The following is a 113,265-nucleotide window of genomic DNA, read 5'->3' as shown; positions in this document are numbered from 1 at the left end:
TGACGGAGCTGGAGAACGCCTCCGGGGCCCGCGCCGCCTGGCTCGTCCGCTTCGGCGAGGCCCTGCTGCCCACGTCGTCCACCGTGCTGCAGTCCGGCGACCACCTCGTCGTCGCCGCCACCGACGAGCTCACCGACCGGGTGCACCAGACGGTGGAGCACGGTCATGTGGGAGGGCACCGCTGATGCGCGTCGCCATCGTCGGCGCCGGCGCCGTCGGCCGGTCCATCGCCGGGGAGCTGCTCGGCAACGGCCACAGCGTCATGCTGATCGAGAAGAACGGCTCCCGGGTGAAGCCACGGGCCGTTCCCGGCGCCGAGTGGGTGCAGGCCGACGCGTGCGAGGTGTCCTCCCTGGAGGAGGCCCAGCTCGCCACCTGCGACGTGGTGATCGCCGCGACCGGTGACGACAAGGCCAACCTGGTCGTCTCGCTGCTGGCGAAGACCGAGTTCGCGGTCAACCGCGTGGTCGCCCGGGTCAAGGACCCGCGCAACGAGTGGCTCTACACCGAGGCGTGGGGTGTCGACGTCGCGGTCTCCACGCCCCGGGTGCTCGCCGCCCTCGTCGAGGAGGCGGTGACCGTCGGCGACGTCGTGCGGCTGATGAGCTTCCGGAAGGGCGCGGCCAACCTCGTGGAGATCACCCTCGCCGAGGACACCCCGTGGGTGGGCCGACCGGTGAGCGAGGTCCCGCTGCCGCGCGAGACGGTGCTGACCACGATCCTGCGCGGCGACCGGGTCATCACCCCCGACGCCGACGAGCCGCTCGAGGCCGGCGACGAGCTCCTGTTCGTCACCCACGGGGACATCGAGGAGCAGCTGCAGAAGACGATGGGCGGCGGCGGCGCCTGAGGCCCCGTTCAGCGGCTCGCCCCGAGCGCGCGAGGGGTGAGGAGAACGGGGTCCTTCTTCAGGCGGCCGGGCGCTCCTGGCCGTCGGACGGCGCGTCGGTGTCCGAGCGGTGCCGGTGCAGCCGGGAGACCACCCACAGGGTCACCACCAGCTCGACGGCGGTGAGCGGGAGGCCCAGCAGCAGCGACGAGGTGCCCAGCCACTCGACCTCGTTGCGCCAGTACAGGAATCCCTGGACCGCCGCGCGGAGCAGGAACACCCCGCCCCACAGCACGGTGAGCCAGCCGTAGGCGCGCAGCATCCGGGGGTCGTCGCGCCAGTGCCGTTCGGGCTCGGCGTCCGGCTCGCGTCTGGTCGCCGCGGCGGTGGCCTCACCGACGGCCTGCAGCGGCCGCTCCCGGCGCAGTCCGCCGCGCAGCGAGGGCAGCCGGTGCGAGGCCATCGCGCCCAGGTGGCTGGGGGCCAGGAACTCGGCGACGACCCCGACCAGCGGACGGCGGACCAGCAGCGAGCCGAGCAGGACGACGCCGATGCCGGCGTTGCGCAGGATGCCCAGGGCGAAGAAGTCGCGGGCCTGGCCGGAGTACGCGGCGATGGCCACCGCGATGCCGACGGCGAACAGGCCGCTGACGGCCTGCTGCACGGTCTCCCGGCGGAGCAGGCGCAGCAGGAACACCAGGACGGCGGCGCCGGCCGCCGCCCAGATGCCCACCGTCAGACCGCCGACGGAGTTGGCGACGATGAACGCCACCGTGGGCAGCGACGCGTCGACCATGCCCCGCCAGCCACCGAGCTGCTCGAGCACCAGGTGCCGGTCGAAGGTGGGGCTGGTCGCCCCGTCCCGGCCCTCCCCCGCGGGCGCCTCCGTCACGCGCAGGTCACCCGGCGCCCAGCTCGTACCAGGGGTTGTAGATGACCCGCTGCCCGTCGAAGGCGGCAAAGCGACCGCGGGCGGTCAGCCGGCGCCCCGGCTCGATGCCGGGGATGCGCCGGCGGCCCAGCCAGACGAGGGTCACCGACCCGGAGCCGTCGAACAGCTCGGCCTCCAGGGTCGGGACGGTCTCCCGCGGTGTGTAGACGACGGACTTCAGCCGGCCGGTCACGGTGACCACCTGCCCCTTGCGGCAGCTGCTCACCGGGGCACACCCGGAGGAGGCGACGTCGGACTGGAGCTCCTGGGCGTCGACCGTCTGGTCGTCCGCGGTGAGCTTCTGCAACGCCCGGGACAACCAGCCGCGGGTGGCTGGTTGAGCGGCTGCGGGCCTGGTCTCCGTCACGGCTCCAGCGTAGTGCGGCCCGCGGGCACTGTCCGACGGCCGGCCAGCCAATCGAGCACGTGCCGCCAGGCCGCACCGGCCGGGTCGATGACGGCCATGTGGTCACCGGGGACGACGACGACCGCGACGTCGTCCCCGGCCGCCCGGGCCGCGGCCGCGTAGCGCTCGCTCTGCTCCGGCGGCACGGTCGTGTCGGCGGCCCCGTGCACGCACAGCACCGCGGCGCCGGAGGGCAGCAGCCGCACCGGGTCGGCCGCGGCGTACCGGCCGGGCACGTCCGCCGGCCCGCCACCGAGGAAGGCCACCGTGGCGCCGCTGCCCAGGTCGGCGTCCACCGCGGCGGCGAGGTCCAGCACGCCGGCCTGCAGGACCGCGGCGCCCACCGGCACCCGCGGCCCGGCACCGGGGGCGCCGTCCGGCAGCCGGCCCCGGCCGGCGGCCCAGGCGGCGAGGTGCCCACCGGCCGAGTGGCCGACGACGGTGACGTCGGTGAGGTCCAGCCGCTCCGCGCCCGGCAGGTCCGGCAGCGCGTCGAGGGCTGCGGCCACGTCCTGCAGCGTCGCCGGCCAGCCGCCGTCGCCCCCGACCCGCCGGTACTCGACGGCCACGGCGGCCCAGCCGCGGTCGGCCAGGTCCGCGGCCAGCGGGCGGGCCAGCTCGATGCCGTACCGGGCCCGCCAGAAGCCGCCGTGCACGACCCCGACCACCGGCACCGGCTCCTCCCCCGCCGGGAGGGTGAGCTCGAGGAACTGGTCGCGGTGCGGTCCGTACGAGCGGGTGACCGGGGCGGCGACGGCGGTCACCCGGCGCTGCCGGGACCGGCCGGACCGGCCGGACCGCCGGGAGGCCGGGACCCGGCCGCCTGCCGGCGCGCCAGCTGCTCGGCCGCCTGCGGCGGCAGGGTCAGCGGCAGCGGGTCGCGCACCGGCATGGGCGCGCTCCCCCGGACGACGACGACCGCCCGGAAGGCCTCCTCGAGCAGGCTGGCGTCCCCCGCCGCGGTGGCCGCGGGGCCGCTGATCATGCCGCGCAGGAACCACCGCGGGCCGTCGACACCGAGGAAACGGGCCGGCCGGCGCACCGGCTTGGCCGCGGGCTGGCCCGGCTGCGGGGGCTGCTGCACGAGGACGGTGCCGGCGAGCTCGGTGCCGAACGGCCCCTCGACCTCGGTGAGCGAGGCCCCCTGGCCGCTGGCGCTCTTCGCCAGCTCGACGCGGATGTCGTCCCAGAGCCCGCCGGCCCGCGGCGCGGCGAACACCGACAGCTGGAGCAGCGACTCCCCCGCGCGCAGCGTGGCACCGATCACCTGCTGCTGCTGGTTGACGTCGACCCGCAGCTCCGTGCCCTTCAGCGCCGGCACGCGCAGTGCGCCCAGGTCGACGCGGGGCAGGCCGTCCGCGGGTGCGTCGGCCTGGTCCCACGGCCCGTCGGTGGCCAGCTCCTCACGCTCACGCTGCTGCGGCTCCGGGGGCACCCCGCGTTCCCGCAGGCTGCGGTCGATCCGGTTGCGCCGGTGTCCGAACGGCATGTCAGGCGCGTCCTTCCAGGGTCGAGGTGGGAGGGGCGGCGAGTGCGTCCGCGCCCCCGGTGGAACCGTGCCCGCCGCTGCCACGCTCGCTGGCGGGCAGCTCGGCCACGGGCAGGAAGCGGGCCCGGACCACCGGCTGCACGACGAGCTGGGCCACCCGGTCACCGCGCTGCAGCTGGATCGTGCGCGTGGGGTCCAGGTTGACCAGGTTGACCTTGATCTCCCCCCGGTACCCCGCGTCGATGGTCCCCGGGGCGTTGACCAGGCTGAGCCCCAGCCGGTGGGCGAGCCCCGAGCGGGGGTGGACGAACCCGGCGTGGCCCTCGGGGATGGCGACGGCGACCCCCGTACCGACGAGCGCCCGCTGGTGCGGCGCGAGCTCGACGTCCTCAGCCAGGCACAGGTCCGCGCCGGCGTCACCGGGCAGCGCGTAGGCCGGGGGGACCGCGCCGGGCACGGTCAGCAGCACGGGCACGTCGACGGAGCCGCCGGCCGGGGCGGCTCCGGCTCCGGAGGTCCCGACGGAGGAGGTGCGGGCGAGTGGTTCGGGCACGGCGGCGAGGCTAGCCGCGCCGCCCGCCGCGCGTGCGGAGCGCCGCCCCGGTCACGGCCGGCCGGGCGCCCGCGGGGTGCGGAGGTCGGCCAGCACCCGCTGCGCCAGGTCGGCGGTGCCCTTGCGGTTGGCCCGCGCGGCGAGGGTCGCGCCGACGAGCAGGGGTCCCATCCCGCCCCTGCCGCGCCGCAGCCGGCGGGCCACCTGACGCTGGAGGGCCGCGGCTCCAGCGGCGCCCAGCGCGGAGATCACGCCGGTGGAGCGCCGGGAGCCGACGGCGGACTGCGTGGTCCAGCTGTTCAGATAGGCCAGCGCGCGCCGGCGGGCGTCGCCGGGCGCCGGGCGGCCGTGGAGCTCGTGCAGCTCGCCGATGAGGACGATCTCCACGGCGGCGACCAGCAGGGTCTGCGCCCCGAGCTCCACCGGTACGGCGAGCAGGGTCGGCGGGGCCATCCACTGGGCGGCGGCCAGCCCGCCGGTGGCGGCCCCGATCCCCCCGGTGAGCCGGGCCGCGCGGGCCACGAGGGCGTCGGCGATCTCCTCGTCCGACGCCCCGGGGTAGGCCCGGCGCAGCCGCTCACGGTCCCGGATGGGCAACCGGGGCGCGGCGGCGTCGAGCAGGTCGGTCAGCAGCGAGCCGGAGGCGGCATCCCGCGGGGGTCGGGCTGCGCCGCTGCCGCGGCGGCTGCTGCGCGCGGCACCCCCGAGGGCGGCGACCACGTCCGCCAGCACCCCGGCCGCGTTCCGGTCCGACGTCCGCACGCCGGCTCGGGAGCGGCCGGTCCCGGGCGCACCCTCCCGGCCGAGCAGTCCGGCGACCGCGTCGGCCAGGGCACGTCCGGCGTCGGCCAGGCTCGGGGAACCCCCGAGGACCTCTCCCTCGACCGGCTCGCCGGTCCGCCCCTCCGCCGGCCCGACAGGGCGCGGCGGCGGGACGTCCCGGGGTGGGACGGAGGAACGCGGCTGCTCGCTCACCGGCGGATCAGGCCGCGCAGTCCCGGCAGAACAGCTGGTCGCCCTTCGTGGCGGCGAGCCGGCTGCGGTGCTGCACCAGGAAGCAGCGCGAACAGGTGAACTCGTCCTCCTGCTTGGGCAGCACGCGGACGGTCAGCTCCTCGTTGGACAGGTCCGCACCGGGGAGCTCGAGGTTCTCGTTGAAGTCGGTCTCGTCGACGTCGACCGAGGACGACTGCGCCTCGGCCCGCCGCGCCTTGAGCTCCTCGAGGGAGTCCTCGCCGAGCTCGTCGACCTCGTTGCGTCGCGGGGCGTCGTAGTCGGTGGCCATGGGGTGCCCCTTCTCTTCTCTCGTCGCGGGCTCGCTGCCCGCTCCTCTGCCGTCGGCGCCGCAGCGCTCCGGGCTGGTCGTGCCGGCCGTGGCAACGGCCGGGAGTCGGTCCTGTGGCGCCCTCACTGCTGAGGCCGCCCGTGGTCCCGGACCGCCGCCTCGGCGACCCGGGACTGCACTCCGGCGAGCCCCCCAACGCGGTCCGGCCCCCGTTTGTGCCCGCCGCGCGCGGACCGACACATCCGGAGCACCGCGGCGTCTCGGGGAACCGGCGAGCACGGGAGCGCCAGAGGCTACCCTGCGCCGGTGACGACCACCGTGGGTGCCGATCCGGCCGTCGTCGGGCCGTATCTGGCCGAGGCGCTCGGGGGCCAGAAGTGGCGTTCGGTCCGGGTCGAGCTGATCACCGCGGGCATGTCGAACCTCACCTACGTGGTCACCCCGGAGGGCGGCTCGGACGCCGACGCGGTGATCCTGCGCCGCCCGCCGACGGGCGCGGTGCTGGCCACGGCGCACGACATGGTGCGCGAGCACCGGGTGATCTCCGCGCTGGCCGGGACGCCGGTCCCGGTACCCCGCACGCTGCACCTGGCCACCGACGCCGCCGTGCTCGGCGCCCCGTTCTACGTGATGGAGCGGGTCGTCGGGGTGCACGTCGTCCAGGAGCTGCCGCCCGGCTTCGCCGAGCAGCCGGCGGAACGCCGCGCGCTGGCGAGCGGGCTGATGGACGTGCTGGCCGACCTGCACTCGGTCGACGCGGCCGCGGTCGGGCTGGCCGACTTCGGCCGGCCGGAGGGGTTCCTGCAGCGACAGGTACGCCGCTGGACGACCCAGTGGGACGCCACCCGGGACACCGACCGCCCCGCCATGGACGCCCTCGCCGCCCGGCTGGCCGCGACGGTGCCCGCCACGCAGCGGTCGGGCATCACGCACGGCGACTTCCGGCTGGACAACTGCCTGCTGGACCCGGACACCCCCGGTGCGGTCCGGGCGGTCCTGGACTGGGAGATGTCGACGCTGGGCGACCCGCTCACCGACCTCGGCATGCTCTTCGTCTACTGGCCGCAGGCAGGCGAGGACCGCGGCGTCGCGATCTCCCCGGTGACCACGCTGCCCGGCTTCCCCACCCGGCTGGAGCTGGCCGAGCGGTACGCGGCACGCACCGGCGCCGACCTCACCGACCTGCGCTGGTACGTCGGCTTCGCCTACTTCAAGTTCGCCGCGATCGTCGCGGGGATCGTCGCCCGCTCGGCCGCCGGCGCGATGGCCGGCAAGGACACGACCGGCTACGCCGACAAGATCGACCCGTGCGTGGAGCTGGGACGCGCCGCGCTGGAGGACGGTGCGCTCTAGCGGGTCCACCCGCCACTAGGGTCTCGCCCGTGAGTCAGCTCGTCGCCGTGGACACGCCGTGACCGAGACGGTCGGACGGCGCCCGGCGGGGCCTCGCAGCCGCCGGCCGCTGCCCGCGTTGATCTTCCTCACGGTGCTGGCGCTGGCCGCCCTCGGCGTGTGGTGGAACGTGCTGCGCGCGGACGCCGCCCACGACCGTGAGCAGGCCGCGGCGTGCAGTTCCGCGGAGGCGGCACCGCCGTCCCTCGACCCGACCACGGTGACCCTGCGGGTGTTCAACGCCACCGACCGGGGCGGGCTGGCCGGCACGGTCGCCGCCGAGCTGCAGGCCCGGGGTTTCGTCGTCGCCGAGATCGCCAACGACTCCGCCGACGTCGAGGTCACCGGCGTCGGCGAGCTACGCTTCGGCCCGGTGGGCGCCGAGGCCGCCGACTTCGTCGGGGTCTTCCTGCCCGGTGCCACTGAGCGGCCCGACACCCGCGCCGACGACCGGGTCGACCTGGTCATCGGACCGGACTTCCAGGCGCTGGCGACCCCCGACCAGGTGTCCGCCGCGCTGGCCCCAGCCGCCAGCGCCGAAGCGGCCTGCTGAGCTGAGTGTCCGGCCGGCCTCCCGGCTCCCACTCCGCGGCCTGAGCCGCTGCGCGGCGTCAGCGCTGGGCGTGCAGCCGCTCCACCAGGGCGACGAACTCCGCCGCCACCCCGGGCGCGACCGCGACGGCCATCGGCTCCGCGAAGGGCCGCCCGTCCGTGCCGGTGACGACCAGCCCGGCCTCCGCCGCGATCAGCGCGCCGGCGGCGTGATCCCAGGGCTTGAGGTCCAACTCGTAGTAGGCGTCCACCCGACCGGCCGCGGCAGCGCAGAGGTCCAGGGAGGCGGTGCCGATCCGCCGGATGTCCCGGACCCGGGGCAGCAGCTCGGCGACGACGGCGCCCTGCGCCCGACGCTGCTCGGCCCGATAGCCGAACCCGGTGGCAACCAGCGTCTCGTCGAGCCGGGTCGCGGCACTGCCGTGCAGTCGCTGCGCCGCGGCGCCGGGCGCGGTCAGCCACGCGCCCTGGCCCCGGACGGCGCTGAACAGCTCGCCTGTGGGGACGTTGAGCACCACCCCGACCTGCGTGGCCCCCTCGACCTCCGCGGCGATCGACACGGCGTAGGCCGGGACGCCGTAGAGGAAGTTCACCGTGCCGTCGATCGGGTCGACCACCCAGCGGACCCCGCTGCTGCCCTCGCGCGACGCACCCTCCTCGCCCAGCACCCCGTCGTCCGGGCGGGCCTCGGTCAGCCGCCGGACGATCAGCTCCTCGCTGGCCCGGTCCACCGCGGTCACCACGTCCACCGAGCTCGACTTGGTGTCGACCTGCTCGGCGGCGGTGCTCCGCCCGGCTCCCACCAGCTCCGCGGCGTCCTCGGCAGTGGCCCGGGCCAGCTCGAGCAGCTCGGTGCGGAGGTCGGGTGCGGCGGTGCCGGTGGTGGTCACATCGGGCGATCCTGCCGGACGGGCCCCGCACTCCGGTGTCCGGCCACTAGGCTGCGCGCGTGCAGGGCTTCGGAGTGGACATCGGTGGCAGCGGCATCAAGGGCTGCGTGGTCGACCTGGACAAGGGCGAGCTGGTCGGGGAGCGGGTACGGGTCCCCACCCCGCAACCCGCCGCGCCCGAGCCGATCTACGGCGTGGTCGCCGAGATCGTGGGGCGGTTCGGCTGGGAGGGTCGCATCGGCGTCACCTACCCCGGCGTCATGAAGCACGGCGTGGCGTTCACCGCCGCGAACATGGACAAGAGCTGGATCGGCACCGACTTCGCCAGCGGGCTCGCCGCGGTCATCCCCGGCACCGTCCAGACGCTCAACGACGCCGACGCCGCGGGCATCGCCGAGATGGCCTACGGCGCCGGCCGGGACGAGCGCGGCCTGGTGCTCATGCTCACCTTCGGCACCGGGATCGGCAGCGCCCTGTTCATCGACGGGCGGCTGGTGCCCAACACCGAGTTCGGCCACATCGAGGTCGACGGCGCGGACGGCGAGAAGGCCGCCTCCGCCGCGGCCCGCGACCGGGAGGGCCTCAGCTACCCGCAGTGGGCCAAGCGGGTCGACCGGTACCTCGACGTCCTCGAGAAGAGCGTGTGGCCCGACCTGATCATCGTCGGCGGCGGTGTGAGCAAGAAGGCGGACAAGTGGGTCCCGCTGCTGAGCACCCGGACCCGCGTGGTCCCGGCCCAGCTGCAGAACGACGCCGGGATCGTCGGTGCGGCCCTGGCCGCCGAGGAGCGCATCGGTCAGTGACCGGAGGCTCCCCCCTAGTGGGGAGTGTGCAGCCCACCGGGCCGCTCGCGGCCCGAACCGGTGGACCCGCGCCAGGGCGTCGTTACAATGGAAGAGCCCGTTCGCACGTCTCCCCCAGCCAACAGGTCATCCCCCGCCATCCGTCCGCCGAAACCACGCCCTTGTGGTTCGCCTCGTCGGGCCCAGCGAAGGCCTGGACCGCAGGGGACGGCGGGGGGCCGCTGCCCGCGGGCCACACGGCCCCCGAGGAACGCACCGCAGTACGGGAAGGAACTTGAGTGCCCGCCGCCAAGAAGGCCCCGGTGAAGTCCACGCCGGCGAAGCAGGCCGCGACGCACAAGCCGACGATCGCCCCCTCCCCGGGCAGCGGTGAGGGTGCCGTGCTGACCGCGGTGGCCACGGAGGACTCGGCCGTCGCCGTCGTCGACGCCGGCTCCGAGGGCCTGAAGCTCGACGAGACCGTCGTCGCCGGCAAGGACGGCGTCGCGGAGAACGAGGTCGACGAGAAGGACGCCGAGGGCGGCGACTTCGAGTGGGACGACGAGGAGGAGTCCGAGGCGCTGCGGCAGGCCCGCAAGGACGCCGAGCTCACCGCCTCCGCCGACTCGGTCCGCGCCTACCTCAAGCAGATCGGCAAGGTCGCGCTGCTCACCGCCGAGGAGGAGGTCGACCTCGCCAAGCGGATCGAGGCCGGCCTCTACGGCGCCGAGCGACTGCGCCAGGTCGAGGACGAGGGCCAGAAGATCTCGCCGCAGATGCGCCGCGACCTCAACTGGATCGTCCGCGACGGCGAGCGCGCCAAGAACCACCTGCTGGAGGCCAACCTCCGCCTGGTCGTCTCCCTCGCCAAGCGGTACACCGGCCGCGGCATGGCCTTCCTGGACCTGATCCAGGAGGGCAACCTCGGGCTGATCCGCGCGGTCGAGAAGTTCGACTACACCAAGGGCTACAAGTTCTCCACGTACGCCACCTGGTGGATCCGGCAGGCCATCACCCGCGCCATGGCCGACCAGGCACGCACCATCCGCATCCCGGTGCACATGGTCGAGGTCATCAACAAGCTCGGCCGGATCCAGCGCGAGCTGCTCCAGGACCTGGGCCGCGAGCCCACCCCGGAGGAGCTGGCCAAGGAGATGGACATCACCCCGGACAAGGTGCTGGAGATCCAGCAGTACGCCCGGGAGCCGATCAGCCTCGACCAGACCATCGGCGACGAGGGCGACAGCCAGCTCGGTGACTTCATCGAGGACTCCGAGGCGGTCGTCGCCGTCGACGCGGTCAGCTTCACCCTCATGCAGGACCAGCTGACCAGCGTGCTGCAGACGCTGTCCGAGCGGGAGGCCGGCGTCGTCCGGCTGCGCTTCGGGCTCACCGACGGCCAGCCGCGCACGCTGGACGAGATCGGCCAGGTCTACGGGGTCACCCGCGAGCGGATCCGGCAGATCGAGTCCAAGACCATGTCGAAGCTGCGCCACCCGAGCCGCTCGCAGGTACTGCGCGACTACCTGGACTAGCAGAAGGACCTCCTGCAGGGGGCCGGACGATCGAACGCCCCCCGACCCACGGGTCGGGGGGCGTTCGCACGACGGGGTCCTTCCTCAGAACTGCGCCAGCAGGACCTCGTCGCACGCGATCGGCTGACCGTTGTCGTAGCCGACCAGGAAGGCGGCGACCCGCTGGTCCGGTGTCCCGTGGTGGCTGGGGTCGTCGTAGGCGTAGTCGCCGACCCGGGCCGCCGCCCAGACCGCCTCGTCGGGGTCACCCTCCTCGAGCTGACCGGCGTCCAGCTTGGCCCGCAGGTACACCCCGGACCAGCAGTCGGCGTGCAACTCCGTGTTGATCAGCGGGTAGGGGTCGTCCGCGCTGTAGGCGGGGTCGCCGTACAGCCCGAGCTCGACCTGCAGGTTGTGCGCGTACTCGTGCCCCAGCACGTACAGCACCCCGGTGTCGCCGGCGGGCCCGGCCGCGAACTGGCCCGGGTAGACCTCGAACGTGCCGTCCCAGATCCGCGCCGCGAGGCTCTGGGACACGAACACCGTGTCGTCGAGCGGGCAGTAGAAGGCGGAGTCGTCCGTGGTCGGGACGCCGCACCCGGACTCCACCGACTCCCCCTCGGCCGGGAAGGAGTAGTACGCGAACGGCGTCAGCCCGGGCACCGAGGACCAGTACCCGCCGATGTCGAGCATCCAGGTCTCCAGGAACTCGTACATGTTCTCCGGGGAGGAACCCGCGATGGCCCGCATGGCCGCGGACGCCGTCGGCTGCTCCGCGGGCGCGGCCTGCGCGGGCAGCGTGCCCAGACCGAAGAACGACACGACTGTCGCAGCGATGACCGCGGCGAGTCTCCGGACACGCATGCTGGACCTCCGGGTGGGTGGAACGGGGCACGGGAAGTGGTCGAGCAACGCGACGGCCGTGCCCGTCGCCACCGCCGCCCGGTCCGGAGGCCGGGGCGCAGCGGTCAGGTTGACGCATGACGCCCCGCGCACGACACGGCCTGTGCGGTTCCGGATCGGGACGACCTCGCGCGCCGTCGCGCAGCCGCACGCCCGGGACACGGTCCGTCACCGCTCCCGACCCGTCCCCGGCCGCTCCGCTCGATCCCGCCTTCGGGTGACCGATCGGTGTACGACGGCGAGCGCCGGGTAGACGGCGTAGCGTGGGGGACGTCAGAACAGCAGCGGACCCACAGTCGGCCTCCCGGCCGACGACCCCGAACACCAGCACGAGCAAGTCCCGAGCCACGTGACGTCCCCTGCTGACCGTTCCACCGGTACCTCGATGATCACGACCGCGTCTCGATCGGCGCGTCCGTGCACAACGAGGTCGGAACGGGAACACGAGGGGCCATCCTGGCGCTGTGCAGGAGGCCGATCCGCAGTCGCGGGTCCGTGCGGTAGAGAGCGAGTGATGAGCCAGATGACCCAGACGCTGACGACGACCCCGCCCACCGATGACCTCGTCGTTCCCTTCCACTGCGACCGGTGTGGAGCGCTTGCGAAGGTGCGTGTGATGCTGGCCAGTGGCAGTGACCTCGTGTTCTGCGGGCACCACGCCCGGGCGTACGAGAACAAGCTCCGTGACATCGCCGTCGACATCATCGAGACAGACGGCGAGGCGCGCCTCAGCAACTGAGGGAGGCAACTATCGTCGCGCCGCGATGAAGCCCTCACTCGACGAAGCCGCCGGCCCTCCGTTCCCGCACCGCGGGCCCGGGGAGTCGGCGGCTTCGTCGTCCTCGGGACCGGACGCCGGCCCCCACCCACCCAGAGAGCGACCGATGGCGCCCGACGACCCCCGCGACGACACCGTCCGCCTGAACCTGGACGGCACCGTGGGCAGCTCCCGCCCGGCACCGCCGCCCGGCGTCGCCGTCCCGCCGGCCGCTCCCCCGGCCGCCACTCCCCCGGCCGCCACTCCGCCGGCCGGACCGGTCGCCGATGCGCCGTCCGCGCCCGCCACCCCGGCAGCGGAGTCCGCGGCGCCCCGCGACACCGCGGGCGGCACCGCCGAGCCGGGAACCGAGCGCGCGGCGGACGACACCGTGGTCGTGCCCCCGGTCCCCTCCGGGAAGACCTCCCGCGCCGCGGACGACACCGTGGTGGTCCCGCCGGTCCCGCCCGCCACGACCCCGGAGGCCCCGGTCACCGGAGCGCCCGCCGCAGGCAGCTCCGCCGACGGCCCGGAGACCCCCGCCGGTCCGCCGCCCACCGAGGAGTCCGGGCGCCCCTGGTGGCGCCGTCCGGCGGTCCTCGCCCCCGCCGCCGCCGTCCTCGTGCTGGGCACCGCCTACGCGGTCGACCTGCTGACGGCCGGCGACGACCTGCCGCGGGGCACGGTGGTCGCCGGTGTGGAGGTGGGCGGCCTGTCCCCCGCCGCCGCGTCCGAACGGCTGACCAGCGACCTGGCGCCCCGCATCGCCGCCGACCACACCCTCGTGGCCGACGACGTCGACGCCGTCCTGCACCCCCCGGCGGCCGGCATCACGCTCGACGTCCCCGCCACCGTCGACGCCGCCGCCGACCAGCCACTGAACCCCTGGACCCGATTGGTGTCCCTGGTCGGCGACCACTCGGTCGACCCGGTGCTCACCAGCGACGAGACCGCGCTGAACGCCCAGGTCGAGCAGCTCGCGGCGCAGGTCGACCGGATTCCGACCGACGCGACCGTGGCCATCGAGGGCATCGAGGCCTCGGTGGTGACGCCGGTCGACGGGCGCACCGTCGACCAGCGGGCAGCCGCCGAGGCCATCACGAACGCGCTGGTCGCCGGCGGGGACCCGGACACGCCGATCGAGATCCCGGTCGACGTCACACCGGCCGTGGTGCCGGCCGAGGTGGCCGAGCGGGTGCTGGACGAGACGGTCACCCCGGCGCTGTCCGCACCGGTGACCGTGGTCGGCGCCCAGGGTGCCGAGTCGGTCGAGGTGCCGGTCGCCGCGATCGCCGCCTCGCTGACCTTCACCCCGCAGGACGACGGCACCCTGGCCGTCGCGGTCGACCCGGCCGCCCTGCAGACCGCGATGGGCGACGGCTTCGCCGCGTTCGGGACGGCCGCCCAGGACGCCCGCTTCGAGATCAGCGGAGGCGGCGTCACCGTCGTCCCCTCCGTCGACGGCCAGGGCGTCAACCCGGCCGAGCTCGCCACCCAGATGCTGGCGGTGCTCGACGATCCGGCGCCCCGCGAGGTGACCGCGACCCTCGGCCCGGTACCGGCGGAGTTCACCACCGAGCAGGCGCAGGCCCTGGGCATCACGGAGGAGGTCAGCTCCTTCACGACCAACTTCACCAGCAGCGCCAGCGGCACGAACATCCGCGTGGTCGCCGCCGAGGTCGACGGCGCGCTGGTGCTGCCCGGTGAGACCTTCAGCCTGAACACCCACACCGGCCCGCGCGGCACCGCCCAGGGGTACGTGCCGGCCGCGGTGATCAGCGGCGGCGAGCTGTCCAAGGCGGTGGGCGGGGGCATCAGCCAGTTCGCCACGACGATGTTCAACGCGGTGTTCTTCGCCGGCCTCGAGGACGTCTTCCACAAGCCGCACAGCTTCTACATCAGCCGGTACCCGGCCGGGCGTGAGGCGACGGTGTACGAGGGCGCCATCGACCTGCAGTGGCGGAACGACGGCGACACCGGCATCTACGTGCAGACCGAGTGGGTGCCCGGCTCGATCACGGTCACCCTCTGGGGCACGAAGCGCTACGACATCGAGTCGGTCAGCTCCGAGCGCCGCAACCTTCGGCAGCCGGCCGTCCAGGAGAAGGTGGACGACGGGGACTGCACCCCGCAGTCGGGCTCGACCGGCTTCGACATCACCGTCACCCGGGTCTTCAACGACCTGGGCACCGGCGCCGAGCTGCGGCGGGAGAACTTCGTGACGCACTACGCCGCCGAGGCGATCATCCGCTGCGTGGCGCCGGCTCCCCCGGCGCCCCCGGCGCCCGACCCGGCGGCGCCGCCGGCGGTCCCGTCGCCTCCGGGCTGAGCCGGCTGTCCGCCTCCCCCGGACGGGTGGGCACGGGTCGTCGGCTGACCGGCCGGGTGGGCGCCGTGCACACTTGGGCCGTGAACACCGCGTTCCCGTCCTCGTCCTCGGCTCCGGCCGGGGACCTGCGGGACCCGGTCGACCTCCCGGCCGCCCCCGAGGAGGAGGCGCCGGCTCCCCCGTCGGAGCCGGCCGGACGGCCACCGCGGGTGCGCCGTCTCCGGCGCCTGCCCGGCCCGGTGCGGGTGCCGTTCCAGGTCCTCGGTCACAGCCTGGCCAAGGCGTGGCAGGACCGGATCCTGGGGCTCTCGGCGGAGGCCGCGTTCTGGCAGGTGCTCTCCGTACCGCCGCTGCTGATCGGTCTGCTCGGGTCGCTGGGCTACCTCGGCGACTGGATCGGTGCGGACACCGTCGCCCAGGTCGAGGACCAGCTGGTCCGGGCCTCGTCGCAGGCGCTGACCCCCGACGTCGTCGACACGCTGGTGCAGCCGACGCTGGAGGACATCCTCGGCTCGGGCCGGCTCGACGTCGTCAGCGTCGGCTTCCTGCTCTCGCTGTGGGCCGGCTCCTCGGCGACCGCGACCTTCTCCAACACCGTCGTCATCGCCTACGGCCAGCGCGACGTCCGCGGCCCGATCGCCATGCGCCTGATGGCGCTGTGGCTGTTCGTGGTGGGCCTGGTGGTCGCCGTCCTCACCCTGCCGCTGCTCGTGCTGGGCCGGGGGGTGCTGGTCGGGTTCCTCCCCGACCACTGGCGCGGCACCGCGACGCTGCTGATCAACGCCGTCTACTGGCCGCTGGTGCTCGTCGGCCTGGTCCTGGTGCTGACGACCTTCTACCACGTGATCCTGCCGCGCCGGGTGCCCTGGCACCGGCACCTGCCGGGGGCGGTGCTGGCCGTCGGCTTCTTCGTGATCGCCGCCCGGGTGCTGCGCGGCTACGTCGCGGACATCCTCACCACGGCGCTGCCCTACGGGGCGCTGGCCGCACCGATCGCGGCGTTGCTGTTCTGCTTCCTGCTGGGCATGTCGATCCTGCTCGGCGCCGAGCTCAACGCGACGATCGAGGCCCGCTGGCCGGCGCCCCGCCGCCGGCACGACAGGCGCCGGCAGCAGCGCCGGGCCGCGAAGCTCGAGATGGAGGCCCGCAAGCTCGGGCTCCGCTGAGGAGCGAGCGCCCGGCCGGGCGGTGGTCACCCGTCGGGCGACCACCGCCCCGCTCACTCCCTGCGGAGCTGCTCGTAGACCTCCTTGCAGGCCGGGCACACCGGGCTGCCGGGCTTCGGGCTCTTGGTCACCGGGAAGACCTCGCCGCACAGCGCCTCGACCATGGTCCCCATGACCGCGCTCTCGGCGATCTTGTTCTTCCGGACGTAGTGGAAGACCTCGTTGGCGTTGCCGGTGTCGGCGTCCCGGACGTCCGGGCGCTCGAGGATGTCGCTGCTGCTCACGCGCTGCCTCCTGGGTCGGGTGGGGACCGGTGATCCGGTCCGCTCGGAGCCGGCCACCATGATGACAGGGCGCACGGCGCGCCCCGACCGTCCTCACATGTCGATGACGCGCCCGCCACCGGGCCGGCTCTCCAGGATGCGGTCGGGAGCTGGGGGCTGGTACCGGTTCACGTCGAGCTTCTTCTTCGGCGGCCCGTCGTTGGCCTGGACCACCGCGACCCACGGCAGCACGGTCCCCAGGACCGCGAAGGTGATCATCAGCCAGACCGAGTACTGATAGCTCACCGCGGCAGCGATCACGCTGAGCCCGCGGATCCCCATCGTGATCAGGTACCGCCGGACGCGGGCGTCGTGCTGCTCGGTGCGGCTGGGCTCGGCGTCGGTGATGAGGACGGGCGCGCTGCGGGGATGCCGGCTGGCGGACTGGCTGGAGGCCACGGGTGTCCTTCCCTGGACCGGCCGGGGATGGCGGCGGTGGTCGGTCGGGCTCGGCCCCGGAGCCCCGGCTCCGCTGCCCATCGTGCCACTCGGTGGTGCACGACGCAGGTGTCCGCGGCCGCCCTCCGTCGGGCTCCGGGACAGCTGCTCAGGAGCCGGTGCGGGCGCCCTTGGCCTCCTTCGCGGCCTGCTTCACCGACTGCTTGAAGCTGCGCACCTCCACCAGCGACTCCGGGCCGGTGATGTCGGCGACCGAGCGGCGGGAGCCCTCCTCGCCGTACTCGCCCGCCGCCTCCCGCCAGCCGGGCGGCGTGATCCCGACCTGCTTCCCCAGCAGGGCCAGGAAGATCTTCGCCTTCTGCGCGCCGAAGCCGGGCAGCTCGCCGAGCCGGCGCAGCAGGGTGCGCCCGTCCGGGACGTCGGTCCACAGGGCCTCGGCCCGGCCGTCGTACCGCTCGACGAGGAGCCGGGCGAGCTCCTGCGTGCGGGTGGCCATCGAGCCGGGGTACCGGTGCAGCGCCGGGGGGCCCTGGAAGTGCCGCAGCAGCACCTCCGGATCGCACCCGGCGAGCTCTCCGGCCGACAGCGTGTCGACGCCCATCCGTTGGGCCAGCAGCCGGGGTGCGCCGAAGGCGCGCTCCATCGGGAACTGCTGGTCCAGCAGCATGCCGATCAGCAGGGCGAGCGGGTCGCGGGACAGCAGCTCGTCGGCGTCGGCGTCCTGGGCTATGCGCAGAGTCGGCACCCGAGCGATCCTGCCGCATCGACGCCCGACGTGAGCTTGCAGGTGAGCGCTCTCCGATGAACGCGGTTCCCCCGGGCTCGACACGTCGATCGCCCGACCGCCGAGCGTCTGCCAGGTCGGACACCGCGTCGGTCGAGCTGTGGTCGCGCGTCGGTGCTGGCGGGTGCAGCCGTCGGTGAGGCGGGCTTCTGGCGGTGACCCGCGGGGAGCGGCAGCATGCGGGTATGACCAGCGTGTCGCGCACCCGTTCCGCCGTGGCGCTCGCGATGTCGTTGGCGGCGGTGTCCGCTGCGGCCGGTATCGGTGGCGTCGGCACAGCGGCTGGTGTGCGAACGTGGTACCCGTCGCTCGACCGCCCGTCCTGGCGCCCGCCGGACGAGGCGTTCGGTCCGGTGTGGACGGTCCTGTACGCGGCGAACGCCGTCTCGGCCTGGCTCGTGTGGCGCGCGAACCCCCAGGAGTCGCGCCCCGCGCTCACCCTGTACGGCGCGCAGCTCGCACTCAACGCGGCATGGCCGCTGCTGTTCTTCGGCCTCAAGCGTCCAGGGCTCGCGCTCGTCGAGATCGCGCTGCTCTGGGTGGCGATCGTGGCGACGGTGGCGGCGTTCGCGCGCCGACACCGGGTGGCAGCATTCCTGCTGGTCCCCTACCTGGCGTGGGTGACGTTCGCGATGGCGCTCAACTGGGAGCTGTGGCGGCGGAACTCCTGACCCGCTGCTTGCTCGTAGACGCCGGCTCGCTCACCCGTCGGCGAGGCTCCAGCTGCTCCGTCGACCCACGGTGCAGGCATGGAGCCCCGTACCGCCCGACGCTGATGAACCCCCGCGCTCTCCTACAGGAGGCGGGGGCCCATGACGTGCTGCGCCGCCGGCCCGTCGTCGGGCGACGAGCCGGCGGCGAGCACGGTCAGGCTTCGGCGTCGAGCGCGGCGGCGACCCGGCGGTGCGCCTCCCAGATCTCCTCCGGCAGGCCCGCGAAGGCCGACAGGTGCTCCTCGCGGTGGGCCATCTCCTGCCGCCAGCGCGCGGTGTCGATGGTGAGCAGCCGGTCGAGGTCGCCGGGCCGCAGGTCCATGCCGCGCAGGTCCAGCTCGTCCTCGGTGGGCACGATGCCGACCGGCGTCCGGCGTCCGGTCACCTCGCCGTCCTTGAGCCCGACCAGCCAGAGCAGGGCCCGCAGGTTGTCGCGGTACCCGGGCCACAGGAAGTGGCCGTCGCCCGGGTCCCGCTGGAACCAGTTGACGTGGGCGAAGATCGGCCGCTCGGTCGCCGCGCCGATGACCTTCAGCCAGTGGGCGGCGTAGGCCCCCTCCGGATAGGACATGAACGGCCGCATCGACATCGGGTCGTAGCGCAGCACGCCCTCGGTGCCCTCGGCGGCGAAGGTGGCCTCCGCGCCGAGGGTCAGGCCGTCGTAGACGCCCTCGGCGAGGTCGGTGATGGCACGGACGAGCGGTTCCCGGTCACGGGTGCGGCCGCCGAAGATGATCGCGTCGACCGGCACGCCGCGGGGCGTCTCGAAGTCCGACGCGATGTTGGGGATCCGGGCGAGCGTGGTGGTGAACCGGCTGTTCGGGTGCGCCCAGGGGGCGTTCCGCTCGGCGTCCGGCCGCTCCGCGATCAGCTGGCCCTTCCAGTCCCGCCAGCCCGTGACGTCGGCCGGCGGCTCCGGGGTCTTGCCCTCCCACCAGACCTCGGCGGTGTCGGAGTTGTAGGCGACGTTGGTGAAGATCGCGCCGGTGCCCTCGGCGATGGCCGCCACGGCGGTCGGGTTGGTCTGCTCGTTGGTGTCCTTGGCGACGCCGAAGACGCCGAACTCCGGGTTGATGGCGTAGACCCGGCCGTCCTCCGGGTCGACCCGCAGCCAGGCGATGTCGTCACCGTAGAAGTCCACGCGGTAGCGGTCGCCGAGGACATCGGGGGCCAGCGTCATCGCGAGGTTGGTCTTGCCCGACGCGCTCGGCATGCCACCGCAGACGTGGTACGTGAGGCCGGTCTGCTTGTCGGTGATCCCGAGCAGCAGGAACTGCTCTGCCAGGAACTCCCCGGAGGCCCAGCCGTCGTAGGCGGCCTGGCGCAGGCCGTGGGCGATCTTGCCCAGCAGCGCGTTGCCGCCGTAGGAGGAGCCGTAGTGCAGGATCGTCCGCTCGTCGGCGACGGTGACGAAGTGACGCTGGTCGTCCGGCGTCCCCTGGCCGAGGTTCTCCAGGTCACCGGTGACGTGGACGGCACGGACGAAGCTGTTCTGGTCGGCCAGCTCGTTGACGTACTTCACGGCGACGCGGGCCATGCGGATCATGTGCAGCACGACCGTCCGCGCGTCGGTGACCTCGACGCCGGCCGCGTAGGCCTCGAGCGGCGAGCCGGGCGGCGCCATCAGGTACGGGACGACGTACATGGTCTTGCCCGCCGAGGCGCCGCGCATGCGCTCCTCGAGCAGGGCCTTCATCTCCGCCGCGGGACGCCAGTTGTTGTAGACGCCGGCGTCGGCGGGGTCGTTGGTGGCGACGATGGTCCGCTCCTCGGACCGGGCGGTGTCCTTGACGTAGCTGCGCGAGTAGTACCGCCCCTCGCCCGCGGGGAAGAGCTCACCGGCCTCCACCGCCTCGCGGAGGAGTCGCGCGTCGTCCTCGGCGTTGATCACCTCGATCCGCTCGGCACCGGTCAGCTCGGCCCAGTGCCGGACGTAGTCCCGGACATGACCGTTCCTCAAGCCCGCTTCGTCGAGCGCGGAATCAACGTCGATCACAGCTCACCCTTTCGTTCGGCACGGTCGGAGCCAGTTCGGCGGTCGGCGGGACCACGATGAACACGTGGCCGGAACTCTTCCACCTGAAGGGCACGGGCTCGCTCCCGGCTCCGCACCCTCCCGTCCTCGCCGTAGCGCGGACGAGCTGCGGCCGTCCGGGCCGCGTCCTCACGCGGCGATGAGTTCTCCGGTGCCCGGCGGTCCAACGGTCGTCGACCATGGAGGAGGAGCCACGTGGACCAGCTGCTGAGAGTCCAGAACTTCACCGTCTCCAGTGACGGGTTCGGTGCCGGTGAGGGCCAGAGCCTGGAGAGACCCTTCGGCCACGCCGATCCCGGGGCCATGTTGGCCTGGGCCGGCGCCACCGCGAGCTGGCCGAGGCGGACCGACCCCGGAGGGAGCCGCGGTCTCGACGACTACTTCACCCGCGACTACGCGCGCAACATCGGCGCCGAGATCATGGGCCGCAACAAGTTCGGTCCCCAGCGCGGTCCCTGGCCGGACCACGAGTGGCAGGGCTGGTGGGGTGCCGAGCCGCCGTTCCACACCCCGGTGTTCGTCCTGACCCACCATCCTCGTCCGTCGTTCACGCTCTCCGACACCACGTTCCACTTCGTCGAGGGCGATCCGGCCACGGTCCTCGAACAGGCGCGGGAGGCGGCCCAGGGCAAGGACGTCCGGCTCGGTGGCGGGCCCACCGTCATCCGGCAGTTCCTCGACGCCGACCAGGTGGACACCCTGCACGTGGCGGTCGCACCGGTGGAGCTCGGATCCGGCGTACGGCTCTGGACGTCACCCGATGAGCTGCTCGACCGCTTCCACCTCGACGTGGTGCCCAGCCCGAGCGGCGTGACGCACCACCTGTTCTGGCGCAGGTGACCCGCCGTCCCCGCCTGCGGAGACCTATCCGCCCCCGGCGGCGGCTCCGATGAGGTCGACGAGGTCCTGGCGGGTGGGGCCCGGACTGCGCGGAGGGCGCCAACCGGACTCGTAGACGGCGCGGGCGAGGGGCTCGACCGGATCCAGGCAGGAGGGCAGGTCGACCATGCCCAGGTAGCCGGTGCTCGCCTCGGCGATCCGGGGGTCCACCTGGGCCGCGGACAGGATCAGGTCCGAGGGCAGCCGCCGGGTGAGGTCGACGTCACCGCCCTGCCAGCGGCGGACCTGGTCACCGTCGATCCGGATGTGGTCGCACACCCACGGCAGCATGGTGTCCTCGCACCAGGCGTCGAACGGCTCCCCCACCATCGCCGGATCGGCCTCGGCGTCCAGGAGAGCCAGCAGCCGTTGCACCTGGAGGAACGCCATGGCCAGGCCACGACCGAACGTCGGGGTCGTGGTCGCCACCGCGTCACCGACGCTCACCAGTCCGGGCAGCCCCGACCCGCCGCCGATCCCCCGCTGCCCTCGGTAGACGTTGTAGAGCGCGCCACCGGGGAGCACCTGGGTCACCGGTCGGGCGCGCCCCGGGTCGGTCCACTCGGCCAGTCCAGGGATGGCCGCGCACGCAGCGTCGAACGCGGCCGCGGATCGGAGTCCCTTCAGTGCCGCATCCGCCGTCGGCCGGACCAGGACTACCGAGAAGTGGCCTCGCTCGTGCAGGAAGACGACGGCCTGGTACCCGTCGAGGTCGGCCTGCCAGGCCAGTGGGTTGGACATCGGTCCGGGTCCGGCGCCGTCCCGCAGGCGGTACTGCCGGTCGACGTAGGCCATCCCGCAGGCACCGCCCGCGCTCGCCGGGGCACGCACCTCGTCGGCCGCCCGTCCCGACCGGCCGGAGGCGTCGACCACGAGGTCGGCCTCGAGGCTGTGGCCGTCGACGACGATGCCGCGGACGCGGCCGCCCGAGGCCACCACGCCGTCCACGTGTCCCTGCCGGATCGACAGGTCCGCCACGCCGTCGGCCGTCGTCCGCAGCGCGCGTTCAAAGGTGTCCCGCCGCGACCGGTGGCCCCCGTGCACCGGCCCGACACCGGGGACGTCGAAGGTGATCGGTTCGGCACCGAGCGCCATCCACGCCGCGAACGCCGCCGGCCACTCCTCCTGCAGCACCTGCCCGACCTGCGGCCGGAAACCGTGCGCGTGGTGGAACTGCATCACCCCGCGGCGCGCCCACACGCCCTGCCGTGGCGGCCCGGCGTCGCGCTCCACCGCGACGACCTGGTGGCCGCGGCCCGCCAGGGCGCTCCCGACCAGCAGACCGGCCGGGCCGGCTCCCACGACGGCGACGCGCATGACCTCCCCCTCCCACACCCGGGAACGGCTCCGCCGACCGGCCCGCGGACGCCCCGGAGCCCGGGGCGGATCCCAGCGCGTCGGCCGCCGCGGGCGCCCCGCCGGCAACGCGCAGGGATCGTCCCACCTCTCGGGCGCAGGACCGCCTGGCCGCGGCGTCGGCCTCGTCCTCCGGACCACGGCACGAGCCGTCGGGACCCGGCGGCGTCCTGGTCAGCGATGAGATCGTCCTCGAGTTCGGGGTCTCCGCGGTCACGGACGCCTGACCACCGGCGACGCGTCCGCTCCACCGCCTGAGCTGCCCCACTGCCGGACGGAGAGGAAGGTGGACGTCATGACCAGGAACGGACCGGAGATCGTGGACAACCCCGAGGCCGGCCGCTTCGAGGTGCTGGTGGACGGCGAGGTCGCGGGGTTCGCCGAGTACCGGTGGACCAACGCGGCGACGGCGTTCACCCACACCGTCATCGACCCCGCCTTCGAGGGCCGCGGACTCGGCTCGGCGCTGGCCCGCGGCGCGCTGGACGCCACCCGCCAGGCGGGGTCCCCGGTGCTGCCCTTCTGCCCGTTCATCCGCGGCTACATCCAGCGCCACCCGGACTACCTGGACCTCGTGCCGGACGACCGCCGGGCCGAGTTCGAGTTGACGCCCAGCTCCGACCAACCCGACCGTTCCTGAGAGGACGGCCCCGAGATGACCACCACCGTGCCGACCCCACGTCGCCGGTCTGGACGTCGGCCCCTACGCCGGGGTGCTCGGCGGGCTGCACCACATGGTCATCAGCGTGCAGCCGGAACGCATCGCCGACCCGCTCGGCGAGGTGTACGGCTCCCACGTCGTCCGAGAGGTGCTCGCTGGTGACCAGTGCACTCGACCCCCAGGAGTTCCCATGAGCCTGTCACCGGAGTACGACCGGCTGTTCATCGACAAGCAGAGCCCCGACGTCTACCAGTCGATGTCCGCGGTCGCCGGGGCGGTGACCGCCACGGCGGAGGCCGCCGGCCTGGACCGGCTGCTCGTCGAGCTGGTCAACATCCGGGTCTCCCAGCTCAACGGCTGCGGCTTCTGCCTCGACCTGCACGTGCGCCGCGCCGTGAAGAACGGGGAGACACCGCAGCGCCTCGCCGTCCTGCCCGCGTGGCGGGACGTCGACCTGTTCTCAGCGACCGAGCAGGCCGCCCTGGCCCTCGCCGAGACCCTCACCACGTTGCCCGACCACCACGCGAGGGAACGTGAGCGCGTCCGCGCCCGGAAGGCGCTGACCGCCGACCAGTTCTCCGCGGTCAGCTGGCTCGCCATCACGATGAACGCCTTCAACCGCATCTCGATCATCAGCGGGCACCCGGTCCGCCCGAGGCCGGCCTGAGCGGAGCCCAGGATGCGGGTCAGACCGCGGGACGCGGCAGCACGGTCAGGACCCGGACGACGTGGTCGCGGAACTCCTCCATGTAGTCCTTGAGGACCGAGGCCGTCGCGTCGTCCAGCACTTCACCGTCGTCGCGGAAGACCTCCGGGGAGTACCGGATGTAGGCCTCGGGCGAGGTCAGCTGCCGGGCGTTGCAGAAGCTGAGCACCCCGCGGAGGCTCTGCTGAGCCAGGGCGGTGCCGATCGCGCCGATGGACGCTCCGATCACGCCGGCCGGGATGTGGTGGAAGGAGTTCTGCCCCCACGGGCGCGAGGCCCAGTCGATGGCGTTCTTCAGGCCGCCGGGGATGGAGCGGTTGTACTCCGGCGTCACGAACAACACGGCGTCGGACCGGGCGATCGCCTCCTTGAGCGCCGTGGCCTCGGGCGGGAAGTCGGCGTCGTAGTCCTGGCTGTACAGCGGCAGATCGCGGATCGGGATCTCGGTGAACCGCAGGTCCGGTGGAGCGAGGCGGATCAACGCGCGGGACAGGATCCGGTTGATCGACGTGGAGGACAGGCTCCCCACGAAGTACCCCACGTCGTAGCGCCTCGTCGGCTCGCCCATGTCGTTCCTCCGTCGGCGTCGGTCGTGCGGCGGAGTGCGGTCCGCGCTCCGCCGGTCTCGGGCGGGGCGAACGTAGCTGCCGGAGCGGCGGTCAGTGCAACCTGACCGACCGCACCCCGGGGGTGGCGATGACGGAGGACCAACCGGCTGACTACGCGGTGGGAGAGCGCACGCGTCCGGCGCTCGCCGTCCTCGCGCACAGTGGACGCTGCTCATCGTCCTCGCCCTGGGACGCGGGCCGCTGAGGTCCACCCGGCTGCGTGCCCACGTCCCCGGGGTGACACACAGGTCCTCCGGGACTCCCTGCGGGACCTCGAGCGCGACGGCATCGTCGTCCGCCGTGGGCCGAGGAGAACGTGCCGGCCGTCATCGCGGCCCGCCGGCGCTCGACGGCGCCTGCCGCGGTGAGTCCGGTCCCGGGTCGCCCCGGTCGTGTTCGGCCGTGACTCCCCTGGAGGTCAGCCCACCGTGCGCCCGTGCCGGTCCCGCGCCTTGAGGCGGACCGTGGGCAGCGCGGGAGCGGGCAGCGGCTCCGCGCTGCAGCCGCCGACCTGGCCGAACCGCCGTCCGGCCATCCAGTCCTCCCGGGCCTGCTCGATGTCGTCGTGGGAGCGGCCGACGAAGTTCCACCACATCACCAGGTCCTCCTCGAACGGCTTCCCGCCGAGCAGCACCACCCGGGCCTCCCCCGGAGCCTCGACCGTCAGTTCCGACCGGCCCGGCGCCAGGTACAGCAGTGATCCCGGCGTCACCGTGTCGTCGCCGACGTCCACGGCCCCGGACATCGTCAGCACGCCGTGCTCGAAGGTCGGCTCGAGGGCCAGCCGGTGCGAGCCCCGCCCCGGGACCACCATCTCGACCGCGACCAGCGGCGTGTGCACACCGGCCGGCGACTCCGTGGCGCCGAACCGCCCGGCGAGGACGGTGAGGGTCGCGTCGCCGTTCCGCACGACCGGCAGTTCGGCGTGATGCTCGAAGCGGGGTTCGCCGTGCCGCTCCTCCTCCGGCAGCGCCACCCACAACTGCAGCCCGTGCATGCCCGCCGGGTGGTCCGGCGGGGACATCTCCGAGTGCGCGATGCCGTGTCCCGAGCTCATGAGGTTGAGCTGCCCCGGCCGGATCGGCTGGTCGCTGCCCAGGCTGTCGCGGTGCACGATCTCGCCGTCCACCAGCCAGGTCACGGTCTGCAGCCCGGTGTGCGGATGCGGCGGCACCTGCATGCCGGGGCGGCCGCTCACGTCCTCGGGGCCGAAGTGGTCCACGAAGCACCACGCCCCGACCATCCGGCGCTGCCGCTGCGGCAGCAGCCGGCGGACGGTGGTGTAGCGCCCCAGCGGCACGTCGTGGCCGGGGAGCAGCACGCTCTCCGGCTCGGGCGCCGTCGCGACCGTACCGCTGTACAGCCGGTCCTCCATCGACACCCCGCCTCTCGTCATCGGGCAGTGTGCCGCACGGGAGCCGGCGACGAGCCGTGGTCCGCCGTCGGTTCCCGGTCGCGGGCGGCGATGGTCATGCGCGGTCCCCGCTCGGTGCGGAGGCGGCCGACGGGAGCGGCGCCGGAGCGGTGGTCGGGTCGGCTCCGGGACGGTCGGGCAGCAGCACCAGCAGGAGCAGCCCGGACAAGGCGGAGAAGGTCACCGCGCCATAGGCGCCGAACACGGTGAACTGCTCGTCGACGGCGATCCCGCCCAGCGTGGTCGCGGTCCAGCCCGCGGCCCACAGGACGGGCATCGCAGCCGCCCAGGCCCACCGCAGGCGCGTGCCGGGAGGCAGCGCCAGCGCCTGTGCGGGCCCGAGCAGCAGGCCGGTGAGCGCCCCCATCAGCCCCAGCTCGCCCAGGGAGGTGCCGTAGCCGACGGTGCCGGCGCCGAGGAGGAGCCCCAGGCCCATGCCGGTGCCGGTGGCCGGCGCCCACCGGCGGATGTCGAGCCGCCCCAGGCCGGCCAGCGTCTGCCCGACGCCGACGACCAGGCCGGTGACCGTTCCGCCGAGCACCGCCGCGACGGGGTCGTCGACCCGGCCGGCGACCCCCGTGCCGGCCAGGCCGGCGATCGGGAAGGCCAGGAACCCGGCGGTCCAGACCAGCCATCGGCGGAGAGCCGAGGTGCGCGGCGCGGCACGGGAGGCCATGGCGGTCAGCTCCTGACGTCGGCCACGGCCGGCGGTCGAGGCGGGGGTACGGGCGTCGAGCCGCTCGACCGGTCCGCGTCGAGCGCGGCGCCGGCCGGCCGGCGCAGGACCATCCCGCCCAGCGCGGCGACCCACAGGCCCCACGCGACGCTGCCGATCAGGCCGCCCAGGTCCCAGACCGGGAAGCCCGGGACGGCGGTGGCCAGGATGTCGCCTTGATTGGTCAGGTAGAGCGCGCTGGCGACCAGTCCGGTGACGCCGACCCAGCGGGGCAGCGCCCGGGTCCGCAGGACGACCACGCTCAGCGCCACCGACCAGCCGATGGCCAGCAGCTGGCCCAGGTGCTCGCCGAGCAGCGCGCCGCCGAACTGGTGCTGCGCGGTCCACGCCGCGTCCACCGCGGCCCGGGTGGTGGCGTCGCCGGTGACGTAGGAGTCGGCCAGCGGCGGGACGACGAACACCCAGCGCAGGAACCCGATCAGCGCCAGGACCACCGACGTGGCCCCCGCGTAGGTGGCCACCCGCAGGACCGGGTCTCCGCGCAGCCCGAGGGCGGCGGGCAGCAGCAGGATCGGCACGACGAGGACGGCGTACGTCCAGGCGGTGGCGAACCACGTCCACACCAGGGTCGCGCCTCCGGCGACGACCGCCGGCAGCACCACGTCCGCCGGTTCGCGCAGCACGTCCGGCCAGTCGAAGGTCGAGGACAGCACCGTCGCCGCCACCGCGAAGGCGACTGCGCCGAACAGGAGCAGCGCCCCGGTGGTCCGGCGTGGGCCGGAGCCCATGGTCTCCGTCGTCATCGAACCCTCCTGGACGGTGTACAGAGTTTGTACGCCGTCCAAGGAGCGTTGTACCGTGCACGCCACGCGTCAAGGGGGGTGGGTGGCACCGATGTCGGCAGCTGCAGCACCACGCCGCCGCGGTCCGCGGCGCGCCCTGACCGACGGCGAGATCCTCGATGCCGCGCTGGACCTGCTCGACGGCGGCGGCCCCGACGCGGCGTCCGTGCGGGGCATCGCCGCACGGGTCGGCGTCGCCCCGAACGCCGTCTACACCTACTTCCCGGACAAGGCCGCCGTGATCAGGGCGCTCGTCGAGCGACTGATCGGCGAGGTCGACCACGACGTCTTCGCCGACCGCACGCGGCCGTGGCGGGAGCGCGTGGAGGCACTGGCCCTGGAACTGCGGGAGCGCCTCTCCGCGCACCCGGGCGCGGTCGCCCTGATGATCGGCGGCCCGATGGACGGCCCCAACGCCCGCGCCCTCAACGAACGGCTCCTGCACGTGCTGACCGACGCCGGCCTGGACGGCACCCAGGCCGCGCGGGCGGCCTACCTGCTGATCGTCTACGTCTTCGGCTCGATCGCGCTGGAGGTCGCCGACGGGCACCGGGCCGGCTCACTGCCCCCGGAGCCGGACCGGGTGGCGCGCCGGCAGGCCGCCTTCGCGGAGACCCCGGCCGACCGGTTCCCGCTCAGCGCCGCCGCCGCCACGACGATGGCCGGGTACGTCTCCACCGAGCAGTACCTCTGGGGCCTCGGTCGGGTGCTCGACGGCATCGCCGCGCACGGTGAGACCCGTCGCTCGACGTGATCGGTCAGGACGGCGTCGTCGGGCTGCCGTCTGCACGGCGATGGGGGAACGGGGTCGGTACGCCTTCCCCGCCGCCCCCGGCAGGAACCGCCGGCCGCCGCTCCTCTCCCACGGTGGGCTCGTCCTTGAGCCGGCCGCGGCGGTGGTCCCAGACGTCGCGGAGCACCACCTGGACCATGCTGGCGACGGGGATCGCCAGGAGCGCACCGAGCACGCCGAGGAGCTCGACCCCGAGCAGGATCGCGATGATGACGGTCAGCGGGTTCAGCTTGACGGTGCGGGCGAAGATCACCGGCTGCAGCAGGTGGTTCTCCACCTGCTGGTAGAGCACGAAGAACACCAGGACGACGATGCCCGCGGTCACGGAGTGCAGGAAGCCGGCGAGCACGGCCACGGCCCCGCCGAGCGTCGCGCCCACCAGGGGGACCAGGTCGGCGAGGCCGACGAAGAGTGCGATGAGGCCGGCGAAGGGGACGCCCAGGACCAGCAGCACGACGTAGGTCAGGACGCCGCAGATGAGGCTGATCAGCAGGTTCCCGGTGAGGTAGCCGGTCACCGACTTGGCGCAGTCGGCCCCGACCCGGCGGATCCGCTCCCCGGTGGCCGGGTCGAAGACGCTGATCGCGCCATCGACGACCTTCGGGCCCTCCAGCACCATCAGGTAGGCGAGCACGAAGACCGTGACCGCGCCGGCGATACCGGTGGCGACGCTGCGCAGCACGCCCGCGGCTGGCGCGGTGAGGCCGTTGACGAAGGTGTCGATCCGGTCCTGGTTGTCCTGGACCCACTGCAGTGCGTTGGTGCGTTCCAGCAGTCGTCCCACCGGCCCCTGTCCGGCGCGCGCCTCGGCGATCAGGTCGGGCAGCTGACCGGCGAACCTGGTCCCCTCCTGGACCAGGGGGAAGGCGAAGGCCGTGACCAACCCGCCGAGGCCGAGGAACACCACCAGGAAGACCAGGAACGTCGCCAGCGCGCGCCACCGGTCGCCGAGCATCCGCCGCTGCACCCAGGCAGCCAGCGGGTAGAGGGCGACGGCGAAGAAGACGGCGATCACCATCCAGGTCAGCACCCGTCGGGTCTCGATCATCAGATAGAGCGCGAGGGTCGCCGTCAGGACCAGGCCGATGGTGGCGAGGATGGTGCGTACCGGCACCGGCGGCCTGCTCCGACCCACGGGGAGGGACGTCACAGTGCCCAGGATGCCCGTCCCCCGAGGTCCCGACGCTGGTCCGCGTCAGGTCGTCTCGCGACCGGACACCCGCGAGCTCGACGATGCCCGCGGATCGCGGGCAGCAGGTGCAGCGCGGCCGACCCCGGCCAGCGCCCGCGTGTGCAGAGCGGCGGCTTCGGCGCGGCTGCGGACGCCGAGCTTGGCCAGCACGCTGCTGACGTGGTGAGCCGCGGTCTTCCGGCTGATGAACAGCCGGGCGGCGATCTCGGGGTTGGACAACCCGGTGGCGACCAGGTCGAGCACCTCCCGTTCGCGCGCAGTGAGGACGTCGACGGTGCGAGCCGCCGGCCGCGTGCGGGCGCCGAGGCTGCGCAGCAGCGCCGCCGCCGCGTCGGCCATCGACCGGGCACCCAGCCGGTCGAACACGGCCAGGGCGGCGCGCGCGTCCTCCACGGCCAGCGGGCCGACCGCCGGCGCCTCGACACGAGCCCGGGCCAGGAGGACACAGCCGGCCTCGAACGGCAGCTCCAGCTGCCGCAGCAGCCGCAGGGCGGCCGTGAAGCAGCCCACCGCCTGATCGCGAGCACCCCGGGCGGCGGCGACGTGCCCGGACGCGGTGTCCGCCCGGGCCGCGGCCAGCCCGCCCTGGTGCCGGGCCGCCAGCCGGGTCAGCCGCTCGAGTGCCGGGGCCGCCGCGTCCGGCCCGGCGACCGCGAGCTGCGCCTCGACCAGCCGGGCGAGCACGGCCGACTCCCCCGCTGCCGACGCGCCGGCGCCGAGGCAGGCCTGCAACCGGACGACGGCCGCCGCCGGCTCCGCGCGGGCGAGCAGCAGCTCGGCGTCGAGCAGCGCGTCGTCGCAGTCCCCGGCCAGGGCCGCGGCCTCCTCCAGCCGGCCCTGGCGAAGCCGCAGCCCGGCCAGCCGGGACAACACCAGGACCCGCGGCACCGGCCCCGCGCCCCCGGCCATCCGGAGCGCCGCGGCGAGCTCCTGCTCCGCGTCGGACCAGCGGCCCGTCGCGACGAGGAGACCGCCGTGGTGCGCCCGGCACGTGGCGTACAGGAAGGGGCAGCCGTACCGGGCGGAGAAGTCGTCGACCACCGCCAGCCACTCCGCCGCCCGGCGGACGTCCCCGGTCTCCTCGCAGGCCTCCAGCATCGTGCACGCCGCCCAGACCACCGTCTGGAGGCGGCGGCACTCCCCGCCCAGGGCGCCTGCCAGCGCCTGGTCGATGAGGCCGAGCCCCTCGGTCACCCGGCCGGCGTGCACCCAGCGGCCGCCGAGGTCCGACAGCGCGGACAGCTCCAGGTCGACGTCCCCGGTCCGCCGGCCCTGGTCGAGCGCCCGCCGGATCAGCGCGCAGGCCAGGTCGTCGTCGGCGGACAGGTAGGCCTCGATCAGCCCGAACCAGCCCTCGTGCTCCGGGGGCACGCCGTCGGTGAAGACGCTGCGCGCGCGGCCGAGCCAGCCGGACGCGGCCGCCCCGTTGCCGAACTGGACCAGGTGGCCCACGCAGGCCTCCATCGCCGCCGAGGCGGCACCGGACGGGTCCCCGGCGCGGCGGAACGCGACGTAGGCCCGCTCCCGGCACTCGACGGAGGCCCGCGGCTCGCCCAGCCACCACAGCGCCTCGGCCAGCCCGTCCCAGGCCTCGGGCGGGCCGGCCCTCGGGTCCCCGGCGGCGAGCAGGGACTCGAACGCGGCCCGGGCCTCCGCCCACCGCCCCGCCTCGAGCGCCGCCGTCCCGACGGCCACCTGCCCGCCCGGCACCGGGCCAGTATGGGCCGCCCGATGGGGCAGCTGACCCATGCGCGCCCCGGCAAGCGCGGCCACGCTCCGCGGCATGACCGGCACCGACACCTTCCAGCTCTCCCTCCAGACGGCGCGGACCTACGAGGCGGCGTTCGTCCCCTCCCTCTTCGCCGACCTCGCCCGGCAGCTCGTCGACCTGGCCGACGTGACCGCGGGCGACGACGTCCTCGACGTCGCCTGCGGCACCGGCATCGTCGCCCGCACGGCCGCCGAGCGGACCGGCCCGACCGGCCGCGTGGTCGGGCTCGACCTCAACGAGGCGATGCTCACCGTGGCCCGGGAGGTCCGGCCCGACCTGGAGTGGCGGCAGGGCGACGCCGCGGCCCTGCCCTTCCCGGACGGCTCCTTCGACGTCGCGCTCTGCCAGTCCGGGCTGATGTTCGTCCCGGACCCGGCGGCAGCGGTGGCCGAGCTGGCCCGCGTCGTCCGCCCCGACGGCCGGGTGGCCGTCCAGGTGTGGAGCTCACTGGACCGGCAGGTCGCCTTCCGGGCGCTCGCCGACGCCGTCGCCCGCCACGCCGGCCGGGACGCCGTCGACCTGATCAGCACCTACTTCCGGCTCGGCGACCAGGAGCGGCTCACCGGCCACGTCACGCGCGCGGGCCTGCGCGTCACCGGCGTCCGCACGCTGCCGGCCACCGTGCACGCCCCGTCGATCGACGACTACGTGACCACCGAGGTGGAGAGCACCCCGCTGAGGGACCGGATCAGCGACGACGTGTACCGGCGGATCCGGGAGGAGGCCCGGACCGGGCTGGCCCGGTGGACCGATGCGGGCGGCCGCCTCGCCCTGCCGCTGGAGGCCTACGTCGTCGCGGCCCGCCGCGGCTGACTCGGGCGCTCCGGCGCAACCGCCGGCGCGACCACCGGGCGCACCGGTCACGATGGCCGGATGCGTGCGGTGGTGACCCGGGTCAGCTCGGCGTCGGTGACGGTGGCGGGCGAGGTCGTCGGGGAGATCGGCGCGGGCCTGCTGGCGCTGGTCGGAGCCGGCCGGGACGACGACGTCGACCGGGCCCGGACGCTCGGCCGGAAGGTCCACGAGCTGCGCGTGTTCCCCACCGAGGACGGCGCCCGCTCCGTCGGGGACCTGGGCCTGCCGGTCCTGGTGGTGAGCCAGTTCACGCTCTACGGCGACACGCGCAAGGGCCGCCGTCCGTCGTGGGTGGACGCGGCCCCCGGTGAGGTGGCCGAGCCGCTGGTCGAGGAGGTCGTCGCCGAGCTCCGGCGCCGCGGCACCGAGGTGGCGACCGGCCGCTTCGGGGCCCCGATGCGGGTGGCGTCGGTCAACGAGGGCCCGATGACCTTGCTGCTGGAGGTCTGACCCGGGCAGCCGGGGGGTAAGAGGACGGTCACGGGGCGCACCTGGACGTCGGCTGTGAGTTGTGACGCCCTGGAACACCCGGCCGCCCCGGTCCGTTGCACACGACGTACCACACCGGACCTGACGGACGGAGAGGCCACCCCGGAGACGACGGGTGGACGCTCTGACCGACCACGCCGGGGTGCGTTGCGGGCCGACGACGGCCAGGACGCATCCGGACCCCGAAGCAAGGACGAAGACTCATCGTGACGCTGCTGCAGTCCTCCCCCAACGACACCCTCGGTGTGCGCGCGCCGCGTCGTGCCCCCGACACCAGCGGGCTGGTGTCAACGGACCTGGTGCGCGTGTACCTGAACACCATCGGCAAGACCGCGCTGCTGACCGCCGAGCAGGAGGTCGAGCTCGCCAAGCGGATCGAGGCCGGCCTGTACGCCGACCGCCTGCTGGTCGAGAAGAAGCTCACCCCGGCGCTGCAGCGCGACTACAAGATCCTGGCCGCGGACGGCAAGGCCGCCAAGGCCCACCTGCTGGAGGCCAACCTCCGGCTGGTCGTCTCGGTCGCCAAGCGGTACACCGGCCACGGCATGACGTTCCTGGACCTCATCCAGGAGGGCAACGTCGGCCTGATCCGCGCGGTGGAGAAGTTCGACTACACCAAGGGCTTCAAGTTCTCGACCTACGCGACGTGGTGGATCCGGCAGGCCATCACCCGGGCGATGGCCGACTCCGGCCGCACGATCCGGCTGCCCGTGCACCTCGCCGAGCAGGTCAACAAGGTGGTGCGCACCCGCCGCCGGATCCACCAGGAGCTGGAGCGGGAGCCCACCCCCGAGGAGCTGGGCCTCGAGCTCGACATGACCCCGGAGCGGATCACCGAGCTGCTGGAGTACTCCCGTGACCTGGTGAGCCTGGACCAGACCGTCGGCGCCGACGAGGAGTCGCGGCTGGGCGACTTCATCGAGGACGCCGACGCCGCGGTCGCCGAGGACGCCGTCGCCTTCCAGATGATGAAGGGCGACGTCCGCACCGTGCTCGCGACGCTCGAGGACCGTGAGCGCGACGTGGTCGTCATGCGCTTCGGCCTGGACGGCGAGCAGCCCCGCACGCTGGAGCAGATCGGCAAGCGGTTCGGTCTCTCCCGCGAGCGGGTGCGGCAGATCGAGCGGGAGACGATGGCCAAGCTGCGCGACCCGCAGCGGGCCGACGCCCTGCGCGACTACCTGGGCTGAGGAAGGACCGCCGCCTCCCACCCCTGGCATGCTCCTGGCGGGGACCGGGGAGGAGGCCTGGAGCCCGTCGCCCTCCGGGGTGGCGGGCTCTCGCCGTCCTCACTTCACGGGGCGGAACATCCGTCGCGGGCCGGCGTCGAAGCGGGCGGTCGGCGGCCCGACGCGGGTCCGTCCACCGGCGACCACCAGGGACCGGCCGCCGTGCCAGGCGTCGGCCGGCCCGACGATGACCGGGTCCAGGCTCAGGCCCAGGACCTCGGGCAGGTCGTCGGCCAGCCGCGCGACCCGCAGCAGCAGCTCCTCCAGCGCGGCGGCGTCGACCGGCGCGCTGCCCCGGTAGCCGTCCAGGAGCGGCCAGGCCCGGGGTTCGCGCACCAGCTCGTGCGCGTCCAGGTCGGTCAGCGGCAGGGTCCGGTAGGCCCGGTCCCCCAGCAGGTCGGTGGCGACGCCACCGACGCCGAAGCTGACCAGGGCACCGAAGGACGGGTCGTCGACGATCTGCACGACGGTGGCCACGCCGGGCGCGGCCTGCTCCTGCACGATCACCGGGTCGCCGGCGGGGATGGCGGCGTAGGCGGCGCGCACGTCGTCGGCGTCGGCGAGGTCGAAGCGCATCCCACCGAGGTCGCGGCGGTCCCGCAGCCACGGTGCGGTCGACTTCAGCACGACCGGGTAGCCGATCTGCTCGGCGGCGGCGACCGCCGCCTCGGCGTCCTGGACCCGGCGGGTGCCGAGCATCGGCACCCCGTACGCGCCGAGCAGCGCGATCGTCTCCTCGTCGCTCAGCTCGCGGCCCGCCGGGGACTCGGCCAGGGCGCGGGCGACGACGTCGCGGGCCGCGTCCTCGTCGACGCCGGTCAGCTCCGGGATGACACCGAGCGGGCGGCGGCGCCACCGGGCGTACTCGGTGATCCGGGCCAGGGCGATGACGGCGCGCTCCGGCGTGGAGAACGACGGCACCGAGCCCCGGGCCGGCATGCCCTGCTCGTCGTGCACCCGCAGCTCGTCCGGGATGCCGTCGGTGGACAGGAAGTTGGCCACGACCGGCTTCTCCGACCCGGCCGACACCTCCCGCAGCACCCGGCCGAAGAGCTCCTCGCCGCGCTGCAGCGGAGGCAGGAACACGGCCACCACGGCGTCGACCCCGTCGTCGTCCAGCGCGGCCTGCAGGGCGGCGCGGAAGTCCTCCGGGCCGGCCTGGACGCCGATGTCCACCGGGCGCTCGTGCGCCAGCTCCAACCCCTGCTCCAGGACCGCGTCGGCGACCAGGACGCCCATCGCGGTGGAGTTCCCGACGATCGCCACCCGGTTCCCGGCCGGCAGCGGCTGGTGGGCCAGCAGGGTGGCGACGTCGAACAGCTGGGCCAGCGTCTCGACCCGGATGACCCCGGCCGAGGCGAACAGCGCCGCCACCGACTGCTCGGGGACGCTGACGCTGGTGCCCGCCAGCCCGGCGGTCATGCCCACGTGCCGCCCGCTCTTGACCGCGACGACCGGCTTGGTGCGGCCGACGCTGCGGGCCAGCCGAGCGAACTTGCGCGGGTTGCCGAAGCTCTCCAGGTGCAGCAGCACGACCTCGGTCGCCGGGTCGGAGGCCCAGTACTGCAGCATGTCGTTGCCGCTGACGTCGGCGCGGTTGCCGGCCGACACGAACGTCGACAGCCCCATGCCCCGGCCGCGCGCCCGCTCCAGCAGGGCCACGCCGAGCGCCCCGGACTGGGCGAAGAAGCCGACCCGCCCGCGTCCGGGGATGTCGGGCGCCAGGCTGGCGTTGAGCCGGACCGCCGGGTCGGTGTTCACGATGCCCAGGCAGTTCGGCCCGACCACCCGCATGCCCGACGCCCGAGCCGAGGCGACCAGCGCCCGCTCGGCGGCACGCCCCTCCGGGCCGGTCTCGCCGAACCCGCCGGAGATCACCACCAGCCCCTTGACGTGCTTGCGGCGGCAGGCCTCGACCACCCCGGGGACCTCGTCGGCGGGCACGGCGAGCACCGCCAGGTCGACGTCGTCGGGGATCGCCTCGATGGAGGCGTGCGCCGGGATGCCACCGACGTGCCGGACCGCGGGGTTGACCGGGTAGATCGGCCCGTCGAAGCCGTAGGCCAGCAGGTGCCGGAGCACCGCCGACCCGATCTTGCCGGGGTCGTTGCTGGCGCCGACCACCGCCACCGAGCCGGGGGTGAGCAGCCGGCCGATCGAGCGGGACTCGCTGCGCTGCTCCCGTTCGTGGGCGACGGCCAGCGACGCCTCGGTGGGCGCGATCGGGAAGGTCAGGTGGACGACGCCGTCGGCGTAGGACCGCTTCGCCGAGTAACCGGCGTCCTGGAAGACCCGGACCATCTGCATGTTCTGGCTGAGCACCTCGGCGACGAACCGGGTGATGCCCCGCTCCTGCGCGGCGGCGGCCAGGTGCTCGAGCAGCACCGAGCCCAGGCCCCGGCGCTGGTGGGCGTCCTCGATGAGGAACGCCACCTCGGCGTCGTCGGTACCGGGGTAGCGGTCGTACCTGCCCACCCCGATCAGCTCGTCGCCGAGCAGCAGGACGAAGGCCACGCGGCTGTCGTGGTCGACGTGGGTGAACCGGTGGAGGTCCTTGTCCGACAGCCGCCGCATCGGCCCGAAGAAGCGGTAGTAGCGGGTCTGGTCGGAGCTGCGCTCCATCAGCCCGACGATGCCCTCGGCGTCGTCGGGGGTGATCGGCCGCAGGTGCACCGTCCCGCCGTCGGCGGCGACGACGTCGGCCTCCCAGTGCGGCGGCGGGTCCGGCACGGGCGGTTCGTCGCTGCGAGTCATGGTCTCCGTCGGCCGCCCAGCAGGGTCCTGCCGCGCGCCTCGAACGGCCTCGTCCGGAGGCTCGCCCGAGCTTGCGAGGGAAGCGGGGGACGTGGTCCTTCCCGGGGGGCTGGGTGGTCCTTGATCAGTCACGGGGGTCATCCGGGTCGAGGCCGAAGTAGGGGAAGCTCGCCGTCCGGGTCCGGAGGATGGCCCGGTCGACCCGGCTCTCGGTGAGCGGGTCCCAGCGGGAGAAGCCGGTGTAGCCGCCCTCGGTCATCGTGGCCGGCGGCTCGGTCCGCAGCCCACGGCGGAGGACGTCGTCCCGCCAGCTCTGCGGGATCTCGGTCTCCGGGGCCACGCCGTCCCCGCTGGCCTCGGCGATCAGGTGCGTCCAGGCCCGCGGCACGCAGCGGACCACGCCGTAGCCCCCGCCGCCGAGGGCGACCCACCGGCCGTCGCAGACCTCGTGGGCCAGCTCGTGCACCGCCCGGTAGGAGGCGCGCTGACCGTCGATCGTGAGCCCGAGGTCGGCCAGCGGGTCCTCGTGGTGGGCGTCGCAGCCGCACTGGGTGACCAGGATCTGCGGGGCGAAGGCGCGGACGACGCTCGGGACGACGGCGGTGAAGGCGCGCAGCCACCCGGAGTCGTCGGTGCCGTTGGGCAGCGCCAGGTTGACCGCGCTGCCCAGCGCCGTGTGCGGGTTCCCGGTCTCCTCGGGGAAGCCCGTGCCTGGGAACAGCGTGAGCGGCGTCTGGTGGACGCTCACCGTGAGCACCCGCGGGTCGTCGTAGAACGCCGCCTGGACACCGTCGCCGTGGTGCACGTCGAGGTCGACGTAGGCGATCCGCTCCCAGCCTTGGCGTAGCAGCCAGGCGATCGCCACCGCAGCGTCGTTGAACACGCAGAAGCCGGAGGCGGTGTCGCGCATGGCGTGGTGCAGGCCGCCGGCGATGTTCACCGCGTGCTGCGCCCGCCCGGAGGAGACCTGCTCGGCGGCGAGCACGCTGCCGCCGGTGATGAGCGCGGCCGCGTCGTACATCCCGGGGAAGACCGGGTTGTCCGGGGTGCCGAGCCCGTGGCCGACCCCGTACGGGTCCTCCGGCGCCCGGCGGACCGCGTCCAGGTAGGCCGGGTCGTGCACGAGGGTCAGCAGCTCGACGTCGGCGGGAGTCGGCTTCACCACCTCCAGCCGGGGCCGCCGGAGCACGCCGAGGGTGTCGGCCAGGCGGACGGTGAGGTCCAGCCTGACCGGGTGCATGGGGTGGTCCCCACCCATCGTGTAGCCCAGGAGCGCGTCGTCCCAGACCACGGCGACGGCGTCGCTCATGGGTCCTCCTCGCTGGAGCCCTGGAGGGCATCGTGCCGGGCACTCCGCCGCCGTGCTCGTCGGTGAGCGGGCCGGCTCCCCCGGCCGGGACGCTACCGGGGTTGCCCGGCACGTGCGCCCCCGGCGACCCCGCCGGTCGTCGTCCCCGTCCCAAGGGGCGCTGCTCGTAGAATCGGTCGGACCTGACGGAGGAGCAGACGTGAACGACCTCATCGACACCACGGAGATGTACCTCCGGACGATCTTCGAGCTGGAGGAGGAGGGCATCGTCCCCCTCCGGGCCCGGATCGCCGAGCGCCTGCACCAGAGCGGCCCCACGGTGAGCCAGACCGTCGCCCGGATGGAACGAGACGGCCTGCTGACCGTGCAGGGCGACCGGCACCTGCAGCTCTCGGAGGAGGGACGCCGCCTGGCCACCGCGGTGATGCGCAAGCACCGACTCGCGGAGTGCCTCCTCGTGGACGTGATCGGCCTGGAGTACGAGGAGGTGCACGAGGAGGCCTGCCGCTGGGAGCACGTGATGAGCGAGGCGGTGGAGCGCAAGCTGCTGACGCTGCTCGACCACCCGACGGTCTCCCCGTTCGGCAACCCGATCCCCGGGCTGGACGCGCTGGGCGGTGGCACCTCGGCGGTGCTCGACGCGCTGACCCTGCTCTCCGCGACCGCCACGCCCGAGGGCAAGCGGGTGGTGGTCAAGCGGATCAGCGAGCAGCTGCAGGAGGACGCCGCACTGCTGCGCTCACTCGCCGAGCACGGGGTGCGCCCGGGTTCGACCGTGACGGCGTCGGTGTCCAACGGCACCGTGTTCGTCGACGGCGTCGCGCTGCAGCCGGGCGTCGCGCAGTACGTCTTCGTCCGCTCGGTCGAGGAGGACCTCACTCCTGAGCAGGCAGCGGAGGCCACCCCCGCCGTCGTCTGACCCGGCACCCGGTCCCCTCGCGAGCCGCGCCCCCACCCGGGGGCGCGGCTAGCGTCGTCCCGGGCGGAAACTCCTTCGCCGTGCTCATGACCGCTCTCACTAGTCTCGGAGCTGCCCCTGCCCGGACACCCAGAGAGAAGACCCCGGTGACCGACTCCGCACCCTCCTCCGGCGAGCAGACCCCCGTCCCGCCGCCGCCCGGCCCGTTCCACCGGCTCGCCGACTTCGTCGCGCTGCCCCGGCTCGGCGGCCTGGCCCTGTCCCCGGACGGCACGAGGCTGATCACGTCGGTGGCCACCCTGGACCCCGAGGGCAAGAAGTGGCAGTCGGCCCTGTGGGAGGTCGACCCCGCCGGGCTGCGGCCGGCCCGGCGGCTCACCCGCGGGGCGTCCGGCGAGTCGGCGCCGGTGTTCACCCCCGGCGGCGACGTGCTGTTCACCTCCGCGCGCCCCGACCCCGCGGCCAGCAAGGACGGCGACGAGCCCAAGCCCGCCCTGTGGTGCCTGCCCGCCGAGGGCGGTGAGGCCCGCATGGTCCTCCAGCGCGCCTCGGGGATCAGCGGGGTCGCGGTCGCGGCCGACAGCGGCGGCGTGGCCGTGGTCGCCTCCACCGTCCCCGGCGCCACTGACCCTGCCGCCGACGAGGAACGCCGCAAGGCCCGCAAGGACGCCGGGGTCAGCGCGATCCTCCACGAGAGCTACCCGGTGCGGTACTGGGACCACGACCTGGGCCCTGCCGTGCCGCACGTCCACTGGATCGGGGCGCTGCCGGACGAGACCGAGGCGGGCGCGAGTGCCGCGGCCCCGGAGTGGCGGGACCTCACCCCGGACGCCGGCCCTCCGCTCGGCGCCGGTGAGGACATCGCCCTCTCCCCCGACGGCCGGTTCCTCGCCCGCAGCGAGGACGTGCCCGACGGAACGGCCGGCCGCCGGTCCCGGCTCGTGCTGACCGAGGTCGCCACCGGCGGGACCCGGGTGCTGGTGGACGACCCCGAGGCGGACGTCTTCGCCGCCCGCTTCTCCCCCGACTCCACGCGGGTCGTCTGCGTCCGGGAGAGCAAGTCCACCTTCACGGCGCCGCCGGACTTCACGCTGCTGGTCGTCGACCTGGCGTCGTCGGCGTCCCGCGACCTCACCGCCGGCTTCGACCGCTGGCCCAGCGCGCCGCAGTTCTCCGCCGACGGCACCGCCGTGTACTTCCTCGCCGACGACGACGGCCGGCACGCCCTGTTCCGAGTGGCGCTCGACGGCGGCGCACCGGTCCGGCTCACCGCGGACGGCGCGTACAGCGACCTGCAGGTGGCTCGCGACGGCAGCGCCCTCTACGCGCTCCGGTCCGGCTACGACACCCCGCCGGTGCCCGTCCGGCTCGACCCGCGGGCGACCGGCCAGGACCCCGCCCCGCTGCCCAACCCGGGCACGATCAGCCAGCTGCCCGGGACGCTGCGCGAACTGCGGGCCACCGCGGCAGACGGCACCCGCATCCAGTCCTGGCTGGTCCTCCCGGAGGGCGCGAGCGCCGAGCAGCCGGCACCCCTCCTGCTGTGGATCCACGGCGGCCCGCTGACGAGCTGGAACTCCTGGTCGTGGCGGTGGACCCCCTGGGTGCTCGCCGCCCGCGGCTACGCGGTCCTGCTGCCCAACCCGGCGCTGTCCCAGGGGTTCGGGCAGGAGTTCGTCCAGCGGGGCTGGGGCGAGTGGGGCGGGGCGCCCTACACCGACCTGATGGCCGCGGTGGACGCCGCGGAGGCGCTGCCGGAGATCGACCAGACGCGGACCGCGGCAATGGGCGGCTCCTTCGGCGGCTACATGGCCAACTGGGTGGCCACCCAGACCGACCGGTTCCAGGCGATCGTCTCCCACGCCAGCCTCTGGCACCTGGACAGCTTCAGCGGGACCACCGACTCCGCGTACTACTGGGAGCGCGAGTTCGGTGACCCGCTGACCGAGCCGAAGCGCTACGAGCAGAACTCGCCGCACCGCTACGCCGACGCGATCCGGACGCCGGTGCTCGTCATCCACGGCGACAAGGACTACCGGGTCCCGATCGGTGAGGGCCTGCGGCTCTGGTACGACCTGCAGAAGCGCGGGGTCCCCTCGAAGTTCCTGTACTTCCCCGACGAGAACCACTGGGTGCTCACGCCGGGGAACGCGTCGGTCTGGTACGAGACGGTGGTCGCCTTCCTTGCCGAGCACGTCCTGGGGAAGGACTGGCAGCGGCCCGAGCTGGTCTGACCCGGCCCGGCATCCCGGGGGTCCCGCCTGCCCGGCGGGCGGGACCTCAGGACGCCGCATCGAACGGGTCCGTGGTCTCGGCGATGAGCCGCCGCAGCTCCGCCGGTGGCATGCAGTGGTCCAGCGCGGTGCGCAACAGCCCGGCGAAGGGGTACGCGGGGTCGCTGTCCAGGGCGCGCTCGAGCGCGACGTTGGCCATGGCGCCGTCGCCCCGCAGCCAGGCCGACACCGCGAGGAGCGTGGCGGGCGCGGCGTCCAGCGGGGGCGGCGCGCGCCGCGTGACCTCGGTCCACAGTCCCTCGGCCGCGGCGGCGCGGCGTCCCAGCGCGAGGGCGAGCGCGCGGTCCCGGACGCCGATGTCGCGCAGCGCCCAGGCGACCCGGGCCACCTCGTGGTCGGTGATCGCCCCGACCGACCCGGGGGCGGTCCGGAGCAGCGCCCGCCGGACCTCCGCCCAGGACTCCTCGGCGACGTCCTCCCGTCCCCGCTCGGCCGTGACCCGGGCGACGTCCAGGCCGACCTCGTCGCACGCCCGGGACGTCCCGGCGGCGGCCAGGAAGCCGACCGGTGCGATCCGCCGGGCCAGCTCCGCCCGGTCCTCCGCGAGCACCTGCCCGCTCACCGCCGAGGCGGCGGCGAGCGCGCTGGTGCCCCCGGGCAACGGCGTGCCGGCGTCCGGGGCGCAGCACGGCCGGGGGCAGTCGTAGGACCACCAGCGGCCCCGCCGGACCAGCAGCGTCTCCTGCACCGGCACGCTCCGGCCGGCGAACGCGAGCACCGCCTCGTGCACCAGGTCCCGGTGGGGCAGGGTCGGCCGGTGGTCCGCGCCGCCCGGCCACCGGTCGACGGCCAGGTCGTCGGGCGCCTCGGACACCACGGCGAGGACGACCGCGGCGGGACGGTCGGTCATCAGCGAGTGCACCAGGCCGCCGACCACGGCGGCCCGGTGCTCGGCCGGAGGCAGGTCGATGCGCGCCGTCAGGCCGAACCTGCGGGTCCGGCCGCCCCGCAGGCTCACCACCACCAGCGACTCGCGCGGCCGGAAGCCGATCAGGTGCGGCACGGCCGCGGCGACCTCCCCCGGCTCGGAGAGGTGGACGGTCAGCAGCGGGTCGGTGTCGGGCATGCCGGCACCCTGCTGCCGCCGCGGTCCGCCCGGCGCCGTTCAGCCGAGGTTGTGGACGGAGCCCGGTCCTGTGGACGGCGGCCGGCATCCGGTCACCGGGCCGGTGCAGCGTCGCGGCATGCGCACCGCGACGCCGCAACCCTGCTCAGTCCAGCGTGGCGGCCTGCTGCTCGAAGGCCTGCTGCAGCAACGCAGTGAAGGCCGCGGGGTCCGCACCGCCGGCCGCGTCGACCTGGGTGAGGCTGACCAGGCGGTCGCCATCCCGCACCATGCCGAGCAACATCGGCAGGGTGAACGGCTGCCCGTCGGGGCCGGTGATCGACAGGGTCATCGAGATGCCGGCCGACCCGTCCCCGAGCGCGGGCACGTCCAGGGCGGTGAACGTCATGTCGGCGGTGCCGATCTCCGGGGCGGTGATCGTGGCCTGAGGGCAGGTCTCCGCTGTCGAGCTCAGGTCGTCGACGCCCGCGCCGACGCCCTCGCCGGACGCCAGGACCTCGACCGTGGTGCTCGTACCGACGGTCGCCGTCTGCGCACCGAGGCCCGCGATGTCGTCGAGCCCGGGCTGGATCGACTTAACCCCGGGCGCGCAGGCCTCCGGGGTGATCGTGACGTCCTGCAGGCCGCCGAGCCGGCCCTGTTGCTGCCGGAGCTGGTCGGCGGTGACCGGGGCGACCTGGGCGCCGGGCCCGAAGGCCTCTGCGGGCAGCAGCCCGGCGGACAGGTCCCCGGCGCCGTCGAGTGCGCCGGTGCTCGAGCTGGCCGCGCTCGACGGACTGCTGGCCGAGCTGCTCGGCGAGGCCACACCCTCGACCTCCGCGCCGCAACCGGCCAGGGCCAGCGACCCCAGCAGGCCGGCGCCCACGAGCCCGCGCAGCCGGCGACGTCCGCCTCACATGATCATGATCATGATCCGGCCATAAGATCATCGGAACGGATCCGGCCACTCAAGCGACGGTCAGACCTCGTACTGGACCGCCGACCGGCTCGCCAGGTTCGGCTTGACGTGCTCGGCGATGACCTCGAGGTGCCGGGGGTGGGTGGCGTACCGGCGGAAGGCGTCGGCATCCGGGAACTCGGCCACCAGCGCGGCGTGCGCGTTGCCGTCCACCAGGCCCGCGTCGGGCCCGACGGCGAACGCGGTCATGCCGCCCACCTCCTCCGGCAGCTTCCGCAGGGCCGCGATGGCGGCCGCACGGGTGTCGGCGTCGGTGTCCGGGGACCAGGTGAAGAGCACGACGTGTCGCAGCATGCCCGCACCCTGCCAGGCGGCCGGTGGCGGACGCGACCCGAGGAGGCGGTGGACCGGGGACGAGCAGCCGTGCCACGGAGGCCGCACCCCGCCTCGTTAGAGTCCGGGCATGGGACGGTCGCTGCGGGTGGCACTGCTGTCCTACCGCAGCAAGCCGCACAGCGGCGGCCAGGGCGTCTACGTCCGCGCCCTCTCCCGCGAGCTGCGCGAACTCGGGCACCGCGTGGAGGTCCTGAGCGGCCAGCCCTACCCGGAGCTGGCCGCCGGCATCCCGCTGACCCGGGTGCCCAGCCTCGACCTCTACCGCGAGCCCGACCCGTTCCGGACGCCGCGGCCCGGCGAGTTCCGCGACCTCGTCGACCTGGCCGAGTGGGCGACGATGTGCACCGCCGGCTTCCCCGAGCCGCTGACCTTCACGCTGCGGGCCGCTCGGCTGCTGGGCTCCCGCGCGGGCGACTTCGACCTGGTCCACGACAACCAGTCACTGGGCTACGGCCTGCTCCGGGTGCGCCGCAGCCTGCCCACGGTCGCCACCGTCCACCACCCGGTGGCCATCGACCGGGACCTGGAGCTCGCGGCCGCGCCGTCCCTGCGCCGCCGGCTCACCCTCCGCCGCTGGTACGCGTTCACCCGCATGCAGGCCCGGGTCGCCTCCCGGTTGGACGGACTGACCACCGTGTCGGAGAGCTCGCGGCGGGACATCACCGCGCACATGGGCGTCCCCGCCTCGGCGGTGGAGGTCATCCCGGTCGGCATCGACCCCGACGTCTTCCGGCCGCCGGCCTCACGCGCCGCACGGGAGGCGGCGCGCATCGTGGTGACCACCAGCGCCGACGTCCCGCTCAAGGGACTGCTCCCGCTGCTGGAGGCGCTGGCGAAGCTGCGCACGGAACGGGAGGCGGTGCTGACCGTGATCGGCGCGGCGCGCCCGGGTGGCCCGGCGGACACCGCCCTGGACCGGCTGGGGCTCCGCGGCGCCGTCCGGTTCACCGGGCCGGTGCCGCAGGAGGAGCTGGTCCGCCACCTCCAGACGGCGACGGTGGTGGCGATCCCGTCCCTGTACGAGGGCTTCTCGCTGCCCGCGGTCGAGGCGATGGCGTGCGGCACGCCGCTGGTGACCACGGACGCCGGCGCGCTGCCGGAGGTGGTCGGCTCGCACGCCGGGGTGCAGGTGCCGGCCGGGGACGTCGACCGGCTGGCCGCCGCGCTGCAGTTGGTGATCGACCACCCGTCCCTGCAGGACCAGCTGGGCCGCGCCGGCCGGGCGCGGGTGCTGGGCGCCTACACCTGGCGGCGCACCGCCGAGCGCACCGCGGAATGGTACGGCGAGGTCCTCGACCGCCGGTCGACGGCCGGGGACGGCCCGTGCTGACCGTCGACTACGACCTGCTCGACGTGCGGCCGGGCATGACGGTGCTCGACCTCGGGTGCGGAGAGGGCCGGCACGCGTTCGAGGCCTACCGCCGCGGGGCCACGGTCCTGGCCGTCGACTGGGGGACGCAGGAGGTGGCGACCACCCGCGAGTGGCTGGGCGCCATCGCGGCGGCCGGCGAGGCCCCGGCCGGGGCGGCGGCCGGAGCGGCTCGGGCGGACCTGCGGGCACTGCCGGTGCCCGACGGCAGCGTCGACCGGGTGATCGCCTCCGAGGTGCTCGAGCACATCCCGGACGACCGCTCCGCGCTGGCCGAGATCGCCCGGGTGCTCAAGCCCGGCGGCCGGGTGGCCGTGACCGTGCCCCGGTACGGCCCGGAACGGGTGTGCTGGGCGCTCTCGGACGCTTACCACGCCAACGAGGGCGGGCACATCCGGATCTACCGCGGCGACCAGCTGTGGGAGCGGCTGGCCGGGGTCGGGCTGCAGCCCACCGGCACCCACCACGCCCACGCGTTGCACGCCCCCTACTGGTGGCTGAAGTGCGCGGTCGGGATGGACCGGGAGACCCGGCTGACCCGGGCCTACCACCGGCTCCTGGTGTGGGACCTGACCCACCGCCCGTGGCTGACCCGCACGGCGGAGCGGGTGCTCGACCCGGTCCTCGGCAAGAGCCTCGTCATCTACGCCACCAAGCCCGCCGCCCGGACCGGACTCGCCGCCGGAGCGGACCGGGTGGCGGACGGGGCGACGGGGCTGGCCTGTGCCTGACCACCCCCTGCCCGAGGTGAGTGGCGTGCTCAGCGCCGGGCAGCTGCGGCAGACGGTCGCCGCCATCGCCGCCGAGCAGTCCGCCGACGGGGCGATCCCGTGGTTCCGTGGCGGGCAGCTCGACGCCTGGGACATGGTCGAGGCGGCCATGGCGCTGGACGTGGGCGGCGAGCACGACCGCGCGCTGGCCGCCTACGAGTGGCTGGCACGCCGCCAGCGGCCGGACGGGTCCTGGGCGTCGGAGTACCGGGACGGCTGGGTCGTGGCGCCCGCCGCGGAGAGCAACCACGCCGGCTACCTTGCGGTCGGCGTCTGGCACTCCTGGCTGTGCACCGCCGACGACGGCCTCGCCGACCGGCTGTGGCCCGCGGTGCGCCGCGCCCTGGACCTGGTCACGGCCATGCAGCTGCCGACCGGCGCGGTCGGCTGGGCGCTGCGCCCGGACGGGACCGCCGACGACACCGCCCTGCTCACCGGGAACGCCAGCCTGTACCAGTCGCTGCGGTGCGGGATCGCGCTCGCCGCGCTGGTCGACGACCCGCAGCCGGACTGGGACCTCGCGGTCACCGACCTCGGGGCCGCCCTGCGGACCCGCCCGGACGCCTTCGCCGACCGGTCCCGCTGGTCGATGGACTGGTACTACCCGGTGCTGGCCGGCGCGCTCCCCGGCCCGGCGGCCGACGAGCGCCTCGGCGCGGGCTGGGACACCTTCGTCGTCCCCGGCCTCGGCGTCCGCTGCGTCGCCGACCGGCCCTGGGTGACCGGTGCCGAGACGTGCGAGCTGGCCCTCGCCCTCGCCGCGGTCGGACGCACCGCGGCGGCCGTGGAGCAGCTCGCCGCCGCGCAGCACCTGCGCTCGGAGGACGGCTCCTACTGGACCGGACTCGTCTACGCCGACGACGCCCGGTGGCCGGTGGAGCGCACCACCTGGACCGCGGCCGCCGTGGTGCTCGCCGCCGACGCGATCGCCGGCACCTCACCCGCCGCCACGCTGTTCGCCGACCCGGGCGCCCTCGACCGGCTCGACCCGGCCTCCGGCCGGCCGCCCACCGTGGCGGCTGACCGCTCGGATGTGGGGAAGGCCCGGGGTTGACCCGCCCGGGCAGCGGGCAGGGTCCCCAGGTGTTCTCCGAGCTCGACGGTGCGCGGTCGGCGGTGACGTGCGTGGTCGCCAGCCGCAACCGGCGTGGCGACCTGCTGGCATCCCTCCCGCGGCACGAGGCGCCGGTCGTGCTCGTCGACAACGGCTCCACCGACGGCACCGTCGACGCGGTGCGGGCGGCACATCCCGAGGTCACCGTCGTCCCCCTGGACCACAACGCCGGCGCGCTGGCCCGCACCCTCGGCGTCGAGCGCGCGGGCACACCGTTCGTCGCCTTCACCGACGACGACTCGTGGTGGGCGCCCGGGGACCTCGCCCGCGCCGTCGAGGTGATGCGTGCCCATCCGCGCCTCGGCCTGCTCGCCGCCCGCGTCCTGGTCGGGGAGGAGGAGGAGGTGGACCCGATGTGCAGCGAGATGGCGGAGAGCCCCCTGGGTACGGATCCGGACCTGCCCGGCCCCTCCCTGCTCGGGTTCGCCGCCTGCGCGGCGCTCGTCCGCACCGACGCCTTCACCACGGCCGGCGGCTTCGACCCGGTGGTCCGCTTCCCCGGCGAGGAGGAGCGGCTGGCCCTCGACCTCGCCGCCGCCGGCTGGGGCCTGGCCTACGTCGACGAGGTCACGGTGCACCACCACCCCTCCGTCCGGCGCGAGCCCCCCGCCGACCGGCAGGCCGGCATCTGGCGCAGCCGGCTGCTGACCGCCGTGATGCGCTACCCGGCACGCGACCTGGCCGGGCAGCTGGTCCGTGCCCTCGGCGCCGGCCGCCCCGGCCGGCGCGGGCTGGCCGGTGCCCTGCCCCGGGTGCCGGCCGCGCTGCGGCGCCGCCGGGTGCTGCCTGCCTCCGTGATGACCGGCGTCCGGGAGCTGCAGAAGTGACCAGCGAGCTGAGCGCGAGCGTGCCGACCGGAACCGCAGCGGACCTGCGGGTCGCCGTCGTCGTCATCACCCACGACCGCCGGGACGAGCTGCTGCTCGCCCTCTCCCGGCTCCGTGCGCTCCCCGAGCAGCCGCACGTCGTGGTCGTCGACAACGGATCGGCCGACGGCACCGCCGACGCCGTCCGCGCGCAGCACCCCTGGGTCGAGCTGATCGCCAGCCCGGAGAACCTCGGCGCCGTGGGCCGCAACGTCGGCGTCGCCCGGCTGGACACCCCGTACGTGGCCTTCTGCGACGACGACACCTGGTGGGAACCGGGCTCGCTGCGCACCGCCGCCGACGTCCTGGATGCGCACCCCCGCCTGGCCGTGGTGACCGCACGCATCCTCGTCGAGCCCGGCGGCACCGACGACCCGATCGTCGCCGAGCTGCGCGACTCCCCCGTCGTCGGCGCCCCGTGGCTGCCCGGCCCGGCGCTGGGCAGCTTCCTCGCCGGCGCCAGCGTGCTGCGCCGCGAGGCGTTCGAGGAGGTCGGCGGCTTCTCCGAGCGGCTGTGGCTGGGCGGCGAGGAGGAGCTCATGGCCGGTGACCTGGCCGCCGCCGGCTGGGAGCTGTGCTACCTCCCCCAGCTGACCGTCCACCACCAGGCCAGCGCCGCGCGCGACCCGCACAAGCGGCGAGCCGACGGCATCCGCAACACCCTCTGGACGACGTGGCTGCGCCGCCCGGCCCGGCCCGCCCTGCGCCGCACCGTCGACCTGCTGCGCACCGTGCCCCGCGACCGGGTCACCGCCCGCGGACTGGTCCAGGCGGTCCGCGGCCTGCCCTGGGTGCTGCGCGAGCGCCGGGTGCTGCCGCCGCACGCCGAGGCCCGGTTCGCCGCGCTCGAGGACGCCCAGCGGACGTCCTCCGCCCGCCGCTACGTGAGCTGACGCCGCCGTCGGGTCATGCGCCCGCCGCCGTGGCGCAGGCGATGCAGGTGCGCGCCTGCGGCCGGGCCGCCAGCCGCTCCGGGGCGATCTCCTGGCCGCACTCGGCGCACCGGCCGTAGTCGCCGGCTGCCGCGCGGGCGAGTGCGGCGTCGACGTCGGCGAGCCGTCGGTGGACGGACTCCAGCAGGGCGGCGAGCTGCTGCCGCTCGAAGGCGATCGTGGTGCCCTCGGGATCGTGCTCGTCGTCGCCGTTGGAGGACTCCGACGCCGCCACCATCGCGTCGAACTCCCGGGTGAGCGCGTCGATCTGGGCGAGGGTCTCCACGCGCGCCCGGGCCAGCTCCTCCGTTGCGGTCACGGGCCCATCCTCCTCCGCAACCGGCCGCCGGTCAGGGGGTCCGGCGCAGCAACCGCAGCGATCCGGTGCCCGGCAGCTCGGTGAACCGACCCGAGGCCAGGACCCGCCGGTACACCCCGTACGGCGCCTGCCCGCCGTCGGCCGGGTCCGGGAAGACGTCGTGGACGGCCAACGTGCCGCCGACGGCCAGCTTCGCCACCCAGGCGTCCTCGTCGCGCCGGGCCGACTCCTCGGTGTGGCTGCCGTCGAGGAACAGCAGCGCCAGCGGCGTCGACCACAGCGGCGCCAGCACCTCCGAGCGGGTGACGACGGCGATCACCACGTCCTCGGCACCGGCGTCGACGATGGTCCGCCGGAAGCCGGGGAGGGTGTCGATGCGGCCGACGAGCGGGTCGACCAGCGACGGGTCGTGGTACTCCCAGCCGGGCTGGTGCTCCTCGGACCCGCGGTGGTGGTCGACGGTGACGACCTGCCGGCCGGTCTCCCGCGCCGCGGCGGCCAGGTACAGCGCGGACTTGCCCAGCCAGCTGCCCACCTCGAGCAGCGGCCCGGCCACCGGCACGGCGCGGGCAGCCTCGTAGAGGGCGCGCCCCTCGTCCGGCGGCATGAACCCCGGGGCGGCCACGGCGGCGGCGAGCAGGTCACCGGTTCCGGGCCGGGTGGACCCGGCAGCGCTCACCGCAGGCCCCGCGGACCGGCGGAACCGTCCGGGTCGAGCTTGGGGTGCCGCCAGGCGGACGTCGCCGGGCCCGGGCGCGACACCGGGGCCGGATCCGGGCGGGCCGCCGTCGCCGTCGCCGACGCCTCGGCCGGTCGCCGGCGGACCGGCGCGGGCTCCACCGGCCGCTGCGGTGCGGGACCGGCGGCCGACGCCGCCGTCGCCACCAGCGCCCCGACCAGCGTCGTCACCGGGACGGCGAGGACCAGCGCGATCCCGCCGACGAGCGTGCGGATCACCTCCTCACCCACCTCCGCGCCGGTCAGCACGACCCAGAACGGCCGCTGGTAGAGCTCGAAGAGCAGCAGCAGCGGCAGCGCCGCCCCGGCGTAGGCGAAGACGATCGTGTAGACCGTCGAGGCGATGTGGTCCCGGCCGATCGCCATCCCCCGGCGGTAGAGCTCCCGCCAGCCGAGGCCCGGCGCCGCCTCGTGCAGCTGCCACACCGACGAGGCCTGGGTGATCGTGACGTCGTTGAGGATGCCGAGCCCGGCGACGACCGTCGCCGCCAGCACCAGGCCGGAGAAGTCCAGCGTCGGGTCGAACTGCAGGAGCTGGATGCTCTCCTCGTTGCTGAACCCGAGCAGCCGGGCCCACGCCACGGCGACCGCACCCAGCGCGGCGCTGAGCGCCAGGCCGAAGAGGGTGCCGACCAGCGCGGTGGTCGTCCGGGCGGAGAAGCCGTGCGCCAGGTACAGGACGACGAACATGATCGCCGAGGAGCCGGTCAGGCTCACCCAGATCGGCGAGCCACCGTCGAGCAGGGCCGGCAGCATGAACTGCAGCAGGACGGCGAAGGCGAACCCCAGGCCCACGAGCGCACGCAGCCCGCGCAGCCGGGCCACCGCACCCACGATGAGCGCGAAGGCCAGCGCGAGCACCACGATCGGCGTGCCGCGGGCGAAGTCCTGGAAGGCGTAGCTGGGCTGGCCGCCGTCCAGTGCCTGGTCGCGGGTGAGCACGAACTCGTCGCCGATCTCGACGCCGGCCGAGACGACCTCGGCGGGCAGGTCGATCTGCACGAAGTCCCCCGCGCTGGCGCCCTCGCTGACGTTCATGACCGCGGTGCCGCACTCGCGGGGCCGCCCGGCGTCCTGGGAGCAGTCGTAGGTCTCCAGCGAGACGACCGTCGCCTGCGGGTAGGTCTGGCCCGGGGGGAAGTACTGCTCGGCGGCCTGCTGCGCGGCCGACTGCTCCTCGGCCGGCCACAGCGCGACCAGGCCGAGCACCGTGGCCAGCGCGACGGGGACCAGCAGGTACAGCATCAACCGGACCGCGCGCCTCCGTCGGGCGACCGCGGCCGGGTCGACCGGGACGTCGGTGTCGGGTCCAGGACTGTGGGTGTGGGCCGGCACCTGGTCAGGCTAGGCGGCGGGCCGGCCGGCGACCGGCTGGGCCGGGCATGTCGCGGACACCGGCCCCGTCAGCCCGGCGGGGACGCCACGGGTCCGAGCAGCTCGGCGCCGGCCAGGTACCCGGCCAGCAGCGCCTCGGCCACCTGCCGGACGACCTCGTCCCCGGGGAGGAAGCGCGGCGAGTGCAGGCCGGGGCGCCGGCCGTCGGGCCCGGCCGGGCCGCCCTCGACGCCGAGGAAGAGCATCAGCCCGCGGTGCTCGGCACAGAAGTGCGAGAAGTCGTCCGCGCCGAAGGACCGGAAGCTGTCGTCCACCACCATCCCGGCGCGGGCGAGCCACGGCGCCGCGCCGCGGGCCAGCTCGGCGTCGTTGGCCAGCACCGGCATGTTCGACTGGCTGTGCACCTCAGCCGTGCAGCCGTGCGCCGCGGCGGTGTGCCGGGCGACGTCGGTGAGCGCCCCGAGGAGCAGGAGCCGGTCCTCCTCCCGCATGACCCGCAGCCCGCCGTGGGCCCGGGCCGTGTCCGGCACCACGTTGAACGACGCACCGCCGTCGAGCTGCCCGATGGTGAGGACGGCGCCGACGGTCGGGTCGACCCGGCGGCTGACCAGCTGCTGCAGGCTGAGCACCACCGCGCACAGGGCGAGCACCGGGTCGGCGGTGGTGTGCGGGTAGCCACCGTGGCCGCCGTGCCCGGTGATCGTGATCGTGAACTCCTCGACGGCGGCGTTGACCGGGCCGGGCGTCGCATTGACCACCCCGGCGGGCAGCTGGGGCTGGACGTGCGCGGCCACCACCGACCCGACCCCCTCCTCGGCCAGGAGGCCGGAGCTCGCCACGTCGCGGGCGCCGGAGGGAGCGCCCTCCTCGCGGGGCTGCAGCAGGCCGACGAGCGGGGCCGGCCCACCGACCCGGCGCACCGCCCGCGCGAGCGCCACCAGCCCGGCGAGGTGCAGGTCGTGGCCGCAGGCGTGCATGACCCCGCCGGTGGCGGCCCACGGGGCGCCGGTGACCTCGTCCAGCGCCAGCCCGTCGAGCTCCGCCCGCAGCGCCACCGACGGGCCGCCGCCGTCCAGCAGCCGCACCACCCGGCCGGTCCCGGCCACCGGGCGGCCGCTGCCGGCCCCCAGCGCGTCGACGACCGCGTCGGCGGTGTCCTGCTCGTCACCCGACCGCCGCGGGTCGGCGTGCAGCGTGTGCCGCAGGTCCACGGCGGCGGGCAGCTCGACCGCCACCGCCACGCGGAGCCGCTCGAACCAGGCCCGCAGGGCGGCGGGCGGCTCGACGGTCGGGACGGGTGCCGGGAGGTCCATGCAGGCAGTCTCCCCGGTCGGGCCGCCGCCGTGTCCGGGACGCCGGGAACTTACAGGGCCTGCTGGAATTTTTTTGCAGTCTCGATGTTTACCTCGATGCCCGGCTGAGGTAATCTGTAGTTGCCGCTAGAGGTTCACCTCGGAGCGGGAACCACAACCAGCGAGAGAGAGCACCGGAGGTACTCAGCCATGGCGATGCTGAACTCCTACGACCCGTTCGCCGCGACGTCCGCCGCCTTCCGCGCACTGGACCAGCTGGCCGGTCGCGGGGGGACCACCACCGCCCGTCCACTCGCCGGCATGCCGATGGACGCCTACCGGGTCGGCGACAACTTCGTCGCCCACTTCGACCTGCCCGGTGTCGACCCCGGCTCGATCGACCTGCAGGTCGAGGGCACCACGCTGACCATCAGTGCCGAGCGCTCGGTCCCGCAGATCGAGAACGCCCAGTGGGCTGTCGCCGAGCGGCCGTTCGGCAACTACACCCGTCAGCTGGTCCTGGGCCGCAGCCTGGACACCGACCGGCTGGAGGCCAGCTACCACGACGGCGTGCTGACGGTCAGCATCCCGGTCGCCGAGAAGTCCAAGGCCCGCAAGATCACCGTGAGCCGCGCGGACTCGCCGGCCGCGGTGGGATCCGGGCAGACGATCGAGGGCGAGTCCGCCCAGAAGTCGGTCGAGAGCTGACCGACCGCGACACCCGGGAGGGGTGGGGCCGACCGGTCCCACCCCTTCCGTCGTCCCACCCCCGCCACCTCCAGGAGCGTGCATGAGCACCGATCCACTCCGCTCACTGGACGACCCGGACCACCCGGTGCTCACCATGAGCCAGGCGGCGGAGCTGCTCGGTGTCCAGGCGGCCTTCCTGCGCAGCCTGGACTCCTCCGGGGTGCTGCACCCGCACCGCTCCCCCGGCGGCCACCGCCGCTACTCGCGACACCAGCTGGAGGTCGCCGCGCGGGTCCGCGGCCTGCTCGACGAGGGGCACTCGCTCTCCTCGGCGCAGGCGATCGTGCAACTGCAGGACGACCTGGCCTCGGCCCGCTCGGACGCCGAACAGGCACGCGACGAGCGGGACACCGCCCGGGACGAGCGGGACGCCGCCCGCCAGGAGCTGCGCGACCGCGCCTGACCCGCGACCGGCCCCGCGATCAGGCCACGAGGGCCGGGAGCAGGAGCAGCAGGGTCGGGACCAGCAGCAGCGCCACCGCGCTGCACAGCGCCCCGGTGCGGCCGGCCCGCGACAGCGGCTCCGCCGGCGCGAGCAGCCGCCGCACCCGGACGGCGACCGCCCCGCCGGTGACCGCGAGCGCACCGGACGGCACCGCTCCCCCGGGCCCGCCGACGGCGGCCACGATCGCCGCCGCCAGGGTGCGCCGCGGATCCGGTCCGGTCAGCGAGGCCAGGGCGACGTCGTCGGCCCGCATCTCGACCAGGTCCCGCACCGCGTCGTGCGCCCGATCCGCGGCCGGCAGCACCGGCAACGCCGCCCGCCAGGCGACGAAGGGCAGCAGCAGGAGGTGGTGCCGCTCCCGCAGGTGCGCCCGCTCGTGGGCCACGACGGCCCGCAGCTGGGCGTCGTCCAGCTCGGCCACCATCCCCGAGGACAGCACCAGCAGCGGCCGGGCGCCCGGGATGCAGAACGCGACCGGCGCCGGGTGCTCCAGCAGCTGCGCCTCGGCCGCCGGGGTGGCGGCGGCGCCGGGTCGCACGACCAGCTCGAGCAGCTCCCGGTGCCGCCGCCGGGTGCGGGCGGTGCGCACCCAGGACAGCAGCAGCACGCCCAGCAGCTCCGCGGCGAGGATCGCGGCGAGGGTCTGGGCCACCCAGTGGTGGCCGCGCACCGGCTCCCCGGCGGGCTGCCGGGTGACCCAGTGCCACCAGGCCTCGGGCAGCGAGTGCCCCCACGGCGCGAGCCCGTGCACCAACAGCGCGCCGATCATCGACAGGCCGCCGGCCAGGCCGACGGCCTGCCAGCAGACCAGCGCCGCCACCGGGTCGCGCCGCGGCCAGCGCGCCCGCGACAGTGCCGCCGGCACCGGCCACGCCAGCAGGGCGGCGAGGACGGCGAGCGCCAGGGCAGTCGCGGGGAGCACGGTCAGCGGGCGCCGGCGCCGTCCGGGTCGGCCGCGGCGAGCAGCTCGCGCAGCATCCGCACCTCGTCGTCCCCGACGCTGCCCACGAAGCGGGCGAGCACCGCTTGCCGGTCGGCGGCCTGTCCGAGCACCTCGGACATGAGCTCGGCGGCGTGCTCCTCGCGGGAGGCGCGCGGCGCGAAGCGGCGCGGCCGGGCCTCGTCGTGGACGACGAACCCCTTCTGCTCCAGCCGGGTCAGCACGGTGTGCACGGTGGTCAGCGCGAGCCCGCGGTCGGCCAGCTGGTCGCGCAGCTCCGGAGCGCTGACCGGACCACCGGAGGCCCACAACCGTTCCATGACCGCCCGCTCGAGCTCACCGAGTGACGCCATCCCGGCCTCCTGTCGTCCGACTCACACCCATCACTTCTCTACGCTCCGTAGAAACCGTGTTCTACCTGGCGTAGAAAGGATGCGTCGATCGTACGTCAGCGCCGGGAGGCACCACCGTGGACGTGTTGGACATCGCCCGCTGGCAGTTCGGGATCACCACCGTCTACCACTTCCTGATGGTGCCGCTGACCATCGGCCTCGGGGTCCTCGTCGCGGTCATGCACACGATGTGGGTCCGGACGAGCAAGCCCGAGTGGCTGCGGATGACCCGCTTCTGGGGCCGGGTCTACCTGATCAACTTCGTGCTGGGCGTGGCCACCGGGCTGGTCCAGGAGTTCCAATTCGGCCTCGCGTGGAGCGAGTACAGCCGCTTCGTCGGCGACGTCTTCGGCTCGTTGCTCGCCCTCGAGGCGCTGCTCGCGTTCTTCCTCGAGTCGACCTTCCTCGGCCTGTGGATCTTCGGCTGGGGCCGGATCCCGAAGAAGCTGCACCTGGCCAGCCTGTGGGCCGCGGTGATCGGCTCGATCGTGAGCGCGTACTTCATCATCGCCGCCAACTCCTGGATGCAGCACCCGGTCGGCGTCGTGGTGGACGACGCCACCGGCCGGCCGCTGCAGGTGGACTTCGGCGCCGTGCTGACCAACAACACCGCGCTGGCCGCCTTCTCCCACACCATCGTCGGCTCGCTGCTGGTGGCCGGGGCGCTGCTGGTCGGCATCGGCCTGTGGCACCTGCGGCGGCGCAAGCTCGCCGGGGCGCCCGCCACGGAGGTGGATCACGCGGTCTGGCGCCGGTCGGTCCGGCTCGGCGGCGTCGTCTCCCTCGCCGCGTTCGTGCTCGTCGCAGTCACCGGCGACCTGCAGGCCAAGCTCATGTACCAGCAGCAGCCGCTGAAGATGTCCTCGGCCGAGGCGCTGTGCGAGACGGAGGCGCCCGCCCCGTTCTCGGTCTTCGCCTTCGGCAAGCTCGGCAGCAACGAGTGCGACGACGTCCACTCCTGGACCGTCCCCTACCTGCTCTCCTACCTCGCGCACGGCGACTTCTCCACGGCGGTGCCCGGCGTCAACGAGCTGCAGGAGGAGTACAGCGCGGTCTACGGCGCGACCTACCCCGACGACCCGTCCTTCGGCGACAAGGCCGGCGAGCCGATCGACTACGCCCCCGTGCTCGCGGTCACCTACTGGAACTTCCGGTTGATGATCGGCATGGGCGTGGTCTCGGCCGGCGTCGCCGCCTACGCGCTCTGGGCGACCCGCAAGGAGCGGGTGCCGACCTCCCGGATCGGGGTCTACGGCTCGCTGCTGGCCGTCGGCGCCCCGTTCCTGGCCAACGCGTCGGGCTGGATCTTCACCGAGATGGGCCGGCAGCCGTTCGTGGTCTACCCGAACCCCGACGTCCCCGTCGCGGACCAGGTCTGGTTCTTCACCGCCCAGGCCGTCTCCCCCGGCATCACCGCCGCGGAGGTCTGGACGTCACTGATCAGCCTGACCGCGGTCTACGGGGCGCTCGCGGTCGTCGAGCTCTGGCTGATCGTCCGGTTCGTCCACCGCGGGGTGACCACCGGCGACGGCGCACCCGCCCCCGGTCATGCCCCGGAGGGCACGCCGGACGAGGACCTGCCCGGCGGCCGGGACGCCACCGACGACGACGTCCTGTCGTTCGCCTACTGAGCTCGAGGAGAGCCGACATGGACCTGCAGACACTCTGGTTCGCCGCCGTCGCCCTGCTGTGGACCGGCTTCCTGCTGCTGGAGGGGTTCGACTTCGGCGTCGCCGCGCTGCTGCCGGTGCTCGGCCGCCGCCCCGCCGACCGGCACCTGATGCTGCGCAGCATCGGCCCGCTGTGGGACGGCAACGAGGTCTGGCTGATCACCGCCGCCGGCGCGGTGTTCGCCGCCTTCCCCGGCTGGTACGCCACCTGGCTGCCGGCGCTCTACCTACCCTTCGTGCTGGTGCTGTTCGGCCTGATCATCCGGGCGGTGGCGTTCGAGTGGCGGCACTCGCACCACACCGAGCGCTGGGACAGCACCTGGACGCACGTGATCACCACCGGCTCGCTCATCGCCGCGGCCGGCATCGGTGCCGCGCTCGCGGCCACCACCCTGGGCCTGCCGATCGACGGCGACGGGAACCGGGTGGGCGGGCCCTTCGCCGGCCTCGGCTGGCCGGCGCTGCTCGGGGCGGTCGCCGTCCTGGGCTTCTCGCTGGTGCACGGAGCGGTGTTCCTCGCGCTGAAGACCGACGGCCCGGTCCGCCTGGCCGCCCGCGCCTTCGCCCGCCGCTGGTCGCCGGTGGCCGCACTGCCGCTGCTCGGGTGGGCCGGGCTGCTGCAGCTGCACTCGGGCACCGTGCTCACCGGGGCCCTCTGGCTGGTCGCCGCCCTGGCCGTCGTGGTCACCTGGGCCCGGATCCGGGTCGACCGGGAGGGCCAGGCGTTCACCGCCTGGGCGGTGGTCCTGCTCGGCTCGGCGGCCACCGTCTTCGGCGCGGTGTACCCCGTCGTGGTGCCCTCCACGATCGACCCGGCCTTCGACGTGACCATCAGCGACGCGTCGGTCAGCAACTACACGCTCACGATCATGACGTGGACCACCGGGATCGCCCTGCCGGTAGTCCTCGGCTACCAGGCCTGGACCTACTGGGTGTTCCGGAAGCGGCTGTCGGCCGAGCCCGGGACGCCGCACGCCGAGCCGGTGTCCGCGTGACCTCGTCGTCCCCGGGGGCAGAAGTGGCCACTCCTGCCCCGGGAGAGGGGGCGGGGCGCGGACCGCTGGGGGCACTGGCCGGGGTGCCCGGTTTGGTCCCCGCGCTGGCCCGGGCGGCCGCCCTGGCCGTGCTGTCCACCGCGGGCGTGGTGCTGCTCGCCGCCGGGCTCGCCCGCGGGATCGCCGACATCGCCGACGGCGTGGTGCCCGGGTCCGCGCTGGGCCTGGCCCTGCTGGGTGCGGCGGTCCGCGCGGTGGCCGGGGGGCTGGGCACCGTCGTCGCCACCCGGGACGCCCGCCGCGCCGAGGACACCCTGCGCCGCCGCCTGCTCGACCGGCTGCTGGCCGGCGAGGGCGAGGCCGTCGCGGCGGCGGGGGGCACGGGCCCGGCCGCCGTCCTGGCGACCACCCGGCTGCACGACCTCGGGCCCGCGCTGGCGACCTACCTCCCGGCCCTCGCGCAGACCGCGGTCGTGCCGCCGGTGCTGCTGGTCGTCCTCGGGGTCACCGACTGGCTCTCGGCGCTGCTGGTGGGCGCAACCCTGCCGCTGGTGCCGCTGTTCATGGTCCTGGTCGGCCTGCACACCCGCGACGAGACCGCCGGCGCCGCCCGCGCGCTGGACCGCATCGCCGGCCACGTGGCCGAGCTGGTGCGCGGCCTGCCGGTGCTGGTGGGCCTGGGCCGGGCCGCCGACCAGCTGGACGCGCTGACCCGGCTCGGCGAGGAGCACCGCCGCCGCACGCTGGCGACGCTGCGCGTCGCGTTCCTCTCGGCCCTGGTGCTCGAGGTGCTCGCCACCCTGTCGGTGGCGCTGGTCGCGGTGACCGTCGGGCTGCGGCTGGTGCACGGCACGGTCGGCCTGGACGTCGGCCTGTTCGCCCTGCTGCTGGCGCCCGAGGCCTTCGCCCCGCTGCGCGCCCTCGGCTCGGCCCACCACGCCTCCGAGGACGCCGCCGAGGCCGCGGCGGCCGCGCGGACCGTGCTCGCCACCCCGCTGCCCCGCCCGGTCGTCGCCCCGGTCCCCGCCGGCCGGCCCCGCGGCATCACCGTCGCGGACCTGACGGTGCGCTTCCCCGGCCGGGGCGCGCCCGCCGTCGACGGCGTCTCCCTGCGGGTCGAGCCCGGTGAGCTGGTCGCGCTGAGCGGGCCGAGCGGGTCGGGCAAGTCGACGGTGCTCGCCGTCCTGGCCGGCCAGCTCCTCGACGGCGGCACGGCACGGGTCGACGGCGCGGTCCGCCGGCCGGAGGAGGTCGCCGTCGTCCCGCAGTTCCCGCGCACGGTCGCCGACACCGTGCTCGGCGAGCTGCACCGGCACGCCGGGGACCTGCCCGCGGAGCGCGCCACGCCCCTCGCCGACATCGCGCTGTCCTGGGTGGCCGGCGAGCACCTGCGCGACCGGGCCTGCCGCACCCTCTCCCCCGGTGAGCTGCAGCGGGTGGCGCTGGCCCGGGCGTTCGTCCGGGTGCTGCGCGGCGCCCGGGTGCTGCTGCTCGACGAGCCCACCGCCTCGCTCGACACCGCCGCGACGGCCCGGGTGGCCGCCGTCCTGCACCGGCTGCGGGGCTCCCTGGTCACCGTGCTGGTCACCCACGAGCCGGAGCTGGCCGCGCTCGCCGACCGCACCGTGGACCTACCGGCGGCGGCCCCGGTCGCCTCGGCGCCGGCGGCGGCCGCCGAGCAGCCGACCGCCGGGGTGGTGACGACCGCCGGACCGGTCGCCGCACCCGCGGGACCGGCGACCGGAACCCCGTCGACGACGACGGCGCGGCTGGGCCGGCCACGGCGCGCCCTGGCGACGGCGGTGGCCTACGGCGCCGCCTCCAGCGCCGCGGGCGTCGCGCTCACCGCGGTCTCCGGATGGCTGATCGTCCGGGCGTCGGAGGGGCCTCCGGTGCTCACCCTGATGGTGGCCATCGTCGCGGTGCGGAGCTCCGGACTGGGCCGGGCGCTGCTCCGCTGGCTGGAGCGGCTCGCCGCCCACGACGCCGCCTTCCAGCTGGCCGCGCGCACCCGGGTCCGGCTGTGGGAGGCGCTGGTGGCGCAGGGCCCGGCCGCCGACCGCACCCCCGGCCGGGCGCTGGCCCGGGTGGTCGGCGACGCGGCGCTGCTGCAGGAGCTCTCGGTGCGGGTGGTGACCCCGCCCCTGGTCTCCGCCGTCGTCCTCGCGGGGACGACGGCCGCCCTCACCGCGCTCGACCCGCGGACCGGGCTGCTGGTCGGGCTGGTGATCGCCGCCGCCGTGCTCACCGTCACCGCGGTGCACCGCTGGGCCGATCGCGGGGTCTCCCGGCGCGCCGCCGAGCTGCGCACGGTGGCCCTGCAGGAGGCCGGCACGGTCATCGACGCCGCGGCGGACCTGCGGGCGCACGGCCTGGTCGGCGCCGCCGTGGACGCGCTGGACGCGCTGGGCCGCCGGCAGGGCCGCGCGGACCGCGCCGGGGCGACCGCCGCGGCCGCCGGCGACGCGGTGGCCACGTTCGCCACGGGCGCCGCCGCCGTGCTGGCCGTCGACCTCGGCTCGGCCGCGGTGCAGGCGGGCACTCTGTCGGCACCGGTGGCGGCGGTGCTCGCCCTCGCCCCGCTGGCGCTGCTCGAGCCGCTGACGGCGATCGGCGCGACGCTGCGCCACCGGCTCGCCTGGGCCGACTCCCTGACCAGGGTGCGGGCCGTGCTGGACGAGCCGGTGGCGGCCGACCCGGTCCTCGACGACCGGACGGCGCCACCCTCCCCGGTGCGCGAGCTCGCCACGGAGCGGCTCTCCGCGGGGTGGCCCGGCCGTCCCGGCGTGTTGCGGGACCTCGACCTCGTCGCCACCGCCGGGCGCGGCTGGCTGGTGGTCACCGGCCCGTCCGGCGCCGGCAAGTCGACCCTGCTGGCGGTGCTCATGGCCGCGCTGCGGCCGTCGTCCGGCGATTACCACCTCGGAGACGGCCGCCGTCCGGTGTCGGTCAGCCAGCTCACCCGGGCCGACGTGCAGGCCCAGGTGGCCTGGTGCCCGCAGGACGCGCACGTCTTCGACGCCACCCTGCGCGCCAACCTGGCCCTGGCCCGGCCCCGCGGGGAGCTGACCGGCCCTGACGGCGAGCGCGCCATGCGACGCGCACTCGCCGACGCGGGCCTCGGCGCCCTGCTGGCCGCCCTCCCCGCGGGTCTGGACACGCCCGTCGGGGCGGGCGGCACCGCGCTGTCCGGCGGGGAGCGGCGCCGGCTGGCGGTGACCCGGGCACTGCTGGCCGACCGGCCCGTGGTGCTGCTGGACGAGCCGACCGCCCACCTCGACCCCCCGACCGCGGCGGCGCTGGTCACCGACCTGCGGGCAGCGCTCGCCGACCGGCTGGTCGTGTGCGTGACGCACGACGCCGCGCTCGCCGACGAGGACGTGGACACGGTCCTGCGCCTCGGTGGACACGTGCTGGCACCGGCGCGCCGCTGAGCGGACGGAAACGTTTGAAAATGGAGCTTCCGGGCCATGGCCGACGACGTGACCCTGGCCGCGCGGTTCACCGCTGCCGTCGCCGCCGCTGCCGCGGAGGACGGCGACGGGGACGCCATGCACCTGCTGCCGGAGCGGCTGAGCCGCGCGGCGGTGCGGGTGCTGCCGGCCGACGGCGCGGGGATCAGCCTGCGCACCCGGCGGGACGGTCGCATCCCACTGGGCGCGAGCTCGGAGGTCGCGGCGCTGGCCGAGCGGCTGCAGTTCACCACCGACGAGGGCCCCTGCATGCAGGCCCACGCCGAGGGGCAGCCGGTGTTCGTGATGGAGGACGACCTCCGCCGCCGCTGGCCGGCCTTCGCCGGGCGGCTGCTCACGGAGACCCCCTACCGCGGCGCCGTCGCCCTGCCGCTGCAGTCGGCGCTGGCCGGCCGGTGCGCGCTGGACCTCTACTTCACCGACCCGACCGCGGTGCCGCGGCTGGACGTGTTCGACGCGATCGCCGTCGGCGAGCTGATGACCTCGGCGCTGAGCGACGCGGTGATCTGGACGACCTGGAACGAGTCGCAGGGCCCGGACTGGCTGCACAGCCCGGCCGCGGTCCGGCGCAGCGCGGTGTGGCAGGCCGTCGGCGAGGTCAGCATGGCGCTCGACGTCCACACCCAGGTCGCCCTGCAGGCGCTGCGGGCCGAGGCGGGGGCGACCGGACGGTCGGTGGACGACGTCGCCCTCGACGTGCTCACCGGCCGGCTGACCTCGGCCGACCTCCCCCACCCCTGATCCGGCGGCTCAGTCGCAGGGGTCGCCCTCCACCGGGACGTCGACCCGGATCTCGTCGCCCAGCCGGGCGTCCTTCAGCGGGACCTGCTCGGCCGCCCAGAAGCGGCCCGGGTCGTGGGCCCGGAGCGGCCGGCCGCCCGGCAGCAGGCCCATCGCCCGGTAGGTGGCGGCGACCAGCTCGGCGCAGAAGATGGTGTCGTTGCTCTGCCGCCACCGCAGCTTGCCGCCGAGCCAGCCCTCGGGCAGGCCGCGGGTGGTGGGGAACGGCTTGCCGTCCAGCCGGGCGACCGAGCGGAGGACGGCGTCCTCCATCTCCCGGGTCACCCCACCGTCGCCGGCCGGGCCGCTCAGCCGGCGTAGCCAGGCCTGCTGCCCGTAGCGCTTCTTCCAGACGCACACCGCGTCGGAGAGGTCGTGCAACTGCACCCCGCGCTGGTGCCGGCCGGTCCAGGCGTCGGCCAGCGAGTGCCCGAGCTCCGCGTGCCAGATCAGCGGCGGGAGGTCCTCGATGACCACGGCCATGCCGACGTGGTCGACCGGGACACCGGCGCCCGACTGGGCGGCCCCATCGGCGGGGGACGCGCGGCGGAACAGCCAGACGTCCCCGGTGCGGGTCAACTGCACGGCGTCGTGCAGCGACAGTGCACGAGAAGGAGCACGAGTGTGAGCCACACCACTACCGTACGTCCTCATGTGGGTCTGGAAGCTGCTCGGGATCGCCGGTCTGACCGGCGTGGCCACCACCGGTGCCGTCCTCCTCCGTCACCAGAGGCACCGCCGGTCCTACAGCGCCGAGGACGTGCGCGCGCGGCTGCGCCTGCGCGCCGAGTCGGCCACCCAGCTCAGTCCCGATCCAGACCTCGCCCCGGACTGGCCACCGGACGTGGAGCCGCCGCGCCGACACCCGCTGGAGCAGGCGCTGAGCCGCGCCATGCGGATGCCGGCGCTGCGCCGGCTGCCCGTGCCGGTCGGCGAGCGCCGGGAGCGCTGACCCGTCGGCCGGGTCAGCCGGCACCGGGCGGGAGGGTGACCCCCTCGTCCTTGAGGACGACGCCGGACGCGCCGAGCTGCCGGGACGCCTGGAGCAGCGCGACCAGGGTGTCGGCGGCCTGCGCGTAGTCCAGCCCGTGCGGCGGGCGGACGTTGGAGATGCAGTTGCGCTCGGCGTCGACCCGCCCGGGGCGGGGACCCCACGTCAGGTAGAGCCCGAGGCTGTCCGCCGAGCTCAGCCCCGGCCGCTCCCCCACCAGCACGACGACGATCCGGGCACCCAGCGCCTCCCCCACCGGGTCGCCGAGCGCCACCCGCGCCTGGGAGGCGACGACCAGCGGCGCGACCTCCCAGCCCGGCAGCCGCTCGAGCACCGCAGCGACGGTGCCGGCGGCGTGCTCGTGCACCGCCCGCGGCGACAGCCCGTCCGCCACGACCACCGCCAGGTCGTACGAGCCGCAGGGCAGCGTCGTGCCCTCGGCCGGGCGCCGGCCGAGGTCCGGGCGCTGCAGGTAGGTGGCCCGGTCCGGGGCGGCGCTGTGCACTTCCAGCACGTCCAGCCCGACGCCGGCGGCGGCCAGCGCGGCCCGCACCCGGCCGGTGTCCAGGGCGGTGTGCACCGCGTCCCGGGCCACTGCGTGGGCGGCGCGGAACTCCAGCTCCCGCGCGGTCGGCAGCCCGTCGCCGGCCCGGCCGAGCGCCACCCGGGCGCGGGTGGCCTGCCGCAGCACCGCCCAGGGGTCCCTCGAGGGGGCAGAAGTGGCCACTTCTGCCCCCTCGGGGGTGGTCATCGGGCCGCCGCCAGCAGGGCCTGGACCGCGGGTGCCTCCGGGGTCAGCTCGCGCACCCGGCCGGCGTCGTCCAGCAGGTCCATCCGGGCCAGCCACGCCTCGAACTCCGGCGTCGGGCGCAGTCCGAGCACCGAGCGTGCGGTGAGCACGTCCTGGAAGGACAGCGACTGGTAGTGCAGCATCACGTCGTCCGAGCCGGGGACGGCGATGAGGAACGAGCACCCGGCCGCACCCAGCAGGAGCATCAGCGCGTCGGTGTCGTCGCCGTCGACGTCGGTGTGGTTCGTGTAGCAGACGTCCACACCCATCGGCAGGCCGAGCAGCTTGCCGCAGAAGTGGTCCTCCAGCCCGGCCCGGACGACTTGCTTGCCGTCGTAGAGGTACTCCGGGCCGATGAAGCCGACGACGGTGTTCACCAGCAGCGGCTCGAAGTGCCGGGCCACCCCGTAGGCCCGGCACTCCAGGGTCTGCTGGTCGACCGGCCGGCCCCCGACCCCGCGGTGCGCGTCGGCCGACAGGGCCGACCCCTGCCCGGTCTCGAAGTAGGTGACGTTGCGGCCCACCGTGCCCCGGCCGAGCTCGAGCGCCGCCGCCCGCGCCTCGGCGAGCAGGTCGAGGGTCACCCCGAACCCGCGGTTGCCGGCCTCGGTCCCCGACACCGACTGGAACACCAGGTCGACCGGCGCGCCCTGCTCCAGCGCCCGCACCGTGGTGGTGACGTGCGCGAGCACGCAGGACTGCGTCGGGATCTCGTAGCGGCTGATCACCGCGTCGACCAGCTGGAGCAGCGCGACGATCTGCGCCGGGGAGTCGGTGGCCGGGTTGATGCCGATGACGGCGTCACCGCTGCCGTGCAGCAGCCCGTCGAGTATCGACGCCGTCACGCCGACCGGGTCGTCGGTCGGGTGGTTGGGCTGCAGCCGCGAGGCGAGCCGCCCGGGGAGGCCCAGCGTGCCGCGGAAGCCGGTGACCACCCGGGTCCGGCGGGCCACCGCGACCAGGTCGGCGTTGCGCATCAGCTTGCTCACGGCGGCGACCATCTCGGGGGTGAGCCCCCGGGCCAGCCCGCTGATCGCGGCCTCGTCCCGGGCGGCCGCCCGGTCCAGCAGCCAGTCCCGGAACCCGCCCACGGTCAGTGCGGCGACCGGGGCGAAGGCGGCCGGGTCGTGCGTGTCGAGGAGGAGCCGGGTGACGTCGTCCTCGTCGTAGCCGACCACCTGCTCGTCGAGGAAGGTCGTCAGCGGGACGTCGGCGAGCACGTGCTGGGCGGCGACCCGCTGCGCCTGCGACTCCGCCGCGATCCCGGCCAGGACGTCCCCGGACCGCGCCGGGGTCGCCCTGGCCAGGAGGTCGGCCAGCGACGGGAACTCGTAGGTGGAGCCGCCCAGCGTCGTCCGACGGATCGTCACCCGCCCACCTCACCGGGAGGCGGGCCCCCGGGTCAACGGGGTGGGACGCTCGCGGACTATCAGTCGACCGACAGCACCCGCAGGTCCCGGACGTAGCTGCCGCCCACGCCCCGCGCCTTGACCACGGCCGGCCGCAGCGCCTGGCCCGGGCGCCGCAGCGCCACGCCGACGGGACGCAGCCCGAAGGCGACCGGCTGGATCCAGCCGGGGACCGTCGGTCGGCGCAGCGCCGGGCCCTCGATGCCGAGCGCCAGGACGGCGGCGACCACGGCGAGCAGGGCCACGGTGCCCAGGGCGGTGGGCAGCCCGGCGTGCTCGGCCAGGAAACCGATCGCCGGCGGCCCGCCGAGCAGGCCGGTGTAGCCGACGGTGGTGGACAGCGCGACGCCGGAGGGCCCGCCGAGCGCGCCGGCCCGGGCGATCGCCAGCGGGAAGACGTTGGCCAGCCCGAGGCCGACGAGCACGAAGCCCGCGAGGGCGACCGCCAGCGACGTCGTCGTCACCGCCGCGAGGACGCCGGCCGCGGCCAGCAGCGCGCCGCCGACCAGCAGCCGTCGCTCGCCGAGCGCGGCGACCAGCCGGCCACCGGCCAGCCGGCCGGCGGCCATCGCCGAGGAGAAGCCGGCGTAGCCGGCCGCGGCGAGCGCGGGGGTCGCCGCGAGGTGCTCGCGCAGGTGCAGGGCGCCCCAGTCGCTGAGCGCGCCCTCGCCGTAGGCGGTGGCGCCGGCGACGGCCCCGAGGACGACGAGCACCGCGGTCGGCCGGGGCCCGGCGGACTGCGCCGCGGGGCCCTCCGGCCGCTGCTGCGCAGCGGCGGGGTCGACGTCGGCCCCGATGAGGGTGGGCGCGGCCCAGGCCAGCACGGCCAGCCCGAGGACGGCCACCGCACCGAGGTGCGCCCCGACGCCGAAGGCGGCCGAGGCCAGCCCGCCGAGCAGCGCACCGAGCAGCCCGCCGCCACTGAACGCGGCGTGCAGCCCGGACAGCAGCGGCCGGCCGGCGCGCTCCTCGACCTGGACGCCCAGGCTGTTGGCGGCGACGTTGACCGCGCCGGTCGCGGCACCGAAGAACAGCAGCGCCACGCACAGCGCGGGCAGCGAGCCGGCGAGGCCGGGCAGCACGGCGGTCGCCGCGGCGGCGGCGCCGGCCAGGGCGCAGGTCAGCCCGGTGCCCAGCCGGGCGCAGAGCGCGCCGGTGAACTGCATGCAAGCCAGCGCACCGAGGGACAGACACAGCAGGGCGATGCCGAGGGCCGTGTGGCCGGCGCCGGTCTGGGCGCTGACGTCGGGCACCCGGGCGGCCCAGCTGCCGAAGAGGAAGCCGTCGAGGGCGAAGAGGACGGCAACGGTCAGGTGCAACCGGTGCAGGGACGCAGGAACCGCACGGGCGACCGCGACGCGCAGCAGGGCGACGATCGGGTCGCGGGCACGGGAGGACACAGGACGGGACATGGCAGACCTTCAGGAGAGGAGAAGCGCGGCGCCGGCGGGATGCGGCGACCGGAGGGGGCAGTGAGCACACGACCTCGGGCGCTGACTCCACGGTGCCAGGCATAAGTGAGCAATGCGTGTCAGACACGTGTACGCGGCACGTGAGGCTGACCACGTCAACGTCACATGGGTCACATTCCCGACCCGGGCGCCCCGTCCACTGCGGTTGCCGACCCCGCGGCGGGCCTCCAGGGTCGGGGCATGACCGGGACCTTCGCCCGGGGCCTGATCGCGGGCGCCGCCGGGACCACTGCCCTCTCCGCCGCCACGTACCTCGACATGGCGTGGCGCGGCCGCCCGCCGAGCACGCTGCCGGCCGAGACCGCCGACGCGCTCGCCGAGGCCGCCGGCCGGCCGGTCACCGGACGCGGGGACACCCGGGAGGCGCGGCGCACCGGGCTGGGGGCGCTCAGCGGGATCGGGAGCGGTCTCGGCGTGGGGCTCCTCGCCAGCGTGGCGCGCAGCGCCGGCGTGCGGTTCCCCGCGCCGGTCGGTGCGGTGGTCACCGGCGCGGCCTCGATGGCGGCGGCCGACCTGCCGGCCGCGGCGCTGAGCGTGGGCGACCCGCGGCGGTGGACCGCCGCCGAGTGGGCCGGCGACGCCGCGCCGCACCTGGCCTACGGTGCCGCGGTCCAGGCGGTGATCTCGTCGCTGCCCACCCCGGCCGAGCGGGCGCTGCCCCGGCACAAGGCGCGGGCCGGGCTGGTCGGCCGGTCGCTGCTGCTGGGCGTGGCCGCCGGCAGCCGCAGCGCGCTGGGCGTGGCCGCGCCGACGCTCACCGCCCAGGACACCGGTGCGCTGAAGAAGCTGGGGTCGCTGGCCTCGCTGACCGCGGAGCTCGTCGCCGACAAGCAGCCGGACGCCCCGCCGCGCACCTCCGGGGCGGGGCTGCCGGTCCGGCTGACCGGTGGCGCCTGTGGTGGCGGGCTGCTCGCGCGCCGCGCCGGAGCGAACGCCGCGCTGCCGGTGGTGGCCGGGCTCGCCGGTGTCGTGGTCGGGACCTGGGGTGGTCTCGGCTGGCGCCGGTGGGCGGCCGACCGGATGCCGGACGGGGAGGCCGCGCTCCTCGAGGACGGCGTGGCCATCGCGCTCTCGCTGGTGGCCTGCCTGCCCGGCCGGCGCCGCTCGACCCGGCTGGGGACGGTCAGGATCCCGGATCGGCCGCGCGCCACGCCGGGTCGCGGCCGCTGAGGCCCAACGCCCGCTCGAACGCCGGAGCGTCGTCCGGCACGGCGACCTCGGGTCCGTACCAGCCGCCGTCCCGGCCCATCTGGGCGACCGGGCGGACGGCGGCGAGCGTCGCTTCCCCCACCTCCGCGGGCACGTCGTAGGGAGCACCGACCGCGCGGGCGAGGTCCCAGCCGTGCAGCACGAACTCGGCCAGCATCAGCGGGCCGACCACCTCGGCGGGCATCGGCGTGGTGCCCATCACGGTCTCCCCCTCCCAGGCGGCGGGGTCGGCCCAGGCGTCGGCGGCGGCGTCGAGCTCCGGCACGATGGCCGCCGGCCACTCGTCGGGCGGAAGCCCGTCGAGGAAGGGCGCCGGGCGGTTGCTGCTCCAGTCGTGCTCGAGCGCCAGGCGGGTGGCCGCCCGCTGGGAGAGCAGCGCCCCCCACGCCAGGTGGTCGACGAGCGCGCGGACGTCGAAGTCACCGCACGGCGTGGGCGTGGTCAGCTGCTCGGCCCGGACGGCGGTGAGCGCGCCCGCGGCGAGCTCCGCCGCGGCCCGCACCGCGGGCGGCAGGAGGGAGGTCTCGGTCATGGGGTCCACCCTGCCGGTCCCGCCGCCGGTGGTCTTGAACTTCCCCGACAGGCCCTCAGCGGCCAGTGTCGTCGGCCGCGGCGAGGAGCCAGCCGGGGCCGGTGACCCGGGCGGTCGCCGGCAGCCGGTCACGCAGGCCGCGGTCGGCGGTGACCACGAGCAGGTCGTCGGCGCCGTCGGCCAGGTCACGGGCGAGGGCGGCGAGGGTGTCGTCCCCGCTCCCCTCGGCGCGGACCACCCGCACGCCGTCGGGTGCGGGCACGTCGCGGGCCCGGCCCTCCACGACGGCGACCAGGGCGACCACCGGCACGGGGTCTCCGTGCGGGCCGGCCGGCGCCGTGCCGACGAGACCGGCCAGCCGGTCGAGCAGCTGGCCGGTGGCCCCGGCCCGGTCGCGCCACCAGCCGTCGGGGCGGGAGCCGACGACGTTGGCGACGTCCACGAGGACCGTGGTCATCCGGCCGGGACGGGCGCGGTCAGCGGCGGCGGGCGGAGCCCACCAGGGCGGTGCCGGCGATGACGAGCAGCCCGACCACCGCGAGCCAGAACAGGCCCTTCACCACCCAGCCGACGACGACCAGGGCCAGCCAGAGGGCCAGCAGCAGGAGCACGATCCGCAGCACGGGTCGACCGTAGGCCACGGCGGGCCGCGCTCAGCTCCCTTCGGCCGCGCCCAGTCGCCAGTAGCCCATGAAGGCCACCGAGGTGCGCGGCACGCCGAGGTCGCGGACCAGCCGGCGGCGCAGCTTCTTGACCATCCCCGCCTCTCCGGCGAGCCAGGCGTAGCAGCCGTCGGCGCCCACCTCGGGCACCTCCCAGAGCAGGCCGCTCCCCAGGTCGACGTCCTCGGGGTCCTGGCCGGGGGTGGGGGCGGCGACACCCAGCTCGCACAGGGCCGCGTGCACGGCCGGGCCGAGGGCCTCTCCGCGGGCCCGGTCGCCGCGGACCAGCCAGCGGACCTCGACGCCGGGGGCGATGTCCAGGGAGAGGACGTCGCCGGCGGTCGGGACCTCGAGGACGGCGATGGTGCGCCGACCGGCCGGGAGGGCCTCGACGATGGCGCTGATCGCGGGCACGGCCGTCTCGTCACCGGCGAGGAAGAGGGTGCCCTCGACCGGCGGCTGCCACTCGACGCCCCACTCCCGGCCGGCGCCGGGCCGGTCGGGGCCGAGGATCACCAGCGGGTCACCCGGGCCGGCGGTGGCGGCCCAGTCGGCGGCCGGCCCGGCGTGCCCGTCGCCGACGCCGTGCAGGACGACGTCGACGTCGATCTCCGCGAGCTCCGGCCGCGCGGCCCGGACCGTGTAGGTGCGCAGGTAGGGCCGGCGCTCCTCGGGCAGTGCGCAGTAGTCCTGGTACCAGCCGGGGCCGTTGGTCAGCAGGTCCTCGACCGGGTCACCGTCGCGGGAGAACACCAGCTTGATCCGCTGGTCGGCACCGCCGACGCCGAAGCCGCGGAGCGCGGGACCGGCGAACGTCAGCCGCAGGAAGCTGGGGCTCAGTCGCTGCACACCCAGGACGGTGACCGGGAAGAACCGGTAGTCGGGGGCGTCGACCGGGGGCTGGGCGACCCGGAGCGGCGCGGGCTCGAGGTCGGCGACGATGTTCCGTGCACCGGTGGTCCGCGTCAGCGCCGTGGTCATCGAGCGTCTCCCGCCGTCGGCAGACCGGCCCTGGCGGCACCGGACGTTTGTGAGGCTAGCCTAACCAACTGTCCGAGGAAACGCCCGAACCGGATCGGCCGCCACCGCTGGCCCTTCCGACGGCGTCGCGACGAGCGCCGCGACGATGGTGTCGGCCAGGGCGTCGGGGTCCTCGTGCTCCCAGAACCGCAGCACCCGCCAGCCAGGCCGGTGAACACCGCGTCCGTGCGCCGGTCGCGGGCCACGGACGCCGGAGCCGCCCTGCCCTCGGCTCCTCTGCAGGGGCCCGCCGCGAGCGTGCGAGCGGTGGGGGGCAGCGGGGTCCTTCATCAGCCGCCGGCGCACCGCGAGCTCCGGTGCGGTGTCCCGGCGACCCTGCCGGCGGAAGCGCGCGCGGACGACATCCGAGCTCGGGACAGGTGAGACCCGCAGGTCGACCCCGCCACCGGCACCGTCGGCCACCCGCGTCGGCGCTGCGGCTCAGGCCGGGACCGGCGCGGCGGCGGTCTCTACCAGCCGGCACAGCCCGTTGACCAGTCGCAGCTGCTCGGGGGTGAGCACCGGTGAGGTGAGCAGTGCCGGGCTGCCGACCACGTAGGCCACCGTCTTGGCGCGGGACAGCGCGACGTTGAGCCGGTGCCGGTCGAGCAGGAAGTCCAGCCGCCGGGGCACGTGCGCGCCGCTCGAGGCCGCCAGGGAGAACACCGCGACCGCCGCCTCCCGGCCCTGGAACTTGTCGACCGTGCCGACCTCGACCCCGCCGAGGCCCGCGGCCGCCAGCGTGGTGCGCACCTGGTTGACCTGGGCGTTGTAGGGCGTCACCACCAGCACGTCGGCCTGCCCCACCACGCGGTCCGCCCCGCCGGCCCGCCAGCGGCGGCCCATGAGGTCCCCGACCAACTCGGCCACGACCGCTGCCTCCTCCGGCGACACCGACCCGTTGCCCTCGTGCACGACCGGGACCCAGCCGATCCCGGCCGGCGCCGCCCACCGGTCCGGCACGTCGAGCGCGTTGTCCTCGGCTCCCGGTGCCGGCCGCAGCTGGCCGCCGTAGGACAGGTCGCTGACCACCCGGCACAGCTGCGGCGCCATCCGCCAGGAGCGGTCGAGGAACACCCCGCGGTCGGCGGGCAGCACCTCGTCGTCGCCGAGCACGTGCTGCAGCGCCGAGACGTCGGCACCCGGCGGGTGGATGCCCCGCCCCGGCTGGCGAAGCTGCTGCGGGTCGCCGAGCAGCACCAGGTTCGCCGCGGCGCGGCTGACCGCCAGGGCGTTGGCCAGCGACAGCTGGCCGGCCTCGTCGACCACCAGCACGTCGAGCCGTCCGGCGAGGTCCGCACGGGCGAACAGCCACCCGGTGCCGGCGAGCAGGTCGACGTCGCCGGCGTCGAGCGCGTCGAGCACCTGCGCGTTGGAGGAGACGCACTGGACGTCGGCGTCGGCGCAGCGCTGCAGGTCGTCGGCCTTCTGCAGCGCCCGCACCGGCACGCCCGCCTCCCGCGCGGCGGCCATCACCGCGTCGAGCAGGTTGCCGATCACCTTGTGGCTGGACGCGGTGAGCCCGACCCGCCGGCCGGTCCGCAGCAGGTCCACCACCGCCCGGGCGCCGGTGTACGTCTTCCCCGCCCCGGGCGGTCCCTGCACGGCGAGCAGCCCGCCGGTGAGCGCGCCGGCCAGCCGGCGGGCCGCGGCAGCCGACTCCTCGCCCGACTTCCGCAGCGGAACACCGGGCAGCAGCCGGGGCGCGCGGCGGAGCAGCAGGTCCCGGGCCGCGCGGCGAGGCCCGGCGGCGTCGATCCCGCTCAGCGCCACCTGCTCGCCGAGCTCGGTGAGCGCGCCGCGGAACACCGCGTCACTCGGCGGCGACGAGGGCAGCAGCCCGGTGGGGTGGTCGGTGCCGGTCGAGGCGCTGCGGCTGAGCACCACCCAGCCGGCCGTCGGGTCGATCTCCACCACGGTGCTGGAGACCCGCCGGCCGTCCGCGGCGGGCAGCAGGTGCTCGAACCGGCCGCCCGCGGACACCTTGGTCTCCTGCGGCGGGAACAAGTACCGCCAGTGCTGCGACCGCCGCTCGGCACCGACCAGCTCGCCACCCTCCAGCGGCCCCAGCGCCGCGGTCTCCCGCTCCAGCTCCTCGGCGGGCAGGTCACGCAGCCGGAAGTACTCCCACCAGGCTGCCCGGGCCTCCCGCGCGTGCCAGCCCAGCTGCTGGGCGAGCATCCAGGTGGCCTCCTGCTCGGGGCTGCGGCCGGTCTCCGGCAGCCCGTCGACCAGCCGCCGCTCCAGCACCTCGCGCAGCCCCTGGGCCGCGGCGTTCTCCGCCGAGCCGTCCGGGTCGCCGTCCTCGGGGCGGCGCAGCGCGGCACCCGAGCGCAGCAACTCGGCGCGCCGCTCCTCGAGCCAGTCGCGCAGCTGCAGGGTGGAGACGCAGTCGTCCCGGTTGTAGGCCTCGATCTCCGCGAGCAGGCCCTGGTCGCGGGTGACCAGCCACCGCTCGAACGCGAGGATGCTCTCCCCCGCGTCGGACACCTGCTCGCCGTGCGCGCGGATGTGGCCGCGGTAGTAGTCCTCGACCTGCTTGAGGGAGTAGGAGTCCTTGCTCAGCCGCAGCCCCTGCCGCACCACGGCGTAGAGGTCGACCAGCACGTCGCCCCGCAGCAGCCGGTCCACCTCCGCCTCCCGCGTGCGCAGCCGGGCCGACAGCGTCTTCAGCCGGGTCGGCTCGTACGGCGCGTAGTGGTAGACGTGCATGGTCGGGTCCGCGTCGTAGGCCGCGGTGAGGTGGTCGACCAGCGCCTCGAACGCCGTCCGCTCGGCGGCGGACTGGTCGTCGGCGGCCGGGTCGCAGCCCCAGTGGGCGGTGAACCGGCCGGCGGTGTCGAGCAGACCCCACAGGTACTCCAGGCCGTCGTCGCCGGCGAACGGATCGCCCTCGATGTCGAAGAAGAGGTCACCGGCGCTGGGCGGGGGCAGCAGCTCGAAGCCCCGGCCGGGCTCGCGCGGGAGGAACTCGTAGGACGGCCGCCCGGAGGCTCGCTCGGCGAGCTGGAGGCGAGCCTGCTGGGTGAGCCGCTCGCGTGCCGTCCAGCCGATCCGGGCGGGCAGCTCGTCGGGACGCCGGGTGGCCAGCGCCGCAAGCGTGCCGATGCCGGACCCGGCGAGCGCGGCGGCGTGGTCCCGCCGCATGAAGGCGACCAGCGACAAGGAGTCCTCGCTGCGCCAGCGGTCGGTGCAGGTGGCCCGCCAGGGGCACACCCCGCAGTGGGCGTTGGGGTACGGCGGGCCGAGCGCCTCGTCGGCGAGCCGGGCGAGGAACCGCTCACGCGCGGTCCGGGCGTACGCCTCGGCGTCGGAGTAGCGGAAGACGAGCTCCTGCTGGTTGCCGGTGACCACCATCAGCAGGTCGGGCGGAACGCCCTGCAGCCGGGCGAGCAGGTCGCCGTAGAGGGCCATCTGCAGCAGGGCCGGCACCTTGATCCGGCGGGCGAGCTTGGTGTCGGCGACGTCGTAGGCCCAGGGGCCGAGCGCGCTGGACCGGTCGGTGCGCTTGAGGAGGAAGTCGGCGTGGCCGCGCCACGTGCCGTCGAAGAAGGTGGCCTGGTAGACGACGTCCGCCCCGGTCCGCATGGCCGCGAGCGTGGCGTCCTGCGCCCGGCGGAGCGGAACGGCGCCCTTGCCGTCCGGTGGATCGATCGCGACCACGGTCAACCCGCGGTCGCGCAGCCGCTGGACGTGCCGCTCCTCGTGGGCGATGCCGTGGGTGGCGACCAGCTCGGTCATCGGGTCGGCGGCCGGCGGCCGGTCCCGGAGGCCGCGGGCCACCTCCATCGACAGCCGGGTCAGGTGCTCGCACTCCAGGAAGCCGGTGAGGTCGCTGGCACTGACCACGAGGTCCCCGGCGGCCGTTCCCTCGCCCAGCACGTACACGCCGCACCCCCGTCCTCTCCTCCTGGCGGAGGAACTTCAGGCGACCGTACGGCCGGGCTACGACAAGACGCCCCGATGCACACAGCGAGAGAGCGCGTGCACGGAGGGTGACGATTGCGAGGCACCATCGGTCCGGTATGAAGGAGGGCATGCCTGCGACGCTCTCCTCGGTGGCGGCGGTCGCGGGTGTGAGCACCAGCACCGCCAGCCGCGCGCTGTCCGGCCACCCCGCCGTCCTGCCCAGCACCCGGGCCCGGGTGGCAGCGGCCGCCGCGGCGATGAACTACCAGCCCAACCGGATGGCCAGCGCGCTGCGCACCCGGCGGACCGGGCTGCTCGGGCTGGTGGTCAACAACCTGCGCACCGCCACCTTCCACACCATCGCCGAGATCCTGCAGGCCTGGGCCGCCGCGCAGGACCACCAGGTGCTGGTCTGCACCACCGGCGGCGATCCCGTCCGGGAGGCGCAGTTCCTGGAGACCGCCGCCGCCCACCGGTTCGACGGCGTCGTCGTCGCCGGCTCCGGAGCCAACGCCGAGCTGGTCAACGCCCTGGTCCGGGACGGCCGGGCGGTCGTGACGATGAACCGCCGGGTGCCCGGCTCGCTGGCGCCCTCGGTCATGGCCGACTACGAGTCCGCCGGCCGGTTGGCCGCCGAGCACCTCCTGGGGCTCGGGCACACCCGGATCGCCGCCATCGAGGGGCCTCCCGAGGTGACCTCCGGCCACCTGCACCACGAGGGGTTCGTCGGCGCGATGCGGGCGGCCGGGGTACCGGTCCGTGACGAGCTGGTGCACCGCGGCCCCTTCACCGCCGAGTTCGGCCGGCGGGCGGTGGAGGCCGTGCTGGCCGTGGACGAGCGCCCGACCGCCCTGCTGGTGAGCAACCACGCGGCGTCCTTCGGGGCGCTGCCGGTGGTCAGCGGCAACCGCATCCGGGTCCCCGACCAGCTGTCGGTGGTCTGCACCGAGGACGAGCCGTTCTTCGGCTGGTGGGGGGCTACGTCGCTGACCATCGTCGACAACCGCGCCGAGCTCCTGGCCCAGCGCGCGGCGGCCGTCCTGCTCGACCAGCTGGAGGGTCGGGTCCCGGCCTCCGGTGCCGAGCTCGTGGCCCCGGTGCTGGTCGAGCGCGCGTCGACGGCACCGCCGCGCTGATCGGGGACGGCGGCCGCGGGGGCCGCCGTCCCGCCGGTCAGCCGACCCGCTCGAACACCGCGGCCAGCCCCTGGCCGCCGCCGATGCACATCGTCTCCAGCCCGTACCGGACCTCGCGGCGCCGCATCTCGTGCGCGAGGGTGGCGAGGATCCGCGCGCCGGTGGCGCCCACCGGGTGGCCGAGGGAGATCCCGGAGCCGTTCACGTTGACCCGCTCCCGGTCGTCGGCGCCCAGGCCCAGCCCGTCCAGGCAGGCGAGGACCTGGCTGGCGAAGGCCTCGTTGAGCTCGATGAGGTCCATGTCGGCAAGGGTCAGCCCGGTGCGCGCGAGCACCGCCGTGGTGGCCGGCACCGGGCCGATGCCCATGGTCTCCGGCGGCACGCCGGCCACCGACCAGCCGACCAGCCGGACGAACGGCTCCCAGCCGCGCCGGTCGGCCTCGGCCCGGGTGGTGACCAGGCACGCGGCGGCACCGTCGTTCTGCCCCGAGGCGTTGCCGGCGGTCACCGTGGCCTCCGGGTCGACCCGGCCCATGACCGGGCGGAGCTTGGCCAGGTCCTCCATGGTGGTGTCCGGCCGCGGGTGCTCGTCCTCGAGGACGACGCGCGCCGGCGTCCTGCGGGTGGCCGGGACCTCGACCCCGATGATCTCGTCCTTGAACCGGCCCTCGCGGATCGCCGCCCCGGCGGCCTGCTGCGAGCGCAGCGCCCAGGCGTCCTGCGCCAGCCGGTCGATGCCGTGCTCGCGGCGCACGTTCTCCGCGGTCTCCAGCATCCCGCCGGGCACCGGATGGTCGATCCCGCCGGCCGTCTCGCGGGCGCGGGCCAGCCGGTCGTGCAGCATCACCCCGTCGCCCTTGACGCCGGTGCGCAGCCCCAGGGCGTAGTGCTCGACGCTGCTCATCGACTCGACACCGCCGGCGATCACGACCTTTTCGGCCCCGGCGGCCACCTGCATGGCGGCGTAGACGATCGCCTGCAGGCCGGAGCCGCAGCGCCGGTCGATCTGCAACCCGGGCACCTCGGTGCCCAGCCCTGCGTCGAGCGCGGCGATCCGGCCGATGGCGGGGTTCTCGCCGCTGGGGTTGCAGTGCCCGAGGACGACGTCATCGACCTCGCCCTCCCCGAGGCCGGCGCGCTCGGCGAGTCCGCGCAGCGCGGCGGCGGCGAGCCGGTTGGCCGATAGACCGGCGAAGACCCCACCCATGCGGCCGACGGGGGTGCGGACCGGGGAACAGATGACGACGTCGTCCATGTGCCCACTGTGCCAGCTACCCCCGCCGGGAGCGCTGCTCCGTCCTCCACTGGCCGGAAGCGACGACGACGCCCCTCGCCCGGCGGACCGGGAGGGCCTTGTGCCGTCAGTCGTCGACGGCGCAGTAGACCGTGCCGTCGGACTCGCTGCTGGAGCCGTACCAGAACACCGCGGTCGCCTCGGGGAAGTCGAGGCACAGCTCGCCGGGGTCGGTCAGGTCGAAGGTGATGCCGGTCATGTCGGCGTCGGTGCCGACGATCCGGTACTCCGCCTCGTCGGACCCGCAGTCGACGGTCTCGAAGTCCGAGTCGCCCGACTGCTGGATGCAGTCACCGGTCTCCGGGTCACCGCCGCCCAGGAACTGGACCAGGGACAGGAGGACGACCAGCACGACCAGCACCGGTCCCAGCAGGGTGAGCCACCGGCGCGGGCGCTTCTTCTGCGGGTCCAACTGCCCGAAGGCCTGCGCGCCGGAGCCCGGCGGCGGACCCCACGGCTGGCCCGGCGGCGGCTGCTGCCCCCGGCCCGGCGGCGGACCCCACGGCTGGCCCGGCGGCGGTTGCTGCCCCCGGCCCGGCGGCGGCTGCTGTCCCCAGCCCCGCGGCTGACCGGGCTGGTCGGGGTCCTGCTCGGGCGGCTGCGGGCCGCCGGGGGTGCTCACATCGATCTCCTGGTGCTCCACGTGCGGACGCTGTGATCCTCGCCCATCCGGGCCCGGCGTCCGCCCCGTCCCGACCCGATCGGGGGAGGTCAGTCCCGCGGCTTGGCCAGCACCCGGTTGCCGGCGGCCTTGACCGAGTCGGGCAGCACCCGGTTAAGCGCCTCCTGGGCCTTGACCGCGAGCGAGGCCGCGACGACCTTCTTCTCCCCGGCCAGCAGCGCCTCGATGCCGTGCCGGGCGACGTCCTCGGGGCTGTCCTTCGGACCCTTGCCCATCCCGGTCGTCAGCATGTGGGCGCGGGCGAAGAAGTGGGTGTCCGTGGGGCCGGGCATCAAGGTGGTGATCGTGACGGCGGAGTCCTTCAGCTCGTCCTGCACCGCCTCGGTCAGCGACTGCACGAACGACTTCGAGGCGTTGTAGACGGCCTGGTACGAACCGGGCTGGGTGGAGGCGATCGACGAGGTCACCAGCACGCGGCCCGCGTTGCGCCGGGTCATCTCGGTGAGGACCAGCTTCAGCAGCGCGGCCGTCGACACGACGTTGAGCTGCATGATCTCCAGGTCCTTGGCCCAGTCGGTGTCGACGAAGGCGCCACCCTCGCCGACGCCGGCGTTCAGCGCCGCGGCGTCCAGCGGACGCCCCAGCGCCTGCACCCGGGTCCACAGCTGCTCGATGCCCTCGGGCGTGCGCAGGTCGGCCTGCACGGCGGTGACGTCCGCACCGTCGGTGCGCAGCAGCGTCGCGGCCTGCTCCAGACCGTCGTCCTCGGCGTTGACCACGAGGTCGAAGCCGTGCTGGACGAATTGCTTGGCGAGTTCCAACCCGATGCCGCTGGAGGCACCGGTGACCAGGGCGAGGGGCTTGGTGTCCGTCATGCGGTCCTCCTACCCAGCGGGGACGTCGATGATCGCGGTTCGGTCAGACTCGGGGCGTGACGGACGGCGAGATCCCGGTGATCTGCTCGGGCAAGGGTTGCCGCGCCCCGGCCCGCTGGCGGCTGGTGTGGAACAACCCGCGGATCCACACCCCGGACCGGGAGAAGGTCTGGACGGCGTGCGACGAGCACCGCGAGCCGCTGGCGCACCACCTGGCGGTCCGCTCCTTCCTCCGCCGCGTCGAGGCCCTGGACTGACGTCCGGACGCGTGCCCGCGCCCCGGTCCGGCGCCTGAGAGGATCCCTCCTCGTGCGCCGACGCCGCGGGGGAACCGCTCTGCCCCGGGAGGTCGGCGTGCTGGCGGCCGTCGCCTTCGTGGTCGCCCTCGGCTTCGGCGTCGTCGCGCCGGCCATCCCGCTGTTCGCCCGGTCCTACGGCGTGGGGACGACGGCCGTCGGGCTGGCGGTGAGCACCTTCGCGTTCTTCCGCTTCGTCTCCGCCTTCGCCGGCGGCGCCCTCGTGGAGCGGGCTGGCGAGCGGACCGTGCTGACCGCGGGCCTGGTGATCGTCGCGGTGACCACCGGCGCGGCCGGCCTGGCCGGCAGCTTCCCGGTGTTCGTGGCCCTGCGCGGCGCCGGGGGGCTGGGCAGCGCCATGTTCACCGTCGCGTCGCTGTCCCTGCTGCTGCGCACCGCGCCGGCCGACCAGCGCGGCCGCGCCGCGGCGACCTACCAGGGCGGCTTCATCCTGGGCGGCATCGCCGGCCCGGGAGCCGGTGGCTTCCTGACCGAGGTCTCCCCGCGGCTGCCCTTCCTCGTGTACGCGGGCTTCCTGCTGGTCGCCGGCGTGGTGGCGCTGGTGTTCCTGCGGCCCCGGCCCGGGCAGCACCCTGCCTCGGCCGGCGACCCGGTGGCCCCGGGGACCGACCGGGGCGGCGGCGCGGACCCGGCCGGCGCGCTGACGCCGGGCCCCGCCGGGGTGCGCGCGGCGCTGCGGTCGCGCGCCTACGTGGCGGCGCTGGTGGCCAACCTCGGCGTGGGCTGGGTGCTGTTCGGGGTCCGCAACTCGCTGGTCCCGCTGTACGTCACCGAGGCGCTCGGGCTGACCGCGGCCTGGGCCGGGGCGGGGCTGCTGGCCGGTTCCGTCGCGCAGGCGCTCGGGCTGCTGCGCGCCGGCACGCTGTCGGACCGGTGGGGACGTCGGCCCTCGCTGGTGCTGGGCTCCGCGCTGGCGACCGCCTCGCTCGTCCTGCTGGTCCTGCCGCCGGTCACCGCGGTGTTCCTCGTGTCCATGGCGGTGTTCGGGCTGGCGGCGTCCCTGCTGGCCAGCGTTCCGGCGGCGGTGGTGGGCGACGTCAGCCCGGCCCGCGGCGGAAAGGTGGTCGCCGTCTTCCAGATGGTCGCCGACTTCGGCGCGATCACCGGCCCCCTGGTCGCCGGCTGGCTCGCCGACGCGATGTCCTACCAGTGGGCGTTCGGGGTGAGCGCCGGGGTCGTCGGGCTGGCGCTGGTCGCCGCGCTGCGCATGCCCCGGACGATCCGCCCGGCCGGCTGAGCGGTGGCTCAGCCCATGGTCGTCCGGTGGCCATGGTCTGCGGCGTAGGCGGCGAGCACCTGCTCCGAGCCCAGCCCACCGCGCAGGAACTGCTGGTCGACGACCGCCGCGAAGTCGTCGATGGCATGCCCCAGCAGCTCGCCGGCGACCCGCGCGTCGAGCCGGGGCGCCTGCGCGGCCGCCCACCGCAGGTGGCCGGCGACGCCGAGGACCGCGGGCAGCGACGCCTCCGCGTCGCCGTCCCGGAAGTAGTAGGTCTCCGGGTACTGCGTGAGGTCGACGCGCACCTGCACCAGCTCGGTGGCCAGGCTCTCCAGGAGCGGCGCCGCGAGGTCGCTGTCCGGGTCGTCGACCAGCCGCCGGGCGTCGACGCGCTGCAGCAGCGACAGCCGGATGGCCAGTGCCCGCCGCCGGGTGAGCGCGGGGTAGATCTGCAGCACCCAGGTGACCGCCGCCGTCATCAGGGCGAAGCCGATCAGCGCCTCCACCGGCACCACCACGCGCAGCCACTCCGACGTCGGCACGATGTCCCCGAACCCGAGGGTGCCCACCGTGACGGCGGACAGGTAGAGCGCGTCCAGGAAGTGCCCGCCCCGCGCCTGCGCCTCGCCGCCGAGGTCGAAGCTCCCGGGCAGGTGGGGCCAGTAGACGAGGGCGCACCCGGCCACGACGAGCGTCACCCACACCAGGACGACGACCACCATCGCCAGCGGCCCGGCGAGCACCCCGCTGCCCCCGTGCCGCCGGGGGCCACGCCCCATCCGCCAGACCAGACGCATGACCCGGCGGCTGAGCCCGCCGTGCCCGCTGGGGTGCCAGAGCGTGTGGAAGACGTCCCGAAGCGCCACGAGGACGACGGCCGCGCCGGCTGCGGTCACCAGCCAGGCCACGCCGCCGTCCACGCGCCCAGCGTGCCAGCGCTCAGCCCGGCGGAGGACCTGGGCACGCGGTGGCGCGGTTGAGCAGCAGCGCCTGCTCGCGCTCGTTGCGGGTCAGCGACGCCGCCCGGAGGAACTCGGTCCGGGCCTCGGCGGGGCGGCCGAGCTTGACCAGCAGGTCGCCCCGCACGCTGGGGAGCAGGTGGTAGCGCTGCAGCGCCGGGACCCCGGTCAGCGCGTCGACCAGCTCGAGCCCGGCCGTCGGCCCGTAGGCCATCCCGACCGCCACGGCCCGGTTGAGCTCCACCACCGGCGAGGGCGTCAGCTCCGCGAGCGCCTCGTACAGCGCGGCGATCCGTGCCCAGTCGGTCTCCGCCGCGGTGCGGGCGCGGGCGTGGCAGGCGGCGATCGCGGCCTGCAGGCCGTAGGGCCCCAGCGCCCGGCCGGACCCCGTGGCCCGCTCCAGCGCCGCCAGCCCGCGGCCGATCAGCACCCGGTCCCAGCGGCCGCGGTCCTGGTCCAGCAGCAGCACCGGCTCGCCGCCGGGGCCGGTGCGGGCACCCAGCCGGGACGCCTGGATCTCCATGAGCGCGACCAGACCGTGCACCTCGGGCTCACCGGGGGTCAGCTCGGCCAGCACCCGGCCGAGCCGCAGCGCCTCCGCGCAGAGGTCCGGCCGGGTCCAGTCCGCGCCACCGGTGGCCGCGTAGCCCTCGTTGAACACCAGGTACACCACCTCGAGCACCGAGGACAGCCGGGCGGTGAACTCCGGACCGCTGGGCACCTCGAAGGGCACCCGGGCGGCGGTCAGCGTCCGCTTGGCCCGCACGATCCGCTGCGCCACCGTCGCCTCCGGCGCCAGGAAGGCGCGCGCGATCTCCGGGGTCGTCAGGCCGCCGACCAGGCGGAGGGTCAGCGCCACGCGGGCCTCCCGGGCCAGCACCGGGTGGCAGGAGATGAAGACCAGCCGCAGGACGTCGTCCGCCACGACCTCGTCCAGCGCCGCCGCCCAGTCCGGCTCCTCGGCCTCGACCAGCTCCCGGCCGAGCTGCTCGGTCCGGTCCGCCAGCCGCCGCGCGCGCCGGAAGACATCGATCGCCCGGTGCTTGGCGGTGGCGGTGAGCCAGGCGCCCGGCCGGGCCGGCACCCCGGTCTCCGGCCAGCGCTCCAGCGCGGCGACCAGCGCGTCCTGGGCGAGCTCCTCGGCCAGGCCGACGTCCCCGGTGACCCGGGTCAGCGCGCCGATCAGCTTGGCGGACTCCATCCGCCAGACGGCGTCCACCGTCCGCCGGACGACGTCGGGGTCGACCGCCGCCGGCCCGGCCGAGGAGGTGCTCACGACCCCTGGCGCTCGGCGACGGTCGCCCGCATGCGGTCCTCCTGCTCCCGCAGCTCGGGGGTCATCGCGTCGCCGAAGTCGTCGCTCTCGAAGACCTGGCGCACCTCCACCTCACCGTCGCGGAACGGCGCCTTCTTCACCCACTCCAGCACCTCCTCGCGGGAGGAGACCTGCAGGATCCAGAAGCCGGCCACCAGCTCCTTGGTCTCGGCGAACGGGCCGTCGACCACGGTGGACGAGCCGTCCGCGGCGAACCGCACGCGGGCGCCCCGCGAGCTGGGGTGCAGCCCCTCGCCGGCCAGCATCACGCCGGCCCGGACCAGCTCCTCGTTGTAGGCACCCATCTCCGCGAGCTCCTGCTCGGTCGGCATCACGCCCCGCTCGCTGTCCTCGCTGGCCTTGACGATCACCATGAACCGCATCTGCTGCTCCTCAGGTCGGTCGTGCTGAGCGTGGACCGCCGATCCTGTCGACCGGCGCGCTCCCCGCTCCACCGTTCCGACGATCGGGCGGCCCCGTTTTCGACACGGCCCGCCGAGCGGATCAGATCCAGGGCGCCAGGGTGGGCAGCGGACCGTCGGCCTGCAGGTCCTCCCCCGCGTCGCGCCCGGTCACCCAGGCGGTCGCCGCCGCGAGCGGGCCCGCGACGGCGAGGGCGCCGGTGCCCCACTCGCGGTCCCCGGCGAACAGCACCACGTCGGGCGTCCGGTCCGCGGCGTCCCAGGTCCGGAACACGTCGTCCACGAGCGCGGCCAGGACGTCGTCGGGGACGTCGGCGAAGCTGATCCCGGCGGCCAGGTCGACCGCGTGCACCCAGACCTCCCGGCAGCGCCGCCACAGCGCCTCCGCGGCGGACGTCTCGTGCCCGTCCGCACCGCGCAGCTGGGCCGACCACGCGGGGTCGGGCATCGCGCGCACCGCCTCGGCCAGCCGCTGGGTCCCGGCGAGGACGGCGGCGCGCAACTGGTCCGGTGGCAGCGCCTCCACCTGCTCGAGCTGGGCTCCGTCGGCCGAGGCGGCCGGTGACCGCCCGCCGGTGCGGGCACTCCCGAGCGCCGCGGCCAGCCGGTCGGCGTCGTCCACCAGGTGAGCGAGGACGTGTCGCCGGGACCAGCCGGCGAGCAGCGAGTCCGCGTCGAACTCCTCGTCGGTCAGCCGGCCCAGCGCTGTACCGAGGTGCCGTTCGCCGCGCTCCCACCAGTCCAGGACCTCCACCGGGGCGGTCATCGGCGGTCTCCGGCCAGGCGGGCGGGGCGTGCGGTCGCGGCTGTCATGGCGGCCACCCTCCCGCGCTCCGGGCCGGGCTGCCAGAGCACGGCGCGGCGAGGCCTTCCGGTGCCCCGCAGCCGCGGGGTTGGATGGAGCCGCCACCGGGGCCCGCCTGTCGGGGTGGGCGTTCCTGAGGCGCCGACCGGAGGTCCTGTGCCCGCCCGACCCGTCCTGCTGACCGTCGACGACGACCGCGCGGTCAGCCGTGCCGTCGCCCGTGACCTGCGCCGTCGCTACGGCGACCGCTGCCGCGTGGTCCGCGCCGAGAGCGGCGCGGACGCGCTCGCCGTCCTCCGGGAGCTGACCGCCCGGGGTGAGTCGACCGCGCTGCTGCTGGCCGACCACCGGATGCCCGGGATGACCGGCGTGGAGTTCCTGGAGCAGGCCATGGACCTCGCGCCCACCGCCAAGCGCGTGCTGCTCACCGCCTACGCCGACACCGACGCCGCGATCCGCGCGATCAACGACGTCGACCTCGACCACTACCTGCTCAAGCCCTGGGACCCGCCGGAGGAGCTGCTCTACCCGGTCCTGGACGACCTGCTGGAGGACTGGAAGCGGACCGCGCGGGCGCCGTTCGAGGGCGTGAGCCTGCTCGGCCACCAGTGGTCGGCCGAGACGCAGGAGCTCAAGGAGTTCCTCGCCCGCAACCAGGTGCCCTACCGGCACGTGCAGGGCGAGGACGCGGCCGCGATGCGCCTCGCCGCCGATCTCACCGACGACGCCCGGCTGCCGGCCACGATCCTCCCCGACGGCACCGTGCTCAGCCGGCCGACACCGCGCACGCTGGCCGACGCCTGCGGCCTGCCGACCAGCGCGGGCAGCCCGTTCTACGACGTCGTCGTGGTGGGCGCCGGGCCGGCCGGGCTGGGCTCGGCGGTGTACGCGGGCAGCGAGGGGCTGCGCACCCTGCTCGTGGAGCGGACCGCCACCGGCGGGCAGGCCGGCACGAGCAGCCGGATCGAGAACTACCTGGGCTTCCCCCGGGGCGTCTCCGGCGCCGAGCTCGCCCAGCGGGCCCGGGACCAGGCGGTGAAGTTCGGCGTCGAGGTGCTCACCACCGCGGAGGTCACCGAGATCGCGCCGCAGGGCGACGGGCGGGTGCTCCGGTTCGCCGACGGCAGCGAGGTCACCGCGCACGCCGTCGTCCTGGCCACCGGCGTCGCCTGGGCCCGGCTGCCGGCGCGGGGCGCCGAGGAGTTCGCCGGTCGCGGCGTCTACTACGGCGCCGACCCGCACGAGGCACTGAACTGCCGCGGCGAGGAGATCTACGTCGTCGGGGCGGCGAACTCCGCCGGCCAGGCGGCGCTGCACTTCGCGAAGTTCGCCGGCCGGGTGGTGATGCTCTGCCGGGGCCCGGACATCCGGCGCAGCATGTCCGAGTACCTGGTGGCCCGGGTCGAGGCCTCGGACGTCATCGAGGTCCGCACCTGCACCGAGGTGGTCGCCGTCGAGGGCGGTGAGCACGTGGAGCGGCTGGTGCTCGCCGACGCCGTCACCGGCGCCACCCGGACCGTGCCGGCGTCCCGGCTGTTCGTGTTCATCGGCGCCCGGCCGCTCACCGACTGGCTGGGCGAGGCCTTCGACCGGGACGACCGCGGGTTCCTGCGCACCGGCCCGGCGCTGCTGGACCCGGAGGGCCGGCCGCCGGCGGGCTGGCCGCTGTCCCGCGCCCCGTACCACCTGGAGTGCTCGGTGCCCGGGGTGTTCGTCGCCGGGGACGTCCGCGCCGAGTCGGTGAAACGGGTGGCGTCCGCCGTCGGCGAGGGCGCGATGGCCGTGACCCTGGTGCACCGCTACCTGGAGGCGATCTGAGATGGCCGTCGAGCTCGACGTGGTCCGCAGCCTGTTCCTGTTCGCCGAGCTGGCCGCCGAGGACCAGCGGTGGGTCGCCGAGCGCTCCGACGTGCGGGTGTACGACGCCGACGTCGTCGTCTTCGCCGAGGGCGAGCCGTCGGACGCCCTCTACGTGCTCCTGGACGGCGGGCTGCTGCTGTCCAAGTCCACCGACGGGGAGGACGTCGTCCTCAACGACTCCACCCACCGCGGCTCCTACGCCGGCGCGGTACGGGCCTTCACCCGCAGCCGCGACCCCAACTACCAGACGACGCTGCGCACCACCCAGCCCAGCCGCTTCCTGCGCCTGCCCGCCGACGACTTCGCCGACCTGGTGCACCGGCAGTGCCCGATGGCCGTGCACCTGCTCGACGGCATCTACGAGGGCGTGCGGGCGACCGAGTCGACGATGCGCCAGCGGCAGCACCTGGTGCAGCTGGGCCAGCTGTCGGCCACCCTCGCCCACGAGCTGAACAACCCCGCGGCGGCCGCCGTGCGGGCCACCGAGCAGCTGCGCTCCCGGGTCGCAGGGATGCGCTCGAAGCTCAAGCTCCTGGCGGAGGGCGGGCTGTCCCCCGAGCTGGTGTCCCGGCTGGTCGGCACCCAGGAGGCCGCCGTGGAGCGGTCGCGGAAGCCGCGCACGGATCTCTCCGCCCTTGCGGAGAGCGACCTCGAGGACGCGCTGTCCGACCGGCTGGAGGAGGTCGGCGTCTCGCACGCCTACGAGTTCGCGCCGGTGTTCGCCGCCGCCGGCATGGACGCCGACTGGGTCGACGAGGTCGTGGAGCAGGTCGACTCGGGGCTGGAGTGGGACGCCGCCTTCGGCTGGCTGCGCTACAGCCTGGAGACCGAGGCGCTGATGGACGAGATCGAGGAGGCGACGACCCGCATCTCCTCGCTGGTCGGCGCGGTGAAGCAGTACTCCCACCTCGACCAGGCCCGGCACCAGGACGTCGAGCTCAAGCCGGGACTGGAGAGCACCCTGGTGATGCTGGCCCGCAAGCTCAACGGCATCGAGGTGCGCCGCCTGTACGACCCCGACCTGCCCCGGGTGCCGGGCTACCCGGCCGAGCTGAACCAGGTCTGGACCAACCTGATCGACAACGCCGCCGACGCGATGGACGGCTCCGGGGTGCTGACCCTGCGCACCCGCGCCGACGACGACGCCGTCTACGTCGAGATCACCGACGACGGTCCGGGCATCCCGGAGGCGGTGCGGGAGCAGCTGTTCGAGCCGTTCGTCACCACCAAGCCCGCCGGTCGGGGCAGCGGGCTGGGGCTGGAGAACGCGCACCGGATCGTGCGACGCCGGCACGGCGGGGAGCTCACCTACACGACCGGCCCGGGCGGGACGACGTTCTGCGTCAAGCTCCCGAGGAGGCGGTGATGACCAGCTGGCAGGTGCAGGACGGCGACGTCTGCGGGCACACCGGGAGCCTGGTCGTGGAGCCGCGGCCCGGCGACGTCTGCGAGGACTGCGTGCGCACCGGCGGCCGCTGGGTGCACCTGCGCCGCTGCCTCGTGTGCGACCACGTGGGCTGCTGCGACTCCTCCCCCAACCGGCACGCGACCGCGCACTGGCAGGCCACCGAGCACCCGGTGGTGGCCTCCGCCGAGCCGACCGAGCACTGGGCCTGGTGCTACCCCGACCAGGCCGTGCTCCTCCCCGCCGCCGGCGAGCAGTGATCAGTCACCTGGTCACCGCCTGTCCTCCCGCACCAACGCTGGTGCGGGAGGACCGCGTTGGGTCAGGTCACCTGATCGACGCCGCCCTCAGGCCGCGCGGACGTACGGGATGGTCTGCGGGCCCTCCGGGAGCACGCACACCCGCGCGTCCGGACCGGCCGCGGCGACCGCCTCGGCCACCGTGGCGGCGATGTCGTCGGTCTGGCGCAGGTGCACCTCGGCGAGCTGGGCGTCGCTGAGGTGCGAGGTGTGCATGACGACCCGGTGCGCGGACTGGATGCGGACCTGGATCTGCACCTGCCACTGGTCGGCCACCGTCTGCTCGCGGGCCGAGATCAGCTCCAGCAGCGCCTCGGGTGACTCCGCGGAGGTGAGCACCTCCCGGTAGGAGCCGTGGTCGGGGAACCCGTCGGCGCACTCCGCGGCGCAGACGATGAGGCCGTCCGGGCGGGCGACCTGCGCGGCCGCCGACATGCCCTTCACCGACTGGTAGAGGTTCTGGTCCAGCGGGAAGCCGGCGCCGCTGGTCACCACGACGTCGAACGGCGCCTCCACCGGGGCCATGGCCACCGCGCGGGCCCGCTCGATCGCCGTCGCGTGCATCTCCAGCACGTCGCCACCGAACGCCTCGATGACCTCCTGGCGGGTGTTGAGCACGACGTCGAAGGAGTACGTGACGCCGCCGGCGGCCGCGGCGATCGCGCGGACGTCGTCGTGCACCGGGTTGCCCTGGGTGACCCCCCACGTCGCGCGCGGGTCGCCGATCCGCTTCGCGTCGTGCAGCACCAGCACGGTGTCCAGCGCCGCGAGCCCCGGCGCGACCATCTTCGGCCCGCCGGAGAAGCCGGCGAAGAAGTGCGGCTCGACGAACCCGGTGGTGATCCGGACGTCGGCGTCGACCCACTGCTCGTTCAGCCAGACCGGCACGCCGGCGCCGAAGGTGCCCATCCAGCGGTGCGTGTCCGGGGCGCGGGAGTCGTGGTTGACGATCCGCACCGCGTCGACGACCTCGTCGCCGAACATCGCCCGCAGCTCCGCGTCGGTGTTGGCGCGGTGGGTGCCGGTCGCCACGAGGACGACGACGTCGTCGAGGTCGACGATCCCGTCGAGCTCCTCGAGGACGGCGGGGATCATCAGGTGCCGCGGCTGCGCGCGGGTGCCGTCGCAGGCGGAGATGGCCACGGTCTGCCCCGGACGGACCCGCTCGCGCAGCGGCGCCCCGCTCACCGGTTCCCGCAGCGCCCGGCGCAGCTCGGCCGGCACGTCGGCCGCGGCCGGGTGCTGGACGGGGGTGATGACCGAGGCGCCGTCCGGGACCTCGACCGGGAGCCCGGTCCGCCCGTAGGCCAGCGTCACCTGCGGCATGTCAGGCCTCCTCGCCGTCGAGTGGTCTCATCAGACCACCTACGCCGGGGTTCCGCCGGTCGCGCCCCGGACGCGCGGCCGCCGCCGGGAGCGGCGCTCCCGGCGGCGGCCGGTCGAACGGTGCGGGCTATTCGGGACGGCGGCCGGCACGCTCCCGAGCGACCGTGACCGTGGCGGCGTCGAGCGCGTCGGGGTACCCAGCGGCGCGGGCCTCGACCTGCGCGTCCAGCCACGCCGCGTACTCGTCCCACGCCTGCGCGGGGGTGGTGTCCAGCGCCGCGGCGATCCGGCTCCAGTCACACCCGCCGCGCAGCGCCGCCCAGATGCCGAGGTTCCGGCCGCCGTGCGCCTTCCGCGCCACGACCTCGCCCAGTGCCAGCAGCTCCAGTGCCTCCTCGGCGTCCAGGGAGGTGCCCATGCTGCGGAGGCTCATCCAGTCGTCGTCTTCGACGGAGTCCACGGGCTTGTCGATGACGACGTTGTCTCGGCGGCTGAGGAAGTCCAGCCGGGTCACGGCGGTCACGAGCGAGAACTCGCCCTCCAGCACCTCGGGGGTGATGGCGACCTCGGGAACTGTGCTCATGAGAGACACCCTTGCCCGGTGATCGCGCTCGCAACCAGTTCGTGATCCACCTCTCGTCCCCGGGCGCGGTCGGTCCTGGCGGTGCGTGCGGGCCCCGCGACCGGGCGCCGCGGTCAGCTGTCGATGCCGACCGCTTCCTTCGCGAGCGCGGCCAGCCGGGTCTGGATGGCGCTGACGGCGCTCGACCGCGCCTTGTGCGTCTCCTCGTACCGGATCAGCATGTCCAGGTCCTCCGGCTCGGTGACGTCCTCGACCGCCGTGGCGATCTGAGCGGTGCTCATCGAGTCGTAGCCCTTGATGGGCAGCTCGTCGGCGGTCAGGTCGCCGAGCTCCCGGCGGGTCGCGGCGACGGCCTCAGCCGTGGTGTCGTTGCCCTCCTGCCGTGCGATCTCCTCGGCGCGGCGCAGCGACGTGATCCGGCCGACGTTCACCGTCTCGCGGACCGCACCCGTGAGCGCGCCCGCCCGGTGCCGGACGTCGTCGACCACGGTCGTGAACGTCCCGCCGGTCTGCTCGCCCGCGTGCTGGGCGGTGTCCATCGCCCGGTTGACCGTGTTCGCGGCGAACCGGACGGGGAGGTTGGCCAGCCGCGCCGCACCGACGGCGACCCGCTGGAACGGCGTGGGCCGCAGCGCGGCCGGCCCGCCCAGGGCCTCCTCGGCGAGGACGACGGCCAGCCACTCCACGGTGGCGCTGTGCGCGGTGATCAGCCGCTCGGCGAGCCGCTCCACCTCCGGCTCCTTCGCGACCTGCGCCAGGACCTTCAGGTAGGTGGCCCGGTCGAACAGCTGGTGCTCCAGCTGCAGGTCGCCCAGCAGCGCCTCGTCGATCGGGCCGGCCTGCTCGACCGTGCTCTTGACGAGGGCGGCGATCCGGCCGACGGCCGGGGTGACGACGTCGGCCACCCCGCCGAGGGCGCGCAGCTGCTCGGCGATGGCGGTGGTGCGCTCGGCGGCGTGGTGGGCGTTCTGCTCGAGCTCCCGGCGGACCGCGTCGGTGCGGGCCTGGGCGACCCGGATCCGGGCGATCTGCTCCTCGGTCTGGGTCAGCATCAGCAGCGCGCGGAGCTGGGTGATCAGGGCGGTGGTGTCGGGCACGAGGAACTCCTCGGATCGGCGGATGACCTGTCTCCCCTGCCTTGCCCCGTCCACCCCGTGCGCTAACTAGAGCAAGCACTCCGGCTAGCGGTGAGCCCCGTCACGCGTACCTGCCCCCGACGGGGTACGCCCCCACCCGGACCCCGCGCCGACAGCGGGCCGGCGCGGACCATGGGACGACCTGCAGGGAGAGAACCAGTGGCGACGACCAGCGACGACGCACGCGACCCTGACCTGATCGCCGTCCAGGAGGGTGGCGAGGCGGCTGCCCAGCTGACCCGACCTGGTGGCCTGGACCGGCAGCGGATCGTGCAGGCCGCCATCGACTTCATCGACGCGCACGGGCTGGCCGCGCTGACCATGCGGCGTCTCGGGTCCTCGCTCGGCGTGGAGGCGATGGCCCTCTACCGCTACGTCCCGGGCCGGGAGGACCTGCTCGACGGGGTGGTCGACGCCGTCGTCGAGACGCTGTTCGACGCCGAGGACGGCGACGACATCTTCCTCGACGACCACGCCGGCTGGCAGGACTACCTGATGCGCCTCGGCCACGGCGTGCGCCGGATCGCGCTGGCCCACCCGTCGGTGTTCCCGCTGATCGCCAGCCGCCCGCCCGCCGCGCCCTGGGTCCGCCCGCCGCTGCGCAGCCTGCGGATGGTCGAGTCCTTCCTCGGCACCCTGTCCGGGGCCGGGTTCTCCGACCAGGCCGCGGTCGCCGCCTACCGCGCCTACTCCAGCTTCCTGCTCGGGCACCTGCTGCTCGAGGTCACCCAGATCGGCGCCCAGGTAAGCCTGCTCGACCAGCCGGAGGGCGACCCCGGCGCCCGGCGGCGCACCGACCTCAGCGCCTATCCGCACCTGACCCGCACCGAGCCGCTGCTCGGCCAGGACAAGTCGGCGGCGGAGTTCGAGGAGTCGCTGGAGAACCTGCTCGACCGGCTGGAGCGGGTGCTGCACGAGGCACAGAACTCCGACGGCGCCGTCGCCGACCTCTGAGGAGCCGGCCCCGCCGCGATGAGTTCCGGCCGGATCACGGGTCCTGTCTGGTGTCGCAGGACGTCGGACGACGCCGCCCGGCTCGAGATCCCACGGAGGACGCCATGACGACCACGCCGAGGAACCCGGCCACCGCGCCGCCCGGCCGCCCGCCCGTCGTCGACCTGGCCACCTGGCAGGCCGCCCGGAACGAGCTCCTGCTCCGCGAGAAGGCACACACCCACGAGGGCGACGCCCTCGCCGCGGCCCGCCGCCGGCTGCCGATGGTGGAGTTCGACGGGTCGGTCCAGGTCGTCGGACCCGACGGCCCGGTCCCGTTCCTGGACCTGTTCCAGGGCCGCGACGAGCTCGTGGTCTACAAGCACATGTGGTACGACGGCGCGCCCCACCAGGGGCAGTGCGAGGGCTGCACCGACGCTGCCTGGCACATGAAGGACACCGTCTACCTCAACGCCCGCGGCGTCGCCTTCGCCGTCCTGACCACCGGCCGGTGGGACGAGGTGGCCTCCTTCGTCGAGTTCATGGGCTACACCCAGCCCTGGTACTCGGTGCGCGGTGTCGAGGAGCCGGTCGGCGGCGAGATGGGGTACCTCACCTGCTTCCTGCGGGACGGCGACCGCACGTTCCTCACCTACTCCACGACGGGCCGGGGCATCGAGCCGGCCAACGGGTCGTTCGCCCTGCTCGACATGACGCCCTACGGGCGCGGTGAGGCGTGGGAGGACAAGCCCGAGGGCTGGCCGGCGGGGCGCGACGCGTGCTGGTACTGGCGCACGGACGCCGACGGGAGCGCCACCTGGGGCCCGACCAGCCGCCCCGTGCCGCAGTGGACCCGCCCCGGCGCGACCCCCGTGGAGTCCCTCGGCCGGCACGGCGACCACTCCTGACCGGCCGACCCGGAGCACGGCCGCGGCGGCGCTCAGCGCCAGCGGTACTCGTGCTCCGGCCGGCCCGCACCGCCGTAGCGCGGCACCCGGTCGGCGAGCCCGCCGTCGGCGAGGTACTCCAGGTACCGGCGCGCGGTGATCCGGGAGACGCCGATCGCCGCGGCGAGCTCGGCCGCGGACAGCCCCTGCGCGCCGCGCAGCGTGGCCACCACCGTGTCCAGCGTCTCCCGGCCCATCCCCTTGGGCAGCGGGGCCGACCGGGACGGGCGGGCCGAGCCGAGCGCCCGGTCGACGTCGTCCTGCCCGGCCACCTCCCCTCCCCCGCGCAGCCGGTCGCGGTACTCGGCGTAGGCGGCCAGCCGGTCGCGCAGCGCCGGGTAGGTGAACGGCTTGAGCAGGTAGCCGACGACGCCCTGCGCCGCGGCCGCCCGCACGGTGGCGAGCTCCCGCGCCGAGGTCACCGCCAGCACGTCGACGTCGGCGCCCGCGCCGCGGATCCGCCGGCACAGGTCCAGCCCATGCGTGTCGGGCAGGTTCATGTCCAGCAGCACCAGGTCGACCGGCACCCGGGCCAGCGCGTCCAGCGCGAGCGCGCCGGTGCCGGCCACGGCCGCGGTGACGAAACCCGGCGTGCGGTCGACGTAGGCGCGGTGCGCCTCGGCGGCCACCGGCTCGTCCTCCACCACGAGCACCGCGATCGTCACCGGGCCAGCTCCGCGGGGGTCCGCAGCGGCAGCGACACCTCGAAGACCGCGCCGGCACCCGGCCGGACGGCGAGGGTGCCGCCCAGCCGGCGCACCGCCTGCGCCACGAGGGCGAGCCCCAGCCCGCGCCCGAGACCCGCCGGGGCGGCGGTCGACTCCTTCGTCGTCCACCCGCGCTGGAAGACGTGCGCCAGGTGCTCCTCGGGGATGCCCGGCCCGGTGTCCTCGACCCGGATCTCCAGCCGGTTCCCTTCGGTCCACACGGCGACCTGTACCTCCCGCGGCGGGTTCCCGGCGAGAGCCGCGTCGACGCCGTTGTCCACGAGGTTGCCGAGGATGGTGACCATGTCGCCGGCCGGCAACCCGGTGGCCCCGACTGAGGTGATCGGGTCGATCTCGAGCTGCACGCCGCGCTCGTGCGCCGCCGCGGCCTTGCCGAGCAGCAGGGCCGCGAGCACCGGCTCCTCCACCGCTGCGACGACCCGGTCGGTGAGCCGCTGGGCGCTCTCCAGCTGCGCGGTGGCGAACTCCACGGCCTCACCGGTGCGCCCGAGCTCCACGAGGGAGACGGTCGTGTGCAGCCGGTTGGCGGCCTCGTGCGCCTGGGCGCGCAGTGACTCGGCGAAGGCCCGCACGCTGTCCAGCTCACCGGTGAGCGCCTGCAGGTCGGTGTGGTCCCGCAGGGTGACCACGGTGCCCGCGCGGCGGCCGCCCGGGCGCGTGGCGGCCTGGTTGACCACCAGCACGCGGGTGCCGGTGACGTGCACCTCGTCGACGGCCGGCGCCTGGCCGAGGAGCAGCTCGGTGAGCTCGGCGGGCAGCCCGAGGTCCTCGACCCGGCGGCCGGTGGGGTCGTCGTCGAGCGCGAGCAGCCGGCGCGCCTCGTCGTTGGCCAGCTGCACCCGGCGCTCCCCGTCGACGAGCAGGAGGCCCTCGCGGACCGCGTGCAGCACCGCCTCGTGGTACTCCAGCACCCGGCCGATCTCCCGTGCGGACAGGTCGTGGGTCTGGCGCCGCAGCCGGCGGGACAGCGCCCAGCTGCCGGCCGCCCCGACGGCCAGGGCGGCCAGCGCGGTGCCCACGACGCCGGGGAGCGCGCGGGTGAGGTCGCTCCCGATCCGGTCGACCGTGATGCCGGCGGAGATCAGCGCGACGACGTCGCCGTCGGGGCCGACCACGGGGCCGGTGGCCCGCACCGACGGGCCGAGCGTGCCGGTGTAGGTCTCGGTGAAGGTGCGGCCGGCCAGGGCGGGCGCGACGGTGCCGAGGAACGGCCGGCCGATCTGCGCCGGGTCGGGGTGGGTGTACCGGGTGCGGTCGGGGGCCATGACGGTGATGAAGGCGACGCCCGCGCCGGCGCGCACCCGCTCCACGTAGGGCTGCAGCACCGCCGTCGGGTCGGGCCCCCCGACCGCGTCGAGGACCAGTGGCGAGGCGCGCAGCGCCTCGACCACCGCCGTCGCCCGCGCCTCCGCCTGCTCGCGGACCGCCTGCCGGGCGTCGATCCAGGCGACGACGGCGGAGGTCAGCACCACGACGGCGACGACCAGCGCCTGCAGCAGCAACAACCGGCGGGCCAGGCTGGGGTCCCGGCGGCCGCGGACGGACGACGACCCGCGCTTCGGCACCCGTCGAGTGTCCCGCCCCACCTGGGCTGCAGCGGTCCCGGTGAACGTAATGAACAAATGCGTGACCCCCGTCACCCGCTCCCGGAGAGTTCGCCGCACCACCTCTCCGGGGCCCGCGCACCCCCGGCCGACTCCACAGGAGCAGACATGGCCACAGGCACCGAAGCCGCCAGCCCCCGCGCTGAGCGGCGGGACCGCACGCACTGGCTCTACCTCGCCGTCATCGCCGCCGTCGCCCTCGGCATCGCGGTCGGCTTCGCCTTCCCCGAGTTCGCCACCGGGCTGAAGTGGATCGGCACCGCGTTCGTCGGGCTGATCAAGATGCTGATCGCGCCGGTCATCTTCTGCACGATCGTGCTGGGCATCGGCTCGATCCGGCAGGCGTCCAAGGTCGGCCGGGTCGGCGGGCTGGCACTGGCCTATTTCCTGCTGATGTCCACCGTCGCGCTGGCCATCGGCCTCGTGGTCGGCAACGTCCTGCACCCCGGGGAGGGCCTGCAGCTCAACGAGTCGCTGGCCGGCCGCGGCGCGGAGCTCGCCTCGACCGCCGAGGAGAGCGGCGGCACCACCGACTTCGTCCTCGGCCTCATCCCGACCACGCTGCTCTCCGCCCTCACCGACGGATCGGTGCTGCAGGCCCTGCTCGTCGCGCTGCTGGTCGGGTTCGCGCTGCAGGCGATGGGCCGCGCGGGTGAGCCGATCCTGCGCGGCATCGGCCACCTCCAGAAGCTGGTCTTCCGGATTCTCGCCATGGTCATGTGGGTGGCCCCGATCGGCGCCTTCGGGGCGATCGCGGCGGTCGTCGGCGAGACCGGCATGGACGCGCTCAAGAGCCTGGCGATCATCATGCTGGGCTTCTACGCCACCTGCATCGTCTTCGTCTTCGTCGTCCTCGGCCTGCTGCTGCGGGTGGTGTCCGGCGTCAACGTCCTCAGCCTGCTGCGCTACCTGGGCCGGGAGTTCCTGCTCATCGTCTCCACCTCCTCCTCCGAGACCGCGCTGCCGCGGCTGATCGCGAAGATGGAGCACGCCGGGGTGAGCAAGCCGGTGGCCGGCATCGTGGTGCCCACCGGGTACTCGTTCAACCTGGACGGGACGGCGATCTACCTGACCATGGCCTCGCTGTTCATCGCCGAGGCCCTCGGCGACCCGCTGTCCCTCGGGGAGCAGATCGGCCTGCTGGCCTTCATGATCATCGCCTCGAAGGGCGCGGCCGGGGTCACCGGCGCCGGCCTGGCCACGCTGGCCGGCGGGCTCGCCGCCCACAAGCCGGAGCTCCTGGACGGCGTCGGCTTCATCGTCGGCATCGACCGGTTCATGTCCGAGGCCCGGGCACTGACCAACTTCGCCGGCAACGCGGTCGCCACGGTGCTGGTCGCCACCTGGACCAAGGAGCTCGACCGTCCCCAGCTGGAGGCCGCGCTCTCCGGTCGGGCGCCGTTCGACGAGTCCACGATGCTCGACCCGCACGACCTCGAGGAGCCGGCGTCGGCGTCGAACGCCGGACCCGGCCAGCAGGACGCCGGCAGCGCCCAGCGCGCGGCGGCGCTCTCGCACTGACGAGCACGCCGGGCCGTGAGTGATCACGGCCCGGCGTGGGCAGGGTGAGTGAGGAAGACGGCGCCGCTCCGGGAGACCGGAGCGGCGCCGTCGGTCGTCCAGGACGCCCATGACGTCCGAAATGGCCCGCAGATGCGTTTACAACGTAAACGGCGGGGCTACTCAACTGATCGGCGGACGGCCGGCAGGGCTCGGCCCAGCCGTCCGAGACAACCGGAACCATTACTGGGAGGACGCCCATGATCTCGCAGCAGGACATCAACACCATCATCGGCAGCAACGCCATCGACACCGACGGCGACAAGCTCGGCAAGGTGGGCCAGGTCTACCTCGACGACCAGACCGGCCGCCCGGAGTGGGCAACGGTCTCCACCGGCCTGTTCGGCACCTCGGAGACCTTCGTGCCGCTGGCCGAGGCGCAGATCGCCGACGGCACCCTGCGCGTGCCGTATCAGAAGGCCAAGGTCAAGGACGCCCCGCGCGTCGACGCCGACGGCCACCTCTCCCCCGAGCAGGAGGAGCAGCTCTACCGCTACTACGGCGTGGGCAACGGCACCGCCGGCTACGACACCACCGCCGGCTACGACACGACGACCGGCACCGCGGGCCAGGGCCTCGCGGCCGGCACCGGCCTGGGTCGCGACCGGGACGGCAACGGCGTCCGTGACGACCTCGAGGGTCGCACCGTCGGCCACGACACCTCCGGCCCGACCACCGACGACGCCATGACCCGCTCCGAGGAGCGGCTGAACGTCGGCACCGAGCGGGTCGAGGCGGGCCGCGCCCGGCTGCGCAAGTACGTCGTCACCGAAGACGTGACGACGACGGTCCCGGTCTCCCGCGAGGAGGTCCGGATCGAGCGCGAGCCGATCACCGACGGCAACGTCGGCGCGGCGCTGGACGGCCCGGCGATCTCCGAGGAGGAGCACGAGGTCGTCCTGCACGCCGAGCGCCCGGTGGTCGACAAGGAGGCCGTGCCGGTCGAGCGCGTCCGCCTGGACACCGAGACGGTCACCGAGCAGCAGCAGGTGACCGACACGGTGCGCAAGGAGCAGATCGACACCAACACCGACGGCACCACGCGGGGCACCGACCGCCGCTGACGCCGCAGGAGAGTGCCGTCGCCGTCGGTGAGGGGGAGGCCGACGGCGACGGCGCTCCGGCGGGACGACGTCCCGCCGGTTCGTCAAGTCCGGTGAGGCCCAGGGGTCTCCTGGGGCCGGTGGTGCGTCCCGGTAGGCGTGTCGCCCCACCGGGACGCCGTCGTCTCACATCTTGTGCCCATGGGCTTCACCTACCGCACGGCCCGCGCCGTGATGATGGTCGGATCGCTCAGCGACCCGGCCGGCCGGCAGGCGCGGCTGATCGGCCCCGCGCACGCGACCCTCGGCCTGAGCGGCGCCCGCGGCCGCATCGCGCTCTGCGGCGTCTACGTCGCCCGCGACGAAGAGGTGCCCTGGCCACCGCAGGCCGAGGTCTGCGACAGCCTCTGCCCCGCCTGCAGCGAGCTCGCCCTCCTCTGACCCACCTCGCCGGCCGGGACGAGGAACCACCAGGCACCTGACGTCACAGCCGTCCCAGCCTCGGTGCGCCGGACCGGACCGGTCCGTCCGACCAGGTACACAAGGTCCATGGGGAACGCCGCCGATCCGCAGCCGGCCGCCGCCGCGCACGTCGCACCGCTGACGCCGCCCGTGGCGATCGAGCTGAGCGTCACCCCGGTCCTCAGCCAGGCACTCGCCCACACCGGCGTCCCGGTCGTCCCCCGCCTGTCGCTGCGCAGCACGGGCTGCGCAGTCCGGGGCGCCGTCGTCCGGCTGACCGTGCAGGACGCCGAGGGACCGCTGGGCGCGGCCGTCGAGCGCCGGGCCGACCTGGCCGCGGAGCACCCCACCGTGCTCAGCGACGCCGGTCCGACCCTCGCCCCGGCCGCACTGGCGCGGGTTGCCGAGCGGCGACCCGGCTGGGTCCACGTCGAGGTCGAAGCCGACGGGCAGGTGCTCGCCCAGCGCCGGGTCCCGGTGCAGGTGCTGGCCGGGGGCCAGTGGCTGGCGACCCCCCTCCCCCTCGCCCTGGAGCTGCTCGCCACGCACGTCCGGCCGCAGGACCCGGCGCTCGCCGCGCTCGTGGCGGACGCCGCGGCGCTGCTCGAGGAGGGCACCGGCAGCGGCAGCATGCCCGGCTACGGCGAGGGCCCGGAGCGGGTGGACGAGGTCGTCGACGCGCTGGCCTGGGCCCTGCGCCGCTGCTCGGTCCGGCGCACCCCGTCGCCGGCCAGCTGGTCCGAGGAGGGCCAGGTCGTGCGCAGCCCGGGCCAGGTCCTCGGGGAGCGGTCCGGGACCGCGCTCGACCTCGTCCTCACCCTGGCCGCCGCCTGCGAGCGGGTCGGCATCCGGCCGCTGCTGTGGATCGTCGACGGGCACGCCTTCCTCGGCCACTGGCGGGAGGAGCGCAGCGCGGCCACGACGGCGACCACCGACGTCGCCGCGCTCCGCGACGCCGTCGACCAGGGGCTGCTGCGGCTGATCGAGACCACGATCCTCACCGAGGGCGCCGAGGACGCCGCCGACCTGCAGCACCCGGCCTACGCCGCCTGGCTGGCCGGCGACCTGTACCGGGTCCTCGGCGTCACCGACGTGCACCGGGCCCGCGAGGACGGCGTGCTGCCGCTGCCCTCCGGAGCCCCCGCGGACGCCGCGCCCGAGCCGCCGGCCGGGCAGATGCCCCCCGCCACGCCGCTGAACGACCTGATGGACCTGTCCGGGTGCGACGTCCTGCCGCTCACCCTGCCCGGCACGGCCCTCCCCGTGCTCACCGAGCTGCTGCGCGGCGGGGCCACCCTCACCCTGCTGGACGGCGACGAGCCGACCGCGGAGCTGCGCGAGCACTGGGTCCGCGCCGCCGCCGAGCTGCCCGCGGAGACGCTGAGCGGGCTGCTCACCGAGCAGCGCACCGCGCACCTCGCCGTCCCCGCCGCCGAGGCCGCGCCCCGGCGGGAGCTGCTGGTGCGCCGGACCCGGGACGTGCTGGAGCGCACCGGCGTCAACGAGCTGCACCTCGCGCTGGGCACGCTGGTCTGGGCGGAGGACGGCCGGCCGATGCGCTCGCCGCTCTACCTGCTCCCCGTGCTGCTCTCCCCCGCGCCGGACGGCCGCGGTGCCCGGCTCTGCCTGGACGAGGCCGGCACCGGCTCACCGAACCAGGCTCTGCTGGAGCACCTGGCGCAGGTGCACGGGCTCACCGTGCCCGGCCTCGGCGACCCGGACGACGACGCCGGCCCGGACCTCGCCGCCACCCTCGCCGCGGTCGGCCGGGCGCTGACAGCGCACGACCTGCCGTGGTTGATCGAGCCCACCGCCGACCTGGCCGTGCTGCCGCTGGCCGCCCAGCGGGTGGCCCGGGACGTCGCCGCCCACCGCGACGAGCTCGCTGCGGCGCCGCTGGTCGCCCGCCTGCTCGGCACCGACGAGGAGCCGCTGCCCGCCCTCTCCGCGGCCCCCGTGCCGGCGGCGCTCGACGAGCTGGCCGCCGCCTGCCCGCTGCCCGCCGACGGCGCCCAGCTGCGGGCCGTGGCCGCGGCGCTGGCCGGGGACACCTTCGTCCTCGAGGGCCCGCCGGGCACCGGGAAGTCCCAGACCATCACCAACCTGCTCAGCCGCGCGGCGGCCCGGGGCACCCCGGCGCTGTTCGTGGCGGCCAACCGGACGGCGCTGGACGTCGTCGCCCGCCGCCTGGAGTCCGTGGGACTGCGGCCGCTCACGCTGGACCTGCACGGGACCGGCGGCCGGCCGGCCGCGGTCCGCGCCCAGCTGCGCGCGGCGCTGGACGCGACGTTCGAGCTGGACGTCGCCGGGCTGGCCGCCGACACCGAGGTCCTGCACCAGTCGCGGCAGGCGCAGGCCCGCTACGCCGAGCAGCTGTCGGCCACGAACCCCGCCGGGACCAGTTTCGCGTCGGCACAGCGGGCCCTCCTCGCCGCCGGCACCGAGGTCGCGGCGCTGCCGGTGCCCCTGGCCTTCGCCGCCGACGCCGACGCCGACACCGTGACCGGCGTGCGCCGGGCGCTGGCCCTGCTGCCGGACATCGCCTCCCGGGCCCATCCGGCCGTCGGGCACGGCTGGGGTTTCATCGACACCGTCGAGGTCGACATCGACGCCGTCCAGCAGGCGGCGCTGGCGGTGGACACCGCGGTCCGGGAGCTGCCCGCCGACGGCGCGCTCGCCGCGGTGCTGCGGGCGGCCTCCACCCCCGAGGACCTCGCCGCGATCACCCACGTGCTGGCCGGCCCCCGGCTGCCGCTCGACGTGCTCGACGAGGTGCGCACGGACCGCTGGACGGCGGCGACCGACGACCTGCTCGCCGAGGTGGCCGCCCTGGTGGCCGCCGAGCACCCAGGGTTGGACGTGGCCACCCCGGCCGCGCTCGACCTCCCGCTGGGCGACCTGTTCGTCCAGGCGCAGACCGCCGCCGCGAGCAGCCTGATCGGCCGCCGGACCCGGCTCGCCGCGGTCCGCGACCAGCTCGCGCCGGCGCTGCGGCCCGGCGCCGGGGTGCGCACCAAGGACGTGCCCGAGCTGACCGCCGCGCTGCGCCGGGTGCAGGGGACGGTCCAGTCGATCGCCCAGCGCGCGTCCGCCGTTCCGGGCCTGCAGGTGCCGGCCCGCTGGAACCCGTTCCTCGACGACGGCCACCTGCTGCTGGACGCCGAGGTGCGCTGGCTGCGGCGGGCGGCGGCGTCGATCGCCGGGGACGGCGACTTCCCCCGCGGGCTGCGCCGTTTCCTCGCCACCGGCCCGGTCGCCGACCCGGCCGCGGCGCGCACCGTCGTCCGGCTGCGGAACACCGTCCGCCACCTGCTGACGGTCTGCGCCAGCAACTCCGCCCTGCTGGACGAGTGGTCCGGGAACTCGGGCCTGGTCCTGCACTGGACGATGACCCGGCCCGAGCGCGGGGTGGAGTACGTGCACCCGATGTCCCTGCGCCGGTGGGTAAGCCTGCTGGACACCCTCGAGCCGCTGCGCCTGGCCGGGCTCGCCGAGGCCCGCCGGCTGCTGCTGCACGGCCTGCTGCCGGCCGAGGACGCGGTCCGCGCCTTCGAGCGCGGCCTGGCCGAGGCGTCGCTCGCCGAGCGCGCCGCCGTCACCGGGCTGGACGCCTTCCACCCGGGCCGCCACGAGGCCACGGCCATCCGGCTGCCCGCGGCGGCCGGGGCGGTGCGCTCCCGGCTGACGGCCGCGCTGCCGGCCGCGGCGCTCGCCGCCCGCCGCCTGGACGGCGGCACCGACGGGGACGGCGGCTCCGCCGGGACCGGCGGCCGGCTGGGTGCGCTGCGGGGTGAGCTGACGGGCCAGGGTCGCGGCTTGGGGCTGCGCGGTCTGCTGTCCACCTACGGCGAGCTGGTCACCGCGGCGATGCCCGTCGTGCTGGCCACCCCGGACTCGGTGGCCCGCTTCCTGCCGCCGACCGCGGACCTGTTCGACCTGGTCGTGGTGGACGAGGCTTCGCAGCTGCCGGTCGCGGAGGCGCTGGGCGCGCTGGGCCGGGCCCGGTCCGCGGTCGTCGTCGGGGACAGCCGGCAGCTGCCGCCGTCCACCGCCGAGGACGACGGCCTGCTCGCCGCCTGCCTGCGGGCCGGCGTGCCGCGGCTGGAGCTGTCCTGGCACTACCGCAGCCGGGACGAGCTGCTCATCGCCTTCAGCAACGCGCTGCACTACGGCGACCGGCTGCGCTCGTTCCCCGCGCCGTCCGCCGGCCGGAACGCGATCTCCCTCCTGCAGGTGCCGGGCCGCTTCATGCGGGCCGGCCGGGAGCGTGACACCAACCCGGGTGAGGCCGCGGCCGTCGTGGCCGAGGTGCGGCGGCGGCTGGCCACCGACCCGGCCTCCTCGTTCGCCGTCGTCACGCTCACCGGCGCGCAGCGGACGCTGGTCGAGCGGCTGCTGCGGACCAGCGGCGACGAGCGGGTGCTCACGGCCCTGGACGGCGCCGCGGACGAGCGGCTGCTCGTGCGCCAGGTGGCGGCTGTGCAGGGCGAGGAGCGGGACGTCGTCCTGCTGTCGATCGGCTTCGGCCCGGACGGGGACGGCGGGGTGCCGCTGGACCTCGGCCCGCTGAGCCGGGCCGGTGGCGAGCGCTGGCTCAACGTGGCGGTCACCCGGGCCCGGCGGCAGGTCGTCGTGGTGACGTCCTTCGCGCCGGACCAGCTGCCCGCCGAGGAGACCGCGGCCGCCGGGGTGCGGCACCTGCGGGCGTACCTGGAGCTCGCGGCGCGGGGCGTCGAGGCGCTGCCCCGGGGCGCCCGGGCCGCGGGGGAGCTGGACCTGCACCGGGAGGACGTCGCCGCCGCACTGCGGGAGCGCGGCCTCGTGGTGCGCACCGACGTCGGGCTCTCCGGCCTCCGGGTCGACCTCACCGTCGCTTCCCCCGGCGCTCCGGGCACCCCGGTGCTGGCCGTGCTGCTGGACGGTCCGGAGTGGGCCGGGCGGGACACCGTCGGCGACCGGGACGTCGTGCCGGTCGAGGTGCTGCGCGGCCGGCAGGGCTGGCCCGCGGTGGAGCGGGTCTGGCTGCCGACCTGGACCGCCGACCGCGCGGGCGTGGTCGACCGGCTGGCCGCCGCGGTGGGGTCCGTGCCGCTCCCCGAGCAGCCGGCCACCGAGCTCACCGTTCCCGAACTGCCCGTTGCGGAGCTGCCCGTCGCGGAGCCGGTGGTCGCCGAGGTCGAGTCCGAGGTGGTCGAGGCCGAGTTCTACGACGGTCCCCTCGCCGAGGTGCTCCCCTTCCGGCGGTCGACCGCCCCGGCCAGCACCGAACCGCCCGTCGATCCCGAGACGGCCGTTCCCGATCCCGAGCCCGTCGGTCCCGCGCCGGAGGACGTTCCCGCGGGAACGGCCGAGGAGGACCCGGCGCCGGCGGTCAGGCGTGCCGCCCGCAGGACGGCCGCCAAGTCGGAGCAGGCGCCGCTGGACGACGAGCAGCCGTTCGTCGCCTGGACGCCGAAGCCCGCCGGGGAGAAGCAGCAGCTGGACCAGCTGAAGGACCCGACGGTCGCCAAGGCCGTGCGGCGGGTGCTCAACGCCGGCATCCGGGCCGAGGGACCGGTGCACCGCGACCGGCTGGCCCGGCTCACCGCGGGCGCGTTCGGGCTGACCCGGGTGACCGAGTCCCGCCGCGACGCGCTGCTGGGGCTGCTGCCGCCGTCCGCTCTCGACGGCGACTACGTCTGGCCGAAGGGCGTGGACAGGGACAGCTGGACCGGCTTCCGGCGCCAGGCGAGCAGCACCCTGCGGCCGCTGGAGCACGTGGCCCCCGAGGAGGTCGCCAACGCGATGGTGGCGCTGGCCCGGGCCGCCGACGGGCTCCCGGAGGACGCGCTGTTCACGGCCACCATCGGCGTGTTCGGCCACCGCCGCCGCACTCCCGCGCAGCAGCCGCTGCTGGAGGCCGCGCTGGCCCACGCCCGGGCCTCCGGCCGGCTGGCCGGAGAGCCGGACCGGCTCGTCCCCGCCTGACCCCTGGGGGACACTCCGGGCGGCGGCTGGCGTCGGCACGTCGCGACGGGCAACGGGAGGACGACGGATGACGGCCGGCACGCACGCGGGCGCGATCGCCACGGCGCTGGCCGCCGCGCTCCCCGCCGACCGGCTGGTCACCGACCCGGACGTGCTCGCGAGCTACGCGCACGACGACGCGGAGTGGGCGCCGTACGAGCTCCCGGTGGCGCTCGTGCGGCCGCGCACCGCCGAGGAGGTGCAGGCCGTCGTCCGGCTCTGCATCGAGCACCGCACGCCGGTGGTCCCGCGCGGCGCGGGCACCGGGCTGTCCGGCGGGGCGAACGCGACCGCGGGCTCGGTGGTGGTGAGCCTGGAGCGGATGGACGCGGTCCTCGAGGTCGACGAGCTCGAGCGCTTCGCGGTGGTCCAGCCCGGCGTGGTCAACGACCACCTGCGGGCGCACGTCGCCCGGTTCGGCCTCTGGTACCCGCCGGACCCGGCGAGCGCGCCCTGGTCGACGATCGGTGGGAACGTCGCGACCAACGCCGGCGGGGTGTGCTGCGTGAAGTACGGCGTCACCCGCGACTACGTGCTCGGCATGCAGGTGGTCACGGGCACCGGCGAGCTGGTGCGGCTCGGCCGGCGGACGGCGAAGGGCGTGGCCGGCTTCGACCTGACCGGGCTCATGGTGGGCTCGGAGGGCACCCTCGGCATCGTCACCGAGGTGACCGTGCGGCTGCGGCCGCTGCGCGAGCCCGAGCGGACGATCGCCGGGTACTTCGACTCCGTGGTCGACGCCGGCCGCGCGGTCACCGCCGTGGCCGCCGCGGGGCTCACACCCTCGGCGCTTGAGCTGGTCGACCGGCAGTGCCTGGCCGCGGTCGACGCCTGGAAGAACATGGGGCTCTCGGCCGATGCCGAGGTCGTGCTGCTCGGCCGGGTCGACACTCCCGGCGCCGCGGGCGACGCCGAGGCGACGGCGATGCTCGCCGCCTTCGAGGGCGCGGGCGCCACCTTCGCCGCGGTCAGCTCCGACCAGGCCGAGGCCGACGCGCTGTTCGCCGCCCGCCGGCTCGCCTACCCGGCGCTGGAGCGGCTGGGCCCGGTGCTCACCGAGGACGTCTGCGTGCCCAAGGGCGCCGTGCCGGAGATGCTCGCGCGCATCGAGGCGATCGCCGTCCGGCACGACACCCGGATCGCCAACATCGCGCACGCCGGGGACGGCAACCTGCACCCCTTGCTGATCACACCGCTCGGCAATGAGGCGGCGCGCGCCCGGGCGCAGCGGGCGTTCGAGGAGATCATCAGCGAGGCGCTGGCGCTGGGTGGCACCGTCACCGGCGAGCACGGCGTGGGACTGCTCAAGCGCGGCGGCCTGCGCGCCGAGCTGGAACCGGCGGTGCTGGAGATGCACCGCGCCGTGAAGGCCGCGCTCGACCCGCACGGCATCCTCAACCCCGGCAAGGTCATCTGACGGCCGGGGCCGGCCGGCGACCCGATCGGTCGCCGGCCGCAGACAGGCTCAGACGTGGCCGCGGCCCCGCCGCGGGGGCGGCGTTCCGCCGTTCTTCTTGCTCCGGAGCGAGGAGATCGCACTCTTGATCCGGCGCTGGTTCTCCGGCTTGCGCGCCTCGTCGATCGCCTTCTTCGCGAGGCCCGCCTTGGCCAGGCCGCTGAACAGTCCCATGGTCGTCTCCCGAACTCCTGATGTACCTGCGTGCTGTCCGTGATGCCCGATCCACGCGCGGCCAACCGGTGCGCACCGATCAGTGCTGCCGCCCATCCGTCCACCGCTGTCCGGGACGCTCGTGCTCTGAGTGCCCACGGCACTCAGAGCACGGGAATGGCGAGGACGACCTCAGGACGACGGGGTAAGCGCCCGCACCCGCTCGATGAGCTCGGTCGTGCAGACGGCGAGGAACCCGTCGGGGTCCGGGCCGGCGTTCTGCAGCACGAGGTGGTCGAAGCCGGCGTCGACGTAGGGCTGCGCCTGCTGCACGTGCGCGTCCAGGTCGGGCCCCACGGAGAACTGGCCCCTGATGTCGTCGGGCGTGACGGTGGCGCTGGCCGCGTCGAAGTTGACCGGGTTGGGCAGCTCGCTCATCACCGGCCAGCCGGTGAGCGCCCAGCGGCTCTTCTCCAGCGCCTCGGACACGGCGGCGTCCTCGGTCTCCGCCCAGGCCATCGGCACCTCGGCGTACCTCGGGCCGGTTCCGCCGTGCTCGGCGTACGCCTCGACCAGCTCGGCCTTGGGCTCGGTGGCGAACAGCCCGCTCGCGTGCTCGGCGGCGAGCTTGGACGCGCCCGGTCCGCCGCTGGCGACGGCGATCACCGGCAGCTGGTCGGGCAGGTCCCAGACGCGGGCGTCCTCCAGCGTGAGGTACTCGCCCTCGTAGGACTGGTACCCGCCCTGCCACAGCAGGTTGATGATCTCCAAGGCCTCCCGCAGCATGTGGTGCCGGATCCGCACCGCCGGCCAGCCGCCGCCCACGACGTGCTCGTTGAGCCGCTCGCCGGAGCCGATGCCGAGGGTGAACCGGTTGCGGGAGAGGATCTGCACGGTCGCCGCGGCCTGGGCGATGACCGCGGGGTGGTACCGGATCATCGGGCAGGTCACGCCGGTGGCCAGCCCGATGCGCTCGGTGCGGGCGGCCATCGCGCCCAGCAGCGACCAGGTGAAGGCGCTGTGCCCCTGACTCTCCAGCCAGGGGTGGTAGTGGTCGCTGAGCTCCACGAAGTCGAAGCCGGCCTTCTCGGCCGCCACCGCCTGCTCCACGACCTGCTCCGGACCGAACGCCTCGGTGGCGATCTTGTAGCCGACCTGCATGAGGATCCCCTCGTCGTCCGCGCTGTCCCGGTGCCCGTGCCCGGGGTGTCCAACCCGGAAACGGCGCGGAACGGCCCGCTCAGACGGGTACGTCCCCCAGTCCGGCGATCAGCGCGGGGGCGTAGCCGGCGGCCAGCAGCGGCGCGCTCACGTCGGCGTCCAGGTCCGGCAGGTAGCCCAGCAGGACGTCGGCCGGTCCCTCGACCTCCAGATCGCCGCAGGCCGCGGGCAGCAGCAGGGTCTCCCCCCGGCCCAGCGGCGCCGGCTCCCCACCCGCGGCGACGGTGACCGGCGGCCCGACGTTGCTGAGCACGACCGCCGTGTCGAAGGCGTGCCGCAGCGGCGCAGCGGTGCCGGCCGTCCACCGTTCGAGGGCGAAGAAGGGACCCGCGCACAGGAAGCGGCGGTCCACGCCGTCGTCCACGACGACGTCCAGGCCGGACCGGACGGCGGGGCGCGCGGCGGGGTCCCACGCGTCGACCAGGGCGTCGAGGGCGGCCTGCCACCGCTCGTCGTCGATCGGCGAGCCGTCGGCCGGCTGCCAGTGCATGGCGTGCTGCTGGAGGTCCGAGGTCTGCGAGATCTCGTACACCAGCGTGTCCGGCCCGAAGCTGTGCGGGGTGCCGCCGGGTACGTACACCGTCTGCCCGGCGGACACCGGCAGCCGCCGGAGCACCGCGTCGAAGTCCTGCGCCTCCAGCGCCCGGCGGAACTCCGTGGCGGTCACGCCGGCTCTGGTACCGCACAGCACGGTGGCGCCCGGGCCGGCCCGCAGGACGTGCCAGGCCTCGGTCCTGCCGCGCTCGGCGCCCTCGAGCCGCTCGGCGGCCGCGTCGTCGGGGTGCAGGTGCACCGGCAGCGTCCCGGCGGCGTCGATGAACCTGGCGAGCAGCGGGAACCGCTCGCCGCGCCAGCCGCGGCCCATCAGCTCGTCGGGGTGGTCGTGGACCAGCTCCCGCAGCGACGTCCCGGCATGGTCACCGCTGGTGACGACGGCCACCGCCCCGTCGACGTCGCTGACCTCCCAGGTCTCCCCGATCGCCCAGTCGGGCAGCCCGGACCTGCCCAGGTGCTGCGCGATGGCGTGCCCGCCGAAGACCATCGGCCGGGCGGCCGCGGTGAGGCGCAGCGGGTGGTACAGCCGACCGGTCACGGGACCTCCTCTGGACCAGGTGCTGACAGCACGACGCTGACCCGGCGCGAGCGTCTCCGCAAGAGGCCCGGACCCGGCGCCCGCACAGCGAACCCCCAGCCGGTGTGCACGTGACCCTCAGGCTGGGGCGGGACCGTCGGGGTCCTCGGCTCGGAGGAGGCCTCGTGCGCATCTCACTGTTCGGCCTGATCTACCTGGCGGTGGGCGTGGTCGTCGCCCTCACGAACGGCTACAACTCGGTGGCCGGCGTCTCGGAGGCGCTGTCGCTGGTGGTCGCGGTCATCCTGTGGCCCGCCGTGCTGCTGGGCGTCGACCTGCACCTGCCCTCGATCACGACCTGACCCCGGCGAGCAGCCCGGCGAGCCGGTCGAGGAAGGGGACCTGGCCCTTCACCAGCTTGACCCGCGCCTGCTCGAGCGGGAACCAGGCCGCCCGGTCGATCTCGGGGAACTCCTGCAGGCGGCCCGAGCGCGGCGGCCACTCGATCGTGAAGGTGTTGCTGCGCGCCGCGGACGCGTCCAGGTCGCCCTCCGCGGTCCAGATGCGCAGCAGCTTCGCGCCGGCCCGGAGCTCCCCCAGCGGCAGCAGCTCCTCAGCCGGCACCGGAGCGCCGAGCTCCTCCTCGAACTCGCGGTGCGCGACGGCCAGCGGGTCCTCCTCCGGCCCGTGCTCGCCCTTGGGGATCGACCACGCGCCGTCGTCCTTGCGCGCCCAGAACGGGCCGCCCATGTGCCCGAGGAGCACCTCGCGGACGCCGCCCGCGGTCGCACGGTGGAGCAGGACGCCGGCGCTGGTCCTCGGGGGCACGCCGTCCACCCTCACCGTCCGATCCGCACGCGTCCACCCCGACCGCGCGGGTAAGGGACGCGACCATGGAGAGGATCAGCGACCGCCTGCTGAACTGGGCGTCCATCCTGGAGCCGGCCACCCGCGAGCAGGCCGAGCGCACCGCCGCGATGCCGTTCATCCACCCGCACCTGGCGCTGATGCCCGACGCGCACCTGGGCAAGGGGGCGACCGTCGGCTCGGTGATCCCCACGGAGGGCGCGATCATCCCCGCCGCGGTGGGCGTCGACATCGGCTGCGGGATGATGGCGGTGCGCACCCAGTTCGACGCCGCCGAGCTGACCGGCCGCGACCTGGACACGCTGCACGCGCAGATCTCCCGGGCCGTCCCGCTCTCGGCCGGTCGGTACAACAAGAAGGTGCTGCCCACCGCCGAGCCGCGGGTCGCGGAGCTGCGTGGCCTGCCCGGCGTCGCCCAGGCCGACGGGGCGGCGCCGAACTGGCCGCTGCAGCTCGGGTCGCTCGGCTCGGGCAACCACTTCATCGAGGTGTCCCTGGATGAGCGGGACCGGGTCTGGCTGTTCCTGCACTCCGGGTCCCGCGGGGTCGGCAACAAGCTCGCCTCGGTGCACATCCGCCGCGCTCAGGAGTGGTGTCGCGCCCGCCGTATCGAGCTCGCCGACCGGGACCTGGCCTACCTGGAGGAGGGCACGCCGGAGTTCGACGCCTACATCGAGGCGCTGCACTGGGCGCAGCGGTTCGCCTACCTGAACCGCGAGGAGATGATGGACCGCGTCGTCGCGCAGGTAGGCCGGTTCCTCCGCACCGACGTCCAGCGGTTGGAGACGGTGAACTGCTTCGCCGGCGAGACACTGGTCATGACACGCGCTGGTGCCCGTCCGATCGAGGCGCTCGCCGGCGGGGAACACGAACTGCTGACAGCCGGGGGCGAGTGGGTCAAGGCACCCGTGAGGTCCTTCGGGCGCCAAGAGGTCAGCGAGGTCGTCCTCAGTCGCTGTGGGGTGCTCAAGACGATCAGGGCGACGGCGGAGCACCGATGGTTGGTTCGTTCCCGGCGTGGCCTGGAGTACGAGTCCAGCACGACCGAACTGCGGCCCGGGGACCGCCTGCAGTTCACTTTCCCTGGGCGCGTCCCTGGGCTCACGGTCGACCGCCTGTCAGCGGCGCGAGGCTTCGTGTTCGGAGATGGCACAGCCTTGGCCGGCGGCCGACGGTCCCTGGCCAACTTCTGTGCGGGAAAGGACCAGTCACTGTTGCCCCTCTTCCACGGAATCGGTCGGCCACCCCGGCGGTACGGGGATGTCACTCGCATCGATGGGCTGCCTGGTGCGTGGAAGACCTCGCGTCCCTCGCTCGACTCTCCGCCTGAAGAGCTGTACGGATGGCTGGCCGGATACTTCGCAGCCGACGGGGACGTCGACCGTAGCGGTCGACCGACCCTGGCCTCGGCCCGTCGGGACGACCTCGAGTTCGTGCGCCTCGCCTGCCAGGCCGTCGGTGTGGGCACCGTCGGGATCAGAACGCGTGTGAGACAGGGTCACGGTCATGCACCGTCAGCGCTACACCTGGTCGGGCTCATGCGGGGCGACCTCGATGCCGAGTTCTTCTTGATCCCCGAGCACCGCGCACGGTTCGAGACAGGCAGCAAGGCCGCCGAACGCCGCGGCTGGAACGTCGTGTCCGTGACCGGGACAGGCGAGACCACCGAGGTCTACTGCGCTGTGGTGCCTGGCACGCATTCCTTCGCGTTGAGCGACAACATCCTCACCGGGAATTGTCACCACAACTACACCGAGCGGGAGGAGCACTACGGCCGCTCGCTGTGGCTCTCCCGAAAGGGCGCGATCTCGGCGCGGAAGGGGCAGCCCGGGCTGATCCCGGGGTCGATGGGGACGGCGTCCTACGTCGTGACCGGCCGGGGCAACGTCGAGTCGCTGATGTCCTCGCCGCACGGCGCCGGCCGCAACCACTCGCGCAACGCCGCCCGGCGGCTGTTCACCCGCGCGGACCTCGACAAGCGGATGGCCGGGATCGCCTGGGGTCGCTCGAATGCGTTCCTCGACGAGCACCCCGACGCGTACAAGCCGGTGGACGTCGTGATGCGGGACGCCGCCGACCTGGTCGAGATCCGCCACACGCTGCGGCAGATCGTCAACGTCAAGGGCGACTGACGGGCCAGGGTTCCACCGGGCCTATGCCCAGCTGCGGCCCGCAGGTGCGGCCGGGCTCGAGGTCCTGCGGGCGGAAGTACACCGTCGAGGCGGTGACGTCGTCGCCGTAGGCCTCGGCGACCGTGGTGTCGACCGTGGTCGGCAGCGGCGGGTCCGACGCCTGGATCTGGAAGCGCACCACCCGGGTGAACTCGCAGTTCGCGCCGACCGACTCGATGCTGAACTCGATCGGCGGCCGGTCCACGCCGCGCCAGATGTTGTCCAGTCCGCCCGCGCCGGTCGAGCCCTCGACCAGGTCGATGACCCCGTCGTCGCCCTGGAGCTCGCCGGGCGCGTTCTGCCTGTGCACGTGCCCGGCCATCGTCTGCCGGATCACCCCGGGCAGCGCGTCCCGCAGCGCCTCGGCGGCGACCGGCTCGTGCGTGGCGAAGATGTCGACGGGGTCGACGGCCGGCTCGTCGCCGGCGGTGGTCCCGTCGGCGGGGGCGCCGTCCGGTGCGGCGGGAACGCCGTCCGGCGGCGGGGACGGCGTCGCGCCGGCCCGGTCGGTGTTCGCGGGCTCCCCGGCGGGTCCGGTGCCGAGCGCCTCGGCGACCGCCGCCCGCTGCAGCGGGTCGGTCAGCGCCGAGTCGTCGGCGCCGTACACGCCCGGCCCGCCGTAGACGCGCGGGTCCGGCAGCCCGGCGATGGTCAGCCCGAATGCCTGCACGAGGTCGGCGGTGACCCGGTACCCGTCGGCGGTGGCGGTCTTGCTGCCCAGCACGGTGACCCCGGGGACTGTGCGCATCGTCTGCACCGTCGCCGGCGAGTCGTGGTTGCCGGCCAGCCAGATCATCGGGGTGGTCGCGGTGACCGCCCGGATGGCCTCCAGGTAGGGCGGGGTGAGCTCGAAGCGGGTGCCGAACGCGCTCTCGTCACCGGCGTTGACGATCAGGTCGACGCCGTAGTTGGCCGCATACTGCGCGACCAGCGGGTAGTTGGCGGCCAGGTGCATGTCGGAGATGACCATGACCTGCAGCGCGGTCTCCGGAGCGGCGTCGTCCGCGATCTGCTCCTGCAGGGCGGCCTGGATGCCGATCACCGACCCGAGGACGTCGAAGGCCTTGTTCTGCTGGTCGTAGTACTGGCTCAGCTGGTCGGGGAAGAGCTGGGCGGCGGCGAGGCTGCCGGTCAGCCGGGACTCCCGAACCCAGGCGGGGTTGTAGGTGACCACGCCGTAGCCGGTCACCACCCCGAGGACGGCGACCGCGCCGGCCAGCTGCCGAGCCCGGTGCCGCAGCTCGCGCTCCCGCCGGCCCTGCCCGCGCAGGTAGCGCACGGACATGTTGATCGCGGCGGCGATGCCGAGCCCGAGCAGCACCCCGAGCAGGAACTCCCCCACCAGCCAGGCCGCGATCCGCGGGACCTGGCCGACGACGTCCGCCTGCAGCCGCTCCACGAAGCCGGGCACATTGCCGCCGGCCAGCCGGGTGAGGTGCAGGACGTCGACGTCCTCGGGTCGCAGGTGCACCCCGAACGGCACGCCGCTGACCGTCGGGAACTCCCAGCTGCCCAGCGTGGTGTCGGCACTGAGCCCGGGCCGGCTGAACAGCGACCCCTGCACCTCGAACGGGACCCCCCGCACGGTGGCGTGGTACGGGAACGCCTGCAGCACCGCCGCCGCGGTGGCCAGCGGAAGCGTGAGGCGCAGGACCCAGCGCAGCACGAGGGCCCCCACCCGGGCGAGCACCGCACGGACGCGGCCGGCGAGCTGCCGGGCGCGGTCACCGCGGGTGCTGGGGAAGGGCAGGGTCAGCTGCGCGTCGTCAGGGGTACCGGCCATCGCCACTGATCGTCCCCGACCGGGCCGCCCGCGTCGCGCACCGCCCCCGGCGGATCGCACGAAAGGGGCTGCCCGGCACGCAGTCGCGGATCGCGCCGTTGGCGCTACCGTTCCGCGCACGATGACCCTCGCCTCCCCGTCGAGATCTGCGTCCTGGGTCCGGTGCGGGCCACGGTCGTCGGCGAGCCGGCCGGCCTGGGTGGCCCCCGGCAGCGCTCGGTGCTGGCCATCGTGTCCGGCCTGGGCATCGCCGCCGCCGGTTGGGTGAGCTGACGTCCCGCCTGACCCCCTCCGATCCCGGCCCCCCGCTCCCGTGCACCCGGTCCGGGGCGTCCGCGCGCATCGACACCGGGGCGGTGGGTAGCCCGTCGTCGTGATGACGAGCGGAACGGTGGACGCCGGCGCGGCCGCACCGGAGGAGCCGACCGAGGCGGAGCCGACGTTCGACGAGCTCGGGCTCCGGCCCGAGCTGCTCGCGGCGCTGACCACGCTGGGGTACGAGGAGCCCACGCCCATCCAGCGGGAGGCGGTCCCGCCGCTCATCCAGGGGCGTGACCTGCAGGGCCAGGCGGCCACCGGCACCGGGAAGACCGCCGCGTACGCACTCCCCCTGCTGCAGCGGCTCGAGGCCGGGCGCAGGGCACCGGAGCCGGCGGCGCTGGTCCTGGTGCCCACCCGTGAGCTGGCCATCCAGGTGTCCGAGGCGCTCTACAAGTACGGCCGGGAACTCGGTGCGCGGGTGGTGCCCGTCTACGGGGGCCAGCCGATCGGCCGGCAGCTGCGGGCCCTGGACGGCGGGGTGGACGTCGTCGTCGCCACGCCGGGGCGGGCGCTGGACCACGTGCGCCGTTCGACGCTGCGGCTGGGCACGGTATCGACCGTCGTCCTGGACGAGGCGGACGAGATGCTCGACATGGGGTTCGCCGAGGACCTCGAGGCGATCCTGGACGAGACGCCGGCCGACCGGCAGACCGTCCTCTTCTCCGCGACCATGCCCCGCCGGCTCGACTCCCTCGCCCGCCGGTACCTGCGGGACCCGGTCCGCATCCAGGTGGCCCGCGAGCGCCCGGCGACCGGGGAGGCGCCGCGGGTCCGGCAGACCGCCTACGTGGTCCCGCGCGCCAGCAAGCCGACCGCGCTCGGCCGCGTGCTGGACATCGAGTCGCCCACCGCGGCGATCGTCTTCTGCCGCACCCGCGACGAGGTGGACCACCTCACCGAGACGCTCAACGGCCGCGGCTACCGGGCCGAGGCCCTGCACGGGGGCATGGGCCAGGAGCAGCGGGACCGGGTGATGGGCAGGCTCCGCGCGGGGACGACGGAGCTGCTGGTGGCCACCGACGTCGCCGCTCGCGGTCTGGACATCGACCAGCTGACTCACGTCGTGAACTACGACGTCCCCTCCGCGGCCGAGACCTACGTCCACCGGATCGGCCGGGTCGGCCGCGCCGGGCGGGAGGGCGTGGCGATCACCCTCGTCGAGCCCCGCGGCCACCGGATGCTGAAGACGATCGAGCAGGTCACCGGCTCCCCGATCGCCGTCGGGAAGCTGCCCACGGTCGCGGACCTGCGGGCCCGACGGCTCGAACTCACCCAGGCGGCCCTGCGCGAGAGCCTGCTCGAGGACGACCTGGACCGGTTCCGGGTCGTGGTCGAGACCCTCACCGACGAGTTCGACGTCATGGACGTCGCGCTGGCCGCGGTGAAGCTGGCGCACGAGGCCGGCGGCGGCACGGACGACGACGAGGAGGACATCCCGGACGTGCCGCTGCGCCCCGAGCGCAGCGATGCCCGGCGGCCCGACGGTCGAGGACGGCGCGACGACCGACGCGGCCCCTCGGCGAACACCGCCCGGATCTTCCTGGGCCTGGGGCGGAGCGCCGGCGTGCGGCCCGGTGACCTGGTCGGTGCGATCACCGGGGAGGCCGGGCTGCGTGGACGCGAGATCGGCGCGATCGAGATCGCCGACCGGTTCTCGGTGGTCGAGGTGCCGGAGGCAGCCGCCCGCGAGGTGATCGCCGCCCTGCGTGAGGCGACGATCCGGGGCCGGCGGCCCACGGTTCGGCGGGACCGGGACACCCGCAGCTGACCCGGGTCCGGACATGCCGAAACGGGGCCGCTGCTGTCGCTGTGGCCCCGTTTCGGGAATGGTTGTCCGGCGGTGTCCTACTCTCCCACCCCGTCTCCGGGGCAGTACCATCGGCGCTGAAAGGCTTAGCTTCCGGGTTCGGAATGGGACCGGGCGTTTCCCTTTCGCCATGACCGCCGTAACACTGTGGAACCGCCCCCCACCCCGGCACGCGGGTGGGGGGTGTTCGTTGTTCCAGAGCTGCACAGTGGACGCGTGACATCGAGCTCAAAAGGGCTGGATGG

The 113,265-nt window shown here is 75.1% G+C and carries 105 protein-coding genes and 1 rRNA gene (1 of these 106 only partly in view); 48 read left to right on the top strand and 58 right to left on the bottom strand.

Annotation, left to right across the window (positions count from 1 at the left end; genetic code table 11):
• Together HK417_RS10720 and HK417_RS10715 are read left to right on the top strand one after the other, a co-directional pair.
• Positions 1-185, top strand: partial view of a TrkA family potassium uptake protein gene (locus tag HK417_RS10720; protein WP_368858521.1) — the end only. It extends 493 nt beyond the left edge of the window; the window shows 185 of its 678 coding nt (coding positions 494-678); its start codon lies beyond the left edge, outside the window; its stop codon occupies positions 183-185.
• Complete coding sequence (locus HK417_RS10715) at positions 185-850, top strand: potassium channel family protein (RefSeq protein WP_222266193.1); 666 nt, start codon at positions 185-187, stop codon at positions 848-850. The genes HK417_RS10720 and HK417_RS10715 overlap by 1 nt, the downstream gene beginning before the upstream one ends.
• A gap of 58 nt (positions 851-908) precedes the next feature.
• Here HK417_RS10715 and HK417_RS10710 read toward each other — a convergent pair whose 3' ends face one another.
• From HK417_RS10710 to HK417_RS10680, 7 genes are read right to left on the bottom strand one after another with little or no spacing between them, the layout of a single operon-like run.
• The gene (locus HK417_RS10710) at positions 909-1,721 is read right to left on the bottom strand and encodes a DUF3159 domain-containing protein (RefSeq protein ID WP_308123509.1); all 813 of its coding nucleotides are present in this window, start codon (positions 1,719-1,721) and stop codon (positions 909-911) included.
• Between the two features lie 7 nt (positions 1,722-1,728).
• The gene (locus HK417_RS10705; protein WP_222266191.1) at positions 1,729-2,127 is read right to left on the bottom strand and encodes an OB-fold nucleic acid binding domain-containing protein; all 399 of its coding nucleotides are present in this window, start codon (positions 2,125-2,127) and stop codon (positions 1,729-1,731) included.
• Positions 2,124-2,930 carry an alpha/beta hydrolase family protein gene (locus HK417_RS10700; protein WP_222266189.1) on the bottom strand — a complete coding sequence of 269 codons (807 nt, stop codon included), beginning with the start codon at positions 2,928-2,930 and terminating at the stop codon, positions 2,124-2,126. Before HK417_RS10700 ends, HK417_RS10705 begins: the two co-directional genes overlap by 4 nt.
• A complete protein-coding gene (locus HK417_RS10695) occupies positions 2,927-3,655 on the bottom strand; it encodes a DUF3710 domain-containing protein (RefSeq protein ID WP_222266186.1) in 729 nt (242 codons plus the stop codon). Before HK417_RS10695 ends, HK417_RS10700 begins: the two co-directional genes overlap by 4 nt.
• A 1-nt stretch (position 3,656) precedes the next feature.
• Complete coding sequence (gene dut, locus HK417_RS10690) at positions 3,657-4,208, bottom strand: dUTP diphosphatase (RefSeq protein ID WP_308123508.1); 552 nt, start codon at positions 4,206-4,208, stop codon at positions 3,657-3,659.
• 51 nt (positions 4,209-4,259) lie between these two features.
• Positions 4,260-5,183, bottom strand: coding sequence for a hypothetical protein (locus tag HK417_RS10685; protein WP_222266184.1), 924 nt, complete (start codon positions 5,181-5,183; stop codon positions 4,260-4,262).
• Positions 5,184-5,190: 7 nt separating this feature from the next.
• Entirely contained in the window at positions 5,191-5,493 is a 303-nt protein-coding gene (locus HK417_RS10680; protein WP_222266181.1) for a DUF4193 domain-containing protein, read from the bottom strand.
• A gap of 306 nt (positions 5,494-5,799) precedes the next feature.
• Here HK417_RS10680 and HK417_RS10675 point away from each other — a divergent pair, with 306 nt between their 5' ends.
• Both HK417_RS10675 and HK417_RS10670 read left to right on the top strand, forming a co-directional pair.
• On the top strand, positions 5,800-6,846 hold the full coding sequence (locus HK417_RS10675) for a phosphotransferase family protein (protein ID WP_222266180.1): 1,047 nt from the start codon (positions 5,800-5,802) through the stop codon (positions 6,844-6,846).
• 58 nt (positions 6,847-6,904) lie between these two features.
• Entirely contained in the window at positions 6,905-7,438 is a 534-nt protein-coding gene (locus HK417_RS10670; protein WP_222266178.1) for a LytR C-terminal domain-containing protein, read from the top strand.
• A gap of 58 nt (positions 7,439-7,496) precedes the next feature.
• Here the strand turns inward: HK417_RS10670 and HK417_RS10665 are convergent, their stop codons facing one another.
• A complete protein-coding gene (locus HK417_RS10665) occupies positions 7,497-8,327 on the bottom strand; it encodes an inositol monophosphatase family protein (RefSeq protein ID WP_222266176.1) in 831 nt (276 codons plus the stop codon).
• A 59-nt stretch (positions 8,328-8,386) separates the two neighbouring features.
• Between HK417_RS10665 and ppgK the strand changes: the two genes are divergently transcribed.
• Both ppgK and HK417_RS10655 read left to right on the top strand, forming a co-directional pair.
• The gene (ppgK, locus tag HK417_RS10660; RefSeq protein WP_222266174.1) at positions 8,387-9,130 is read left to right on the top strand and encodes a polyphosphate--glucose phosphotransferase; all 744 of its coding nucleotides are present in this window, start codon (positions 8,387-8,389) and stop codon (positions 9,128-9,130) included.
• A gap of 278 nt (positions 9,131-9,408) precedes the next feature.
• Positions 9,409-10,644, top strand: coding sequence for an RNA polymerase sigma factor (locus HK417_RS10655; protein ID WP_308123507.1), 1,236 nt, complete (start codon positions 9,409-9,411; stop codon positions 10,642-10,644).
• Positions 10,645-10,728: 84 nt separating this feature from the next.
• On the opposite strand, the gene HK417_RS10650 is transcribed toward HK417_RS10655, so the two are convergent.
• Entirely contained in the window at positions 10,729-11,487 is a 759-nt protein-coding gene (locus tag HK417_RS10650; protein WP_222266172.1) for a neutral zinc metallopeptidase, read from the bottom strand.
• A gap of 562 nt (positions 11,488-12,049) precedes the next feature.
• Between HK417_RS10650 and HK417_RS10645 the strand changes: the two genes are divergently transcribed.
• The 3 genes from HK417_RS10645 (at position 12,050) to HK417_RS10635 (ending at position 15,778) form a co-directional block, all read left to right on the top strand.
• Complete coding sequence (locus HK417_RS10645) at positions 12,050-12,265, top strand: DUF7455 domain-containing protein (RefSeq protein ID WP_261326330.1); 216 nt, start codon at positions 12,050-12,052, stop codon at positions 12,263-12,265.
• Positions 12,266-12,410: 145 nt separating this feature from the next.
• Positions 12,411-14,612 (top strand): VanW family protein, encoded by a 2,202-nt coding sequence (locus tag HK417_RS10640; RefSeq protein ID WP_222266169.1) that lies wholly within the window; start codon positions 12,411-12,413, stop codon positions 14,610-14,612.
• Positions 14,613-14,692: 80 nt separating this feature from the next.
• Positions 14,693-15,778 carry a YihY/virulence factor BrkB family protein gene (locus HK417_RS10635; RefSeq protein ID WP_222266167.1) on the top strand — a complete coding sequence of 362 codons (1,086 nt, stop codon included), beginning with the start codon at positions 14,693-14,695 and terminating at the stop codon, positions 15,776-15,778.
• Positions 15,779-15,831: 53 nt separating this feature from the next.
• Here the strand turns inward: HK417_RS10635 and HK417_RS10630 are convergent, their stop codons facing one another.
• The 3 genes from HK417_RS10630 to HK417_RS10620 all read right to left on the bottom strand — a co-directional run bounded on the left by HK417_RS10630 (position 15,832) and on the right by HK417_RS10620 (position 17,245).
• Positions 15,832-16,062, bottom strand: a complete 231-nt coding sequence (locus HK417_RS10630; protein ID WP_222266165.1) for a DUF3039 domain-containing protein — start codon at positions 16,060-16,062, stop codon at positions 15,832-15,834.
• A 93-nt stretch (positions 16,063-16,155) separates the two neighbouring features.
• The gene (locus HK417_RS10625) at positions 16,156-16,500 is read right to left on the bottom strand and encodes a DUF3099 domain-containing protein (protein ID WP_222266163.1); all 345 of its coding nucleotides are present in this window, start codon (positions 16,498-16,500) and stop codon (positions 16,156-16,158) included.
• A 148-nt stretch (positions 16,501-16,648) separates the two neighbouring features.
• Positions 16,649-17,245, bottom strand: a complete 597-nt coding sequence (locus HK417_RS10620) for an HhH-GPD-type base excision DNA repair protein (protein WP_222266161.1) — start codon at positions 17,243-17,245, stop codon at positions 16,649-16,651.
• 224 nt (positions 17,246-17,469) lie between these two features.
• Between HK417_RS10620 and HK417_RS10615 the strand changes: the two genes are divergently transcribed.
• Positions 17,470-17,955 (top strand): TspO/MBR family protein, encoded by a 486-nt coding sequence (locus tag HK417_RS10615; protein ID WP_222266159.1) that lies wholly within the window; start codon positions 17,470-17,472, stop codon positions 17,953-17,955.
• A gap of 196 nt (positions 17,956-18,151) precedes the next feature.
• Here the strand turns inward: HK417_RS10615 and HK417_RS10610 are convergent, their stop codons facing one another.
• Positions 18,152-19,993, bottom strand: coding sequence for a phosphoenolpyruvate carboxykinase (GTP) (locus tag HK417_RS10610; RefSeq protein WP_222266156.1), 1,842 nt, complete (start codon positions 19,991-19,993; stop codon positions 18,152-18,154).
• Positions 19,994-20,227: 234 nt separating this feature from the next.
• Here HK417_RS10610 and HK417_RS10605 point away from each other — a divergent pair, with 234 nt between their 5' ends.
• A complete protein-coding gene (locus HK417_RS10605; RefSeq protein WP_222266154.1) occupies positions 20,228-20,872 on the top strand; it encodes a dihydrofolate reductase family protein in 645 nt (214 codons plus the stop codon).
• Between the two features lie 24 nt (positions 20,873-20,896).
• Here the strand turns inward: HK417_RS10605 and HK417_RS10600 are convergent, their stop codons facing one another.
• Positions 20,897-22,228 carry an FAD-dependent oxidoreductase gene (locus tag HK417_RS10600; RefSeq protein WP_222266152.1) on the bottom strand — a complete coding sequence of 444 codons (1,332 nt, stop codon included), beginning with the start codon at positions 22,226-22,228 and terminating at the stop codon, positions 20,897-20,899.
• A 334-nt stretch (positions 22,229-22,562) separates the two neighbouring features.
• On the opposite strand from HK417_RS10600, the gene HK417_RS10595 reads away from it, so the two are divergent.
• Positions 22,563-22,907, top strand: coding sequence for a GNAT family N-acetyltransferase (locus HK417_RS10595; RefSeq protein WP_222266150.1), 345 nt, complete (start codon positions 22,563-22,565; stop codon positions 22,905-22,907).
• Between the two features lie 211 nt (positions 22,908-23,118).
• Complete coding sequence (locus HK417_RS10590) at positions 23,119-23,595, top strand: carboxymuconolactone decarboxylase family protein (protein WP_222266149.1); 477 nt, start codon at positions 23,119-23,121, stop codon at positions 23,593-23,595.
• A gap of 19 nt (positions 23,596-23,614) precedes the next feature.
• Here the strand turns inward: HK417_RS10590 and HK417_RS10585 are convergent, their stop codons facing one another.
• The 4 genes from HK417_RS10585 to HK417_RS10570 form a co-directional block, all read right to left on the bottom strand.
• Complete coding sequence (locus tag HK417_RS10585) at positions 23,615-24,202, bottom strand: NADPH-dependent FMN reductase (protein ID WP_222266147.1); 588 nt, start codon at positions 24,200-24,202, stop codon at positions 23,615-23,617.
• Positions 24,203-24,660: 458 nt separating this feature from the next.
• Entirely contained in the window at positions 24,661-25,638 is a 978-nt protein-coding gene (locus HK417_RS10580) for a pirin family protein (RefSeq protein ID WP_261326328.1), read from the bottom strand.
• A gap of 73 nt (positions 25,639-25,711) precedes the next feature.
• Positions 25,712-26,332 carry a hypothetical protein gene (locus HK417_RS10575; RefSeq protein WP_222266145.1) on the bottom strand — a complete coding sequence of 207 codons (621 nt, stop codon included), beginning with the start codon at positions 26,330-26,332 and terminating at the stop codon, positions 25,712-25,714.
• 5 nt (positions 26,333-26,337) lie between these two features.
• A complete protein-coding gene (locus tag HK417_RS10570) occupies positions 26,338-27,135 on the bottom strand; it encodes a DUF4386 domain-containing protein (RefSeq protein WP_222266143.1) in 798 nt (265 codons plus the stop codon).
• Positions 27,136-27,226: 91 nt separating this feature from the next.
• Between HK417_RS10570 and HK417_RS10565 the strand changes: the two genes are divergently transcribed.
• Positions 27,227-27,928 (top strand): TetR/AcrR family transcriptional regulator, encoded by a 702-nt coding sequence (locus tag HK417_RS10565; protein WP_222266141.1) that lies wholly within the window; start codon positions 27,227-27,229, stop codon positions 27,926-27,928.
• Positions 27,929-27,932: 4 nt separating this feature from the next.
• Here the strand turns inward: HK417_RS10565 and HK417_RS10560 are convergent, their stop codons facing one another.
• Both HK417_RS10560 and HK417_RS26435 read right to left on the bottom strand, forming a co-directional pair.
• On the bottom strand, positions 27,933-29,081 hold the full coding sequence (locus HK417_RS10560; RefSeq protein WP_308123505.1) for an AI-2E family transporter: 1,149 nt from the start codon (positions 29,079-29,081) through the stop codon (positions 27,933-27,935).
• An 81-nt stretch (positions 29,082-29,162) separates the two neighbouring features.
• Complete coding sequence (locus tag HK417_RS26435) at positions 29,163-30,869, bottom strand: LuxR C-terminal-related transcriptional regulator (RefSeq protein ID WP_308123504.1); 1,707 nt, start codon at positions 30,867-30,869, stop codon at positions 29,163-29,165.
• A 73-nt stretch (positions 30,870-30,942) separates the two neighbouring features.
• Between HK417_RS26435 and HK417_RS10550 the strand changes: the two genes are divergently transcribed.
• The 3 genes from HK417_RS10550 to sigB all read left to right on the top strand — a co-directional run bounded on the left by HK417_RS10550 (position 30,943) and on the right by sigB (position 33,464).
• The gene (locus HK417_RS10550; RefSeq protein ID WP_222266137.1) at positions 30,943-31,743 is read left to right on the top strand and encodes a class I SAM-dependent methyltransferase; all 801 of its coding nucleotides are present in this window, start codon (positions 30,943-30,945) and stop codon (positions 31,741-31,743) included.
• 60 nt (positions 31,744-31,803) lie between these two features.
• Entirely contained in the window at positions 31,804-32,235 is a 432-nt protein-coding gene (gene dtd / locus HK417_RS10545; RefSeq protein WP_222266134.1) for a D-aminoacyl-tRNA deacylase, read from the top strand.
• Positions 32,236-32,480: 245 nt separating this feature from the next.
• Complete coding sequence (gene sigB, locus HK417_RS10540; RefSeq protein ID WP_222266132.1) at positions 32,481-33,464, top strand: RNA polymerase sigma factor SigB; 984 nt, start codon at positions 32,481-32,483, stop codon at positions 33,462-33,464.
• A gap of 99 nt (positions 33,465-33,563) precedes the next feature.
• On the opposite strand, the gene HK417_RS10535 is transcribed toward sigB, so the two are convergent.
• Positions 33,564-36,257 carry a bifunctional acetate--CoA ligase family protein/GNAT family N-acetyltransferase gene (locus HK417_RS10535; RefSeq protein WP_222266130.1) on the bottom strand — a complete coding sequence of 898 codons (2,694 nt, stop codon included), beginning with the start codon at positions 36,255-36,257 and terminating at the stop codon, positions 33,564-33,566.
• A 124-nt stretch (positions 36,258-36,381) separates the two neighbouring features.
• Entirely contained in the window at positions 36,382-37,566 is a 1,185-nt protein-coding gene (locus HK417_RS10530; RefSeq protein WP_222266127.1) for an acetoin utilization protein AcuC, read from the bottom strand.
• A gap of 199 nt (positions 37,567-37,765) precedes the next feature.
• Here HK417_RS10530 and HK417_RS10525 point away from each other — a divergent pair, with 199 nt between their 5' ends.
• Both HK417_RS10525 and HK417_RS10520 read left to right on the top strand, forming a co-directional pair.
• Complete coding sequence (locus HK417_RS10525) at positions 37,766-38,485, top strand: metal-dependent transcriptional regulator (RefSeq protein WP_222266125.1); 720 nt, start codon at positions 37,766-37,768, stop codon at positions 38,483-38,485.
• A gap of 146 nt (positions 38,486-38,631) precedes the next feature.
• Positions 38,632-40,719, top strand: a complete 2,088-nt coding sequence (locus HK417_RS10520) for a S9 family peptidase (protein WP_308123503.1) — start codon at positions 38,632-38,634, stop codon at positions 40,717-40,719.
• Positions 40,720-40,765: 46 nt separating this feature from the next.
• Here the strand turns inward: HK417_RS10520 and HK417_RS10515 are convergent, their stop codons facing one another.
• The 3 genes from HK417_RS10515 to HK417_RS10505 all read right to left on the bottom strand — a co-directional run bounded on the left by HK417_RS10515 (position 40,766) and on the right by HK417_RS10505 (position 43,097).
• A complete protein-coding gene (locus HK417_RS10515) occupies positions 40,766-41,845 on the bottom strand; it encodes a DUF4192 domain-containing protein (RefSeq protein ID WP_222266122.1) in 1,080 nt (359 codons plus the stop codon).
• A gap of 145 nt (positions 41,846-41,990) precedes the next feature.
• Entirely contained in the window at positions 41,991-42,710 is a 720-nt protein-coding gene (locus tag HK417_RS10510; RefSeq protein WP_222266120.1) for a hypothetical protein, read from the bottom strand.
• 93 nt (positions 42,711-42,803) lie between these two features.
• Positions 42,804-43,097 carry a Dabb family protein gene (locus tag HK417_RS10505; protein WP_222266118.1) on the bottom strand — a complete coding sequence of 98 codons (294 nt, stop codon included), beginning with the start codon at positions 43,095-43,097 and terminating at the stop codon, positions 42,804-42,806.
• A gap of 109 nt (positions 43,098-43,206) precedes the next feature.
• On the opposite strand from HK417_RS10505, the gene HK417_RS10500 reads away from it, so the two are divergent.
• The 5 genes from HK417_RS10500 to HK417_RS10480 are packed head-to-tail and all read left to right on the top strand — an operon-like array spanning position 43,207 to position 48,151.
• Positions 43,207-44,469 (top strand): glycosyltransferase family 4 protein, encoded by a 1,263-nt coding sequence (locus HK417_RS10500; protein ID WP_222266116.1) that lies wholly within the window; start codon positions 43,207-43,209, stop codon positions 44,467-44,469.
• Positions 44,463-45,239, top strand: a complete 777-nt coding sequence (locus HK417_RS10495) for a class I SAM-dependent methyltransferase (protein WP_222266114.1) — start codon at positions 44,463-44,465, stop codon at positions 45,237-45,239. The genes HK417_RS10500 and HK417_RS10495 overlap by 7 nt, the downstream gene beginning before the upstream one ends.
• 25 nt (positions 45,240-45,264) lie before the next feature.
• A complete protein-coding gene (locus HK417_RS10490; protein ID WP_308123502.1) occupies positions 45,265-46,332 on the top strand; it encodes a prenyltransferase in 1,068 nt (355 codons plus the stop codon).
• Positions 46,333-46,361: 29 nt separating this feature from the next.
• Positions 46,362-47,219 carry a glycosyltransferase family 2 protein gene (locus tag HK417_RS10485; RefSeq protein WP_308123501.1) on the top strand — a complete coding sequence of 286 codons (858 nt, stop codon included), beginning with the start codon at positions 46,362-46,364 and terminating at the stop codon, positions 47,217-47,219.
• Positions 47,216-48,151: a glycosyltransferase family 2 protein gene (locus HK417_RS10480; RefSeq protein ID WP_222266109.1), complete on the top strand. Its 936-nt coding sequence runs from the start codon at positions 47,216-47,218 to the stop codon at positions 48,149-48,151. Before HK417_RS10485 ends, HK417_RS10480 begins: the two co-directional genes overlap by 4 nt.
• Positions 48,152-48,164: 13 nt before the next feature.
• Here the strand turns inward: HK417_RS10480 and HK417_RS10475 are convergent, their stop codons facing one another.
• From HK417_RS10475 to HK417_RS10460, 4 genes are all read right to left on the bottom strand, one after another.
• Positions 48,165-48,509: a TraR/DksA family transcriptional regulator gene (locus HK417_RS10475; protein ID WP_308123500.1), complete on the bottom strand. Its 345-nt coding sequence runs from the start codon at positions 48,507-48,509 to the stop codon at positions 48,165-48,167.
• Positions 48,510-48,540: 31 nt separating this feature from the next.
• Positions 48,541-49,188 (bottom strand): class I SAM-dependent methyltransferase, encoded by a 648-nt coding sequence (locus HK417_RS10470; RefSeq protein ID WP_222266107.1) that lies wholly within the window; start codon positions 49,186-49,188, stop codon positions 48,541-48,543.
• Positions 49,185-50,582 carry a YibE/F family protein gene (locus tag HK417_RS10465; RefSeq protein WP_308123499.1) on the bottom strand — a complete coding sequence of 466 codons (1,398 nt, stop codon included), beginning with the start codon at positions 50,580-50,582 and terminating at the stop codon, positions 49,185-49,187. Before HK417_RS10465 ends, HK417_RS10470 begins: the two co-directional genes overlap by 4 nt.
• A gap of 68 nt (positions 50,583-50,650) precedes the next feature.
• Positions 50,651-51,895 (bottom strand): M20 metallopeptidase family protein, encoded by a 1,245-nt coding sequence (locus tag HK417_RS10460; protein ID WP_222266105.1) that lies wholly within the window; start codon positions 51,893-51,895, stop codon positions 50,651-50,653.
• Positions 51,896-52,084: 189 nt separating this feature from the next.
• Between HK417_RS10460 and HK417_RS10455 the strand changes: the two genes are divergently transcribed.
• Complete coding sequence (locus HK417_RS10455; RefSeq protein WP_261326327.1) at positions 52,085-52,582, top strand: Hsp20/alpha crystallin family protein; 498 nt, start codon at positions 52,085-52,087, stop codon at positions 52,580-52,582.
• A gap of 82 nt (positions 52,583-52,664) precedes the next feature.
• Positions 52,665-53,027 carry a helix-turn-helix domain-containing protein gene (locus tag HK417_RS10450; RefSeq protein WP_222266103.1) on the top strand — a complete coding sequence of 121 codons (363 nt, stop codon included), beginning with the start codon at positions 52,665-52,667 and terminating at the stop codon, positions 53,025-53,027.
• 19 nt (positions 53,028-53,046) lie between these two features.
• On the opposite strand, the gene HK417_RS10445 is transcribed toward HK417_RS10450, so the two are convergent.
• Together HK417_RS10445 and HK417_RS10440 are read right to left on the bottom strand one after the other, a co-directional pair.
• A complete protein-coding gene (locus HK417_RS10445; protein WP_222266101.1) occupies positions 53,047-53,991 on the bottom strand; it encodes a M56 family metallopeptidase in 945 nt (314 codons plus the stop codon).
• Positions 53,992-53,993: 2 nt separating this feature from the next.
• Positions 53,994-54,362: a BlaI/MecI/CopY family transcriptional regulator gene (locus HK417_RS10440; protein WP_222266099.1), complete on the bottom strand. Its 369-nt coding sequence runs from the start codon at positions 54,360-54,362 to the stop codon at positions 53,994-53,996.
• Positions 54,363-54,478: 116 nt separating this feature from the next.
• On the opposite strand from HK417_RS10440, the gene HK417_RS10435 reads away from it, so the two are divergent.
• From HK417_RS10435 to HK417_RS10420, 4 genes are all read left to right on the top strand, one after another.
• A complete protein-coding gene (locus tag HK417_RS10435) occupies positions 54,479-56,032 on the top strand; it encodes a cytochrome ubiquinol oxidase subunit I (RefSeq protein WP_222266097.1) in 1,554 nt (517 codons plus the stop codon).
• 17 nt (positions 56,033-56,049) lie between these two features.
• The gene (cydB, locus tag HK417_RS10430; protein ID WP_222266096.1) at positions 56,050-57,066 is read left to right on the top strand and encodes a cytochrome d ubiquinol oxidase subunit II; all 1,017 of its coding nucleotides are present in this window, start codon (positions 56,050-56,052) and stop codon (positions 57,064-57,066) included.
• 83 nt (positions 57,067-57,149) lie between these two features.
• The gene (cydC, locus tag HK417_RS10425) at positions 57,150-60,500 is read left to right on the top strand and encodes a thiol reductant ABC exporter subunit CydC (RefSeq protein WP_308123498.1); all 3,351 of its coding nucleotides are present in this window, start codon (positions 57,150-57,152) and stop codon (positions 60,498-60,500) included.
• Positions 60,501-60,536: 36 nt separating this feature from the next.
• On the top strand, positions 60,537-61,280 hold the full coding sequence (locus HK417_RS10420; protein WP_261326326.1) for a GAF domain-containing protein: 744 nt from the start codon (positions 60,537-60,539) through the stop codon (positions 61,278-61,280).
• Positions 61,281-61,289: 9 nt separating this feature from the next.
• Here HK417_RS10420 and HK417_RS10415 read toward each other — a convergent pair whose 3' ends face one another.
• Positions 61,290-61,952, bottom strand: a complete 663-nt coding sequence (locus tag HK417_RS10415) for a hypothetical protein (RefSeq protein WP_308123497.1) — start codon at positions 61,950-61,952, stop codon at positions 61,290-61,292.
• 19 nt (positions 61,953-61,971) lie between these two features.
• Between HK417_RS10415 and HK417_RS10410 the strand changes: the two genes are divergently transcribed.
• Entirely contained in the window at positions 61,972-62,271 is a 300-nt protein-coding gene (locus tag HK417_RS10410) for a hypothetical protein (RefSeq protein WP_222266094.1), read from the top strand.
• A 13-nt stretch (positions 62,272-62,284) separates the two neighbouring features.
• On the opposite strand, the gene eutC is transcribed toward HK417_RS10410, so the two are convergent.
• From eutC to HK417_RS10395, 3 genes are read right to left on the bottom strand one after another with little or no spacing between them, the layout of a single operon-like run.
• Entirely contained in the window at positions 62,285-63,061 is a 777-nt protein-coding gene (gene eutC, locus HK417_RS10405; RefSeq protein WP_222266092.1) for an ethanolamine ammonia-lyase subunit EutC, read from the bottom strand.
• Positions 63,058-64,470 (bottom strand): ethanolamine ammonia-lyase subunit EutB, encoded by a 1,413-nt coding sequence (locus HK417_RS10400; RefSeq protein ID WP_222266090.1) that lies wholly within the window; start codon positions 64,468-64,470, stop codon positions 63,058-63,060. Before HK417_RS10400 ends, eutC begins: the two co-directional genes overlap by 4 nt.
• Positions 64,471-64,529: 59 nt before the next feature.
• Positions 64,530-65,921, bottom strand: coding sequence for an MFS transporter (locus HK417_RS10395; protein WP_261326325.1), 1,392 nt, complete (start codon positions 65,919-65,921; stop codon positions 64,530-64,532).
• A gap of 240 nt (positions 65,922-66,161) precedes the next feature.
• On the opposite strand from HK417_RS10395, the gene HK417_RS10390 reads away from it, so the two are divergent.
• On the top strand, positions 66,162-67,151 hold the full coding sequence (locus tag HK417_RS10390; protein WP_222266088.1) for a hypothetical protein: 990 nt from the start codon (positions 66,162-66,164) through the stop codon (positions 67,149-67,151).
• Here HK417_RS10390 and HK417_RS10385 read toward each other — a convergent pair.
• The 5 genes from HK417_RS10385 to HK417_RS10365 all read right to left on the bottom strand — a co-directional run bounded on the left by HK417_RS10385 (position 67,105) and on the right by HK417_RS10365 (position 73,292).
• Complete coding sequence (locus HK417_RS10385) at positions 67,105-67,722, bottom strand: TIGR03086 family metal-binding protein (RefSeq protein ID WP_222266087.1); 618 nt, start codon at positions 67,720-67,722, stop codon at positions 67,105-67,107. The two genes, HK417_RS10390 and HK417_RS10385, sit on opposite strands and share 47 nt — an antisense overlap.
• Before the next feature lie 55 nt (positions 67,723-67,777).
• Entirely contained in the window at positions 67,778-68,179 is a 402-nt protein-coding gene (locus HK417_RS10380; protein WP_222266085.1) for a hypothetical protein, read from the bottom strand.
• A 19-nt stretch (positions 68,180-68,198) separates the two neighbouring features.
• Positions 68,199-68,345, bottom strand: coding sequence for a hypothetical protein (locus HK417_RS10375; RefSeq protein ID WP_222266083.1), 147 nt, complete (start codon positions 68,343-68,345; stop codon positions 68,199-68,201).
• A 30-nt stretch (positions 68,346-68,375) separates the two neighbouring features.
• Entirely contained in the window at positions 68,376-69,365 is a 990-nt protein-coding gene (locus HK417_RS10370) for a siderophore-interacting protein (RefSeq protein WP_222266081.1), read from the bottom strand.
• 480 nt (positions 69,366-69,845) lie between these two features.
• On the bottom strand, positions 69,846-73,292 hold the full coding sequence (locus tag HK417_RS10365) for a TM0106 family RecB-like putative nuclease (RefSeq protein WP_308123496.1): 3,447 nt from the start codon (positions 73,290-73,292) through the stop codon (positions 69,846-69,848).
• 149 nt (positions 73,293-73,441) lie between these two features.
• On the opposite strand from HK417_RS10365, the gene HK417_RS10360 reads away from it, so the two are divergent.
• Positions 73,442-74,449 (top strand): LacI family DNA-binding transcriptional regulator, encoded by a 1,008-nt coding sequence (locus HK417_RS10360; protein WP_222266079.1) that lies wholly within the window; start codon positions 73,442-73,444, stop codon positions 74,447-74,449.
• Between the two features lie 37 nt (positions 74,450-74,486).
• Here HK417_RS10360 and HK417_RS10355 read toward each other — a convergent pair whose 3' ends face one another.
• The 3 genes from HK417_RS10355 to HK417_RS10345 all read right to left on the bottom strand — a co-directional run bounded on the left by HK417_RS10355 (position 74,487) and on the right by HK417_RS10345 (position 77,240).
• Positions 74,487-75,704, bottom strand: a complete 1,218-nt coding sequence (locus HK417_RS10355; RefSeq protein ID WP_222266077.1) for an acetyl-CoA C-acetyltransferase — start codon at positions 75,702-75,704, stop codon at positions 74,487-74,489.
• Positions 75,705-75,810: 106 nt separating this feature from the next.
• A complete protein-coding gene (locus tag HK417_RS10350; RefSeq protein WP_222266075.1) occupies positions 75,811-76,386 on the bottom strand; it encodes an LppU/SCO3897 family protein in 576 nt (191 codons plus the stop codon).
• Positions 76,387-76,454: 68 nt separating this feature from the next.
• Positions 76,455-77,240, bottom strand: coding sequence for an SDR family NAD(P)-dependent oxidoreductase (locus HK417_RS10345; RefSeq protein ID WP_222266073.1), 786 nt, complete (start codon positions 77,238-77,240; stop codon positions 76,455-76,457).
• Between the two features lie 56 nt (positions 77,241-77,296).
• Between HK417_RS10345 and HK417_RS10340 the strand changes: the two genes are divergently transcribed.
• Together HK417_RS10340 and HK417_RS10335 are read left to right on the top strand one after the other, a co-directional pair.
• The gene (locus tag HK417_RS10340) at positions 77,297-77,497 is read left to right on the top strand and encodes a hypothetical protein (protein ID WP_222266071.1); all 201 of its coding nucleotides are present in this window, start codon (positions 77,297-77,299) and stop codon (positions 77,495-77,497) included.
• 52 nt (positions 77,498-77,549) lie between these two features.
• Positions 77,550-78,794, top strand: coding sequence for an MFS transporter (locus tag HK417_RS10335; RefSeq protein WP_308123495.1), 1,245 nt, complete (start codon positions 77,550-77,552; stop codon positions 78,792-78,794).
• An 8-nt stretch (positions 78,795-78,802) separates the two neighbouring features.
• Here HK417_RS10335 and HK417_RS10330 read toward each other — a convergent pair whose 3' ends face one another.
• From HK417_RS10330 to HK417_RS10315, 4 genes are all read right to left on the bottom strand, one after another.
• Positions 78,803-79,696 carry a potassium channel family protein gene (locus tag HK417_RS10330; RefSeq protein ID WP_222266069.1) on the bottom strand — a complete coding sequence of 298 codons (894 nt, stop codon included), beginning with the start codon at positions 79,694-79,696 and terminating at the stop codon, positions 78,803-78,805.
• Between the two features lie 19 nt (positions 79,697-79,715).
• The gene (locus HK417_RS10325; RefSeq protein ID WP_308123494.1) at positions 79,716-81,011 is read right to left on the bottom strand and encodes an RNA polymerase sigma factor; all 1,296 of its coding nucleotides are present in this window, start codon (positions 81,009-81,011) and stop codon (positions 79,716-79,718) included.
• Positions 81,008-81,433 (bottom strand): YciI family protein, encoded by a 426-nt coding sequence (locus tag HK417_RS10320; RefSeq protein WP_222266067.1) that lies wholly within the window; start codon positions 81,431-81,433, stop codon positions 81,008-81,010. Before HK417_RS10320 ends, HK417_RS10325 begins: the two co-directional genes overlap by 4 nt.
• 121 nt (positions 81,434-81,554) lie before the next feature.
• Positions 81,555-82,238, bottom strand: coding sequence for a maleylpyruvate isomerase family mycothiol-dependent enzyme (locus HK417_RS10315; RefSeq protein ID WP_222266065.1), 684 nt, complete (start codon positions 82,236-82,238; stop codon positions 81,555-81,557).
• A 195-nt stretch (positions 82,239-82,433) separates the two neighbouring features.
• Between HK417_RS10315 and HK417_RS10310 the strand changes: the two genes are divergently transcribed.
• The 3 genes from HK417_RS10310 to HK417_RS10300 are packed head-to-tail and all read left to right on the top strand — an operon-like array spanning position 82,434 to position 85,802.
• Positions 82,434-84,095, top strand: a complete 1,662-nt coding sequence (locus tag HK417_RS10310; RefSeq protein ID WP_222266063.1) for an FAD-dependent oxidoreductase — start codon at positions 82,434-82,436, stop codon at positions 84,093-84,095.
• Between the two features lies 1 nt (position 84,096).
• A complete protein-coding gene (locus HK417_RS10305) occupies positions 84,097-85,503 on the top strand; it encodes an ATP-binding protein (protein WP_222266061.1) in 1,407 nt (468 codons plus the stop codon).
• Positions 85,503-85,802, top strand: coding sequence for a UBP-type zinc finger domain-containing protein (locus tag HK417_RS10300; RefSeq protein WP_222266059.1), 300 nt, complete (start codon positions 85,503-85,505; stop codon positions 85,800-85,802). The genes HK417_RS10305 and HK417_RS10300 overlap by 1 nt, the downstream gene beginning before the upstream one ends.
• 87 nt (positions 85,803-85,889) lie before the next feature.
• On the opposite strand, the gene larA is transcribed toward HK417_RS10300, so the two are convergent.
• From larA to HK417_RS10285, 3 genes are all read right to left on the bottom strand, one after another.
• Positions 85,890-87,167: a nickel-dependent lactate racemase gene (larA, locus tag HK417_RS10295; RefSeq protein WP_222266057.1), complete on the bottom strand. Its 1,278-nt coding sequence runs from the start codon at positions 87,165-87,167 to the stop codon at positions 85,890-85,892.
• Positions 87,168-87,294: 127 nt separating this feature from the next.
• A complete protein-coding gene (locus tag HK417_RS10290; RefSeq protein ID WP_222266055.1) occupies positions 87,295-87,750 on the bottom strand; it encodes a hypothetical protein in 456 nt (151 codons plus the stop codon).
• A gap of 113 nt (positions 87,751-87,863) precedes the next feature.
• Complete coding sequence (locus HK417_RS10285) at positions 87,864-88,847, bottom strand: ferritin-like domain-containing protein (protein WP_222266053.1); 984 nt, start codon at positions 88,845-88,847, stop codon at positions 87,864-87,866.
• 198 nt (positions 88,848-89,045) lie between these two features.
• On the opposite strand from HK417_RS10285, the gene HK417_RS10280 reads away from it, so the two are divergent.
• Both HK417_RS10280 and HK417_RS10275 read left to right on the top strand, forming a co-directional pair.
• On the top strand, positions 89,046-89,840 hold the full coding sequence (locus tag HK417_RS10280) for a TetR/AcrR family transcriptional regulator (RefSeq protein WP_308123493.1): 795 nt from the start codon (positions 89,046-89,048) through the stop codon (positions 89,838-89,840).
• A gap of 104 nt (positions 89,841-89,944) precedes the next feature.
• Entirely contained in the window at positions 89,945-90,727 is a 783-nt protein-coding gene (locus tag HK417_RS10275) for a DUF899 family protein (RefSeq protein WP_222266049.1), read from the top strand.
• 32 nt (positions 90,728-90,759) lie between these two features.
• Here HK417_RS10275 and HK417_RS10270 read toward each other — a convergent pair whose 3' ends face one another.
• Together HK417_RS10270 and HK417_RS10265 are read right to left on the bottom strand one after the other, a co-directional pair.
• Positions 90,760-91,431, bottom strand: a complete 672-nt coding sequence (locus tag HK417_RS10270; protein WP_308123492.1) for a response regulator — start codon at positions 91,429-91,431, stop codon at positions 90,760-90,762.
• Positions 91,428-93,059 carry a sensor histidine kinase gene (locus tag HK417_RS10265; RefSeq protein ID WP_222266047.1) on the bottom strand — a complete coding sequence of 544 codons (1,632 nt, stop codon included), beginning with the start codon at positions 93,057-93,059 and terminating at the stop codon, positions 91,428-91,430. The genes HK417_RS10270 and HK417_RS10265 overlap by 4 nt, the downstream gene beginning before the upstream one ends.
• Positions 93,060-93,206: 147 nt before the next feature.
• Between HK417_RS10265 and HK417_RS10260 the strand changes: the two genes are divergently transcribed.
• The 5 genes from HK417_RS10260 to HK417_RS10240 all read left to right on the top strand — a co-directional run bounded on the left by HK417_RS10260 (position 93,207) and on the right by HK417_RS10240 (position 103,586).
• A complete protein-coding gene (locus HK417_RS10260; protein ID WP_222266045.1) occupies positions 93,207-94,619 on the top strand; it encodes a cation:dicarboxylate symporter family transporter in 1,413 nt (470 codons plus the stop codon).
• A gap of 239 nt (positions 94,620-94,858) precedes the next feature.
• Positions 94,859-95,722, top strand: coding sequence for a DUF2382 domain-containing protein (locus tag HK417_RS10255; RefSeq protein WP_222266043.1), 864 nt, complete (start codon positions 94,859-94,861; stop codon positions 95,720-95,722).
• 180 nt (positions 95,723-95,902) lie between these two features.
• Positions 95,903-96,142 (top strand): hypothetical protein, encoded by a 240-nt coding sequence (locus HK417_RS10250; protein WP_222266041.1) that lies wholly within the window; start codon positions 95,903-95,905, stop codon positions 96,140-96,142.
• A gap of 108 nt (positions 96,143-96,250) precedes the next feature.
• Positions 96,251-102,130 (top strand): DUF3320 domain-containing protein, encoded by a 5,880-nt coding sequence (locus tag HK417_RS10245; protein ID WP_222266039.1) that lies wholly within the window; start codon positions 96,251-96,253, stop codon positions 102,128-102,130.
• A 67-nt stretch (positions 102,131-102,197) separates the two neighbouring features.
• Complete coding sequence (locus HK417_RS10240; protein ID WP_222266037.1) at positions 102,198-103,586, top strand: FAD-binding oxidoreductase; 1,389 nt, start codon at positions 102,198-102,200, stop codon at positions 103,584-103,586.
• 48 nt (positions 103,587-103,634) lie between these two features.
• On the opposite strand, the gene HK417_RS10235 is transcribed toward HK417_RS10240, so the two are convergent.
• The 3 genes from HK417_RS10235 to HK417_RS10225 form a co-directional block, all read right to left on the bottom strand.
• The gene (locus HK417_RS10235; RefSeq protein ID WP_222266034.1) at positions 103,635-103,799 is read right to left on the bottom strand and encodes a hypothetical protein; all 165 of its coding nucleotides are present in this window, start codon (positions 103,797-103,799) and stop codon (positions 103,635-103,637) included.
• Positions 103,800-103,970: 171 nt separating this feature from the next.
• Positions 103,971-104,939 carry a TIGR03557 family F420-dependent LLM class oxidoreductase gene (locus HK417_RS10230; RefSeq protein WP_222266032.1) on the bottom strand — a complete coding sequence of 323 codons (969 nt, stop codon included), beginning with the start codon at positions 104,937-104,939 and terminating at the stop codon, positions 103,971-103,973.
• Between the two features lie 79 nt (positions 104,940-105,018).
• Positions 105,019-106,092, bottom strand: a complete 1,074-nt coding sequence (locus HK417_RS10225) for a class I mannose-6-phosphate isomerase (RefSeq protein WP_222266030.1) — start codon at positions 106,090-106,092, stop codon at positions 105,019-105,021.
• Positions 106,093-106,256: 164 nt separating this feature from the next.
• On the opposite strand from HK417_RS10225, the gene HK417_RS10220 reads away from it, so the two are divergent.
• Complete coding sequence (locus HK417_RS10220; RefSeq protein WP_222266027.1) at positions 106,257-106,433, top strand: hypothetical protein; 177 nt, start codon at positions 106,257-106,259, stop codon at positions 106,431-106,433.
• Here HK417_RS10220 and HK417_RS10215 read toward each other — a convergent pair.
• Complete coding sequence (locus HK417_RS10215; protein WP_222266025.1) at positions 106,423-106,899, bottom strand: NUDIX domain-containing protein; 477 nt, start codon at positions 106,897-106,899, stop codon at positions 106,423-106,425. The genes HK417_RS10220 and HK417_RS10215 overlap by 11 nt on opposite strands.
• Positions 106,900-106,964: 65 nt before the next feature.
• Here HK417_RS10215 and HK417_RS25305 point away from each other — a divergent pair, with 65 nt between their 5' ends.
• Positions 106,965-109,070, top strand: a complete 2,106-nt coding sequence (locus HK417_RS25305) for an RtcB family protein (protein ID WP_261326324.1) — start codon at positions 106,965-106,967, stop codon at positions 109,068-109,070.
• Here HK417_RS25305 and HK417_RS10200 read toward each other — a convergent pair.
• On the bottom strand, positions 109,057-110,892 hold the full coding sequence (locus HK417_RS10200) for a metallophosphoesterase family protein (RefSeq protein ID WP_222266024.1): 1,836 nt from the start codon (positions 110,890-110,892) through the stop codon (positions 109,057-109,059). The two genes, HK417_RS25305 and HK417_RS10200, sit on opposite strands and share 14 nt — an antisense overlap.
• A 376-nt stretch (positions 110,893-111,268) precedes the next feature.
• Between HK417_RS10200 and HK417_RS10195 the strand changes: the two genes are divergently transcribed.
• Positions 111,269-112,981 carry a DEAD/DEAH box helicase gene (locus HK417_RS10195; RefSeq protein WP_222266022.1) on the top strand — a complete coding sequence of 571 codons (1,713 nt, stop codon included), beginning with the start codon at positions 111,269-111,271 and terminating at the stop codon, positions 112,979-112,981.
• 64 nt (positions 112,982-113,045) lie between these two features.
• On the opposite strand, the gene rrf is transcribed toward HK417_RS10195, so the two are convergent.
• Positions 113,046-113,162, bottom strand: a 5S ribosomal RNA gene (gene rrf / locus HK417_RS10190).
• Positions 113,163-113,265: the final 103 nt, after the last annotated feature.

This window comes from Modestobacter marinus (assembly GCF_019799945.1).
Lineage (GTDB): Bacteria > Actinomycetota > Actinomycetes > Mycobacteriales > Geodermatophilaceae > Modestobacter > Modestobacter marinus_B.
Note: the sequence above shows the minus strand (reverse complement) of the source record. Positions and strands in the feature narration are given on the sequence as shown.

Coding starts and splice junctions, on each gene's coding strand:
- HK417_RS10715 (WP_222266193.1), top strand. CDS start 185: ATGCGCGTCGCCATCGTCGGCGCCGGCGCCGTCGGCCGGTCCATCGCC.
- HK417_RS10695 (WP_222266186.1), bottom strand. CDS start 3,655: ATGCCGTTCGGACACCGGCGCAACCGGATCGACCGCAGCCTGCGGGAA.
- HK417_RS10680 (WP_222266181.1), bottom strand. CDS start 5,493: ATGGCCACCGACTACGACGCCCCGCGACGCAACGAGGTCGACGAGCTC.
- HK417_RS10650 (WP_222266172.1), bottom strand. CDS start 11,487: ATGCGTGTCCGGAGACTCGCCGCGGTCATCGCTGCGACAGTCGTGTCG.
- HK417_RS10645 (WP_261326330.1), top strand. CDS start 12,050: ATGACCCAGACGCTGACGACGACCCCGCCCACCGATGACCTCGTCGTT.
- HK417_RS10640 (WP_222266169.1), top strand. CDS start 12,411: ATGGCGCCCGACGACCCCCGCGACGACACCGTCCGCCTGAACCTGGAC.
- HK417_RS10615 (WP_222266159.1), top strand. CDS start 17,470: ATGACCAGCGTGTCGCGCACCCGTTCCGCCGTGGCGCTCGCGATGTCG.
- HK417_RS10600 (WP_222266152.1), bottom strand. CDS start 22,228: ATGCGCGTCGCCGTCGTGGGAGCCGGCCCGGCCGGTCTGCTGGTCGGG.
- HK417_RS10595 (WP_222266150.1), top strand. CDS start 22,563: ATGACCAGGAACGGACCGGAGATCGTGGACAACCCCGAGGCCGGCCGC.
- HK417_RS10590 (WP_222266149.1), top strand. CDS start 23,119: ATGAGCCTGTCACCGGAGTACGACCGGCTGTTCATCGACAAGCAGAGC.
- HK417_RS10585 (WP_222266147.1), bottom strand. CDS start 24,202: ATGGGCGAGCCGACGAGGCGCTACGACGTGGGGTACTTCGTGGGGAGC.
- HK417_RS10580 (WP_261326328.1), bottom strand. CDS start 25,638: ATGACGAGAGGCGGGGTGTCGATGGAGGACCGGCTGTACAGCGGTACG.
- HK417_RS10575 (WP_222266145.1), bottom strand. CDS start 26,332: ATGGCCTCCCGTGCCGCGCCGCGCACCTCGGCTCTCCGCCGATGGCTG.
- HK417_RS10570 (WP_222266143.1), bottom strand. CDS start 27,135: ATGACGACGGAGACCATGGGCTCCGGCCCACGCCGGACCACCGGGGCG.
- HK417_RS10565 (WP_222266141.1), top strand. CDS start 27,227: ATGTCGGCAGCTGCAGCACCACGCCGCCGCGGTCCGCGGCGCGCCCTG.
- HK417_RS10550 (WP_222266137.1), top strand. CDS start 30,943: ATGACCGGCACCGACACCTTCCAGCTCTCCCTCCAGACGGCGCGGACC.
- dtd (WP_222266134.1), top strand. CDS start 31,804: ATGCGTGCGGTGGTGACCCGGGTCAGCTCGGCGTCGGTGACGGTGGCG.
- HK417_RS10535 (WP_222266130.1), bottom strand. CDS start 36,257: ATGACTCGCAGCGACGAACCGCCCGTGCCGGACCCGCCGCCGCACTGG.
- HK417_RS10530 (WP_222266127.1), bottom strand. CDS start 37,566: ATGAGCGACGCCGTCGCCGTGGTCTGGGACGACGCGCTCCTGGGCTAC.
- HK417_RS10515 (WP_222266122.1), bottom strand. CDS start 41,845: ATGCCCGACACCGACCCGCTGCTGACCGTCCACCTCTCCGAGCCGGGG.
- HK417_RS10505 (WP_222266118.1), bottom strand. CDS start 43,097: ATGCTGCGACACGTCGTGCTCTTCACCTGGTCCCCGGACACCGACGCC.
- HK417_RS10500 (WP_222266116.1), top strand. CDS start 43,207: ATGGGACGGTCGCTGCGGGTGGCACTGCTGTCCTACCGCAGCAAGCCG.
- HK417_RS10460 (WP_222266105.1), bottom strand. CDS start 51,895: ATGGACCTCCCGGCACCCGTCCCGACCGTCGAGCCGCCCGCCGCCCTG.
- HK417_RS10455 (WP_261326327.1), top strand. CDS start 52,085: ATGGCGATGCTGAACTCCTACGACCCGTTCGCCGCGACGTCCGCCGCC.
- HK417_RS10450 (WP_222266103.1), top strand. CDS start 52,665: ATGAGCACCGATCCACTCCGCTCACTGGACGACCCGGACCACCCGGTG.
- HK417_RS10440 (WP_222266099.1), bottom strand. CDS start 54,362: ATGGCGTCACTCGGTGAGCTCGAGCGGGCGGTCATGGAACGGTTGTGG.
- cydB (WP_222266096.1), top strand. CDS start 56,050: ATGGACCTGCAGACACTCTGGTTCGCCGCCGTCGCCCTGCTGTGGACC.
- HK417_RS10420 (WP_261326326.1), top strand. CDS start 60,537: ATGGCCGACGACGTGACCCTGGCCGCGCGGTTCACCGCTGCCGTCGCC.
- HK417_RS10410 (WP_222266094.1), top strand. CDS start 61,972: ATGTGGGTCTGGAAGCTGCTCGGGATCGCCGGTCTGACCGGCGTGGCC.
- eutC (WP_222266092.1), bottom strand. CDS start 63,061: ATGACCACCCCCGAGGGGGCAGAAGTGGCCACTTCTGCCCCCTCGAGG.
- HK417_RS10395 (WP_261326325.1), bottom strand. CDS start 65,921: ATGTCCCGTCCTGTGTCCTCCCGTGCCCGCGACCCGATCGTCGCCCTG.
- HK417_RS10390 (WP_222266088.1), top strand. CDS start 66,162: ATGACCGGGACCTTCGCCCGGGGCCTGATCGCGGGCGCCGCCGGGACC.
- HK417_RS10385 (WP_222266087.1), bottom strand. CDS start 67,722: ATGACCGAGACCTCCCTCCTGCCGCCCGCGGTGCGGGCCGCGGCGGAG.
- HK417_RS10380 (WP_222266085.1), bottom strand. CDS start 68,179: ATGACCACGGTCCTCGTGGACGTCGCCAACGTCGTCGGCTCCCGCCCC.
- HK417_RS10370 (WP_222266081.1), bottom strand. CDS start 69,365: ATGACCACGGCGCTGACGCGGACCACCGGTGCACGGAACATCGTCGCC.
- HK417_RS10360 (WP_222266079.1), top strand. CDS start 73,442: ATGCCTGCGACGCTCTCCTCGGTGGCGGCGGTCGCGGGTGTGAGCACC.
- HK417_RS10355 (WP_222266077.1), bottom strand. CDS start 75,704: ATGGACGACGTCGTCATCTGTTCCCCGGTCCGCACCCCCGTCGGCCGC.
- HK417_RS10345 (WP_222266073.1), bottom strand. CDS start 77,240: ATGACGGACACCAAGCCCCTCGCCCTGGTCACCGGTGCCTCCAGCGGC.
- HK417_RS10320 (WP_222266067.1), bottom strand. CDS start 81,433: ATGCGGTTCATGGTGATCGTCAAGGCCAGCGAGGACAGCGAGCGGGGC.
- HK417_RS10315 (WP_222266065.1), bottom strand. CDS start 82,238: ATGACCGCCCCGGTGGAGGTCCTGGACTGGTGGGAGCGCGGCGAACGG.
- HK417_RS10305 (WP_222266061.1), top strand. CDS start 84,097: ATGGCCGTCGAGCTCGACGTGGTCCGCAGCCTGTTCCTGTTCGCCGAG.
- HK417_RS10300 (WP_222266059.1), top strand. CDS start 85,503: ATGACCAGCTGGCAGGTGCAGGACGGCGACGTCTGCGGGCACACCGGG.
- larA (WP_222266057.1), bottom strand. CDS start 87,167: ATGCCGCAGGTGACGCTGGCCTACGGGCGGACCGGGCTCCCGGTCGAG.
- HK417_RS10290 (WP_222266055.1), bottom strand. CDS start 87,750: ATGAGCACAGTTCCCGAGGTCGCCATCACCCCCGAGGTGCTGGAGGGC.
- HK417_RS10275 (WP_222266049.1), top strand. CDS start 89,945: ATGACGACCACGCCGAGGAACCCGGCCACCGCGCCGCCCGGCCGCCCG.
- HK417_RS10260 (WP_222266045.1), top strand. CDS start 93,207: ATGGCCACAGGCACCGAAGCCGCCAGCCCCCGCGCTGAGCGGCGGGAC.
- HK417_RS10255 (WP_222266043.1), top strand. CDS start 94,859: ATGATCTCGCAGCAGGACATCAACACCATCATCGGCAGCAACGCCATC.
- HK417_RS10250 (WP_222266041.1), top strand. CDS start 95,903: ATGGGCTTCACCTACCGCACGGCCCGCGCCGTGATGATGGTCGGATCG.
- HK417_RS10245 (WP_222266039.1), top strand. CDS start 96,251: ATGGGGAACGCCGCCGATCCGCAGCCGGCCGCCGCCGCGCACGTCGCA.
- HK417_RS10240 (WP_222266037.1), top strand. CDS start 102,198: ATGACGGCCGGCACGCACGCGGGCGCGATCGCCACGGCGCTGGCCGCC.
- HK417_RS10235 (WP_222266034.1), bottom strand. CDS start 103,799: ATGGGACTGTTCAGCGGCCTGGCCAAGGCGGGCCTCGCGAAGAAGGCG.
- HK417_RS10230 (WP_222266032.1), bottom strand. CDS start 104,939: ATGCAGGTCGGCTACAAGATCGCCACCGAGGCGTTCGGTCCGGAGCAG.
- HK417_RS25305 (WP_261326324.1), top strand. CDS start 106,965: ATGGAGAGGATCAGCGACCGCCTGCTGAACTGGGCGTCCATCCTGGAG.
- HK417_RS10200 (WP_222266024.1), bottom strand. CDS start 110,892: ATGGCCGGTACCCCTGACGACGCGCAGCTGACCCTGCCCTTCCCCAGC.
- HK417_RS10195 (WP_222266022.1), top strand. CDS start 111,269: ATGACGAGCGGAACGGTGGACGCCGGCGCGGCCGCACCGGAGGAGCCG.